The sequence below is a fragment of the Indibacter alkaliphilus LW1 genome (assembly GCF_000295935.2).
GTDB lineage: Bacteria > Bacteroidota > Bacteroidia > Cytophagales > Cyclobacteriaceae > Indibacter > Indibacter alkaliphilus.
The window spans coordinates 403700-519042 of record NZ_ALWO02000037.1; the positions used below are offsets into that span (position 1 = coordinate 403700).

The window sequence follows — 115343 nt, forward strand, 5'->3', positions numbered from 1 at the left end:
TTCAGTAGTGTGGACTTTCCGGTCCCATTCAAACCTACAAGACCAATTTTGTCCTTTGGCTTGATATGCAGGGAGGTATTTTCATACAAGGCTCTTCCGCCTATATAATATGATAGATTATTGATTGATAACATCCTGCAAAAATACGTATTCTTCCTTTTATAAATGATTTGACAGGAAATATTACATGGAAAGTGTCTCTCTTTGAATTTTTAGATAACTTAGAGAGCCTGTCAGCAACTGAAATTCTCATTAAAGAAAGTCCAGATGAAAAAAATGTTATCCTTAATCGCAAGCACCTTGATCTACTTTTCTTGTACTGCCCAAAACAATGAATCCTATATACAACTGGAAACTATAAAACTTCCTCAAGGATTTGAAATCTCCGTCTGGGCTGATGACGTACCTGATGCCCGGTCTTTAGCTATGAATGCGGATGGCTCGGTTATTTTTGTAGGCAATAGGCAGGGAAAAAATGTGTACGCACTGAAAGACACAAATGGAGACGGAAAAGCTGATAAAAAATATACACTCGCTTCCGGATTGAGAATGCCAAATGGCGTTGCCTTCAAAAACGGAGATCTATATGTCGCTGAAGTTAGTAGAATCCTTAGGTTTAAAAACATAGAAAGTAACCTTGAAAATCCCAGCTACGAGGTGGTTTATGACCAATATCCCGATAAAGCTCATCATGGCTGGAAATTTATTGCTTTTGGACCAGATGGCATGTTATATGTACCAGTAGGTGCACCATGCAACATCTGTAAATCGGATGGGGAGATATTTGCGAGCATCACCAGAATCGATGTGAATGCTACCAATATTCAACCGGAGATTTTTGCCCATGGAGTGCGGAATACCGTAGGCTTCTCCTGGCATCCCCAAACCAAAGAGCTTTGGTTTACCGACAATGGCAGGGACATGATGGGTGATGACATTCCGGATTGTGAACTCAACCACGCCCCTCAAAAAGGCCTTCACTTTGGTTATCCATTTTGGCATGCAGGAGATGTGAAGGATCCGGAATTTGGAGACAAAGGAAAGGACAAGTCGGCCTATGTTGCTCCTGCCAAAAAACTAGGGCCACACGTAGCTCCTCTCGGCATGAGGTTTTACACAGCTGATCAATTTCCCAATGAATACAGAAACAATATTTTCATCGCAAAGCATGGCTCCTGGAATCGAAGTAAAAAAATAGGCTATCAGGTAACCCGAGTAATACTCGATGACAACCAAACTCCGGGCAAAGAAGAAGTCTTTGCAGAAGGCTGGCTGGACCATGACAGTCAGGAGGTATGGGGCAGACCCGTAGATGTCATGCAGCTGCCGGATGGAAGCCTTTTGGTGTCTGATGATATGGCCAATTGTATTTATAAAATCTCCTATAAAGGGTCTTAAAACATTGACCAACTACCTAAAAAAGACAATTTTTATCACCTTCTTAATCAAAAACATCCAAATTTCCGGATGAATATAGTTCCACTTTTGTATGTCAACTAAAACTAAACGATACAGCGCTGGCAAGGGGCTGATTTGGCTTTTTATTTTTCTTGCTTTGAGCCTGCTCCCACTTTTGGTAGCCTACTCTGGAGATATCCCAACAAAACGAACCCTCCTTGAGGAGTTGGGTGTGGTTTTGGGCTTTATCGGCTTGGGTTTATTCGGAATACAGTTTTTATTTTCCGGAAGGATCAAGCAAGTGGCTCCATCCTTTGGAGTGGACAATATTGTACAGTTTCATAAAGAAATAGGGATTGTCGCCATAATTTTCGTTTTAAGTCATCCAATCCTCTTATTGGTGTCTGACTGGGAATACATTTCATTTTATGACCCTAGGGAAAATCTTCCACGAGCTGCTGCCTTGTTCTTTGCTACTTTTGGCATGATTGCCCTGCTCTCCACCAGCCTTTGGAGGGTCAGCACTGGACTTAATTACGAATGGTGGAGACTCATCCACGGTGTTTTGGGATTCTCTTTGGTATTCATAGGCATTGTCCACAGCATTCAGGTAGGCCATTACCTCAATGAGTTCTATAAGATTGCTTTCTTTATTCTTTTCTTTGGTTCATTGGTTTACTTATTGGTTCACGCCCGTATGGTAAGACCATACATGGCCAAAAAAGATCCCTTTATCATCAAGGAGATACTACCTCGAAAGGATGACTGCTATACCTTAAGACTTGAAAAGAAAAGCGCAGAACCTTTCCGTTTCCTGCCAGGACAATTCACTTGGATTACCATTTCCCATACTCCATTTTCACTTCAGCAGCATCCCTTCTCTTTTTCTTCAAGTGCAGAAAATAGCATTCTGGAAATTACCGCCAAAAGAATCGGGGACTTCACCAACACCTGGAAATACCTGCAACCTGGACAGACTGCATTTTTGGAAGGTCCTTTTGGTTCCTTTACACTCAAAGAGAAGCCATGTTTTTTGGTCATGGGGGGAATTGGGGTCACTCCCGGCATCTCCTTTCTCAAAACTCTGGCAGATAGGAAAGACCAGAGAAAATGCATACTCATTTATGGAAATGAAAGCTGGAAAAAAATTCCTTTCAGAGAAGAATTGGACAGGCTGAAAAACCAAATCAACCTTAAGCTGATCCATGTTCTGGAAAAGCCTGACAAGGATTGGGATGGAGAAAAAGGTCTCATAGATGAAAAGTTGGTCACAAAATACCTTCCGGAAGATCTCAATGAATTTGACTATTACATCTGTGGCCCTGGACAGATGATGGACAAGGCCGAACTCACTTTCAGAAAACAAGGTGTGGATTGGAGAAATATTTATGCAGAAAGGTTTGACTTCGTATAAGACATGGAAAAACATCTAAAAATACTCTATAGAACCATTAAGCGGATAGCCGACCTATCAGGCTTAATACTTTTGGTAATTGCAATCATTTTTGCTTTAAGGTTGATATAAAAAAAACCTCCTGATCGGAGGTTTTACCAGTGCTTTCAAACAGCCTGAGCATTGGATTCCAGCCATTCCGGCTTGGTCGTTTTGACATTTGCCTGAAGCTGGTTGAGCAAATTGTAAATCCCAAAATAAGTCCGGTTAATGTACAGACCATGCCTTGAACCCCTAGCCTGTCTGGATTTTTTAAACATTTTGTCATTGGAAATTCTATCTCCAAGTTTAAATATCTGTTCGAAATAATCATCATTAGAAAAATCAAAAGAGTCCACGTGAAAAGGTTTGCCCAATAAGGAAATCATCTCTTTGAAAATATTTTTGAAGTACACTTTCTCTACATCCGTATCCTTATCACTGATAAATTCCAGGTTATAGAAAATCTCATTCAATTCATCTTCATTGATCAAAAGGTCTTTTTTGATCAATGAGAAATAACCATGGTAGAAATCCTCTGGAATCACCTTCACACAGCCAAAATCAATAATACCAAGTTTACCATCATTTTGAATGATAAAATTTCCCGGATGTGGATCTGCATGAACTTGCTTCAAGTTGTGGACCTGGTGGTGATAAAAATCCCACATTGCCTGTCCTATACGGTTTTTATCCTCTTGACTTGGGTTAGTTTCCAACCATTCTTTGATGTGCATTCCATCCAACCAATCCATGGTAATAATTCTGGCATCACTCATATCTTGATAGTAGCTTGGGAAGTTGAGGTGGGCAATATGACTACATGCTTCAGAAATCTCCTTGGATCTTTGTACTTCAAGGATATAGTCTGTCTCTTCCAATAATTTGCCTTCCACTTCTTCCATGTAATGATCCAATTCGCGCTCATTCATATTTAGCAAGCGTAATGCGAATGGTCTTACAAGTTTCAGATCAGAGCTGACAGAATCAGCCACTCCAGGATATTGAATCTTAACTGCCAACTTTTTACCATCCTTAGTTGCTTGATGAACTTGGCCTATAGAGGCAGCATTGACTGCTGATTTGGTAAAAGTATCATACAGTAGTTCTGGCGATTTACCGAAATACTTTTGAAATGTCTTGACGACTAAAGGATATGATAGAGGCGGAGCACTGTATTGAGCCATTGTAAATTTATCCTGATAGGCCCTCGGTAAAATATTCTTATCCATGGACATCATCTGGGCAACTTTCAGTGCAGAGCCTTTCAATTGACTCAAAGAGTTGTAAATATCTTCAGCATTGTTGTTGTGCAACTCTTCTTTTGTCATAGAAGGATTTACCACTTTTTTGGCGTAGTGCTTCACATAGTTACCGCCTACTTTTGCTCCTGTGCTTATAAATTTAGCTGCCCTTTGCACTTTGGACACAGGAATGCTTTGCTGCTCTTTCATATTATTCTCCTTCACAGTTTCTCCTTATTTATTTTGATATAAAAACTTCGCAAAATCAATGAATGTATCCAGTGCACTTTTGCCCATCAGATCAAATGCAAGATTCACTGATTTTTCGATAGCAGCATCGGTTTTTTCGAAAGCCTGCGAAGTATCTTTCAGCCAAAACTGAAACACAAACCAGACTTGCAACCAAAGAGCTTCATCATATCTATCTGATATGATAGGTCTGCTGGCTATTTCTTCTGTCTCTTTTCCTTCTAAAATAATCTCGTTAGCAAAGTCCTTGAACTTATCTTTGAAAACTTTAACCTCTGTAGGAAGTAGATTTTTCAAAGCTTTGCTTTTCTCATACTGTACCAATAGATAGGAACGGTTCTTTTTGAGTTCCTCCACCCAGGTAAATAGAAAACCCAATAACTTCTCTCTTGCTGAATACTCTCTAAAAACTTCCTGTGATTCCAAGCTATTAATAGTGTCATCAAAAAGCTTTGACCATACCGCCGATTTGATACTTTCAAATGAAGTGAAATAAGAATAGAATTCTTCTTCCTTCATTTTTAATTCCTTCGCAAATTTGAATACTGAAGCAGGTTCTTGCCCATGTTCCAAAACATATTCAATGTATGCACTAATAATTTTTGATCTATTATCGACTTTGGGAGATTTTTTTGCTGTTGATTTTTCCATGTTACACAATTATTCTACTTGCATAACACCATAAGGATTGTAAGGGTTTTGATAAAAGTGAAATAATCACGAATCCTTAATTGAATGGGAAAACAAAAATCCAAACCAATAAATTACAAAAATGAAGAATTACGTTCCTTTTTGAAAAAGGATTCAATTCTGAGATTATAAAAAAAGGCTCTCTACCTATATAAAAAGCCTTTTCAAATAATTTAAAGACAATTTAATTTACCACTTTCTCGATAACCAAGTTATGATTGGTGTAGATACAAACGTCTGCAGCTATGCCAAGGCTTTCTCTTACCATTTCTTCGGCAGACAGGTGGGTGGCAAATTTTTTCAGTGCTCTGGCGGCAGATTGGGCATACATACTTCCTGAACCGATGGTTGCGATACCCAAATCAGGTTCAATTACATCACCTGTCCCTGAAATAATCAGAATATCCTCAGAGTCCGCTACGATCATCATGGCTTCTAGCTTGCTCAGCATCCTATCCGTTCTCCATTCTTTGGCCAGCTCTACCGCTGCCCTTTTCATATTGTTTCCGTATGCACCTAGTTTCTCTTCAAACTTTTCAAGTAAAGTGAAAGCATCTGCTGTGGAACCAGCAAAGCCGGTTACAATCTTACCATTTTGCAGTTTTCTGATTTTATTGACTGAACTTTTGGCCACTGTATTCCCCAGAGTAGCCTGCCCATCAGCACCTATAACTACTTCTCCATTGTGTTTGATGGCTACTACGGTAGTTGATTTTATTTTTTCCATTTTTTAGACTTTAGACATTAGATGTGAGACAAGAGACAATTAGCTCTCTTTAAAGTTTGGAAATTTGGTTAGCAAAGTATTACGGAAATAGGTTGGATAAAAATCCAAAATCCCAATGTCAACCGATATCCATTAACCCAATATTAGGCAAAGCATATTTCAAGATTATAACGTTCAATAACTATACAAAAACAAAAAGTCCTGACAAATCAGGACTTTTTGGCATATTACAAATTACAGTTTAGATCAGAATGCGTACTGGATCTTCCAATAGACCTTTCAATGTCAGTAGGAACGCAGAGCCTACAGCTCCATCCACTACCCTATGGTCACAGGACAATGTCACTTTCATCACATTTCCTACCTGCATTTGTCCATTTTTGACAATTACAGTTTCTTTGATTCCACCCACTGCAAGGATACAGGCATCTGGTGGATTAATGATAGCTGTGAATTCTTCTATACCAAACATCCCAAGATTCGAAATAGTGAAGGTATTACCTTCCCAATCTTTGGGCTGAAGTTCTTTATTCTTAGCTTTTCCACCTAGACTTTTTGCTTCATTGGAAATCTGAGACAGAGATTTGGAATCGGCAAACCTAATAACTGGCACCAACAATCCTTCTTCCACAGCCACAGCCATTCCGATATGGATATGGTCATTGTACCTGATCTTGTCTCCTAGCCAAGAGGAATTGACTTTAGGATGCTGACGGAGGGCGGCAGCAGCAGCTTTGATCACCATATCATTGAATGAAATCTTGACAGGTGAAACCTCATTCATACTTTTTCTGGCTTCGATAGCTTTATCCATGTTTATTTCCATGGTCAGATAAAAATGCGGCGCAGTAAACTTGCTTTCAGCAAGCCTCTTGGCTATCACTTTCCTCATTTGGGAAACCTTCTCTTCTTTGTAAGATTCCTGTCCGACTGCTGGAGCTGAACCAACTCCTTCTGCAGCTTGAGCTGGCTGTTGAACAGAAGCTGGATCAAAGTTTTCAATATCCCGCTTTACAATTCTACCATTTTCACCTGAACCTTTTACCAAGGCAATATCAATTCCTTTTTCAGAAGCCATTTTTTTGGCAAGAGGAGAAGCTTTCAGTCTTCCGCCATCAGTGGTTGACGAAGAAGAACCTGAAGATGAAGGTTTGCTTACTTCAGCTTTTGGTGCTTCAGATTTTTTCTCGTCTTTCTTTTCTTCTTTTTTATTCTCCTCAGCAGGGGCTTCGGCAGACTCAGACTTAGCCTTGTGAGCTTTAAGAAGAGTTTCATAATCAGCCCCTTTTTCACCAATAATGGCTATCACACCATCAATTTCGACAGAATCCCCAGCTTCAACACCTATGTATAATAAAGTACCGTCTTCATAAGATTCCAGTTCCATAGTAGCTTTATCAGTTTCCACTTCAGCTATTATATCTCCGGATTTGATATCATCGCCTACTTTCTTCAACCAGGAGGCAATAGTACCCTCAGTCATGGTATCACTCATTTTGGGCATAGTGATCACTGTGGCATTGATATCAGATGTATCTATTTCTTCTTTTGGAGCAGATTCCTTATTGGTTTCTGATTTTTCAGAATCTTTACTTTCTTCCTTCTCTTCGGTGGATTCTCCTTTTTTCTCTGATTTGGAATCAGATGAATCACCGCTTTCAATTTCTTTGAGCAAAGATTCTATATCTTCTCCTTCTTCTCCGATGATCGCAATGACTCCATTGACTGGTACAGCATCCTTTTCTTCTACACCTATATGAAGCAATGTACCCTCTTCATAAGATTCAAGCTCCATGGTTGCTTTGTCAGTTTCTACTTCTGCTAAAATATCTCCGGGTTTTACGGAATCTCCTACTTTTTTCAACCACGCTGCAATAACACCTTCTTCCATGGTGTCACTCATTTTGGGCATTCGTATTATTTCGGCCATATGCTATTTATATCCTATTCTAAAATTTAAAGCAGTCCAAAAATAGTTCTTAAAAAGTCTACATTCAAATTTAATAGTAGTATTTTCAGGATTGAAAACAGCCTCATTCCTCATTTTGTTTGTAAATGCCTATTGTAAAAAAGATTGAATATGATCATCCCAAATGGCAATTTAATGGCCATTTGCAGACTATTATACCAAGTGTTTTCAGACAAGCCTTCCGCTTACCTTTTGATAGAGAAAGAGTTAATACCCCGGATGGTGATTTCCTTGACTTAGACTGGCTCCGAAATCAGTCCTCCAAATTAGTCATCATTAGTCATGGATTGGAGGGTAATAGTAGAAGACCTTATATGACAGGAATGGCAAGGCAATTTTTCTCAAATGGCTATGATGTACTCAATTGGAATTACCGGGGCTGTGGTGAGGAATTGAACAGGAAACCCATCTTTTATCACTCTGGAGCAACTTATGATCTTGACTTTGTCATCAATCATGCAGAAGCTTCCTACAAGGAAATATATCTGATTGGCTTCAGTCTGGGAGGAAACCTCACTTTAAAGTATTTAGGTGAATCAAGAAGCCGCACTGAAAAAATCAAAAAAGGAGTTGCTGTAAGTGCTCCGCTTCACCTAGAATCTTCATCTGTGAAAATATCAACCGGAGAAAACATTATTTATGCCAAACGTTTTCTAAGAACTTTAAAAGAAAAAGTGGTTCAGAAAGCAAAAATATTCCCGAATGACATCCCGGTAGGAATTTTAAGGAAAATCAAAACCCTTCAGGATTTTGATGATCATTTCACTGGTCCATTGCATGGATTCGAAAATGCCCATGATTACTATGAAAAAAACTCTTCTCTTTACTTTTTGGATGGAATTGAGGTTCCCTGCCTGATATTAAATGCACAAAATGATCCATTCCTCAGTGAAAAATGCTTTCCTGTAAGCATTGGAAGGCGGCTTGAAAATGTTTGGATGGAATTCCCTAAATATGGAGGACACGTAGGTTTCAGTCCAAGAAAAAAAGAAGATATCTACTGGTCTGAGCATAGGGCATTTGAATTTATCACAAGAGATCAGTAATTTTCAAGAAACCATTGAATCCATGTGCGGAAGATATTCACTCAGCAAAAGTAAATTAGAACTGGAGGAGAGATTTCAAGCAGAAATGCTCGGAGATTTTCAACCGAGATACAACATTGCTCCCACCCAGCTGGTACCTGTCATAACCTCTGATAGCCCAAAAGGCTTTTCATTCTTTTATTGGGGAATCACCCCGGATTTTGCCAAAAACAAACCGGTATCCCAAAAATTCATAAACGCTAAAGCAGAAACAGTTCATCAAAAAGCTTCATTCAAAAATTCTTTTAAAACCAGAAGATGCCTAGTCCCCGCAGACGGCTTTTTCGAATGGAAAAGAGTAGGTAAAAAAACCAAAATACCATATAGATTTACGATAGGAGATGGAGAGCCCTTTTCATTTGCAGGAATCTGGGAAGAGTATGAAAATGAAAAAGGTGAAACCAAGCATACTTTTTTGATCCTGACCACTGAGCCAAACAGTATAGTACAGGAAATTCATGACCGTATGCCTGTAATTTTGAAAAAATCTGATGAAAAAAAATGGCTGGATAAATATTCCAAGGATGAGGAATTACTGAGTATGCTTGGAACCTATACAGCTGAGAAAATGCAGAGTTATACAGTGTCCCAGCAAGTCAATCAAGTCAGTAATGATAATCCTAGCCTTATCAAGAAAACATCCCCAATGGATCAATTCGGAAACTATACCCTCTTTGGATAATGAATAATCTTGAAATCATTGATTTGCATTTTTTGGAAACCAAGGAAGCCATTGCCAGCTTCATGATCAAAACAAGTGAAGGCCCAATATTGATAGAAACCGGCCCTGAAAGCACATTTAAACAGCTTGAACTTGGAGTTAGAAAGTCGGGGTTTGAACTGAAGGACATCAAACATGTATTCTTAACTCACATTCACTTTGACCATGCGGGCGCCGCTTGGAAGTTGGCAAAAATGGGAGCACATATTTATGTGCATCCTGCTGGGGCCAAACACTTGAACCAACCTGATAAGCTTTGGAATTCCGCTGCGCAAATTTACGGGGACCAAATGGAGAAGCTCTGGGGCAAAATGGAGGGAATTCCTTCTGACCAATTGAGGGAAGTCAAACATAAAGAAGTATTAACAATCGGAGATACAGAAATCACATCCCTTCATAGTCCCGGCCATGCCGTTCACCATATTGCCTGGAAAATCAAGAATTCAATATTTGCCGGGGATGTTGCAGGAGTCAAAATTGAATCTGGGCCAGTGGTTCCACCATGTCCTCCACCTGATATTAATCTTGATCATTGGAAAAAGTCCATACTACTCTTGCAAAAAGAAAATCCGAAAGATATTTACTTAACTCATTTCGGAAAAATAACCGATATCCATTCCCATCTTGATCAGCTTAAAAACACCTTGGAAAGTTGGGCGGATTGGATCAAACCCTATTTTGAAAATAATACTGATCAAAAGGAAGTAATTCCTCTTTTTATGAATTTCGTGCAACAAGAACTCAAAAATCTTGGTTGTACAGAGGAACTTATTAAAGTCTATGAATATGCTAATCCAAGTTGGATGTCCGTAGCTGGATTGTATAGGTATTGGAAGTTAAAAACTACAGGCAGAATTTAGAAGTTTACCCAGGACAAAATTTGGTTTTTGCCATCCCGAGATATATTGGGATATTTGTATTCTGCTTTAAATCATCAACTGACCCAAATAACTGAATTAATGAATAGATCCAAAATCAAAGGTGTAGGTCATTATGTACCAGATAGAGTTATAAGTAATGACTACCTATCTACTATCATGAATACCAATAATGACTGGATTGTAGAAAGGACAGGTATCCAAGAAAGACGTTGGTTTACTCCAGGAAAAGACACCGTAACGAGCATGTCTGCCGCAGCCTCCAAGATGGCAATAGAAAGAGCAGGCCTTGAGGTTAAGGACATTGATTTTATTGTTTTTGCGACTATTACTCCTGATTATTTTCTTCCCGGAAATGGTGTACTCCTTCAGCGGGAGCTCGGGCTTCAAGGTGTAGGCGCCTTGGATATTCGAAATGCATGTTCAGGTTTCATTTATGCTTTATCAGTTGCTGATCAATATATCAAAACCGGAATGTATAAAAACATCCTTGTGGTAGGTGCTGAGATTCAATCCTCTGCCTTGGATAAAAGTGATGAAGGCAGATCAAGTGCTGTTATTTTTGCAGATGGCGCAGGGGCTGCTGTTTTGGGGGTAAGTGATTCCGAAAATGCAGGAATTCTTTCTACTCACCTCCATGCTGACGGAGATTATGCTGAAGAGTTGTATTGCAGTGATCCAGGAAGTAGTCGGGAAGTCAGGATATCACCTGAAATGATAGATGCTGGAGATTTTTTCTTGAAAATGAATGGGAATGCTGTTTTTAAACATGCTGTTGTGAGATTTGCAGAAGTTATCAAAGAAGCACTTGACGCCAATCAAAAAGACAAATCTGAAATAGATTTACTGGTACCACATCAGGCAAATCTAAGGATAAGCAATTATATCCAACAAAAACTTGGCCTTCCAGACGAAAAGGTTTTCAATAATATTATGCACCTGGGCAATACAACTGCAGCCACAATCCCTATCGCCCTAAGTGAAGCTTGGGAGCAGGGAAGAATTAAAGAAGGTGACTTGCTGTGCTTGGCCGCATTTGGAAGCGGTTTTGCGTGGGCTTCAGCCTTACTCTATTGGTAAATGGAAACTCATGATTTTTTTGATCCTGTATTTTGGGAAAACTCAGACTCGTTTTTTCAAAAATATAACAATCAAAAAAAACTTATCATTAAACTCCTAGAAGAGATTTCCAATGAATTTCCTGTAAAAAAACAAAGAGAATCAATACCCGGATCAAAAGGAAATAAAATTTTCCAAGGGTACAACCTCAAAGGGAGGCCTTATCAGGTACTGGATATGGTAAGGCTTTTTGACAGAGGGGATGGAATTAACATTCGTGTCTTACATTGGGTGGGCAAAGGACTATATATTTTCTTGTATTTGGGTAAAAACCCTGCTTCTACCAAATTTTGGGATGAACATGAATATTTTCCTCTAAAAATGATTTTCAATGGAAAAACCTCTTTTGACTACCCCTTCATCCTTAAGAATTCTCAATCAATCAAAGGCAATATACTTGAATTAAAGGATAGAGAATATGTAGTTCTCTGGGAAAAAATACCAATAAGGACGAATTTTAAACATAACCTTGACAATATTAATTCTATGATTCAGACTATCTTGGATTATACTCACTAAGTTTTTCAAATTTGGACAAATTAACCTAATTTAGAACCGGCATGCGAAGATTTCGTAAGCTTATGCAAACAAAGATTTCCCATATATGAAATATATTTTTGGCATTCTGTCCTTGGTATTGATCACATTCACATCCTGGGGGCAAGGCAATTCCAATGTAGTATCCATTTATAATGCAGATTCCACTTTGGTAGGAACAGGAATCATGAACAATGGAAGAATGGAGGGATTGTGGAAATTTGAAAATCCCAAAACAGGACGACTTATCCAGACAATTACTTTCCGTTCTGGCAGTAGAGATGGCTTAGCAGTTGTTTTCCACAGTAATGGAAACCGTCAACTGGAAGCAGAGTACCGAGACAATAAACTCAATGGCGTTTTTAGGGAATATGATATGACAGGTGCTATCATTTTAGACCGAGTATACAAGGACAGTGTCGCGGTAGGTTTATACAGGGAATTTTATGGACGTACAGGCCAACCTGATTTCTTCAATCCAAGGCAAGTAAAAGTAGAAGGACAATACGCAGACGGAAAGAAAAATGGTCGTTGGGTAACTTTTTACAATAATGGTGAGCCAGCTATTATTCAAAATTTCAATAATGGAGTTCAAGAAGGATCTTACCAGGAATTCTCAGTGGATGGAGATCTGTTAGTGACTATAAACTATCAAAATAACAGACCGCATGGAACCTTCACCCGGTATTCTTTTAATAAAATGGTAGAGGAAAGGGGAGAGTATAAAAATGGCCGAAGAATTGGGAAATGGGAAGCATTTTATCCAGGAACCAGGGTTTTAGAGTCCGAAAAACATTTTGATGACAACGGTAACAAAACAGGAGAGTGGAAATTTTTCTATGAAAATAGACGTCAGGCAAGAATTGAGCGATATGAAAACGATATTCCTGTTGGCGTTTGGGAGGAGTTTTTCCCCAACAGAACACTTTCAAAAAGAAAAACTTATGAATTGGGACTTCCTATTGGGAAATATGAAGAGTATCACTCCAACGGTAAAGTCTCAGTAGAAGGGCAATATAGAAATGGGGTCAAAGACGGCTTATGGAAAAATTATTTTCCAGAAGGTACCCTGTATTCTATCGGTGAATATAGAAATGACTTAAAAACAGGTCTTTGGAAGTATTTCAACAAAATCGGAATCCTAATTGCCGAAGGGGAGTATAGTCTGGGTTCTGAAAATGGCCAATGGTTCTATTATTATGATGGAGGACAATTAAAATCCGTTGGAAGTTACTTTCTTGGCTTTGAAGAAGGCGTCTGGGGTTTGTTTTATGACAACAAACAACTCACACAAGAAGAATTCTGGAGCAATGGTAGACTAATGAATGTGTCTGACTATTACACTTATGATGGTAGTGCTACCCTTGAAAAGGGCACACTGGAAGATGGGAAAGGTACAAGAATAACCTATTACACTTCAGGGAAAAAAGAATCTGAGGGAAACTATGAAATGGGGAAGCCTGAAGGCACTTGGATTTATTACCATGAAAACGGAAATAAGGCGTCCGAAGGCAATATGGAAGACGGCAAGAAAGAAGGAGCTTGGAGGTACTACAATCTTAACGGAAGACTTGAACAAATTATAAACTTTAAAAATGATGAAATAGTCACTGAAGAGGATGAAATGAGAAATGAAATTCAATTTAATTTCTCTAATTAAATGAACCATCCGTCCATTAATCAGTTACTTTTAAAAAAGGTATGTTCGGACTATTTAAGAAAAAGACTGAAGTAGAAAGACTTCAGGAAAAGTATAAAGAGTTATTGGAGAAGTCTCATAAGGTTTCTCATAGCAATAGGACAGAAGCAGACAAGCTTATGGCTCAAGCGGATGAAATCGCACAGAAAATTGACCAGATAAAGAAAAACTACTAGAATGAAGCCAGCTAAGCAGCTGGCTTTTTTATTTTTTTAAAAATTTGAGAAACTGTATCACACTACTGAAGATTTTTTTCCTAAAACCTTGAAAATCAGATCACGGTTTCATCAAATTCAAGTACTTTTTCTAGTAAAGAATAATTTTGCTAAAACGGTTTTGCTAATTTTTTATTCTAATTAATATAATTATTTCAAAACTATATTTCTTTTTTTAGCGTAAACCCAACTAAACGCACAAAAACCTACAATTATGAAAACTGCAATCCTATATCGAATAAGCATGGTACTTTTGCTAGGCATAGGTATCGCTCTGAGCAACAGAGCTCATGCATCTCCATATCACACAGGCGTTTCATTTCAGGTCTTCTATAATGAGTTGTCACCCTTCGGCGACTGGGTTATGGACCCAAATCATGGGTACGTCTGGGTACCTTATGCAGAGGCTGGCTTTCAGCCTTACCTGACTAACGGGTATTGGACTATGACAAATTACGGAAACACCTGGGTTTCCAATTATGATTGGGGCTGGGCTCCTTTCCACTATGGGCGCTGGTTTTGGAGTGACTATTATGGCTGGGCCTGGGTGCCCGGATATGAGTGGGGACCAGCTTGGGTAAGTTGGAGAACCGGAGGTGGATTCTACGGTTGGGCTCCTCTTGGGCCAGGTATGCACGTGAATATCGCTATAAATATCCCCCACAGACATTGGGTATTCCTTCCTCAAAGGAGATTTAGAGCTAGATACTTTCACAGATATTTCGTTCCGAGCTATAATGTGGTCAATATATATAATAGGACTACGATCATCAACAACACCTATGTCTATAACAATACCACATATTATACAGGGCCGTCCAGAAATGAACTCCGGAGAGTTACCGGTAGAAATGTTCCAGTCTATAATGTCAGCAACTCCAATAGACCGGGCAGAGCAAACCTAAATAACAACAACCTGAGTTTATACAGACCTCAAATTGATAGATCAAGGACAGCGAATCAGGAAGCTAAACCCTCTAGGGCTTACACAGCAGAAGAATATAGACAAAGACCAGAAACCAGAAGCAGGCTAAACAATTCTGCTCAAAACAACCGTAATGATCGCGCGCTTCAAAATCCCGGATCGGCTACAAGATCAAACAGCCAAGCCACAAGGGCACAAGGCAACACTTCTCAGCAAAACAGAATTGCTACATCTCCTAATAGATCAGCAAATCAGTCCAGAAATGCAACTATGGGAACGAGATCTAATAGTGAAATTAACAATCATGCTGTCACTTCACCATCCCATAGGTCCAATAGCAATGTCCAAACTGGAAGAAGCCAAAGAAGTAATGCTCCTGCGGTCAACAATTCCAGAAATACAACAAGACAAAGCAATCCGGCCATGAGAAGTGGGTCAGCAAATAGGCAAAGTTCTCCAGCTGTTAGAAGTGGATCATCTAATCGAAGCAACAATCCATCAGTAAGAAGTGGGGCATCTACGCGACAAAATAGCCCTGCTGTAAGGAATAGTGCTCCAAGTAGACAAAGTTCTCCAGCGGTGAGATCTGGTTCTTCAAATAGAAGCAATAGTCCTTCGGTAAGATCTGGATCTTCGAGTAGGCAGAGTTCTCCGGCTGTCAGGTCTACTCCAAGCAGAAGCTCTTCTTCAGGAAATACATCGAGGCAAGGGTCAAGCAGAGGCAGCAGAGGAGGTAACTAAACCCTAAGAAAAAAAGACCATTCAGATTGAATGGTCTTTTATTCATTTACAGAAAAAATAAAAGCACTACCCGACAATGAATAAAAAAAATTCTAAGGACCCACCAAAATATTTATAATTGTCTATTTTTTTGTTTAAGCCCTTTTGTAATTCTTTAAAAAATCACTTAATTGTTTGAAATTTTGCTATGAACCTAATCAACCCAAAAAAAGCCCTCGATAAGACCGGTGGTGTAGTAGAAACCAAAAGCTACATCAATAAACTTAAATTAATCAAGAACCTCTATACCAAAGGGAGTAATACAGCCGGTGAAATGTGTAACGAAGTAGGAATAAGCCTACCTACAGTGAATTCACTACTGAGTGACTTGATGAGCTCAGGAGAAATAATCAAACATGGCCGGGCTGAATCTCAGGGAGGAAGAAAACCCGACCTCTACCGGCTTTCAGATGACTCATTTTATATTATATCAGTAGATATCAATAAATTCCGGACAAGGGTAGCCATTTATAATAGCCTAAATAAAGCCATCACTACTGCTGAAATACTCAAGCAGCAACTGAATAATGAAAGAGAAACTTTTGATGCTATTTGTGATTTTGTGATCAGGCATAAAGAAAAATCAGGACTTGAGGACAGTAAAATAATTGCAGTAGGAATTTCGATGCCAGGCTTGATAGATTCTGTCAACGGCATCAACCATACTTATTTGAAATTCGGAAAAAAGAGCCTGGTTGAAAATTTTGAAGCAAAATTTGGAAGGCAGGTATATCTTGAAAACGATGCCCGGGCTATGACCTTGGCTGAATTCAAGTTTGGTCAAAATGAATCCTACAAAAACGTTCTGGGAATATTTATAGGTTGGGGAATCGGAATTGGGATAATTATAGATGGTAAACTATACCATGGAGCCACCGGGTTTGCAGGTGAGTTCAGCCACTCCCCCATTTTTGAAAGCCTTGACACCAATACGATCAATAAAAATACAAGCCTGGAAACAATAGCCTCAGGAACGGCTATTGTAAAAATGGCTAATCAAGCTATTCAGCTGGATGAGGATTCAATCCTTGCGCGAATGGCAAAAGAGAACAATAATGAAATAGAACCAGCCCTTGTGGTAGAAGCCGCACTTTCAGGAGATCAGAGAGCCATAACAATTTTATCTGAAGCAGGTCTTTTTTTGGGTAGAGGAATCTCCATCTTAATTCAATTGTTGAATCCGGAGCTTATTATTCTAGGAGGCTCAATTGCAGAAGCCAAACAGTATCTGACTATTCCAATTCAGCAAGCACTAAACATCTATAGTATGCCCAAAACCCGCGAAAGCACCGAATTGGTTATCTACAAGCTTGGGAAAGAAGTTGGATTACTTGGAGGAGTCGCTGTCGTAAACGAAAAGATATTTGAGGATATCTTTGATTCGTATTAAATTGAAATAGACTAACCAAGCCACTTTACAAGTATGAAGTTCAAACTGACCATATTGGCTTTTTTTCTTACTACTTGCACGATATGCATTCGGGGAAATGCTCAGGAAAAAGGTGGAAAACCTAAATTTGAGTCAATATCACATAGAAAATCCGGAATCACTTTTAATAATAAGCTCACAGAAGACAGGAACAACAATATCCTGACCTATGAATATTTCTATAACGGAGGAGGAGTTGCAGTAGGAGATTTTAACAATGATGGTTTGGAAGATGTGTTTTTTACAGGAAACATGTCCGAAAACAAGCTTTATTTGAACTTGGGAGACTTCAAGTTTAAGGATATTACCAAATCATCAGGAGTAGGAGGCAAAAACTCATGGACAACAGGGGTCAGTGTTGCCGATATCAATGGGGACGGTCTATTGGACATATATGTCTGCTATTCGGGAAATGGAAACCTTGAAAGTAGGAGAAACGAATTGTATATCAATCAGGGGAATCTGACTTTTATAGAATCAGCAAAGACCTATGGATTGGATGATCCTTCTAATTCTACCCAAGCCCTCTTCTTTGATTTTGACAATGACGGAGATCTAGACCTTTTCCTTCTCAACCATCATATTGAGGTAATCAATGAAATTGAGTTTGATGAAGCAAGGGGCAAACGTCATCCTTTTGCGGGAGACAAGCTTTTCAGAAATGACAATGGCAAGTTTGTAGATATCAGTGAAGAAGCCGGTATTAAAGGTTCTTCCTTAGGTTTTGGTTTAGGTGTAACAGCCTCTGACATCAATGGAGACGGATTTATTGATCTTTATGTCAGCAATGATTACATAGAGCCGGACTACCTTTACATCAACAATGGGGATGGTACTTTTACAGATATGCTGACTGAATACCTTCAGCATATTTCACATTTTTCCATGGGATTGGATATCGCAGACGTCAATAATGACGGTCTTGTGGACATTTTCACACTGGATATGTTGCCAGAAGACAACAAAAGGCAAAAGCTCCTTTATGGGCCTGAAAACTATGAACAATATGCCCTGATGGTCAACCGGGGTTTTTACCACCAAAATATGCGCAACATGCTGCACCTGAATCATGGAGAGGGTGTGTTCAGTGAAATCGGTCAATTAGCAGGGATTTCCAACACAGACTGGAGCTGGTCTGCTTTGCTTTTCGATGCTACAAACAGTGGTTTCAAAGACCTATTTGTTAGCAACGGGTATTACAGGGATTATACCAACCGTGATTTTTTAAAATACAAAGGAGATTATTATTTCAAATCTGCTGTGGCTGGAGAAAAAGCTGATACGCTTCATTTGGTTACCTCGATGAGTTCGACACCGATTCCAAATTACTTTTTTGAAAATAACGGAAATCTGCAGTTTAGAGACAAATCAGAAAACTGGGGGTTTTCCCAGGCAAATTTCTCAAGTGGAGCGGCCTATGTAGACTTAGATAACGATGGCAACCTAGACCTAATCGTCAGCAACATCAATCAACCTGCTTCAATATTTAGAAATACCGGAAATGAGACTAAAAATTTTCTGAAAATCCAACTGAAAGGTGAACATGAGAATACGGCGGGGATAGGCAGTAAAGTATTTGTTTACACCAATTCTAACTTACTTTATCAGGAACAAATGCCTATAAGGGGGTTTCAGTCTTCAGTTTCTCAAACACTTCATTTTGGACTGGGAGGTTCAAAAATAGATTCTGTAAAGGTTGTTTGGCCCACAGGAAAAGTGAATCTTATAACAAGTCCAGAGATCAATACTACACTACTTTTAGAAGAATCTAAAGGAGTTTTCAAAAACAAGATAAAAGAAGCTAAAAGGAAAGTATTCTCAACATCCGAAATTGAATTTCACTTTCGACATGAAGAGTATGGGTTCAATGATTTCAAAAGACAACCGCTTTTATTGGAGATGCCCAGCTACATTGGGCCAATTATGGTTGCCGGGGACATCAATGGCAATGGCAAAGAAGAAATTTACATTGGAGGATCTAAAGGTTACCCTGGAAAATTATTTGAATGGAAAGGAGGAAAATGGACTCCCATTGAAAGTTTCTTAGTGGATGAGGAGTTTACTGATTCAGACGCTGTATTTTTTGATGCAAATGGAGATGGACACCTCGATCTGTATATTTCCAGTGGTGGATATCATGATTATCTAAGTACAGATGAATCGCTGCAAGACAGGCTCTACATCAATGATGGCAATGGAAATTTGACAAGACAACATGGTCAACTGCCAAGAATCCGCTCTTCCTCTTCAAAAGTCCTGGTAGCAGATTTTAACGGAGATGGTTTTCCAGACTTATTCGTAGCAGGAAGGATTGTTCCAGGAAGATATCCCCTTTCTCCTAAAAGTTATATATTAATCAATGACGGAAAAGGGAGTTTCAGGGATGCCACCAAAGCTTACCTTCCTGATGATGGAGTGTTGGGGATGATCACTGACGCCAAAGGTATGGACATCAATAAGGACGGGTATCCGGATTTGGTTTTGGTGGGTGAGTATATGCCAATTACATTTTTAATAAATCAGAATGGTCAGAAATTTGAAAATCAAACCACTTCTATTTTACCAAATAGCCCAAAAGGATGGTGGAGAAAAATTGAATCTGCAGACTTTACAAATGACGGAACATTGGATTTGTTGGTAGGAAACTTTGGTTTGAATTCCCAATTTTCACCAAATTCAAAAGAACCTTTGACTCTTTACTTTGGGGATTTTGATGAAAACTCCTCCATAGACCCTATTCTGACCTCTTTCATCCGGGGCAAAGCTTATCCATTTCCAAGTAGGGATGAATTATTAGATCAGATGTACAGCCTAAGAAGTAAGTTTACGGATTACGAATCCTATGCTATTGCTACTATAGAGAAGGTGTTGGGTAGGGATGCAATGAAAAGCGCATCCACACTAGAGGTAACTGAGTTGAATACAGTTTTTCTAGAGCAGGTCAATGGAAAGTTTGAAATAAGAGAACTCCCCGTAGAAGCCCAATTTGCACCGGTAAATGCAATTCATGTATTGGATTATGACGGTGACGGGAACCTTGATTTTCTACTTGCAGGAAATCAATCCAGAATTAGACTTAGACTTGGAGTGATTGATGCCAGTTTAGGTCAGCTATTTAAAGGGGATGGGGAAGGAAATTTCAAATATATACCACAGATCGAGTCAGGTCTCAATATCAAAGGAGATGTAAAATCCATCTTAAGCTTGCCTTCCGATCCAAAATCACTTTATTTTGGAATAAATCATGATCAGGTTAAAGTTTTGGAATTCAAATAAATGGACTTACGTAAAGCTAAATATTTTATCCTTTTTCTCTTATTACTCTCAGAACCTTTAAAAGCTTCTGATGAACCAACTATTGATCTATATGTAGACAATTTATTCAAAATAACAGAAGTCATGGTTACTGATGTTGCGTCTCCACCTGCCGCAGCAAGATTTTACGCCTACTCAACTTTAGCAGCACACTTAGCCTTTGAAATCGTGGGTGGTTCCGATGATAAGAGTAAGTTATTTTCCAAATCCAGTCTTTCTGTTGACTACTCTTATGAATTAAACAATGGAATTGATCCGCATTTTGCGTCTGTATATGCCATGCTTCTGGTTGGTAAAAAAATAATGCCTTCAGGATACTTATTGGATGAGGTAATTCATAATCTGGAAAAAGAGTATTTCAAAAATAAAAAGTTAAGAAAAAAGGGATTGGCAGAAAGTAAAAGGTTAGGACAATATGCAGCAGATCAAATTCTTTTATTTGCTGCAAAAGATAAATATGCTCAACTGAGTACACACACAAGGTATACACCTAAAAAAGGTGAAGGCCACTGGTATCCAACACCACCTGCTTACATGGCTGCTGTGGAGCCAGAATGGAGAACTATTCAAACTTTTTTCATTGATGACCTGCAGGGTTACAAACCACTTCCCCCAGCAAATTTTTCACTTGAAGAAAATAGCTCATTTCAAAAACAATTGATGGAAGTATATCAGGTCACTTCTGCACTTACTGATGAACAAAAACTGATCGCAAACTTCTGGGATTGCAACCCTTTTATGGTTCAATATTCTGGTCACATGGCAATTGGGATCAAAAAAATCTCACCTGGAGGTCACTGGATTGGTATTACTGGAATTGCTGCACAAAAAGCAACACTAAGCTGGTCCGAAACTTTATTTATACATGCCTTAGTATCAATGGGGCTTCATGATGCTTTTATCAGCTGTTGGGAAGAAAAATACGATTCGGACAGGATCCGTCCTGAATCTGCTATCAATAAATATGTTGATAAATCTTGGAAACCCCTACTCCAGACACCACCATTCCCAGAATACACCAGTGGACATAGTGTGATTTCCTCGGCCAGTGCTGTGATTCTTACAGACTACTTTGGTGAAAATTTTGATTTTTTGGACACATCCGAAGTTTATTTTGGGCTTCCGGAAAGGTATTTCAACTCATTCCAGGAAGCCGCAGAGGAAGCAGCTATTTCCCGATTGTATGGAGGAATACATTTCAGAGATGCTATAGAAGAAGGTGTGATACAAGGAAAATCAATAGGAGAATATATCTTAAGTCTTATTAAAAATGCGAGCTAATTGGCAGAATCAAATTGAATCCAACACCCACAACATCAGATTCAATGCTGAAATGATGTTTTCTTTGTCTCCATAATAGATGCCAGTACACCGTAAAATGCTGACTTCTCCCCAAGTTTACTGATACAAACTGGTTTTTGACAGCCATTTTTCTTCAATGCCTCCAAAAGATCCTTATAAAAAAGAAAACTGGCTTTTGTAATATTCCCCCCTAAAATTATTTTATCAAAGTCATACTTCTGGTCATAGATGCTTATGAAATCTGCCAAATTGCTGGAAAATTCCCTGAAGGCAGGCCTTGATTTATCAATAATCTTCAAATCTTTGGTCAATTCCTTAACACCTGAAATCTTTATGTTCATATTAGTCTTTGCCCAGTTGACAAACCATGCCGTCCCAAGATAATCTTCGGCTATTCCCTCCTTAAACGGTGCTGACCACAGAGCAGCATCTTTGAAACTATCATAAATTTTAAAAGAAGTACCTAGACCTGAACCTAAGGTTATCCCCATCAATTTTTCGCATCCCTTTCCTTCCCCATAGGTACTTTCTCCCAGCAAGAAGGCCTCCGCATCATTTACAAATTTGATATTGTCTTTCTTTATCGGGTTCGATTCGGATATTTCCCTTTTCAGATCCAAGCCATAAAGATTCAAAAATTTCCCTTGGTCTTTAATCCAGCAAATACCATTTTCATAATCAAAGGGTGCGGGCATTGCCAAACCTAACAAAATTTCATTGTCACTTCCCGCTAGTTCTTTGAAAAGTCTGTTCCAGGATGCCAGTATATTATCTTTACTTTCTTTGGAGTCGACAGGTATTCGCTTAATTTCAATTAGCTCCGTGGCTTGACCTGATTTTTTAAATGATGCTACTGAAATATGAGACCCACCGATATCTCCCGCCAAAATCTTGTTATAGGTCATTTTTCTATTTTTATAAAAGTTATTTTGGGTATGATGACCATTCAACAGTCAAAAGAAATTTTAACTGCTAAAAGGTTTTATCTAAATTAGAAAAAAATAATCTGAAAGTCTTTTTATAAGCCAAAAAACTTTTTTTTGATCAGAGTGTAGACTCCCTTTCATTGAGCCTATTTGCCAAAACGACTTTTACCGGCTTATAAACTTTATCTAATTCCCCCAGGTGCTCTAACATGGTTTCCATCAGCTTTTCAGCAATCATCTCAAGGGGCTGCTCTATCGCTGTAATTTTTGGTTTATACAAGTTGAAAAAATAATGGTCATCAAAAGAAACTACTTTCAGTTTTTCAGGCACTTGTCTCTGAAGCACCCCCATAGCCTGTAATCCTTCGAAAGCCAAATAATTGGTAGCAAAGAAAACCCCATCTATCCCAGGCCTCTGTTCAAAAAATTCCAGCAACTTTTCATAAGGTTCAATTTCTGCAAGATTATGGAATTTCAACAAACATTCCTGGTAATCTACATTGGAATCTTGAGCAGCTTTTCTAAACCCTCTGGCCCTGTCTATCATTTGTGATTGGGTGGACATCACACTCACAAAACATAAATTTCGACAGCCTTTCTCGATAAGGTGCATGGTGCCTTGATAGGCGCTTTCTTCATTTTGAACAATTACATGACTACATGAAACATCAGGTATCCATCTATCAAATAAGACAACCGGAAAGCCTTCATCCAAAAGATTTTTGATGTCTTTTTCAAGATTTGGAGTTGGTGTAATAATGAAACCATCCACATTTCGCATTTTGAATGTAGAAATCAATTCTTTGGCTTTTTCGTGGTCGTTATCGGTACTGCAATAAATTATTTTATAGCCATTTTGATAGGCCTTTTCTTCAATAAGGCGCGCAATTGATGCAAAAAATTGGTTGGAAATATCTTCAGCCATAAATACAATCACCTTGGATTTTCCAAGTCTGAGACTTTGTGCAACATGATTTGGCTTATAGCCAATTTCATCTATATAATCCTGAACTTTCTTAATCAGTTCTTCACTAATCCGCTGTTCTCTGGCCTTACCATTAATAATGAAAGAAACCGTGGTAATAGAAATTCCTAATTTTTTGGCAATGTCTTTTATAGAAACCCGTTTTTTCGCCATCATGAATAAAACCCCATATATATTAATATAGCAATATGGGGCTTTATTTAAAGAAAATCAAAAATGGACTTTTGCTTATTTCCTCAGACTTTGAAATAAGGCATTCAGGAGTTCTCCATCATCCGAGTCTTCATGATATTCCCAAAACATGGCTCCGCCAAGGTTGTGGGTTTTGATAAACTCTGCCTTAGCAGCAATAGACTCAGGATCCTCATAGCTTAGAAAAATAGAATCTGATTGGTTCCATAAAAAGGGAGCCTTCGAATCTTCATCCCAATACCTCACATACCCGTCCTGACCCACCATACCCTGGATGTTACGATAAGGATGTGTAGAATTCCAAACTGCAGGTTGATAAAGTCCATTGTTGCCCGGACGTACTGATTTCCAGCTTTTTCCGTAAAAAGCCATCCCCATAACAAGCTTTTCTATGGGTACACCTGCCTCTACATGATCAAAAACTGCTTGAGCTGCAGATCTTCCATTTAAATTAGGGTTAAATAAATTTGTATGATGCGCTGTAGTATCAGTACCAGGTCCTACAAAATCATAAGTCATGATATTGATGAAATCGAGATATTGTTGTGCTTGGCCTAGATCATTTACTTCCAAGTAGCTCTTAAAGCCGGCCGAAGCAATGGTATTTAGATAATGTTTCCCTGTAACCTTTTCCAGACTATCCAGTGCCTGTCTTACCGACTTCAACATCAAAACAAAGTTTTCTTTATCCTCAGCCCGAAAAACATTACCATCCCCCTGCATGCCAGGATATTCCCAATCAAAATCAAGTCCATCCAGATCATGTCGGATCAAATAAGCAATAGCTGAATCTGTGAATTTTTTACGGGAATCATCAGTGAGTACTGCATCAGAAAAACCTTTGGACCAAGTCCAGCCACCTATAGAGATGAGTATCTTCAAATCAGGATTTCTTGATTTCAGGGAGTGAAGCTTTTGGATGTTTACTTTATCCTGATCGAATCTTCCCTCTCCCTCAGTGACCATTCCGTCAATGACATTCGCGAAAGCATAGTTGACATGAGTCAGCTTTTCAGCCTGAACAGCACTCGTATCCACCCCTTTCCAACCTGCTATGTATCCAATGATTTTTTTAGTTGTTGCATTTTGTAACTTATCGGCATGTGGCCTTTGCTGACATCCAATTAGATAAGAACCCAATAAAATAAGTGCTATTTTAATTACAGATGATTTCATTTTTAATATTTTTAGAAAAAGAAAAGGTGCCCTCAAGCACCTTTTCAAATTTAAGTTCAAAATAGATTAATTTCCTCCGTCCCACCAAACACGGGTCATCAGAAAATCACCACCTATTCTTGCTCTAGCTGCTTCATAGTTTTCTGGATTAGCTCCGATTTCCGCTTCCCAATACCTCAGCCTTCTTGGGATTTCATTTGCTTCAAACCTATTTGGATCTTGGGTAGGAGTCAATGTAGGATATCCTGTTCTTCGCCAATTAGACCAGGATTCTATATCATTCAGCCAAGTTGCTGCCCAGTATTCTTCCCCGATCAACCTTAGCTTATCTTCTGTAGATGCAGATGCAAAGCCTCTACCCTGAATATAGGCATTAACCTGATCAGCTGACCTTGCAAATGAGTCGTCAAAGTCTACCCAAGCGTTTATGGCGGCGGCAACACCATTTGAAAAATGGGTATTGGCATCAGAACCAATCCATCCCCTCACAGCTGCTTCGGCTTTCATCAATTCTGTTTCAGCATAAGTAATCAATAAGTAAGGGTCTTCCCAATCCATGTATTTCAGATTAAGCATGGAAAACATCCTGTTCCCTTGATCCTGAAACAATGCCACATCACTACCTGAAAGGACATTAAGAATAGTAGTGGAATTATAACCATTCGGCATTCCTCTTTGAGCTTCTGGATCTGTATTCCAAGTACTTGGATCTGCTTCAGGGTTGCCTATTCCACCGGAAACTATCATCAATCTCGGGTCATTGTTTTCTTTCATCCAATCAACAAAGGTTTCACTTACCTTACAGAACAATGAATATTTATAGGTATTCCAGTAACCATCGTTCAAACCATTTCTATTAACTCCGATAGGCCCTGAATCAAATTGGATATAAGCATTGTCACTATTTGATTCAAATGCCCCATTGTTTAAAGCTTCAGTAAACACCTCTCTGGCTTTGGCCTCATCCACATTACTCATCCGCATAGCAATACGCATAAGGATTGAGTTAGCAAATTTTCTCCACTGATTGATATCACCTCTGTAGATATAATCCTGATTTCCAAGTCCTCTGGCAGAAGTTGAGAATCTATCTCGGGCAGATTTCAACTCTTCTACCATGTCATAATATATATCTCTTTGACTGTCATAAACAGGAAACCAAAACTCTTCTCCTTCCAATCCTCTACCTGCTTGAAAATAAGGAATATCACCGTATAGATCTGTCATCCTTTGAAGGTCAAAAACCCTCAATATAGATGCTGCTGCATGGACATTCGCTTCATTTGGATCATCAGCAGTATTTTTAATTACATGGGCAAGCGATCTTATAACTCCCGTGTAATGAGTTTCCATATAAGCACCACTGTATTGTGCATTATAGAAATACTTATCCCCGCTGAAAAATGCTGCCAGCGAAGATGTATGCTGAATTGCCGGTGCGGCATACAACATATTGGCTCTGGTATTTTCATATTCTCCTGCAATTCTTAATGTTGCAAGTGAAAAGAGGTATTGCATATCCATTTCTGTTGCAGAATTTGGATCAATATTCATATCCAAAAGCGCATCTTCGTCACAGGACGAGAAGGTTAAGGTTATGGCCAGAAATAAACCTGTTATTTTATATATAGCTTTCATTTTTCTCTTTTTTAAATTTTGATGAATCATCTCGCTTAAAAATTCAGGTTGACATTAAAACCAAGATTTCTTGTCAGAGGCATGGCGAAATATTCTAAGCCTTGAGCATTACCGGAAACCGTATATCCTGACTCAGGGTGAATATTTGGCACATTCGACCAAAGCAAGGCCAGATTTCTGCCCACTATAGAAATAGAGGCTGCTTCAAAAGGTGTCTTGGCCAATAAACTGCTAGGAAGAGAGTATCCAAACGAAAGCTCCCTTAGCTGTATAAATGATGCATCATATACAACATTTTCCGTAACCATGGAATAGCGTGAATAGTATTGATCTATCCAGTAATTATTCGGATCTCCTGCTACTGCTGGAATATTCCAGGTTCTAGCTTCTCCATTTCTATCTACTCCATTTATTGTAAGCCCATTTTGTCTCCCTACCAAAGTTTCCTGATGAAGCCCATTGGTATAAGCAATCGCATTGGTTCCGGACATGATACTTCCTCCATATCTCATATCAAACAAGACCATCAGTCTGAAACCTTTGTAGCTAAAATTGTTAGCCAGACCGGCAGATACCGGATGTCTTCCTTCAGCGATGGTTTCCAATCCATCTGTCCAGACTGGCAACCCATCATCATCATACACTTTTTGACCATCTATCATTAAGTGTTTAAATCCGGTAATCATCCCCAAAGGCTCACCGACTATATGTCTGATTCTCTCTCTTTGACGTCTGGATTCATCCAAATTGATGAATTCGATTGGATCTCCCGCCGCATTGTTACCAAGGCTGAGAACCATACTCTGGTTATTGGCATAGTTCAAAGAGAAATCCCACTTGAAGTCTTTGGTCTGAACTGGTGTTACATTTAATAATATCTCCACCCCCTCATTTTTCAGCTCCCCTATATTGATAATGGTAGAACCAAATCCTGATGTTGCTGAAATACCTGTGGCTAAAATATCATTGGTCGTATTTCTGTTATAATATGTCAGATCCAACCCAATTCTATTATTGAGAAATCTGAAGTCAATACCGAATTCATATTCAGTTGATAGGTATGGTTGAAGTAATTGATTTGGAATTGAAGCATTATTGATCTGACCCAAACTCCCACCAAGGTGTCCTTGACCTACCAGGCCATAAGTCAGATTCAGGGCATAAGGGTTGGGAGCTCCTCCTCCTGTTTGCCCCCAAGAAGCTCTAAATTTTGTGAAAGTAATCGCACTAGGCATCTCAACCACATCACTCAAAACAAAGCTTGTTCCTACTGAAGGGTAAAAAAGTTTACTGCTTTCAGGAGCCAGCGTTGAGAATTGATCTTGTCTTGCAGTAAAGTTTAAGAAAAGAAAGTTTTTGTAGCCAAGGTTTGCAGAACCAAAGAAGGAATTGATCCCCCATTCTGAAAAACCATAGCCTACCTGAGGTGCTCTCACATTTCTAACACTATGAAAGAAAGGTACAACCAGCTCATTTCCGCCTCCCGACAAGGATTCTGAAGACCTTCTCATTCTGTTTGCACCAATCATTGCATCCACAGAGAATTCACCGAAATCCTTTTGGGCACCTATAAAAAGATCCAGGTTGTCTTCCCTGATTGACCTTTTGGTGACAGTATAATCACCCAAGGGCTTGTAGGCTGTCCCATATGCTTCCGAAGAATCATCCGTTCTTGCCTGAAAATCAGTCCCTGCACGTCCCATGACGTACAACCAATCTGTGATATCGTACCTCAAAGAAACTTTCCCCAATACCCTGTTTGTAAGATCTTGTCTAAAGAACTGGTAAGCAGCCCAATAAGGATTGGTCAAAAACACATTATCTGTATAACCCAATTCAAACAAATCTTCTCTTGCACCAAGTTTGTCCCCTGGCCCTCTCATAGCATCAAATGGCAAATTGCCAGGACGTGTCATCACTGCAAAATTGGCGTTACCAGGTGAATCAGATAGTCTAGGCCTGTTGGTAGCTAGTTGATTTGAATATTGGCCACTGAAATCCAAGGTAAGCTTCTGGCCCAATTTACTATTGATATTCACATTCAAAACCTTTCTTTTGAACCCTGCATTAGGCATGATATCTTCATTGACCAGATCTGAATAAGCAAACCTGTAAGTACTTGATTCGTTACCTCCACTTAAAGCTACAGAGTTATTTATTGTAACCCCTGTTCTATAAAAATCATTTAAACCCTCTCCGGTATGCTGATAGGGTCTGCTTACTCCATCAAATTGAGGAGAGCTGGAACCGGTATATCTTCCTCCCCAATGGCTCACTCCTACTTCTCTTGCTTCATTACCGGTAGCAGGAATGACACCATCACGTCCAGGGCCATACTCTCTTTGGAAATCCGTCAGGTCCCAGGCTCTATCAAAAGTCACATTACTGTTCAAAGAAACTCCAATGCCTTTTCTAGCCTTCCCTGATTTGGTCGTGATAAGGACAACTCCATTAGCTGCTCTTGCACCGTATAAGGCAGCAGCTGCATTTCCTTTAAGTACTGAAATACTTTCAATGTCATCTGGATTGATCGAAGCAAGTCCGTCCCCTCCGTCGTTACCGCCCCACATACCTGCACTTCCTAAATTGCCGGTCTCAATTGGCATACCATTGACCACATAAAGTGGCTGATCATTACCTGTCAATGAAGAACCTCCCCTTATTACCACACGGGTAGATCCTGCCGCTCCAGAGGCCGGAGGAGAAACATTTACACCTGCTATCTTTCCTGTTAGTGCATTACCCAAGTTAACAGCTCTGGATTCTGTAAACTTATCTCCACTTACCTGAGTCACAGAAAAACCTAGTGCCTTTTTGTCTTTCTCCATACCAAAGGAGGTGACCACAACCTCCGCAAGATCTGACATGTCATCTTGAAGGGTAACGTCTATTACACTTTGGTTTCCTACCAACACTTCTTGGGTTAGAAACCCAATGAAAGAAAATGACAGTACTGTACTTTCAGTCACTGTAATTGAGTAACGGCCATCCAGATCAGTGGTCGTACCGGTGTTTGACTGTTTATCCAGGATATTAACTCCTGGAATCGGTTCTCCGGTTGGATCTACTACCGTTCCGGAAAGCACACGTGCTTGAGAAAAACTTTCCTGATGGAAAGTCAAACTTAAAAACAGCGCACTCATCAATAGTACAAATTTGTTCATAAGATTAAATTATAGGGTTACTTGATATATAAATTATTGTGGTTTGTATTCTATACATAAATTCCGAATTTATTCTCTTAAATAGATTTAACAGAATTTTAAAATGCAAAACTTTTAAAAATTAAAATTATATACTAATTATACTCATTATCAATTAATTATATATTAAGTAAAAGTATTAAAAATTTTATTTTTTAGAAACACAAATACAAATATTTTTATATAAGTAAAGTGTTAATAAAAATTTATTTTAGTTAGTAAAACGATTTAGTCGATATTTTTATAAGGATTTTGAGGAAAATAACTTTATAAATTTTTTTATTAAAGAATGAATACAAAAATATTTTTTTAATCTATTTATTCATTAATAAAAAAAATATTATAAATCAATTGAGATAAATTTCTTAAATTATACGGTAGATTTTCCTCATTGCTGCTATAAGAAAAAAGCGTTCTAGTTTAGGTTATTCTCTAAAAAGCGCTGCATTAATAATTAGCTCTCACTACTAAAAGTGTAAAACCACTTCAAACTTACCCCGAAGACCCAAAATCATATGGATAAAAAAAACCTGTAGAGAAATACTCCACAGGTCTTTAAAGGTTGACTATGAAAGTCTTTTATTTGATAAATAACATTTCTCTGTATTTGACTAATGGCCAAAATTCATCATCAACAAGAAGCTCTAGCTTATCTACAGCATACCGGATCTTTTCGAAGTACCCTTCTTTGACTTGATCACAATAACCTTTCGCTCTTTTGACTATATCTTCTTCTTTGTTCAGCTTCCTTCTGGCATCGATCATCGCCATGACATTCTGTTTCAAAGATTCTATATGCGTGCTCACCTCTTTGATGGTATCAATCGCAGCTGTATTGTCAAGTCCGAGTCCTTTTAATCCATTTGCGTTTTCGATAAGCTTATTTTGATATTGAATGGCAGTTGGGATTACATGATTCAGAGCAAGGTCACCCATTACTCTGGATTCAATCTGTACTTTTTTCAGATAGTTCTCCAACATGATTTCATGTCTTGCATGCAACTCTACCGGACTCAATACATTGTGTTTTGAGAAAAGCTCAATTACTTTCTTGTCCAAATAGGTATCCAAAGCAAACGGAGTACTCTTCAAATTAGATAAGCCTCTTTTTTTCGCTTCTTCTGCCCATTCATCAGAGTATCCATCCCCTTCAAATCTGATTTTTTTGGAGTCTTTGATATATTTTCTAAGAACATTGACAATTGCAATTTTCTTTTCCTTACCTCCAGAAATTTCCTTTTCAATATCCTTGGCCATTGACCTCAATACCTCCGCAACGATTACGTTGAGAAAAGTCATTGGACCTGCTGAATTGGCACTGGATCCCACCGCTCTGAATTCAAATTTATTACCGGTGAAGGCAAAAGGCGAGGTCCTGTTTCTATCTGTATTATCCAAGATGATCTCAGGAATTTTAGAAATCCCCAGTTTCATGTACATGTTATCACCCTTTTCAATTTTCAGATTTCCATTTTTCTCTAACTCATCCAAAACAGAAGTTAAAGTGGATCCTAAAAACACAGACATAATGGCCGGGGGAGCTTCATTGGCACCTAGCCTAAAATCATTACTCGCTGATGCAATTGAAGCCCTCAACAAATCTGCATTGTCGTAAACAGCTTTTACAGTTGCTACCACAAAAGTCAGGAACTGAAGGTTTTCTCTAGCCGAATTACTTGGCTGAAACAAATTGACTCCAGTATCAGTAATCAATGACCAGTTGTTATGCTTACCGCTACCATTAACACCGGCGAAAGGTTTTTCATGGAACAAAACCTTAAGATTATGCTTTTCCGCTACCTTATCCATTAGATCCATCAACAGCTGATTGTGGTCTACAGCTTTATTGATCTCTTCAAAAAGGGGAGCTACCTCAAATTGACCTGGGGCCACTTCGTTGTGCCTGGTTGATACTGGGATACCTAATTTCAGTGCTTCAACTTCAAAGTCCATCATAAAGTCTTTCACACGGGTAGGAATAGATCCAAAATAATGATCTTCCAATTGCTGACCCCTTGCAGGATTATGTCCAAAAACTGTTCTTCCGGACATTACCAAATCAGGTCTTGTGGCAAACAAGGCTCTGTCGATAACAAAGTACTCCTGCTCAACACCTAGAGATGGTGTAACTTTTTTCACATTTCTATCAAAAAGCTGACAGATTTCTACAGCAGCACTATTGATTGCCTCCATGGATTTCAATAAAGGAGTTTTGTAATCCAATGCCTCTCCTGTATAAGCTACAAAGATGGTAGGAATACAAAGGGTCCTGTCGAAGATAAAAATCGGTGAAGAAGGATCCCAAGCCGTATAACCTCTTGCCTCAAAAGTAGAACGGATTCCACCATTTGGAAAAGAAGAAGCATCCGGTTCTTGTTGAACCAATGCCGAACCTTTAAATTTTTCTATTCCAGCATGAGCATCAAAAAAGGAATCATGCTTCTCAGCTGTTGACCCAGTCAATGGCTGAAACCAATGGGTGTAATGGGTTACTCCCTTTGATAAAGCCCAAGTTTTTACAGCTGATGCGATTTCTTCTGCAGTAGACGGGTCTATTTTAGCCCCTTTATCTGTTGCTTCCAAAACCTTCTTATAAACTGAAGGTGCTAAAGATTCTTTCATTTGCTTGGTACCAAACACGTGGCTGCCAAAGAAGTCTGAAATTTTACTGGATGGAGGAACAACATTTGTTTTTGGTCTTCCTTGCGCTATCAGGAGCGCTCTTTGTCTTAAAGTTGCCATTTTCTACAATAAGTGGTTTGTTTTTATAGCTACAAAAATAAGGAATAATATTAAAATATGAGATTAAGGGTGTTTTTTAATGCTGATTTTGTAATTTTTTACATTCTTTTTAAAAATTAAGGCTGTTTTTTATCAATAAATGCTCAGAAAAGTAGCAAAAAGCCCCTCAAAATAGAAAATTGAAAACTTCTGGATATTAATTACCTTTGCGACTTGAGAAAAAGGAGATAAAGTGAAAAAGGTAGCGTTTTATACACTGGGCTGTAAATTAAATTACTCTGAGACATCTACAATCAGCAGGATGTTTGAAGCAAAAGGGTATCAAAAAGTGGATTTTCAGGAAAATCCGGATATCTATATCATAAACACCTGTTCGGTGACAGAAAATGCAGACAAGAAGTGTAAGAAAATTGTGAAGGAGGCTAAAAAGATATCTCCCAACTCTTATGTCACCATAATCGGATGTTACGCCCAATTAAAACCAAAAGAAATTTCGGAGATAAAAGGTGTGGATGCTGTGTTAGGTGCCGCTGAAAAATTCCGGTTGATTGAACTCTTGGATGGCTTTGCAAAAGAGCAAGAAACAAAAATTCTGGCTTCGGAAATTAAAGAAGCCAATACTTTTAACAATGCCTATTCCATCAATGACAGAACCAGGACATTCCTCAAAGTACAGGATGGCTGTAATTATGGCTGTGCATTCTGTACCATCCCCTTAGCAAGGGGCAAAAGCAGAAGTGATACCATAGATAATATTTTAGAATCCGCCCGGGAAATCTCCCAAACCGATGTCAAAGAAGTGGTTCTCACTGGAGTGAATATTGGGGACTTCGGGATACAGGATGGCAAAAGAAAAGAGAAGTTTGAAGACCTGGTGCGTGCACTGGACGAGGTAGAAGGCTTGGACAGGATAAGGATATCTTCTATTGAACCTAATTTGTTGACCAATGAAATCATCACATTTGTTTCCACTTCTAAAAGATTTGTTCCCCACTTCCATATTCCATTGCAGTCAGGAAGTAATACCATTTTGAGAAAAATGGGCAGGAGATATTTAAGAGAGCTGTATGAAGACCGAGTGGCCAAAATCAAATCACTGATGCCCCATTGTTGTATTGGTGTAGATGTCATAGTGGGCTTTCCTGGGGAGACAGACGAATTATTTTTAGAAACTTACAATTTCCTCAAAGAGCTTGACATTTCTTATTTGCATGTTTTCACATACTCTGAAAGAGCTAATACCAGAGCTTCTGAAATGGAGGAAGTAGTCCCTATGAAAAAGAGGAATGAACGCTCTAAAATGCTCAGAATCCTTTCAGAGAAAAAAAGAAGGAAATTCTATGAGGAAAATTTAGCGAAAACATTCACGGTTCTCTTTGAAGAGGATGTAGAAGATGGAAAAATGCATGGCTTTACTGAAAACTACATCCGCATCGCTGCAAAGTATGACCCGATACTCATCAATGAACTTAAAGCTGTGACATTAAGCGAGATCAATGAGAAAGGAAATGTAGAAGTACTTGAACCTGAAATCGTTTTTGAATCACATAGTACAATCAATTCATTAAATAATTAAAAGAATACAGAATTTTATTTGGCTATACCAAACAAATACTCATTAAAAGTGTTATATTAGTGTAAAAACAAACACTATGAGCAATTTCTTTAATCCCGAAGGCAGAATAAGCCGAAGAAAATACTGGATCTTTTTTATCATATTTTATTGGACCAATCTATTGGCTCTCTTCAAAATGTATGATGCTTTTACCATGGATGATATGATTTCATTCGCGGCATTTGGTGTCGTTCTGGTCGCAACAATTATTTTATTGTTGATACAATCTATTAAAAGACTACATGATATTGGGCTAGATTGGAAATATGCTCTTTACCTATTAATTCCACCTCCGATAAATTTTATTGGATTTATTTGGTTAGGGGTAAAAAAAGGTCAGGATAAATCCAATGAGTATGGAGATGATCCGAAAAAGACCGATATCATTTAATATTTCCCTTTTTAAATTCACTTACAGCATGATTAACTGCTCTGGCTGTCAGGGCCATGTATGTAATTGATGGATTTTGTGTACCTGTAGAAGTCATGCAAGCTCCATCAGTGACATATACATTATTGCATAAATGCATTTGGTTCCAAGCGTTCAGAAGAGACGTTTGGGGATCATGTCCCATGCGGACTCCACCCATTTCATGAATATCCAATCCCGGGGCTTGTTGTGTGTCCCAAGATCTTATATTTTTACAACCTGCTTTTTCAAGCATCTCTGACCCTTGTACTAAAAAATCTTTGAGCAGCTTTTCATCATTGACATCATAATCTATATCAATTTTCAACAAAGGAATGTCCCATTGATCCTTTTCCAAGGAATCTAATTTCACCTGATTTTCAGCCTTCGGGATAGTTTCTCCCTGCATCATCATAAAAACCGTCCAGTCACCGGGAACAGAGTTTTTTTCTTTAAATCCTTCACCAAAGGCCTCTGCAGCCTGAGCTCCCCAACCTCTTCTTCCAGCAGTATAAAAAGACATGTATCCTCTCAAAAAATCCATTTCTTGTTTTTTAACATTTCGAAAGTTGGGCAACATAACTGCAGTAGGTCTTCTTCCAAAATAATTCTTATCCTTAAACCCTTCAAATTCAGCTCCGATATTGCCCCTGTAATTATGAAAGGCTATGTATTTGCCCAAAATACCGTTATCATTTCCAAGACCATTAGGAAATCTTTTGGAAATGGAGTTCAGTAAAATCAAGTTGGAATTCAACGTAGATGCATTGAGAAAAATAATTTTGGCATAATATTCCTTTACTGCTTTATTTACTCTGTCCACAACTCTTACTCCTGTTACTTTCTCTCTGTTGTCGTCATAGATAATAGAGTGAACCACCGAATCAGGCCTTATGGTCAGATTTCCGGTTGCAGCGGCAGCCGGTAAGGTAGAAGAATTGGAACTAAAATAAGCACCAAAAGGGCAACCTCTATAGCATTGGTTTCTGGCCATACACTGTCCCCTTCCTTGAGCAATATGATGAGCTTCGGGCTCTGTCAGGTGGGCACATCTTCCTATCATTACATATCTATCTTTGTAATTGGCGAGAATTCTGTCTTTGATTTCTTTTTCAACACAATTCATCTCCCAAGGCTTAAGAAACTCTCCATCGGGCAAAGTGTCTACGCCGTCCCTATTTCCGCTGATCCCAACAAACCGCTCTACATAACTGTACCAAGGGTCAATATCTTCATAGCGAATGGGCCAATCTACAGCAAACCCATCCCTTGCAGGCCCTTCAAAATCATATTTACTCCATCTTTGGGTTTGTCTGGCCCAAATTAGAGACTTACCTCCGACCTGATAGCCCCTAACCCAGTCAAATGGCTTTTCCTGCTTATAGGGATGCTCTGTATCTTTTACGAAAAAATGTTCTGTATCTTCCTGATAAGCATAACACCTATTGACGATGGGATTTTGGATTTTATCTTCCAAGGGGATACGGTTACGATGAGGCATATCCCAAGGATGAGCTGTCATTGTAGGATAGTCTTTTAAATGCTGAACATCCCTTCCTCTTTCCAACACAAGGGTTTTGAGTCCTTTTTCACAAAGCTCCTTCGCTGCCCATCCTCCACTGATACCGGAACCAATTACTATAGCATCAAATGTATTCGCCATGTTTACTCGTACCTTAATGATTCAATAGGGTCAAGTTTGCTCGCTTTGTATGCTGGAAAATATCCGGAAGCCAATCCCACAACAACACAAATCAAGAAAGCCACAAAAATCCAAAACCATGGAACCAGGAAGCCTCCGGGCCCAATAGCATTTGCCACAATATTACCAATTCCAATCCCCAAAATCACACCCAATATCCCTCCCAAAATACAAATAACAACTGCCTCAATCAAAAACTGCTGCCTTATTCTCAATGGTGTAGCTCCAAGAGCCTTTCTTACTCCAATTTCTCTTGTCCTTTCCGTCACAGAAACCATCATAATATTCATCAAGCCTATAGCAGCTCCCAATAAAGTAATAAAACCTATTCCGAATCCACCGATTCTTAAGTATCCTGCTACTTCTTCCAGGCTTTCTCCTACAGATTGACTCTTGGTAATTTCAAAAGAATCTTCCTGCCCTAACCTATCCTGACGTATTTTTCTCATGATTCCGGTCGCTTGCCCCATTTCATATTCCAATTGCAAAGGATCTGAACCCTTGGCTGTCAGGTTATATCGAAAAGTACCTCTGGTATCCAGTCTACTTGCATTTTCTACAGGTACAAAAATTGATCTGTCAGCACCTGGCCCTCCTCCGACTGCTCCTTGTTTCTCCAAAATTCCAATGATGGTATATTTCCTTCCAAACATGGTGATATTATCATTGATAGGATCTTCATTTTTTTCAAAAAGAGTTTCTACAATGTCCTGACCTATTACACATACATTACTTCCATATCTAACCTCAGTGCTACTAAAATTCCTACCTATTTCCACTTTCAAGCCCTTAAGATTGAAATACTGCTCGTCTCCACCAGTTACCCTGACATTTGGATTGGTCTTTTTGGATCCTCTTTTCACTTCTACTGCAGAACTGATTGTTGTATATACTGTAGAAGGTCCGGTTCTACTAAATTCATTTTGGAATTCCAATACCTCTTTGTATCTCAAGGGAGGAAAGGTTTTTTGGGCAACACCATCCTGTACGCCTCTACCTCCTGAAAAACCTCTGGACCTCACATCAAAATTACTGGCTCCCAATCCTGAAAAACTTTCTTCAATTTGTGCTTTGATACCATCAATAGCTGTCAACATTCCTACCAGGGAGGTAATTCCAATTGCAATTATAGTTCCTGTAAGTATAGTTCTCAGCAAATTCACCTTTACTGACTTCAAAGACTCTCTGATATTTTCGAGCAAGTTCATATTCTGTTCGGATTAGGACAATTAACCCTTGGATAGGCCAATTGAAGAAATAATTATAATTAATAAAATAGGAAGTTTTGTGAATTTGGTAAAAAAATGATCAAGTTTCAGAAATCTTCACATGATTTAAGCTTTTCCTAGGAATCAATGCATGCGATCACTTCTTAATTCCAGCTTCGAAATAACATTTGCTTCGTAGTCAAGCCATTCTTGCCACCTTGACTCAACCTGCTTTTGATCACCATAGTACCTGGCCAAATCCAAAAAATTAACATAATGTCCTGCCTCTGAAACCATCAATTCATAATAAAAACCTTTTAATTCTTCATCTTGAATATGTTTTGACAATAGTTTAAAACGCTCACAGCTTCTGGCTTCAATCAAGGCATTCATCATCAAATGCTCTGTCAACTGTTGATTCCTACTCCCCCCTTTTCTGATGAATTGACTAAGCTTGATCACATATTCATCTTTTCTTGGTTTACTGAATTTATACCCTCTCTTTTTGATCTGATCCATGACTCTTTCAAAGTGGCCCCATTCTTCAGCTACTACAGGCGTCAATTCTTCAACAACTTTTTCAAAATCATGAAAATTGACAATCATTGAAATACAGGAAGATGCCGCCTTCTGTTCACAATAAGCATGATCCACTAGAATATCTTCAATATTCATTTCTGCAATATTGACCCATCTGGGATCTGTGGGCAATTTCAAATTAAGCATCTTCTGCTTTGTCGTCTCTATCCAGCTCATGTTTAGTCAAATAAGGGCCAGCTAATTCCTAAATCCAAGACTCTCTTGAGCCCTGTGAAATAAGGGGTCACAAAATAACCCGGTTCATTTAATGTATTGATATTGATATGATTGAATCTCAATAAAATCCTTGTCCTGTTGATCCTGGCGTTTAGAAAAAAATCTACAACGGGATATGCAAAAACCATGAATTCATTTTGCAAATGGAAGTTTTGCAAAGCAGGATTATAAGCTTCCGCAAAATTATCACTTCTAAACCTACCCTCAACACCTATTTGGATAAATAGATTTTCATCGAACATAGGGCTATCATAAAAAATACGGCTATTGACCACAAATTCAGGAATTCTAAAATTATCAGCTCCGCCTCCAGATATTAAAGTGTAATAAATATCGGATTCCCAGAAAAACTTATTTCTGATGTTAAAAGAATAATTAAGTCCCGGAATCAACATAAAAGCTTCCCCATTAGCTTGAGCAGCTTGTTGATTTTCATCAAAAAACACATAATTATTCACTCTGTTGATGGTCAGGTTTGGCCGAAACCTAAAACCTGCAAAGTCAGCTTTGATCACCCCTTTGACCTGATCCAGCCCGATATTACCAAATCTATTCGACCAACGATGATGATTTCCCCTGTTCAGCTGTTGTATGGATGTTGGTTTATACAATGCTTTGGTATAAGATGCTTCCAGCCAAGGTGAAATAAATAAACCATGAAGCCTGAAAGCCCCAGGCAATAAATACTCTCCTTCTGCTTCAAATCTCCATTGAGGATTGATCTCTCCCCGCAAAGCTCCACCAAGATAGAGCTCATCAAATCCATTGGGGTTGACCATAAAAGGGCTGTTCATACTGCCTGTTCTATACCTGATAAAGGCATTGTAGAATAATGGACCAATATCACCCTTAAAACCAGCCTCATTTCTCCACTCAGAAAACCTAAATTCATTAGCAGTACTGTCAAGTGTATTGAATCTTACCGGATTATAAAGGTTGAAGAAAGTTGAATCCCCCGTTCGCAGGTTTGCATTAAAGTCCATTTGCTGGATCTTCCTATCAAAAACATGATAGACTTGCCAGCCTTTTACCAATTCGTATTCATGGTAAAGGTGTACCTCCTGCCTGAGATCAATTGCTCTTGAGTTCCTTAACCACACCTTGGCATCTTCATAGGCAAAAAGGATTGAGTTTTCATCTATTTCAGGAGGGATTATCCCTCCCTGTTCCCTCACTTGATGCTTCATTCTGGAAAAATTACCCAACAAGAAATACTTTCCGTTTTCGGACCTGTAGTTGGTGTGTAAAGAATAGGAAGTCTGTTCGGTCAGATTATCATCTCTCGCACTTGGATTGAGTGTTTTTCTTGACCTGATCGTACTTAGATTGAACCCTACATTCCATCGAGGATTGATATTTCTTGCAAATGCCAGATCAAGCATATTTCTATTCCCTCCTCCCCAAAAAGCATTCATCTGGGTAAATGGAGATTTTGTATCATAATACTTCATGCTGTCTGCAGCATTATGGTACAAATCATATACATGAAAGCCTGAAGTGGTCCCGATCATTTTGGGAGCTTGATAAAAAATAGGCTTGGCAGCGCTACCTATATTACCCAGATCCTGATACATCCAACCTGATTGGGCTACTGGTTCATAGTAGTGAAAATTATTTAAGACAGTATCAATTTCATATTTGATCTCTCTGTTTTTTCTGATATCCTTCTCAAAAAAATACAATGAAGTTCTAGGCCCAAAAACCATCTTAGTAGAATCATCGATTAATTTTTTCCTTTCCCCTGATTCTTGCTGCATCTGTTGCTCGGGGTCCTGCCCTTGTTGCATTTGCATCCCCTGATTTTGCTGTCCAGGGGGAGTTGTCGTCGGGCTTATAGGTCTTATCTGCGCTTGAATTGCTCCATAGCTTGCAAAAAAGGTGATCAGAAAAATCAATATTGAAAGTTTACTTCTCACAGAATCTGTACTTTTTCGGCAATTGCTTTGGAAATTTGAAGAATAAGATAATCCTCATCTTTAGCTGACATCTTTACTTTGATAGGTAAGGCAAAAATCGGAATTTCTGCCAAATATTCATGAAACCTTGGATTTTTAAGTTTGACTGCATCTTTTTCTGTAGTAATAAGCATGGTTTCAGGATTGCTTTTGACCATAGCAACCATCTTTTGGACATCAGAAATCCTGTAATGATGATGGTCCGCAAAGCTCAATATATTAATCACTTTATATCTTTTATGACAGGCTTCTATAAAGAGTCGATCATTGGCTAATCCTGAAACTACGATTGCATTTTGCTTTTCTCTTTGGGTTTTATCAAAAACGGGAAAAGGGTGCGCATATTGAATATGAGAAAAAATAGTTTTTGCTTGGGAATATTTGGCTATCGACTTCTTGTAAGTTTTCATCATGGATTCATCCATTTCAGCAGGGCACTTGGTCACGATAATCAAATCTGCCCTAGAAGCCCCTTCCGGTGCTTCCCTCAACTTTCCCAAAGGCATGACACTGTCACTGAAAAAAGGGTTCTGATAAGTGGTCAACAAAAGATAAAAATCAGCCTTTAAATACCTGTGCTGATATGCATCATCAAGAATTATTAGATCTGTATCGGGTTTTGAATCTTGAATCTTCCGTATGGCAGCTACACGGTCTTCCCCGACTGCCACTGAAATTTTATCTCTAAATTTGGAATAAATCTGAAAAGGTTCATCACCGATTTCACCTGGCCCCAAACTGGAATCTGCCCAAAAGAAGCCTTTGGTTTTTCTACCATACCCTCTGCTCAATACTGTCAGTTTATATTTTTGAGAAAAATAATTGACCAAAAACTCAACCATTGGAGTTTTTCCGGATCCGCCAACAGAAAGATTGCCAACCACCACCGTTGGAATACCAAAACTGCTGCTTTTCAACCTGCCCTTATCAAACATCCTATTGCGCTGCTTTGTGACCAAGTGATAACAAAAGCTAAGCGGATATAGTAAAGGGTCGTACCAGCGCATGAATATTTTTACTTATTTTGGGACAAAGTAATAGAAAAAATATGGTTTACACGATTCATGAAATAGTTTCTTATTTGGAGAAAATAGCACCTCCACCTTATCAGGAATCTTATGACAATTCACAGCTTATCACTGGAAACAGAAAAGAGGAGGTCAAAGGAGTATTATGCTCTCTTGACGTCACTGAAGAAGTAGTAGAGGAGGCCATTTCTCTAGGTTGTAATTTAATTGTTGCCCATCACCCCATTATTTTTCGGGGTTTAAAAAGTCTTACTGGGAAGGATTATGTAGAGAGAACAGTTATCAAAGCCATAAAAAACGACATTGCAATCTTTGCCATCCACACCAATCTTGACCATGTAGCACATGGGGTAAATAAAAGGATTTGCGACAAGCTAAACTTATCTAAGTCTAGAATACTCAAACCCAAAAAGGAAATTCTTTCAAAGCTAGTGACTTTCGCTCCGGTAGAAGCAGCAGAAAAAGTAGCTCAGGCTATGTTTGACGCTGGAGCAGGACATATCGGCGAATACAGTGACTGTAGTTTCCATGTCAATGGAACAGGAACTTTCACACCTTCATCAGAGGCCAATCCACACAAAGGAAAAAAAGGCAAACCCCATAAAGAGGCAGAAACAAGGATTGAAGTTTTGCTTCCTGCATATTTGGAAAGAAAAGTTCTTCAATCCTTACGAGAAGCCCACCCTTATGAAGAGGTTGCCTTTTTTCTCAGCAAACTAGAAAATGAAAATCAGGAAGTAGGAGCAGGAATGGTTGGAGAATTGACCGAAGAAATGTCCGAAAAAGACTTTTTAGAGTACCTGAAAAATCAAATGGAGCTTAAAGTAATAAAGCACACGGCACTTTTAAACCGTCCGATTAAAAAGGTAGCTGTGTGTGGAGGTGCAGGAATATTTCTATTAAATGACGCCAAAAAATCAGGAGCAGAAATATTCATCACATCAGACATAAAATACCATGAATTCTTTGATGCTGATAATCAGCTTATTATTTGCGACATAGGTCATTACGAAAGCGAAATTTACACAAAAGAACTGCTCAGGGATTTATTGTCGCAAAATTTTAGTAATATTGCACTCTATTTGACAAAAGTAGTTACGAATCCCATAACTTACCTATAGTACATGGAAAGTACAGTTGCACAAAAGCTTGAAGCCTTATTAAACCTTCAAAAAATAGATTCCAGACTCGACGCGATTTTTAAAGTTAGAGGAGCCCTTCCAGAAGAAGTCCAAGACCTTGAAGATGAAATAGCAGGATATGAGACCAGACTGGAGAAATTCAACACTGACCTGCAAAGCTTAGAAGATGATATTAAGACCTACAAGGAAAATATCAAAGAATCGGAAAAGCTGATCAAAAAATACCAAGAACAGCAGATGAATGTCAGAAACAACAGGGAGTATGACGCCATCACTAAGGAATTGGAATTACAAGATCTTGAGATCCAAGTAGCCAAAAAGAAAATCGGGGAAGCTCAGGCTAGAATCGAAAGTAAAAATTCTGATGTTGAAGCATTGAAAGAAACGCTCAATGAAAGACAGAAAGATTTGGATACTAAAAAAGGTGAACTTGAAACTATCATTTCTGAAAGCGAGAACGAAGAATCCAAGTTAAAAGCTGATAGAGATAAAGCCACCAAAAAAATTGAGGAGAGACTTTTGAAATCCTACAGCAAAATCCGAGACAATGCCAAAAACGGGTTGGCAGTAGTAATGGTCAAGAGAGGCGCTTGCGGAGGATGTTTCAACATTGTACCACCACAAAGACAAGCAGACATCAGAGAAAAGAAAAAACTTATCGTTTGCGAACATTGCGGTAGAGTATTTGCCGGTGTTGAGGACGAGATAGAAGAAGAGCCAGTAAAAAAGAAAAGAAGCAGCAGGTCTTAATTGATCGGTTGAAAATATCAAAAGCCCGGAAAAAAAATTCCGGGCTTTTTTTTGCTTTGAAAAAAAAACTATAATATTAGAAGCAACTAAATCCCTAGCGACCGTGAAAAGACTTTTATCCATTCCTCTGATAATCTTGCTTCTTTTTTCTTGTAATGACCCTGTTGAGCCGATAATAGATGATGAACCTGAAAATTTCGAACTTGTTGATACTTCGAATCTTGACAAAGGTTTTGTTTTTGGGATGGAAATCATCGACGAAAAGCTTTTCTTCCTCCATGAAAATTACCCAGGTTATATCAGTAAAGACGGAGGAATCACCTTTTCTTGCTGTGCGACGGGTGGACAAAGTCGCAGATTCAGACCTTCTTTCACCAATGATTATACCATTCAACCAATCCAAAACCTAATTGGATTTACTGTATTTCCATCAGATTTAGGAGAAATACGAGGTATTGTTCTTAATGATCATTTAGCGGAAAATGGAGACGATATAAGGTTGGTTTCAGACACCCAAAAGGAATCAATCTATCCCGAAAGAACCTTTGACCTTAACGGCAATCATTTAATCCTAAACCTTATTAAATCCGGACATAATCAAATCCTGATACTGGAAATAGACTTTGGAAATGGATTTGGCAGGCTTGAAGTAAATAAGGTGGCAGAAATAAATCCATCAAGTTTGGACCTCTCCTCTGAGGGAAATGGTCTGGGACTGATTATACAGAGTGTAAAAAAGCTGGAAGATCAGTGGATTGCCCACATCAGAAAGGCTGAAGACGGACCTGAATCAGGAGATTCATTCCTTATCTCCAAAGATGGTAGTGTCCAAAAACTTACAGGACCTACCACCGGAAGTCCAAATTTCAGATTTTACGACTTTGCTCAGCTATCTACTTTGGAATATTTGATTACAGAATCCCCAATAGGAAGAATTTCTTACTCCAATTCTCCCTTGGCAGAAACCAAAGAATACATCACTGAACTTAATGGTCCTCTGATGATCCGATCAGATGGAGAAAAAGCCCTGATTTTTATCCCTGGGTCTGAAATTCTTTCCTCTCTGGAAAACTTCCGGGAAAATGGAGCCACTAGCCATCAGCTTTCAGAACTTGACAGAACTGGGCTTAACAATTCACAGATTTATGACGTGCAATTTTTTGGAGGCAAAGTCTATGTAGCTACCAGAAATGGTCTTTTTGTGAAAAGTCAGGAGAACTTCTGGGAGGAGGTTAGACTTCCCTGATCAGGATCTCAATTGGTTATCAATTACAAACTGAATCAATTCTTCTAAAGAAATCCCAGCTCTTTGGGATGCATCGGCGATATCTTCCCTACTGACCTGAGCAGCAAAACTTTTGTCTTTTAGACGCTTTTTGACTCCTTTTATTTCCATACTTTCATATCCTTGAGGACGCATTAGAGAATAGGCATGAATCAACCCGGAAAGTTCATCAAATGCATAAAGCATTTTGTCCATTTCTGATTCTGGTTGCACACCAAAGAATCTTGGCCCATGACTGGCAATAGCTTTAATGACCCTAGGATCTTGATTTCTTGCCTCTAGCTCTTCTATGATTTTCCGGCAATGTTCATCAGGCCACTTATCCCAATCTGCATCGTGTAATAATCCCGCCACAAACCAAAGGTGCTGTTCTTTTTCGTCATAGCCTTTTTTCAAAGCATAAACTTTCATTAAATGCCCCACCTGCTTCATGTGAAACACGAGCTTTTCATTTTCCACCCAATTCTCCAAAAGCTGCATCGCCTCACTTTCGGTCATTATGCTTCCCAAATCATCCTTGGATCCAAAATCAGATCTTTTTAAGTCATGAGTCAATTCCATTGTATTTGATAGTATATTTTTTGTATTTTAAATTATAAAATAAGTTTTTTGATTACTATATTCGGTCACGATAAAGCTATAAGCCTTGAACCACAACCTCAATGAATAAAGATCATTACAAGGACATTATCCAAAAGTCCAAACACTTATTCTATTTAGCCCTTCAAGAAGACCATACTATCTTTGAGACCAACCCGGCTTTGGAAATGAACCTTAGATTTTTTCAAGGCCCCATCGTCGGAATGGCATTCAAAGATTTGATTTTTCCTGAGGATTTTTCAAAATATCAATATTTACTGGAAAAAACATCAAAATCAAAAAAAACAACATTTGAAATAGACTTGAGGAAGCTAAACAGTCAAGGTGATGATTTTATATGGACCAATTGGCAATTTCATCTCAGTCCGTTTGAAAGTAAGTATAAAGTTTTTGGGATCGGTTATACGATTCATTCAGACAGCATTGGCAAATTAAAACTTCCTACAACTGTAAGTGAGTTACATGTCAAAAACGATATTTTAGAAGGACTTTTTGAAAACAATTTATTAGGATTTTGGCAATGGGATATCGAAAATAAGTATGACCAATTCAATGCCTCTCTTCAAATACTTCTTGGCTATGACTCAATTTTAACAGAAAAATCCAAGAAGCAGGTTAAATGGAAAAAGCATATTCACCCACTTGATTTAAATCATGTAGAAAAACAACTAACTGAACACTTTGAAAGTCAAGGGAAAAATCCGTTTCATTGCGAATTCCGTGTCAAAAGTCTTAATGATGACTTAATACCAGTAATCTGTTCGGGTAAAGTTGTGAGCTGGACACAATCCGGACAACCCAAACTTATGGTTGGAACTTTTTTTGATATTTCTGAAAGGAAAAAATCAGAGTCAATTTTAGAACAGCAAAATGAATTTTTGAAAGCGCTGACATTCAATCAGTCCCATTTAATGAGGGCGAAATTGGCTAATATTCTGGGGATTTTGGAAGTAATTGATATCAAAAAAAGTCCAGAAGAGGCTCTGGACCTTTTAAAAATAATCAAAGTAGAAGCTGTGAAGCTGGATAAAGTACTACAAGAAAGTATTCAGGATTCGAGTAACTTCTCTACAAAAGTCTAATGGCTTCAATTATCACCTAAGCCATCCTTATTTTCAATACAAAACTCTTATTTGCCCATTTGAATACAATTTCTCCTTCACCATCGCCCTTACTGATCACTTCAAATTTCAATTGTTCTTCAGCTTCGTTCAAACTAATGGATGGCACTTTAAATCTGGCCACATCTTCTGCTTCATCAAAATCATCGGCTAGATGTTGTTCATAATTGGTATTAAGGATTACCGTCCAACTTTCTTTACCTGGAATCGTGAATAGCGCATATTTTCCAGCATTTAACACTTCCCCCTCAATCTCAAGATCTTCATTGAAAGAAATACTGGTAGCCGAATGTGCCCCAGTCACCCATACTTCATCATAGGCCACGAGCCCACCGAAAATCTCCCTTCCTCTCACACTGGGAGCAGAGTAGTCTATGTGCACGTGGTTGGATCCAATATTGGCCATGGCTGCGGTTCTTGGACTTTTGGAATTAGATGCTCCAGCATGTGCACTATGGTCATGATGGGCATGTTCATCTTTTGCTACTTCCTTCTCCTCAGTCTTGTTGGAGGTGCAGGAGATACTTAATAATAGAGCGGCGATGATTAATTTGAATTTACTGTTTATCATAGTTTTATCTGTTTTTATCAATTTTGAAATATGCCCAAGGCGAAATAAAGTTGAAATACACTTCGTGAAATATGGAATAGTGAAATAAGGTGGAAATATACTGCGTGAAATATGCCCTAGGCGAAATAAAATTGAAATACACTTCGTGAAATATTATTGAAATATGGCTAAGCCTTCTCAAGGCAACTAAGGCAGTAGACTGAAAGAAAGATTTAACCTTAGACACAGTTTAATGAACTATCCCGGATAATCGGAAATATATTTCAAACTAGCGACTAAATCTAGAGGCCAAACCTTTAGGGACAGCCTCCTATTTCAACTATATCTTCATCGTATTTCTACCATATTTCAACCTTATTTCTATTGTATTTCTACCATATTTCAACCCTATTTCTACCATATTTCATTTTAATGAACATGCCCCACCTGTACCTCCGGCTGATTGCCAGATGATGAAGTGACTCTCTTACCCGGCTGATAAGTTTCCTTGACCTCTCCACAAGTCAGCATCATGTCCCCGAAATATGGATTTCTGATTTCCTTTTCTGAGCTCAACCAATAGGCTCCCTGGTCTTTGAAGGCCATGGGACAATACTGACGGTAGATGGTGTTTTCCACCACACCGAAATATTCCACTGCTTCAATTAGGTTGTCGGATAAGGTCTCGAAATGCTTTCTTTGTTCCTCGACATCTGAAGTCTGTGTGATTTTATCCAGACTGCTTTGCATCGGTCTGAGCAAATCCATCCAAATGTCATGGGCCTTTCCTTCCAAAAGCTTCATATCCACTTTGGCCAAACTGGCTTTGGCTGGACTGATTGTTTTTCGGGTAGCATCCGCATCGGTTTTGACCAAGGCATCTTTGATAGGAAGATAGCTTTGCACAAAAGCCGTAAGCTGTTTTCTAAATTCCTCAGGTGTATCCAAAGTCTTCACTTCCGGCCTGGTCATCATGCTGTAATTCCCACTCAACTGTGCCGCTGCATCAATGGCAAAAACCCCATTACTAACAACCTGATCACCTTCTTCTACTCCTGACAAAACCAAGTAGTCTTCACCTACCCTTGGCCCCAACTCTACCTCACGCATTTCGAATGCCGGAGCTTCCTTATTCCCTACCTGCACATAGACCACCGATCTAGGCCCTGTCCAAAGTATCGCTGTCTTGGGAATCATCAAACCTGACTGACCTGCTTGGCCTGTAGAGATATTGGCAGAGACAAACATTTCCGGCTTCAATTCAAAATTCCGATTCGTTGCTTCCGCACGAACGCCTACAGTTCTGGTATCGGGATTCAAGACAGGGTCGATATAAGTCACCTTTGCATTGAAAGTCTTTCCCGGATAAGCGGAAACAGAGAAACTCAAATCATCTCCTTTTTTGATGGCACCTAAATCAGATTCGTATGCATCCAAAATCACCCATACAGTACTCAGATCCACTATCTCAAAAAGCACAGAACCCCTGCTGACGAAGTCACCAACAGACACATTTCTAGCTGTCACCACACCAGCCACATCAGCATAGACGTCAAATTGGGACTGTACCTCACCTGAACTTTCTATCCGTGCAATCTGCTCCTCAGAAATCTTCCACAGTCTCAGTTTTTCTTTAGCAGCTTGGTACAAGGCCGGTTGGCGCTCTTTGATTTTGGCCGTTTCCAACAATTCCTTTTGGGCATTGACCAGTTCAGGGGAGTAGAGGGTCGCTAATTTTTCACCCCTTCTGATCTCCTGCCCGGTAAAGTTGACAAACAATTGGTCAACTCTCCCTCCATAATTGGCAGTTAGGCTTTTGACCCGTTGTTCATTGGCTTGGATTTTTCCTGTCAGGGAAAGTTTCCCTGTACCAGCCCCGGATTTAACCCTGACAGTCTGCACGTTGGAAAGAGCAACTGCCTCGGGAGTCATTTCCAACACAAAGGGGCTGGATTCTCCGCCTTTTTTATTGCTGACTGGAGTAAGTGCCATCCCGCAAAGCGGACATTGCCCAGGTTCATTTTGACGGATTTGAGGGTGCATAGAGCAAGTGTATTCCACCCCGTTTTCGTCAATATGCGTATGCTCGTGATCAGGATGCTCTTCTCCTCCTCCACGAATCAGATATCCTGCTACCGCCCCAAAGAAAAGGCAGCCGAGGATGATGATTACTATATGTTTATTTTTGTTCATGTTTTTTTAGACTCAAGATTTAAGACATAAGATTTGAGACAGCCTGACCTTTGAGGTTTTTGGAACCCTGAAGGTATTTTGGGTAATATTAAATACCTAACCATTGATTCATATTCCTATCTCTATAGTATTTCAATTGTATTTCCACTTTATTTCAATCGTATTTCTACCATATTTCAAACTCCAATCAATGTTTCCAATTTCGCAAAACCAATCTCCCTCTCAATCTTTGTATTCAACAGATTCAACCTGAAATCCAGTAATTCTCTTTGGATACTCAAGATCTCTTCGAAGGAACTGCCTTCAGTTGCGTATGAAGTCACGGAGAGCTCCAGTGTTTGCTCGGTCAATTCAATTTGATCTTGTAAGAGTCGGATTTTACGGTCAGCATCTTTGATGGAAACCAAGATGGTTTCAAACTCGGTCTCCAAGTTTCTTTGCAAATCTTCCTTCTGACGCTCGTTTGCTTCCCAGTAAAGCTTGGATTCTGCTTCCATGGCTTTGTACTTTTTGCGGTAAATTGGTAGGGAAACCGTAGCCATCGGCATAACCATGTTATTGCCCATACCAGCTGGCATATAATCCATTCCGCCCATACCTCCAGGTACGCCTGATTCAGGTCTAGGGGAAAATACCATATAATTCAATCCCAATCCAAACATGGGTTTACCTTCCAATTTGGCCATTTCACCTTGCTTCTGATAGGCCAAACCTTCTTTTTCCAGCATCAACAGCATGGGATTGGTATCCAGGATTTGCTCGAGCATTTCCACTTCCCAACCCATGGCTTTTTGACTTTCCAATTGGCTTTCTATGGCTACATCTTCGTTTTTATCCCTGCCTAACAGTTGATTGAACCTTACTGTCAAAGGGCGCTTGTCCACCTCCAACTGTTCCAAATCAGACTCTAAAGCCTTGATCTGAACTTGCAGTCGAAGTACATCCGTGAGCTTTCCAGAGCCTCCACCTGAACCCATGCTGTTCATGGAAGCTGCACTTGAAGATTGCCCTGAAGAAGCAGCGGAAGAACCTCCACCTCCCATGCCCATGCCATCATCTCCACTTCCCTGTTGGCTACCACGTGTTGGCCTTCTTACCGCTGAAGACACAGATGAAACAGCTTCTGAAGTACTTCCTCCCTGATAGCGGATGATGGCCAATTGCTCCAATGATTTCAAAATCTCCAAATTGGATACGGTGATGTCAATGGTGTTTTGCAATTGCTGCAATTGAAAATAAGTCTCCTTAACCTGATACAGAAGCACATTCCGCTGCTGCCTGAACTCCTCGTATTTGGCTTCAGACATCAGTGTTGCTTCATCCTTCTGCGTCCTGAGCATCCCAAACCAAGGAAACATCTGCATCACCGATGCCTCCGCCCGCTGATTCCCCATCAGTAACTCCATCGGTCTGGTAAAAACACCAATATTCAATTGCGGTGATTCAAGGCTTACTTGGTTTGTTTTTTCAAGACTGGCTTGATATTGTTTGAAACTACCCTGCAAACTTGCATTGTTCTCAATTGCTTCATTCAAGTAGTTTTCTAGAGTTTGGCTTTGTAATTGAAATATGGTGGAAATACATAGAAATATGGTGGAAATAGTTTTTAGCATCAGACCTTTTCCGCTATTGGTTACCTTTTGAGGGAAATTGATTAGAGATTGAAATAAGGTAGAAATACATAGAAGTATGGTAGAAATAATTTTTAGCATCAGACCTTTTCCCCTTTTTATTACCAGTTGAAATACATAGAAATATGGTGGAAACTGGAGCTTTAGCGGAAGTCCCGAGAGCAAAGCGATTCGGGATAAAGTAGAAATAATTCTTAGCATTAGACCTTGTAACCTGTAGCTAAGCCTTTGAAATATTTCGGCAATAGTTCGCTCCTTTAAATCTTTGAAAGTAATTAGCTGGCCTTGGTATGTAAACTTGTCTTTAACTCCTTTCATTTCCTCCTCCTTTCTTTGATTCGTAGGTTTTTGAAATCATATTATTCAATTTGACTTGGAGGGGCTTATGAATAAGGCAGATTTGATCCCATTCTTCTTGGGACACTTGACCTCTTTCCAGTCCAAGATCCAACCAATGCTCCTTCCCTTCTGACAAAGAAGCTCTTGAAATAAAATAGAATCGCATTTTCTCCAAGTAATGGTATCGGCCATAACCTTCAGCAATATTGGCACCCACGGAATCTATGGATTCCAGCATCTGATCTCCCCATGTCTTTTTTTCCTGATAAGAAAGCCTGCTATAAATCTTCCAAGCTATCTTTGATAGCTGCCGAGACAACTGATAAACCTCCAGTTCCTTCAGCGGAATAAATTTCTTCTTCCCATCCATTTTAATCTTGATTAAATATTTCTACAATATTTCGCAAAGCATATTTCAATTGTATTTCTTCCAAGGCATATTTCAACCAGTCTATTTCAACTATTTTTCATCCTTTAGGCCCTATTTCAACTTTATTTTGCAAAGCATATTTCTACAATATTTCACGAAGTATATTTCAACCATATTTCGCCGCAGGCATATTTCAACCTTATTTCACTTTAGCATATTTCAACCTTATTTCAACATATTTCCCATACAACACCGGCACAATAAATAAAGAAATCAACGCCACCGTCATCCCCCCAAAAGCAGGTATCGCCATAGGGATCATGATGTCGGAGCCTCGGCCTGAACTTGTCAATACGGGAAGCAAGGCCAATAACGTGGTTGCCGTAGTCATCAGACATGGTCTAACCCTTTTCAGTCCAGCTTCCAAGACTGCTTTTCGTACTTCTTTGGCATTCTCTGGCTGGATTTTTTCGAAGCTTTGTTTTAGATAGGTACCCATCACAACCCCATCATCGGTAGCGATACCAAAGAGGGCGATAAACCCTACCCAGACTGCCACAGAGAGATTGAAGGTGCGCATCTGGAATAGTTCCCGCATATTTGTTCCGAGGAAACTGAAATCAAAGAACCAGTCCTGCCCATATAACCACAGCATCATAAAGCCTCCTGAAAATGCCATGGCAATGGCTGAGAAGATCATCAAGACCATGGCTGTGGAGCGGAACTGCAGGTAAAGAATAAGGAAAATCACCGCCAAACACAGCGGTATCACAATCGCCAAGCGCTTTTCGGCACGGATCTGATTTTCGTAACTTCCGGAGAAAGTGTAGGATACCCCAGTTGGTACTTTCAACTCACCGCTGTCAATTTTTTGTTGGATAAAGTTGCGGGCATCATCTACCACTGAACCCTCAGCAAAGCCATTTCGCTTATCAAAAAGCACATAGCCCACCAAGAAGGTATTTTCCCCACGGATCATCATTGGCCCAGGTCGGTAATTGATCTCTGCCAATTGCCCCAAAGGAATCTGTGCACCTGTAGGCGTGCTGACCAAAATCCGCTTCAAAGCTTCGGGATCATCCCTGTACTCTCTGGCATATCGGGCACGGATGGCATAGCGCTCCCTACCTTCTACCGTCGTACTCAAGGTCATTCCGCCTATAGCCACTTCGATAAATTCCTGCACATCGGCAATGTTCAGCCCAAACCTACCCAGTTGGGTTCTATCCAAATCAATCTCCAAATACGGTTTACCCAAAGATCGGTCTGCAAAAACTGCCTCAGCTTTTACTGAAGGCACTTCTTTCAGCACCGACTCCAACTTCAAGCTGAAATCCTCTATGGTTTCCAAATCGGGGCCATACACTTTCATACCCATAGGCGCACGCATTCCCGTCTGTAACATCACCAAGCGGGTTTCGATCGGCTGTAGTTTAGGTGCGGAAGTTACCCCCGGAAGATTGGAGGTTCGCACCTGGATTTCATCCCAGATATCATCAGGCGTGCGGATTTCATCCCTCCACTGACGGAAGTATTGACCACGTCTTTCATTTGGCACCAAGTATTTGGCGACATTTCTAATCACCGACCTGCGCTGGGATTCCTCCATGTAATTCTTTTCATCATCCCAAATGGCTCCATCCTGACGGTCATACCACCAGGTTTTCCCATTAACCTCAAGCTGATAATTTCCCTCTCGATCTACTTCAAATCGGAGCTTACGGGCATCATCATCCTGAAGGTATTCAGTCTTATAATTGATGATGTTTTCATACATGGACATGGGAGCGGGATCAAGCGGACTTTCTGCCCTACCTGCTTTTCCAACCACCATTTCCACCTCTGGAATGGCCTGCACCAACATATCAAGCTGTTTCACAATCTGCATATTGGCCTCCACGCCGGAGTGAGGCATAGAGGTAGGCATCAAGAGGAAAGAACCTTCATTCAAGGCTGGCATAAACTCCTTACCCATGCCGGGAAAAGTATGGGTCAGGCCCGACCAAACAGATGTGGTGCGGATATTGACTCCCAATTTGTCAAAACCGGTAGCCACAAAACCGAAAATATTTCCAAACCCTATCCAAATATTCAAAGCCAAAAGAATAACTGTCAAAGGGATCAGTAAAAATATTTTAGCGTTTTCCAAGCACCAGTTCAACAGTTGCGCATAGTAGCGGATAAACAAGGCGAATACCCCCAAAACCAAACCGACTACTAGACCAATAAAGAGAAAATTGACAAACACAGACTGGGTCAAGCCCAATGGTCTCCACTCAATCGCCAATAAAACGGACACCGCTACTACTGCTATCAGCATGGCGATCTGATTTTTGTAGCGTCCATCTTTTGTTTGTTTTGGGAAAAAGTGGTGGATCAAATGATTGGCTGCAAAAGCCAATAAGACCCATCCCGCCCAAGGGAAGTAGAACAGTAGCACAAAGCCCAAAACTGCCATGGCTATATTCAGCACCGTCTTATAATTCTTGGACTTCACTTTCGCTCCAAACACCCAATGGGCAAAAGCCGGCATAAAGACCAAAGTAAAGATCAAGGCTGCGATCAAAGCAAAGGTCTTGGTATAGGCCAATGGCCCGAACAACTTCCCTTCCGCTGCCTGCAAAGTAAAAACGGGCAAGAAGCTGACAATCGTCGTCATCACAGCCGTCAAGATCGCCGAACTCACCTCAGTGGTGGCATCATAAATGATCTGGAGTTTGGACTTTTTATCATCAGACTCTTCGAGATGCCTAAGTATATTTTCATTCAGAATAATCCCCAAATCCACCATGGTTCCAATGGCGATGGCAATTCCTGATAGCGCCACGATATTCGCATCCACCCCCACATACTTCATCATGATAAAGCACATCAAGACTGCCAATGGCAACAATGCAGAAATCAAAATCGAAGCCCGAAGGTTATACACCATCACCATGATCACAATGATGGTGATCAAAATCTGCAAGCTGATGGCTTCATTCAGTGTATTCAAGGTTTCCTTGATCAAACCAGAACGGTCATAGAAAGGCACTATAGTCACCTTGGAAACGGTACCATCTTCCAGCGTTTTGCTTGGAAGTCCTGGTGTGATTTCATCGATTTTGGCTTTTAGTGCATCAATTACCTGAAGGGGATTGTCTCCATAGCGAGCCACTACCACACCACCTACTGCTTCAGCACCACCTTTATCCAAAATAGCCCTTTCCGCCCTGCTTGCCGGCCCAATATTCACTTTGGCAATATCCCTGATTCTCAAGGGAACATTGTTGCTGGTTTTGACTACTGCCTTCTCGATATCCTCCAGAGACTTCACATAGCCCAAGCCTCTGACGATAAATTCCACCTGATTGATCTCCATGGTGTTGGCCCCGATATCCAGATTGGATTGCTTGATTGCATTCATCACCTGCATCATGGATACGTTGTGGGCTTTCATCGCAACAGGATCCAAATCCACCTGGTATTCCTTGACATGTCCACCAATAGTTGCCACTTCAGCTACTCCTTCCGTCCCTGCCAAGCCATAGCGCACATAGTAATCCTGAATGCTACGGAGTTCGTGCAGGTCCCAACCACCGACTGGATTGCCATTTTCATCTCTTCCTTCAAGTGTATAAAAATATACTTGCCCAAGACCTGTGGCATCTGGCCCGAGTTTGGGTTGCACTCCCTCGGGTAGCAATCCTGAGGGAAGTGAATTGAGTTTTTCCAAAATCCTGGATCTACTCCAGTAGAATTCCACGTCATCTTCGAAAATGATGTAGATGGAAGAAAAACCGAACATGGAAGTACTACGGATAGATTTTACTCCGGGCATTCCCAAAAGAGAAGTGGTCAAAGGATAAGTAATCTGATCCTCCACATCCTGAGGAGAGCGTCCCATCCAATCGGTAAAGACGATTTGCTGATTTTCCCCGATATCCGGAATGGCATCCACCGGCACAGGGTCATTGGGAAGGAAACCAGTGTTCCAATTGAAAGGGGCCGTCACGATTCCCCATGCCACTACAAGGACAAGTAGGATGACGGTGACCAGTTTATTTTCGAGGAAGAATTTTATGGTTTTATTGAGCATAGTTTCTTGGACTAAATGCTGTTTTTCTGATTGAACTTTTGATTTTTAGAATCAGATATTAATTGATATTCAGACACTTGTATATATTAAACCCCAAAGTAAACCTATTCTTTTGATAAAAGGGAAATAGCGGATAAAGCTATGGCTATACCTGTCAGGTTTTGAAATCCTGACAGGTCTTCAACCCAAACTAGATGTATTTAATAATTCTTTGCGGTCTTTGCGCCTTAGCGTCTTTGCGTGAAACAAAAAATCAAATCAGGAATACCTGACAAAAAATATAAATCGGCGTATTGTGAAATATCGGGGGAGAGGAATCAGCAAAGGCTGTTTTCTCTTCAAAAACAATAAAATTTATAGGCAATTCAAATCTAAGCGCAGCATTCAGCAACTCAAAAGTCTGAGGTTGGAAATCCAAAATATCTGAAACCTGCTGATCGGTATTGGGAAGTTCCAAATTCGAAACATCGTCGCAACATCCCGGCATTGGGGTATTGGTCTCACAGCAGGTTTTGTATTCTGCAAATACATTGATCCTTTGGAAGTCATCTCCACAAAAATGCATGGAATAGCTCAACCCTGCGTTAAAAAACACATAGAAAACAAGGAGTGATATTTTGACGAATGACTTCACGATTGGTATTTACGGATCAAAGATAAAGAAGTTCATTGGATTAAAGGTATAGGATTATTATTGGAGTTTCAAAAATCATATTGAAACCTTAAACCCCAATGCCTTGCCGAACCATTTGAAATGATAGTGGAGTTGACAGTCTCGCCAGAATTACCAATATAATTTACTTCCCTTCTAACAAAATCATGGTTCCCTTTCAAAAAGCCATATTGAAAAATGATTTCCATTTTCCTGAAAACCCTGTAACCCAAACCCAATCCCCCTTCAAAATAGGTATTGGTTCTTCTTTCATTAATTATGGTTTGGTTTGGCCCGGTACCTTTCTGGCCAACATGGCTGTTGAAAGAGGTTGCAAAACCTACAAAAGGTTGAATATTAAGCCTGTTGATAAATTCAGAATATGAACTTAATGGATCAAATTTATAACCTACCCGAATAGGAATGGTTAAAAATCTCTCAGGGTTGCTCAAGGTCTCAAAAAAAAAGCTCTGACCAGGATCAGGTCTAAAATTTAAACTCCTTCCATAAGAAAACCAATAAATCCCAGACTCTAAAAACAAGTTATTCTCAAATACATACTTCCCAAAAACCCCATAAGACAGGTGGCTAAAACCATCGGGTAAAATCAAATTACCGGGATCATTATATTGAAAAAACTCCTTTCTGGAAATCATATCAAGCCCTAATGAAAACTGGGCTATTGACTTTCCTGAAAGAAGAAACGTAGCGAATATTATTAATAATTTTATTCTATCCATTTTCTCAAATATTTCTGCGATATAAAAGACTGAATTATTTCAACCTTATTTAATTGAAATGTAAAAAACCTACCAATCTAACGCTTGCTTGCCTGTGTTCGTCTTTCACATAAGAGCATATTTCAAAAGATGGAACAGTGTAGCCCTTCGTCCACTTTAAATCACCTGGATTGCAGCCACCGAACCCACCACCAAAATAGCATTTAACCTTTACAGTTCCGGCTTGCCAATCTAGTACTCCAATTTAGTTCAAAGTCTTCAGACCTGGCCGATGCAGGCGGGCTTGGACTTACTAAATGCAGTCTTCAGACTGCAGTATTATGGTCCTAGACCAAGTCTTGAACCAATAAATCTTGATCCAATTGAAGTCTTAAACTCTATCAATCTGAAAACCCACTTTATTGACTGCTGCAATCACATCTTCTTCATTTGTATTGGATCCTTTTACTGTCAGTATTTTATCCGGGTTTTGCAGGTCCACGCTCCAGCTTTCTATACCCTGAGTATTATTCAATTGAGGAGTCACTTTCTCCAGGCAACCGTTGCACATAATGTTTGTTTTGAATTGCATCTTGTTCATTTTTTATATTTTTGATTGTTTGTTCCTAATTGAATTGATTCGCTTACCGAAGTATATATTTACTTTTGAAAGATATTTATGGATATTGGGATATTGAGATACTTATTTTTTTAACCAGACTCTTTGTTTCAACATTGAAACTGAACCCTAATATCTATTAATATCCAGTATCTACTAATATCTTAAAATGAATCCCTGGTAAATTATTAAAAATAAAGCCTGCATCCGTTTAATAAATTACAATTCCTTCACCTTTAACCTCAAACTATTAGCCACCACCGAAACGGAACTGAAAGCCATAGCTGCTCCGGCTATCATAGGATCCAGCAGAAAGCCATTAACAGGGTACAATACGCCTGCTGCTATCGGAATACCAATGACATTGTAAATAAATGCCCAAAAGAGATTTTGCCTGATTCCCATGACTGTAAGGGAAGACAACTTCAAGGCTTTGGGAATGGATTCCAGGTTGGAAGTAATCAAGGTCATCTTGGCCACATCCATCGCAATGTCAGAACCGTGCCCCATAGCCATACTGACATCCGCTTGGGCCAATGCCTGGGAATCATTGATTCCATCCCCTACCATGGCCACCACCTTTCCTTTTCCCTGGAGTTCCTTTACGAAATCTGCTTTGTCAGAAGGAAGGACTTCCGCCTTAAATGAAGTCAATCCCAAGGCTTTGGCCACTGCCTCAGCGGTCTGTTGGTTGTCTCCTGTCAGCATGTAAACTTCCACACCTCGATTCTTCAACTTTTCTATGGCTGATTTGGAGCTAGGTTTGATTTTGTCTGCAATGGCAATCACTGCCAATACCGACTTATCATCAGAAAAATAGACAACTGTCTTGGCTTCTTCCTGCCAGTTGTTGGCTATGGTTTTTGTTTCCTGCGAAATGGAAACCTGCTGATCATGCATCAAAGCCCTGTTTCCTATCAAATAGGTTATACCGGATGCATCTGAAGCTTTGACGCCCCTACCCGTGATGCTTTCAAAACCATCAATTTTGGATGCTTTCACCCCATCTTCCTTGAGTTTTTTCACCACCGCTTCGGCAAGGGGGTGTTCGGACTGAGATTCCAAAGCCAATAAGATTGATTCCAACATTGGGATTTCATTAACTTCCTTTTCCCAATACATATCCGTAACGGTAGGTTTACCTTCTGTGATGGTACCAGTTTTATCCAGAACTACGGCACTCACCTTATGGCCCAATTCCAAACTCTCAGCATCTTTGATTAGTATGTTATTTTCAGCTCCTTTGCCCATACCTACCATAATGGCAGTGGGGGTGGCAAGTCCCAGCGCACAGGGACAGGCAATGACCAATACCGCTACAGAAGTGAGCAAAGCATGCGTGAAGGCCTCATCCCCTCCCACAAGCATCCAAATCAGGAAGGTAAGAACCGCTATGACCATAACTATGGGAACAAAAACACCGGCAATTTTATCGACAAGCTTCTGCACAGGGGCTTTACTGCCCTGGGCTTCCTGTACCATTTTGATGATTTGGGAAAGTAAGGTTTCAGCACCTACCTTTTCGGCTTCAAACTGGAAACTGCCTTTTTGATTGACCGTACCTGCAAATACCTTTTCGCCCTTAGTTTTGGAAACCGGAACGGGTTCACCGGTGATCATACTTTCATCCACATAAGAACTGCCTGAAATCACTTTCCCGTCAACCGGGATTTTTTCACCAGGCCTTACCAGAATCGTAAAGCCCTTTTCAACAGAAGAAATCGGGATTTCCTGCTCCTCCCCATTGACCATCACCTTTAGGGTATTGGGCTGCAAACCCATCAGCTTTTTGATGGCAGAAGAAGTATTGGATTTGGCCTTTTCTTCCAAGAGTTTGCCTAGAGAAATAAAAGTGATGATGACCACAGCAGCCTCATAATAGACATGGGGATGTATGCCCCGCTGATGCCAGAAATCCGGATAAACCGTATTAAAAAAACTGAAAATAAATGCCATCCCTGTACTAAGTGATACCAAAGTATCCATATTGGCTTTGCCATTTCTTGCCTGCTTCCAGGCATTTAAAAAGAAGCTCCTACCGAAATAAAACAGTACCGGCACCGTAAGTACCATGGATATCCATCTTCCTAATTCCCAATCCATGTAAAACATCCCAATGATGAATACAGGCAAGGTGAAAACTGCTGACCATAAAGTCCTTTTCTTTATGTCCTCATATTTTTGTCGCTGTAATTCTTCCTGTACCTCTGATGGATTGTCCTCTTCAATGATCAGGTCATATCCCACGCTTTGCAGTGCAGAACGCAAATCTTCCTTTTTGATCGCCGGGTCATATTCTACCAGTACCGAGTTGCTGGCAAAATTCACGCTGGCCTTGTTTACCCCTTCTGTATTGGAAAGAATGGACTCTACGCTGGATGCGCAGGCCGCACAGGACATTCCGCCAACCGGAAAAGTATCTTTTTTTAGCTTGTTTTTTTCTGCGACTTCCATATTCCAATCAATTTAGAATACAAATTTCGGCCAAGTTCGAAAAACAAGAGTTATGGAATTTTGAGGTTCTTTTTCAAGATTTTGTCATAAGCTATCCAAATGCCTGCGGTCTGGGGAATGCATCTTCTTGAATTGGCTGGGTGTCATGCCTGTTTCCTTTTTGAACTGGGTCGAAAGGTAGGCTGAGCTGCTATAATCCAATTTAAAGGCAATTTCCGCCAAAGTGAGTTCATCATAAAACAGCATTTCTTTGACCTTTTCAATCCTCTGTTTGGTAATGAATTTCTCAATGGTAATGCCCTCTACCGAGGAAAAAAGCCTGCTCAGATAGGTGTAATCATGGTGGAGCTGGTCAGAAAGTAAGGTGGAAAAATTAACTCTTAAGGCTTCGTTTTTATGATGAATCTGATCTATGATCAAAGTCTTGATCTGGGAAATAAGGCTGGACTTTCCTGACTCCAACAACTCAAATCCCAGCCCTGTCAGTTTTTTATCCAAACTTTCCATCTTTCCTTTGGGTATAGCCTGTGAAAAATCCACCTGGCCCAACTGCACACTTTTATAAGGTATTTCCAGTTCATCCAGCACTGTTTCTACCGCCATAATACACCTGGGGCAGACCATGTTTTTGATGTAAAGGGTTTGGTTCATTGTGTATTGATTCGGAAATTATATAATATCAAAAGCCAAATTCGATTATTTTAGTTTCGTGAATGGGGCAAGGGTATCAAAAACTTATATGTCCTTATATCCCTTATATGGTTCTCATTTTCTAAACCATATAAGACATAGAAGTCCATAGAAGAAATAGTTTAGAACTTATATGACCTCATATGTCTTATATGGTTCACTCTTTTTTAAAACCATATAAGAAATAGAAGACCGTAGAAAAAAATATGTTAGAACTTATATGCTCTTACATCCCTTATATGGTTCATTTTTTTTAAAAAAAAATTCATCGATTTAATCTCTTTTTTCACAGAAAGTAATTACTTTGTAATCACAATTCAAATTGATTATGGAGATTACTGTCATCAATATCGGAAATTCCAAAGGGATTAGACTTTCTAAAACCATATTGGAAAAGTATCAAATCACAGATACGATGGAGATCATTCTGGAAGAGGATCAAATCATCCTAAAGCCTAAATCCAAGCCAAGACAAGGTTGGGAGGAAGCTTTCAAAGAAATGCACAAAAATGGTGATGATGTCCTACTTATAGATGACGTTTTTGATGATGAAGATTTTGAAAAATGAAAATCTCTCAATACGATATTGTTTTGGTCAATTTGGACCCAACCCTTGGCAGCGAAATGAAAAAGACAAGGCCTTGCCTGGTTCTGTCACCCAATGAAATGAATAAATTTTTGAAAACCATTGTCATTTCGCCTATCACCAGTGGCACCAAACCTTACCCAACAAGGGTTCAATTAGACGGTCAAAAAACATCCGGATGGGTAGCCATAGACCAGATCAGAACCATCGATCGGGTGAGAATCATTAGAAAGTTGGAAACCTTAAATCCAGAAACCATCAATCAGATCAAGTCCATTATTCGTGAGACATTTGTTGATTAGGGTTTTAAATTAAGCCTACTGTCTCATATTAAATGGCAGATTTAAACCTGACAGGCTTACAGCACCAAAGGTCTCAAAAAACCATTTAAGGTGTAAAAAAACTGTCAGGTTTTGCGCATTTGATAGTTGACTTAATGAAGTAGGGTTAATCAAATAGCATTAAGCCAGTCACTTCAACTCCCCTTGGCTTTGAACGGTTATGATTAATAAAATAGTTTACCGCTTAATCATTGCATGTCCGCGCTCTTTGCGAATCCCTTTGCGTCCATTGCGTGAAATTTTTCTATCTTAGTCAATTCAATAATTGCTTATTATAGTAAGCAATTATTATTGAATTTGATTTCCAAAAACAGCATTTTAAAAAAATAATGCTTTTTTATCATATCAATAATTTATATTTTTGCTTAATAAAATAAGCAATACTATGGAATCAATAGAAGAACGATTTCAGAAAAAAATTGATTCTACCAGCCTTGACTTTATCCGCAGCATGATCCATAAGATCAGGTGGGAAGCAAGACTGATCGGGATCAAAGGACCAAGAGGTGTGGGAAAAACCACCCTTTTGCTCCAATACATCAAGCAAAACCTACCATTGGACCATACCACGCTTTATGTGAGTTTGGACAACATCTGGTTTGCCCAAAACAACTTAGTGGACCTGGCAGACGATTTTGCCAAGAAAGGTGGCAAATACCTTTTTTTGGACGAAGTACACAAATACCCTAATTGGTCTCAGGAGATCAAGAACATCTACGATGATTTCCCGGAATTGAAGGTGGTGTTTACCGGTTCTTCTATGCTGGAGATCCTCAATGCCCGGGCTGACCTCAGCCGGAGGGCTGTCATCTACCACATGCAGGGTTTGTCGTTCAGGGAATTTCTGGCTATCAAAACCGGGCAGGAATTCCCCGTTATCAGTCTGGAAGAATTGATCACAAACCATGTGGAAATTACACGGGAGGTACTGAAAAAAATCCGGCCTTTGGAGCATTTTGGTTCATACCTGAACCATGGATACTTTCCATTCTTTCAGGAAGTGCCGGATCTGTACCACTTACGGTTGGAAGAGGTGGTGAACATGACTTTGGAGATAGAGCTGCCATTGCTGAGGAATGTGGACATTTCATACATCCCCAAGCTCAAGCACCTGCTCCATATCATTTCCGAGTCGGTGCCCTTTATCCCAAATGTGACCAAACTCAGTGAGCGCATTGGCATAAATAGGAATACGTTGGTCAGCTACTTGTTTTTCTTACAGGAAGCCCACCTGACCAAAAACCTGTACAAGGACATTAAAGGGATAACACAAATGCAGAAACCGGAGAAAATCTACCTGGAAAACACCAACTTCCAGTTTGCCTTTACTCCGAAAAATGCAGACTTGGGTAACCTGAGAGAGACCTTTTTTATCAATCAGGTATCCCATCTTCATACCCTAGAGTATGTTAAAGACGGGGATTTCAGGGTGGATGGGAAGTACATATTTGAGGTGGGTGGCAAAAACAAAACTACAGAACAGATTCAAGGAGTCAAAAACAGTTTTGTCGCAGCAGATGACATTGAATACGGCAATCCAAAAAGAATCCCCTTGTGGCTTTTTGGTTTTTTATACTGAGGATGATAGAATGCAATCGGGCATGTTTTCTTAAAAAGAATAACCAAAGCCGACTCCAAAATTGGAAAAGGCGCCTTTCCTGACATAACTTCTATCGTCCTCATTGATATTGATCCTTGGGCCTCTGACCAAATTGTAATCTCCGCTTACAAAAATCCGGAGTGCATTTCTGTTTTCTATTTGATATAGGACATAACTGATTCTGGATCTATGAAAAAAATTATGATAATTGAGCCTGAATTTCTGTTCTCCATCAAAGTGAACCATTGTTGGCAGAGCAAAGCCTAACCCAGGTTCAAAGATCAATTTTTCTGAAATTGGGATGGCATAAAACACATGCGCACCAAAAACCTGCCACTTGACCCTATCAAAGAAGTCCCCAAGTATTTTGGTTTCCCCAACCTCTCCTCCATTATTACTGAAAAACAAACCCAAGCCAAATCTCTCGGCAATTCCCGTCTGAAATCCCATCCTTACAGAGGGGTTGAGATTATAATCATTTGACAGCAGGTTATTCCCATGAAATACGGGCAAACCCAGTTCCAGTGTAAATTCAGGCCTGATGCTGAATGGCACATTTTCAACCACTTGATTCTGCTGGGCAGTGACAAAAGAGGTAAGTCCCATATAGAAGAAACAAAAAATCACATTCCTCATAAACGAATGACTTTTATCTGTCCTAAATCCAAATCCCTCCTATCTGTTCGCTGGACAAATAGCCTGACTTCTACCACATCTGTTTCTAACTCCTCTTCAAATCTGGAAAACTGAAACTTTGATCCATTAGGCGTAACCATATAATAAAAAGGACTTACTTTTTTGGGGACTACAATACGAAATCTCCCATTCTGATCAGTTTTTACATTGTAAATCACTCTGATAAATCTACTTTCCGGAAAACCGAGTTCGGTAAATTCTGCTGGGAGAATCCGATCCTGCTCTCCAAATCCAAAAGTAAAATTCTCCAGAATTTCCCCTTCCGAACTGACCACTTGTCCGAAATAAGTTTCAAATTCATTGTCTTCGTACACCCTACAGGATTGTATGGATACCATAAACAAAAAAATACTCAAGCCAAGAAATCGGCAATAAAAAAACCTCCCATTCATATCCTATAAATTAAGAATGATTAATTTAGTCAAAAAAACGGATTGTATATGAGATAGTTTTTTTTCTCATGAAAAAAAATCAGGAATTATGCATTCCTGATTTTCCACTTTGCTTTCAGATAGCCCCAAATCACCTTGGGGCTCATTGCTTTTTTCCTCTCGAAGCTTCCATCATATCCCACATTTCTTGAGGGATTTTATCTAAGTTATTAAACTCTCCAGCTCCTTGAAGCCATTCTCCTCCATCTATGGTAACCACCTCACCATTGACATAGGCTGAAAAATCAGAAACAAGATAAGCAGCTAGGTTTGCCAATTCCTGATGCTCCCCTACTCTTCCAACAGGTACCTTTTTAGCAGGATCAAACTTGTTTACCAAATCTCCAGGCAACAACCTACTCCATGCTCCTTCAGTTGGGAAAGGGCCCGGTGCTATTGCATTTGACCTTATCTTATATTTAGCCCACTCAACAGCAAGTGATCTTGTCATTGCAAGTACTCCTGCTTTGGCTGCTGCACTTGGTACTACATAGCCTGAACCTGTCCATGCATAAGTAGTAACAATATTTAGGAAAGTGCCAGGCTGACCTGAATCAATCCACTTTTTACCAATTACCATTGTGACATTTGCGCTTCCTTTCAAAACTATATCTACCACTGTATTGAAAGCATTCGTGGACAATCGCTCAGTAGGCGAGATAAAATTCCCAGCTGCATTATTTAGAACTACATCAATTTTTCCAAACTTTTCTATGGATTTGTTATAAACATTTTCAACCTGGTCAGCATCTCGCACATCACAAGCAACTGCAAGTACAGAACCGCCTGTTTCTTTTTCCATTTCCTGGGCAGCCTTTTCCAAAACTTCCAATTTTCGACTAGTAATTACCAAATTAGCTCCTAACTCCAAAAAATAGATCCCCATCGACCTACCCAAACCGGTACCACCGCCTGTTACCAAAATAGTTTTCCCTTTTAAAGCTCCTTCTCTGAGCATTCCTTCTTTATATGACATAATTGTTTGGGTTTAATGACCATTGAAGATAGGTAATCCACCAAGTAAAAAAAAGTGGGTAAAGCTAGTTTTGGCATCATTTTAAATGTTGAGCAAAGGAATTAGATTTGCCCTAACAAATATTGATCATGAACTACTCCAGATTGCTCATTTTAATACCATTTCTATTTTTTTCTTGCTTTGGTGATATTGAAAGGGATATCACAACTGACCTCCAAGTAGAAGGTCGAGAGATATTCAATATTTCCATGGCTTTGGATGAATCATTGGCATTTGCATTCAAATCCTTTGAGGCATATTCAAAAGCGGATACTTCCGAAGTTCTCGGTTGCCCAAATATCTTTATCGATAAAGAACAAAAAAAAATAACTCTGGAGTTTTTAGGCAATAGGCAATGCGTCAATGAAATCAACCTGTCTAGATTGGGAAAAATCCACATTAGTTATACCAGTCAAAGCACTTTTAACGCTGTGACATTGGAATATGACAACTATACTTCAAGGGGTAATACCATAGAAGGCCAAAGGGAATTTAGACAATCCAGAATTAGCAATGGACTGAACAGTAATACACGAACAGAAACTTTTACTGAATTGTTAATCATAGATGAGCATGGATCGTCCACAAAAATTAATGGTCAATTCGAGCATAGCATCTCAATGCTTAACTCAGTAGCTACTGATATCACCTCAAACGGAAGTCTTGAAGGTAGGAACATCACCGGACGTCCTATCAGAATGAATAGAACCCAACCCAAAAGATACAGCTTTAATTGTTTAAATGGGGGGTTTGTAGTTCCTAGGCAAGGAAGTGAAACATGGCAAATTTTTAGGCACACTTCACAGGCCACTTCCCACCAAGCTGTCTACGAAAGTGAAATAGACTGTCAAAGCAAAGTCACTTTGACACTGCATGATGGACGAACTATAATTTACCGGCAATAAAAAACCTCCGGAGGATACCCCCGGAGGCTTAAAATTATTTATTTCCTGTTAATTAAGAGGATCAATACCTGTAATATTCTGGCTTGTATGGTCCTTCAACAGTCACGCCTATGTATTCAGCTTGGTCAGGAGTTAGTTCTTCCAATACAACACCCAATTTGGCTAAATGCAAAGCAGCTACTTTTTCGTCCAAATGCTTAGGAAGCACATACACACCTGGCTCATATTGATCTGTATTATTCCACAATTCAAGTTGAGCAAGAGTCTGATTAGTAAATGAGTTTGACATTACAAAAGATGGATGTCCTGTAGCGCAACCAAGGTTGACCAGTCTACCCTCAGCCAGAACAATGATATCATTGCCTTCAATATTGTACAAGTCAACCTGTGGCTTAATCACGTTTTTGGTATGTCCGTAACTTGTATTCAACCAAGCCATGTCAATTTCATTATCAAAGTGGCCAATGTTACACACAATGGTTTTATCTCTCATTGCTCTGAAATGTTTTTCAGATATAATGTCTTTATTACCGGTTGCCGTAACTACAATATCTGCTTCTTTAACAGCATCTACCATCTTTTTCACTGCAAAACCATCCATTGCTGCCTGTAACGCACAGATAGGATCAATTTCAGTTACAATCACTCTGGCTCCTGCACCTCTTAAGGAAGCAGCAGAACCTTTACCTACATCTCCATATCCAGCTACTACTGCGACTTTACCTGCCATCATGACATCTGTCGCCCTTCTGATCGCATCTACCAAGGATTCTTTACATCCGTATTTGTTATCAAATTTTGACTTTGTTACAGAATCATTGACATTGATTGCCGGCATAGGAAGGGTTCCTTTCTTCATTCTTTCATAAAGTCTGTGAACACCGGTAGTGGTCTCTTCAGAGAGCCCTTTGATTCCTTTTACCAACTCAGGGTAGTTATCCAAAACCATATTGGTCAAATCACCACCATCATCTAGAATCATGTTCAAAGGCTGTCTTTCTTCGCCGAAGAACAAAGTCTGCTCGATACACCAATCAAACTCCTCTGCTGTCATACCCTTCCAGGCATAAACTGAAATTCCAGCAGCTGCAATAGCTGCAGCTGCATGATCCTGAGTAGAAAATATATTACAAGATGACCAGGTGACTTCCGCTCCTAAGGCCACTAAAGTTTCTATAAGAACAGCTGTTTGGATAGTCATGTGAAGACATCCCGCGATTCTAGCACCTTTTAAAGGTTGTGCTGCACCATACTCTTCTCTTAGAGCCATCAAACCTGGCATTTCTGCTTCAGCCAATGTAATTTCTTTTCTCCCCCAATCTGCTAGGGAAATATCCTTCACCTTATACTTGATGAATTTGTCAGATTTAATTTCAGACATATGATTATTAATTAATGAATTGATTTTCAATTTAGATTTACAAAAATAGGTTTTTTAACTTCAAAATAAAATTTGGCTAGGCAAGGAGTTTGACCTCTTTGATACCATAAGCAACTTGCTCCCCAGTCCTTTTTTCAACAATTATTTTCCCTTCTTCATTTACCCCAATGATCTTTCCTTCAAACGTTTCACCATCATTGTAGGAAGCCCATTCTTGAAAATACAGCAACTGTCCCAAATATTGCCCATGTATGAATTTGTAATCTCCTCTTTTTAAGAGCAGATACCATTTTTCTATTTTTGAAACCAGCTCCGACAGCAGATGGTTCAGATCGATTTCTTCACCTGAAATTTTTTTTAAGGAGCTGACCCCTGGAAACGGAAAATCCAATTGGTTTACATTAAGCCCAATTCCCATTATTGAAAACTCAACACTTTGTTGGTTGATGATGTTTTCGATCAAAACTCCACAGATTTTACCTTGACTTTGATGAAAGAGGTCATTAGGCCATTTGATTTTGATTTGACTATCAAGTGCTGATAGCGTTTCCCAAAGGGCTAGACACACAATTTTACTTAGTTCAAACTGTTTGTGTGGCTTCAAAAAAACAGGTCGCAAGATCAATGAAAAGGTGAGATTTTTGCCCGGCTCTGTCCACCATTGACTCCCCCGCTGTCCTCTTCCTTTAGTCTGGGATTGAGTGATGACAATACTTCCCTCAGACACCTCTTTTCTTTTGATTTTTTCCATAGCAAGATCATTGGTAGAATGACACTCTGTCATGAAATGAATATCTTTTCCGAGAAAAACCGTATTGGCAAGGATTTTATACATTTTGATTAGTTAATTTGTAAGGCAATAAAGATATTTAACCCCAATTGCCTTTGGGGTAATCATAGCGTAAAAATAGGACAAAATAAGCATGACAGCAGAAGAGCTGAGTAAAGTTATAATAAAAGGAATGGAAGAAAAAAAGGCTTCAGATATAGTGGTGTTGGATCTGCGTGGAGTCAAAAATTCATTCACTGATTTTTTCGTGATTTGTTCAGGAAATTCAGACACACAAGTAGAGTCAATTTCAGATTCTATAGAAGAAGTAGTATTCAGATCAGGAAATGAAAGGCCTTGGAGAAGTGAGGGAAAAAACAATCTTCAGTGGATCCTCATGGACTATGTCAATGTAGTAGCACACATATTTCTTAAAGATAAAAGAGCATTTTATGGAATTGAGGAACTCTGGGGTGACGCCAAAGTTACCCGTGTAGAGACATGATCCGTTTGAACTTTAAGCCAGTTTAAGCGTTTTACAAAAAGTTTGCAGCATAGAAATAATATATAATGAGCGATAATCAGAAAAATAAAAAGTTCATACCCAAAACACCTCAGAAGCCCAATCTTCAACTTTGGTTGATCATTGCGGCTGTTATTGTTTTGGTAGGCATTACCTGGTTCAACCAGAGGAATGCGGTTATGGACATTACTTTAAAGAAATTTGAAGACATCTATTTGTCCAATGATGTAGCCAAGGTAATGGTCATTTACAATCAAAACCTTGTGGAAGTCACCCTCAAATCAGACGCTTTACAGAACAGAAAGTATAAAGAGGAACTTGAATCTAACAGCCCATTCACAACTCCTACAGGGCCTCATTACCAATTGAAAATAGCTTCTGTAGATAAGTTCATCGAATATTACAACGATCTTGAGTCCAGAATGCCGGAAGATCAAAGGATCAGCTATGAATCCAAGACCCAAGAATCCTGGACAAACTGGTTTTCAAGTTTTGGATTTTTGATTCTTTTATTCGTGCTTTTCTGGATAATGATGAGAAGAATGGCGGGTCCTTCTGGTCCTGGAGGCCAAATCTTCAATGTAGGCAAATCCAAAGCACAGCTATTTGATGCTGAAAACAAGGTTAAAATCACATTTGATAATGTTGCCGGTTTGGACGAAGCAAAAGAAGAAATTCAGGAAATCGTAGAGTTTCTTAAAAACCCATCTAAATTCACCAAACTGGGCGGTAAAATCCCAAAAGGTGCATTGTTGGTAGGACCTCCGGGAACAGGGAAAACCCTACTTGCTAAGGCTGTGGCCGGTGAGGCCGGTGTACCGTTTTTCACGCTATCAGGTTCTGATTTCGTAGAAATGTTTGTGGGTGTGGGTGCTGCCAGGGTAAGAGACTTATTTAAGCAAGCCAAAGAAAAAGCTCCTTGTATCATTTTCATAGATGAAATCGATGCGATAGGACGTTCAAGAGGCAAGGGGCAAATGCCAGGATCAAATGACGAGAGAGAAAATACCCTCAACTCTCTTTTGGTTGAAATGGATGGATTTGGAACTGATACCGGAGTGATTGTACTTGCAGCTACCAACAGACCTGATGTTTTGGATTCAGCATTGTTGAGACCAGGTAGATTCGACAGACAAATCAGTATTGACAAGCCGGACATTGTAGGTAGAGAAGCGATCTTCAAAGTACATTTGAAGCCAATCAAGGTAGCTGATGACATCGATGCCAAGAAAATCGCAGCTCAGACACCCGGCTTTGCAGGTGCAGAGATTGCCAATGTATGTAACGAAGCTGCCTTGATTGCTGCAAGAAGAAATAAATCTGCAGTAGATATGCAAGACTTCCAAGATGCCATCGATAGAGTAATTGGTGGATTGGAAAAGAAAAACAAAATCATATCTCCGGAAGAAAAGAAAATTGTTGCTTACCACGAGGCTGGTCACGCAGTGGCAGGCTGGTTTTTAGAACATGCTGATCCTTTGGTCAAAGTAAGCATTGTACCAAGAGGAGTAGCAGCATTGGGATATGCGCAGTATCTTCCCAAAGAACAGTTCCTTTATCAGACCGAACAGTTAATAGATGAGATGTGCATGACTTTAGGCGGAAGAGCTGCAGAAGAAATTATTTTCGGTAAGATCTCTACAGGAGCCCTTAGTGATTTAGAACGAATCACTAAAATGGCTTATTCCATAGTTTCTGTATATGGTATGAATGAAAAAATCGGAAATGTTTCATTCTACGACAGCAAAAGCTCAGAATACAGAATGACTAAGCCCTATTCTGAAAAAACCTCCGAAACTATTGATGATGAAGTAAGAAAGTTGATTTCTTTCGCTTACGAAAAAACCAAAGTATTATTGACCGAAAGAAGGGATGAATTAGAGGTGCTAGCTAAAGAGCTTCTTGAAAAAGAAATTCTCTTTCAAAGTGATCTGGAAAAATTAATAGGCAAAAGGCCATTTGGAAAAGAAACTACCTATGAAGCCTTCACCAAAAAAGACCAGAAAAAAAAGTCCATCCCGGATGCTGAAATAAAAGATAAGCAGAACAATGCAGAAGATACAAAGTCGGAAGATGGTAAACCTGAAGATCCAAATTCACCTAAAGAACAACAGGTAGAAGAAAATAAAGGCTAAATTTAGCTTAGAATAAAAAAAAGCTTCCCGAATGGGGAAGCTTTTTTTATACCCACATTCCAATATATTCATAACGAAGGTTTATTTTGCAGCCATGAATATCCAACTTCAAGGAAAGAAAGTTTTTTTTGCCTCAGACTTTCATCTGGGAGCTCCCGACGAAACTTCAAGTAAGAAAAGAGAAAAAAGAATTCTTCATTGGCTCGACAGCATTGAGCATGAAGCAGCCGCAATTTTTCTGGTAGGGGATATTTTTGATTTCTGGTTTGAATACAATAAGGTGATTCCAAAAGGTTTTGTTAGATTTTTAGGCAAAGTTGCTGACTTAAGGGACAAAAACATTCCGGTAATATTCTTTACAGGCAATCATGACCTTTGGATGCAAGACTACTTTGAAAAGGAATTGGACGTTCCTGTTCATCATCATCCTATTCAATTAAAAATTGAAGGGAAAAATTTCCTCATCGGTCACGGTGATGGATTAGGTCCTGGAGATGCGCAGTATAAAATACTTAAACAAATTTTTACAAATCGTATTGCCAAATGGTTATTCAGGTGGTTGCATCCTGATATTGGAGTTTGGCTGGCTCAGAAATGGTCTTCCAACAGCCGGATTTCAAAAATCCAAAAGAACGAAAACGACTTTAAAGGAGAAGATGAGTGGCTATGGCAATATTGTCATCAGGTAGAGAAAAACCAGCACTTCGATTATTATGTTTTTGGCCACAGGCATATCCCCCTGGACTTACCAGTCGGCGAAAAATCCCGGTATTTCAATTTGGGAGAATGGGTGAGCCAATATACCTACGGGGTATTTGATGGAAAGCAGTTTGAAATAAAATCCCTTGAAGGATGAAGATTTTCCTAAGTCTATTAATATTCCTGATAGCTGTGATTCCTATTTCAGCACAGCATTCCGAATGGGGACAGCCAAAAGTCATTTCTTTCCCAAGACTGGATCTGCTCTCACTGGACAATCAAGGCTTCATATTTATTGCAGATTTGGAGGGCAACTTGTATCAATACAACAAAGAAGGGTTGCGGGTCAATAACTTCTCCCCTCACCGACAAGGGTCCCTGACCCAATTGGAAGCCGCTTGGACAGTAAATATATTCACTTTTTCGGCAGACTTGCAAGAATACAGGGTGTTGGATAGGTTTATCAACCCAGTAGCCGAAAATAGAATCCCTATGCAGTTTATTACACTCGCCAAAGCTGCCACTTTAGGCAATAACAGCATTATCTGGGTATATGATGAGGCAGACTTAAACATCAAACAATTAGATTATAGGCAAAACAGAGTGATTCAAAGTCAACCGCTCAACCTGATTTTGGACAGATCCTCTCTGGATGTAAAAGATATCAGGGAATATCAGAATATGCTCTTTTTGAACATAGAAGATGAGGGAGTCTACATACTGGACAATCAGGCCAATTTTCTACAGCAGATCCCCAAAAATCTTAACCAAAAATTGAGTTTTTGGAAAAACAGCCTTCTCTCTATAGAGGAAGGGAATCTGATACTGACAAATTTTCAAAACAGCAAACAAGATTCTTTCTCAATTCCTGAGGGTATCACCGCAGATCAGGTGAGCATCAATGCTTATGCGGTGATATTTTATGGCAAGGAAAAAGTATGGATATACCCAAAAGGCGAAAGTCCGCTCAGTGAAAAATAAAAATCCCGGATTTTTCAAAATTTATTGAAAATCCGGGATTCTTTTTTGGTGATTTAAAATCAGTCTATTTCAACCAAAGTGATATCAAAAATCAAATCCTGACCCGCCAAAGGGTGATTTGCATCAAGAATTACTTTTTCCTCGTCTACTCCAACAACTCTTACTGGAACAGGCTGTCCTTGCTGATTTTGCAAAGACAATTCCATACCCACTTCAGGCTTGATATGAGGAGGAACCTGAGTCAATGGAATATCCAACATCATATCGTCTCTTTTTTCTCCGTATGCTTCATTACTTGGAATGGTCACACTTTTTTCCTGACCTACTTCCATTCCTTGAACTGCAGCGTCAAAACCTTTGATCATATTGCCATCACCTAAAGTGAATTGTAGTGGTTCTCTGTTTTCTGATGAATCGAACACAGTACCGTCATTTAACCTTCCGGTGTAATGAACTTTTACTGAATTTCCTTTACTTGCTACTGACATAGTATAATTTATTTTTTTGTTAAAAAACAAAGGTAACATATTTATAGCGGGGACAAAAATATGTCCGAAAGCATCGCGGACACTGTACGGAATTGAAATAGATATGTACGTTTTTGAACATATTTTCCTGAGAAATTCGTGGAAAGCTCAGAAAATTAGGCTATTTTGACAATGGCATCATTTTGTCAAAGGATATTCGAAATATCAGACTATGGAAAATCAGCAACTTGGAAAAATCCTTATCATTGACGACAACGAAGACTTACTTTTCGCAGCTAAGATGTTGTTGAAAAAACATGCCAAAGAAGTTACCATTGAAAAAGACCCAAGAAGAATCCCCTTTTTAGTCAATAACAATTCTTATGACGTCATTTTATTGGACATGAATTTTACCGAAGATACGACTTCGGGAAAAGAAGGCTTTCATTGGCTCAAACAGATCAAGGAGATTGACCCTAGCGCTGTAGTGATTCTGATCACTGCTTTCGGGGATGTAGAAATGGCTGTTCAGGCTCTTAAAGAAGGGGCAACAGACTTTATACTCAAGCCTTGGCAAAATGAAAAGCTTCTTGCTACACTTACCTCTGCCAGTCGGCTCAAAGAAAGCTACAATGAAGTAGAAAAACTCTCAAAAAAGCAAAAGCAACTTCAGTCTGATGCCAAAAAGCCTTACACGGAAATCATTGGGAACAGTGCTTCTATGAAAAACATCTTTTCCATCATTGACAAAGTGGCCCAGACAGACGCCAATGTTTTGATCTTGGGAGAAAATGGAACGGGAAAAGAACTTATAGCGAGGGCGATCCATGACAGATCGCATCGAAAAGACGAAATCTTTGTAGGGGTAGACATGGGAGCCATTACCGAGACTTTATTTGAGAGCGAGTTATTTGGGCACAAAAGAGGTGCTTTTACAGATGCCAAGGATGATAGGGCCGGAAGGTTTGAAATCGCCGATAAAGGCACCCTGTTTCTAGATGAAATCGGTAACCTGAGCATGCCTTTGCAGTCCAAGCTCCTGACTGTGTTGCAAAAAAGAGAAGTAACCAGAATAGGCACCAACAAAGCCATACCCGTAGATATCCGCCTGATCTGTGCCACCAACATGCATGTGCATGACATGGTGATGGAAAATACCTTTAGACAGGATTTGCTGTACAGGATCAATACAGTGGAAATATTCCTTCCCCCACTTCGGGAGCGTCAGGACGATATTCCTGCACTTGCAGAGCACTTCCTGAAAATCTACAGCCAAAAATACAGGAAGGACTTTGGAGGTTTTACCGCCTCTGCCATGCAGCTGCTTCAGCGGTACAATTGGCCGGGCAACATCCGTGAACTTCAGCATGCCATCGAAAGGGCCATCATCATGGCAGAAGGAGATCAATTGGACTCAAGGGATTTCTTTTTCCTTTCGGCTAAGCCTACCAATGAAAAAATCAGCTCTCCTGCATCCTATAACTTGGATGAAGTGGAAAAGACCACCATTCAGAGGGCGATTGACAAAAATGGAGGCAATATCTCCAAAGCTGCCAAGGAACTTGGATTGACAAGGGCTTCCTTGTATAGAAGACTTGAAAAATATGGATTATAAAGTAGGATTATTGGGCAGGGTTGCCCTGTTGGCTGTTTCTCTATTTTTGCTGTCCTACTTTATATTGAGTGGAGCAGGGGTATTTGCAGTATCCCTGTTTATCATTCTCGTCATGGCACAGATTATTTTCTTTCTGAGCTATGCCGAAAGTTCATTCAAAAAAGTCAGGCAGTTTTTGGACAACATCAAGCAGGACAATTACACCAATGTTTATCCTGTCAAATTTGACGGAACAGAAACTGACGACTTACATATTGAATTCAATGCTATCCTTGCCAAACTTCAGGAGGATCAGGCTGAAAAAGAAGCCAATTACCAATATTTCAGATCTGTATTTCAGCACCTGAGTATTGGTCTGATAACTTTTGATGAAGAGGGAAAAATACAGATTGTCAACACTGCTGCAAAGCGCATGCTCAACATTCAGCAGCTCAGCCTGATTTCTGAAATCCAAGACATCAATAAAGAACTACACCAAGCCATCCACTCGCTAAGAACAGGCGGCAGCGAACTGATCAAAATTGCCCACCCTGACGGCATCATGCAGCTTTCAGTCTATGTCATTGAGCTGGTACTCCGGGACAGTAAATTCAAATTGGTTTCCTTACAGAATATCCAGAGTGAACTGGAAGAAAAGGAAATGGAAGCATGGCAGAATCTAGTGCGTGTACTTACTCATGAGATCATGAACAGCATCGCTCCGGTATCTTCCCTTGCCGCAACCATCAAAGGAGATATGGAATCCAAACTGGAAACAGGAGTTCCTGTGGTTCCGGGCGAACTGGAAGACTATCTTATGGCAATCAGCACCATTGAAAAAAGAAGTGAAGGAATGATCAACTTTGTGAGCGACTTCAGAAGCCTCGCCCATATTCCAACACCAAAATTCCAGACCATACAGTTGAAATCACTTTTTGATCAATTAACAGTGCTTTTACAGCATCAATTTGATACCCATAGAATACTGTTCAAATGCAATATTGAACCTGACAATTTGATATTGTTTGGAGACCAGAATCTTATTGAACAGGTTTTGATCAATTTAATCCAAAATGCCATTCATGCGGTGGAAGACACAATCACCAAGGTTGTGTCCCTCAATGCATTTATTGATGAAGCAGGTAAAATTATAATTGAAATCAAAGATTCAGGAAAAGGCATTGAAGCTGAGGCTCTCTCAAAAATATTCATTCCCTTTTTCACCACAAAGAAAAAAGGATCGGGAATCGGCCTAAGCCTTTCCAAGCAAATCATGAGAAGGCACAAAGGAAATATTCAAGTGAGTTCTGTGATTGGCCAAGGAAGTACTTTCAAGCTTATTTTTAATGCTTAGGAAATCAAAATAATCTTCCCCGCTTGCTGTAAACAAAGCCTGGTCCATCACAGGCAAACCAGGACATGTTAAAAAGTTTATTGTCATATGTGATATAAACAACTTCGGTAGAATCCTGATTGCAACTGGCAGCCATCTGCACATTGGTTTCAAAGGTCAGCATATAGGTTCTGGAAATATTCGGATTCATTTCCTCAACTTCCAACAACTCATATTTCCCAAAAGCTTGCGAAGGAATTTCCAGTAATTCACCTTTATTTCCCCTTTGGGTAGTCTTGATGAATGTTCCATCATCATTAAAAATATATTTTTCCTCAAAGTCCACTTCTCCATCTGCCGAGGGTATATGACTTCTGATTTCGATGAGATTCCAATAGCCCAAAACATTGAACTCAGGTTCCTTATCATCTTGATTACAGGAAACAAAGCACAGGGCCAAAAGAAGAAACAAAACGCTAAATTTTCTCATCATAACATTATATACGCAATACAAACTATTTGCGACCACTAAAGGTTGGTAAATTCAGGCAAAAACAAAAGGATGATAGCAAAATATTCATTCATACGTAATTTTAACATCTTCTTAACTATTCCTTTATACACAGCAACTAATTTTTAAAAATATTCTTTTTATAATAATATCTATTTCATTATCAAGTCATAAGCAAAGCATACTTTGCAAACAAAACTGAAAGACTTGAAAACTCACTTCAAAACAATCGTAGTTTCTGATATCCATCTTGGGACAAAGGGATCAAAAGCCAAAGAAATAGCCAGATTTCTCAAGCAATATTCCTGCGAAAACCTCATTCTGAACGGAGACATAATTGATGGCTGGCAGTTGAAAAAATCAGGCTCTTGGAAGCGGAAACACACCCGCTTTTTCAACAGGATGCTAAAGATGATAGACCAAGACAACACGAAAGTATTTTACCTCAGAGGCAATCACGATGACTTTTTGGATCAGATCCTTCCTTTGCAAATTGGTAACTTAAGTATTCAGGCGGACATGATTTATGAGAGTGAAGGGAAAAAATACTTTATCACCCATGGAGATATTTTTGACAGCATCACCACCAACCTCCGCTGGATAGCCTACTTGGGAGATATTGGTTACACCTTTTTACTTTGGCTCAATCGGCAGGTGAATTATCACAGGAGAAAAAGGGGGCTGCCTTACTTTTCACTGAGTCAATATGTCAAAGGCAAAGTAAAGTCCGCTGTATCCTATATAGACCAATACGAAGAAGAACTTGCTAAGATGGCATTGGCCAAAGGCTGTGACGGAATTATATGTGGCCATATTCATAAAGCTGAAAACAGGGATATTGATGGTATCCATTACATGAATTCAGGCGATTGGGTAGAGACCATGAGTGCTTTGGCAGAAGACCATGAAGGCAATTGGCAACTGATCTATTATTCTGAAATAGATTTTCAAAAATCAGCAGATATCGTAGAACTTCCCAAAACAATAGAACCTGAAATGAAAATCGTGGCCTTTACCAAGCTAGATCAAAATCCAGGTTTATCAGACTTTCTTTGAAATGAGGTTTCTATTTATCGTACAGGGAGAAGGCAGAGGGCATATGACACAAGCCATTGCTCTGGGACAGCTTTTGGAGAAAAAAGGCCATACTCTTACAGCTGTGTGCATAGGTAAAAGCGAAAGAAGACAGATACCGGATTTTGTTTATCAAAAAATCAATGCTCCCATCTATACATTTGAAAGCCCCAACTTTGTAACTGACAAAAGCAACAAATCCATCAGACTCACCGCCACTATTTCATATAATCTTCTGAAATGGAAATCCTTTAAGAAAAGCCTGAAGGAACTGGATACCATCATACAGGAATCAGAACCTGATGTCATCCTGAACTTTTATGATATGCTCGCCGGAATCTATTCTTTGCTTTACAGACCTTCCTGTAGCTTTTGGACGATTGGGCATCAGTACCTAGTGGATCATCCGACATTTATCTTTCCCAAAAAATCTTTTTTAAAGCGCCTGATTTTCAAATTCAACAACAAGATCACTTCAATTGGCTCAGATTTGAATTTGGCTCTATCTTTCCAGCCTTTGCCCCAATCCGGTAATAAACTACATGTACTCCCTCCCCTATTGAGAGAGGAAATCAGGACTCTCGAAGCAAAAAATGAGGATTTTATTCTGGCCTATACAGTCAATCCCGGATATGGAGAGGAAATTCTGGATTTTGCAGCAGCGCATCCTGACATAAAAGTCGAGGCTTTTTGGGATAAAAAAGGTGCAGCTCAGACCTACCAACCTCTACCAAACCTTATTTTCCACCAGATCAATGACAAGCTTTTTTTGGAAAAAATGGCTGCTTGCCGGGGATTGATCTCCACGGCCGGATTTGAATCCATTTGCGAAGCCATGTATTTGGGCAAAAAAGTCATGATGATCCCTGTCCAAGGTCAGTTTGAACAATCCTGCAATGCCTTGGATGCTGTTCAGGCCGGTGCAGGAATAATCCATGGATCATTTGACATCTCAGTTTTTGACCAGTATCTCCAATCCCTTACAGAAGCAGACACCTTTCCAAACTCTTGGCCAGATCAATTTGAGAAAATGTTTTTTGAGGTGGTGGGGGAAAACACTTCTGCAAGTGGAGAAACTTTTAGCAATTATAGCTTCACAGTATCTTTAAATACTAAGCTTCATTCCTAAACTCTTTCCCCTAATTTCTGTTATCTTGCAGACTGCGGGAGAAAGGTATAACTGCATTTTGCCCAAAATTGCCATTCCAATCCGTTAAATCGATTGCGAAGAAAAACACCCAAAATTATGGCTTCATTTTTTGACCGTCTGCCTTTGGGCTACCGCAAATTAATGTAAATTCAAGACTGCTTTAGTGTTTGCAAAACCATGAATATTGAAAAAATAAGGCTTCAGGAAGATAAGGACTGGAAGAAACATTGGAAGAAATGGGGCCCTTATCTTACAGATAGACAATGGGGTACGGTAAGGGAAGATTACAGCCCCAATGGAGCTGCCTGGGAAAATGTAACCCACCACGACGCCAAAAGCAAGGCTTACAGGTGGGGAGAAGAAGGTATTGCCGGAATTTCAGATTATAAGCAGCAAATTTGTATAGCCTGGTCATTTTGGAATGGTAGGGATCCCATGTTGAAGGAAAGGCTATTTGGGCTTACCGGCCCACAGGGAAATCACGGGGAAGATGTAAAGGAGATTTATTACTATCTGGATTCTACCCCTACCCACAGCTATATGAAAATGCTGTACAAGTATCCTCAACAGGAATTTCCTTATAAGCAGCTCATAGAGGAAAATGCTAAAAGAACCAAAAACGACCCCGAGTTTGAGCTGATTGATACCGGTGTTTTTGATCAGGATGAGTACTTTGACATTTTTATAGAATATGCAAAAAATGATGTTGAAGACATTGTAGGGAAAGCTATAATACACAACAGAAGTGATCAGGAAGAGAAAATTTGGATAGCTCCTACTATATGGTTTAGGAAGACCTGGTTTACTGGACATGAACCATTTATGCCAAAGCTTTCACTTTCAGATAAAAACAGAATCAAAGCCTATAACCCCAATAGCGGGAACTACTTCCTTTCTTTTGATGGGGAACCTGAAATTAAATTTTGTGACAATGAAACAAACAGGGAAAAACTGTATCAAATCCCAAATGAAAAAAAATACCTGAAAGACGGGATTAATGAGTTTATTGTTAACGGTGATGAATCAGCCGTAAACCCTGAAAACTTTGGGACCAAGGCTGCCGCTATTTACAAACTAACTGTCCCGGCAAAGGGGGAAGTGTCTGTCAAATTCAGAATGACACACCATTTTGTGGAAGATTCCCATAGCAATTGTGATCAAATTCTTCACGAACGGAAAAGGGATGCCGATGAGTTTTATTCCGAGGTTCAGGCCAGAGTCAAAGACGAGGATATGAGAAATATCCAAAGGCAGGCATATGGAGGAATGATGTGGACTAAGCAGTTTTACTATTACAATGTAGAAAGATGGCTTGAAGGAGATCCGGGAAGGTATTCCCCTCCCAAAGAAAGGAAAAAAGGAAGGAACAGTGAGTGGAGACACTTATACAATTTCGACATCATTTCCATGCCGGATAAATGGGAATACCCATGGTACGCTGCATGGGACCTAGCCTTTCATTGTGTCCCCTTGTCGAGAATAGATCCTGAATTTGCCAAATCCCAGCTGGTACTTTTGCTGAATGAATGGTATATGCATCCCAATGGACAGATTCCTGCTTATGAGTGGAATTTCAGTGATGTCAATCCTCCGGTACATGCTTACGCAGTTCAGCGAGTCTATCAGATAGACAAAAAAATGAACGGTGGCCAAGGGGATCAGGAGTTTCTGGAAAGATGTTTTCACAAACTGATGATCAATTTCACCTGGTGGGTCAATCAAAAGGACAGTGATGGTAAAAACATCTTTGAAGGTGGATTCTTGGGACTGGATAATATTTCTGTCATCGACAGGTCTCACGCCCATCATTATAAAGGAAAATTGGAGCAGGCTGATGCCACATCTTGGATGGCCATGTTTTCCCTGAATATGATGAGGATTTCTTTGGATCTGTGCGAATTTAACAAGACGTACCAATATACAGCCATCAAGTTCTTAGAGCATTTCCTTTACATCGCAGGAGCTATGAATAACATCTCTGGGGAAAGCATCAGTCTTTGGAATGATGACGAAAACTTCTTTTTCGACGTCTTTCACCTGCCTGGTAAGGAGCCTAAAGTCATGAAGGTTAAATCTATTGTTGGCATTATCCCTTTATTTGCCGTAGAATCAATCAGACTGGATATGTTTGACAGCCTGCCTGACTTCAAAAACCGAATGGAGTTTTTCCTGAAGGAGAAACCCAAACTTGCCGCACTGGTTTCCAGCTGGATCCAACCAGGATTTGAAAAAAGAAGGCTTTTCTCTTTATTAAGAGGCCATAGAATGAAAAGTATCCTCAATAAGATGCTTGATCCGAATGAGTTCCTCAGTGAATATGGAGTGAGGTCTTTGTCAAAAGACCATGAAAAAAAACCTTATTCTGTCCGGATCAATGGAGACAACCTGACGGTCAAGTATACTCCTGGAGAATCCGACTCCCTAATGTTTGGTGGCAACTCCAACTGGAGAGGACCGATCTGGTTTCCGATCAATCATTTGATCATAGAGTCATTGAGAAAGTTTGATTATTACTATGGAGGAGAGTTTTCCATAGAATATCCTACAGGTTCCGGAAATTATGTGACCATGGATATCATTGCAAGAGAGTTATCCCTGCGTTGTATCAAGATTTTCCTCATAGACAAAGACGGCCGTAGACCTGTATATGGCCATCATCCAAAATTTCAGGAAGATCCTCATTTCAAAGACTACATCCTTTTCTATGAATATTTTCACGGTGACAATGGAAGGGGCATGGGAGCATCCCATCAGACCGGTTGGACAGGATTGGTGGCTGAGATGATCCATAAATATTACAAATCAGAAAAAAAGACCAGTGAAAATGTTGAGTCCGTTTTTAGAATCCAATAGACTGGAAGCTGGATGTGATGAAGTAGGTCGGGGATGTCTATGCGGTCCCGTGGTGGCCGCAGCAGTGATTCTTCCCGAATCCTTTGCCAACGAACTGGTAAACGACTCCAAAAAACTCAAAAAACAGGACCGGACGGCCTTAGTCACAGAAATCAAACTTGAAGCCATTGCTTGGGCGGTGGCAGAAGCAAGCGTAGAAGAAATTGACCAGATCAATATCCTTAACGCTTCATTTCTGGCCATGAACCGGGCTGTGCAGGCTCTGCAAACCCAACCTGAACATTTGCTTATCGACGGAAACAGGTTCAAAACCACTTTGAACATCCCCTTTGACTGTATCATCAAGGGAGACGGAAAGTATGCCAGCATTGCTGCTGCATCCATCTTGGCCAAAGTGTACAGAGATGAAATGATGGCGGAATTGGCGGAGCAATTCCCCGGCTATGGATGGGAGAAAAATGTAGGTTACCCTACCAAGGCCCATAGAGATGGAATCCGAAAACACGGTCTTACTCCCCTTCACAGAAAAACTTTCAAACACTTACCAGAGCAGCTGAAAATGGAGTTTTAGGATTTAATTATTTTTTTTATAGAATATAATTATAATCACAAATCATTGTTTATAATATAAACGCTTCAGTAACCATGATAGAAAAGGTTGTTTTAAATGATTTCTCAGTATTTGTAAACAACTATTCCAGGTTCTCTGTCTTCAGTAATACAATAAAATATTCTTTCACTTTCATTTACGGTTAGTGATCTAATTGGAAAATCAAGATCAAACCAACTTAAAGGATTTCCTTCAAGATCAAATTGCAGAATGGTATTAGACCTATAGCCAACATCCTTGATTTCTGCATCTGTTCTGCCTATATAAACGAAAAAAACCGTTTCTTTTCCCACAAAAATATCATTATATCCTCTGGGGACATGGCTTTTCACATTGGCAGACTTCCCACTATTTGTTTCAAAAATATCATACTCCAATTCTACATCACTAGGCCCATAAACATTAATCCAGTTATTATTTTCTACATCTAAAAGCTCAAAACTCTCAAATTTGATACTTGCATGACCTAGAATACCTGAATGAGGATTGAAATCAATTGGCCCTTGATACAAGCCAGATAGCATATAACTTTCTTCGCGATCAATCGGTTTATCTTCATTCCAAGGCCTTAAAGCATTTACTTTATTACCTAATGTATCAAAAACCATATACTTATGATCTGTCATACTTGTATAAGAAACAATTTTATTTGGATCCAGCCAATGGTTGGAAAACCCATAAAACCAATCACCTTTTTGATTAATTGACTGAATAGCTTTGAAAGTTGAATCAGTTAGATCAAACTCATGAATCTTTTTCATGTTCAGATCATAAACCCAAAAGGAGTTATCTTTTAATGAAGGAAATATATCCCAAACAATTGAATTGATTTCTCCTGGCCCATCTCCTCGGATACCTTTACTGAATAAATATTCAAGTTTGCCTTCGCTTATAAAATGTAAAAGGGTATCATTTCCATCAGTAGATACAACTAAGAAATCTTTTACCAAATGGATTTTTTTGGGATTAACTAATTCTACAAATTCTTTTTTATCTCCCTTTAATTTAGTTACTTCTGAAAATGAGTCTTTTGTTATTCTTTTTTGATTATCATTTTTTATTGAACAGTTAAAAAAAATTAAGAGAAAGATACAGGTTATAATATATTTCATTTTTCTTTTGTTTTTTTTATGGATTAAATAGAACCTGGCCAAATCCAAGTCTTCTACTAAAGACTTATTCAAATCAAAAAAAAAAATATTAAAACCAAATAACTATTTATTTTTTTTAACAATTAAAATATTCAACTTTTTATTCGTTTAAATATATTTCAAAAATCCTCGAAACTGGTTCTTTGTCTTGGGATAAGCCTTCAACTTTCACCAAAACCCGCTTGGTCTGTCTGGACATTTCAAAATGGATAGGAATACTGGTCCCTGATTGGGCCCACTCCAATTTAGGATTCCAATAAATCGCCGACCTATAGGGAATGACTCCTTCAAATTCATTAAAAACAAGAAAATCAAGAACTTTGGAAAACCCTGAAGGAGAAAATATATGGAATTTCTATCATTCAAATAGCTAATACCACATCAACTTAAACAACTAACTTCTAAAATAAAAGCAAGTTGGTGTTAAATCATATTGGCAATAAGAAAAAATAAATAATACTTAGACCCTTCATTCATCTGCATCTATAGCTTCCACTATAAACACAGGTTTTCCAGGAGATGAAGGCTGAGTTCTACTTACTCCATAAACCAAAAATTTTCCGTTATACCAGTATTGGTAGTTAGGAACATCAATCTTCCAAAGCTTATCTTTTCTAACCACTGATCTTCTGATTTCCAGATCTTTAGAGTGGGCATCCTTTTCTAACATAAAGATTTTTTCACCAGGTGGATTTCTCTTGTTTTGATTCCCACGATAAGCAAAATAGAGCGTACCCTCATCCAAGGTGAAATGGTATGGGGACCAAAGCAGGCTAGTGTTGTAATATACCTTCACTGACTTATCAAAGACCTTCTTCCCCTCGGCATCGATTTGAATAAAGTGAATGAATTTTCTATCATATGAAGGAAAAACGGCTGCCATTGCTACAGATTGTCCATCACTTACTGCATCTACTAAATGTACTTTCTTATTCAAGCGCTTTCTGACCTTTTTTGGAGGTGATTTTCTATAGTCATAAAAACCCTCAAAATCTCTAAATCTAAAAGTTTCAAAATGGGTTTTCATTTCCTCATCTATAAGTAGGTCAAAATATCCCGAAAACCATTCTCCTTTCTTATGGCTGTAAGTCCCGACAATTCTTATTCCTTCGCCAAAATCCACCAATTTGGCTTGTTGGATATAAGACTTTTCTTTAAAAGGTAGATCTACCTTAATGTTCATCACCCTTGTTCCTTGGTGATCATAAGAAACTACCTGCAGACTTTGATTGAAATCTTTTTTTTCATCCAAAATCAAGACGTCGGAATGTTCTCCTCCATTCATGTCCACAACTCTCAAATTAGATCCTAAAAGTTCCGTCACAGTCTGTACCGACTGCATCTCAAAGTCATAAACCTCCAATAAGCATCCCCCTTCAATTGAAATTTGGATAACCACTCCATTTTTTATTGCTTTGATTTTGGACGGTATCATTATTGAAGAATTAAAAGAAAATTTCTGAAAGCTACCTGTCTCCAAGTGTCCCAATAGGATTGTTTTCCGACTGCTTTGAAAGGGATCTCCTGACGCTACGAAAACTACATGTCCATCAAGTAAGTCCCATGCCAAATGCCTGATCCCATTTCCTAAATTGGTTTCAAAAAAATTAATATTATTGAGATTCTCATCCTTAAGGTAAATCGAAAAATCCCCAGAAGCCTTCTCAAGTCTATAATTTGCAATTGTTTTGCCAATATTGACAAGTCCAAACTCTATAAGATTTCTATTTTGATCAAAAGCAACTGTCTGTGCAAATAGATGAGATTGACAAAAGAAAAAAATAAAAGAAATAGCAGTATTTATCTTTAATGCCATATGCAAATTAACGGCATAACTTTGGACATTGTTGAAATATGGGCAAAAAAAAGTCCCGAAATTTCGGGACTTTAGTGCGCACGAGAAGATTCGAACTTCCACACCTGTAAGGCACCACCCCCTCAAGATGGCGTGTCTACCAATTTCACCACGTGCGCGGGTCAAGGTCTGCAAAAGTAGAAAGGAATGCCTTTCACTGCAAATCTTATTTTTTTATTTTTAGATTACTTTGCTTATGTGTACTCACAATCAGCAGCTTATTTTACATAGATCTTCCCTTCTGCTGCCAAAAGGGTATTGTATAGCAAGGAGGCTATAGTCATGGGACCAACTCCACCCGGCACAGGGGTGATAGCAGAGGCTTTTGCCGCTACTTCATCGAATTTCACATCTCCTATCAACCTGAAGCCTGACTTTTTGGAAGCATCTTCAATTCTATGAATTCCCACATCAATGACTACTGCACCTTCTTTAACCATATCGGCAGACACAAACTCAGGCTTGCCTAGTGCTACAATCAAAATATCAGCAGTTTTGGCGATCTCAGGAAGATTTTTGGTTCTGCTGTGTGTAAGGGTAACCGTGCAGTTCCCTGGATTGTCATTTCTGGCCATCAAAATACTCATGGGAGAACCCACGATATGGCTCCTACCTATGACCACACAATGCTTTCCTGAAGTTTCGATATTGTATCTTTTCAGCAATTCAACAATTCCATAAGGTGTTGCAGCCACGTATGCAGGCCAGCCCAGGGTCATTCTTCCCACATTGGCAGGGGTAAATCCGTCTACATCCTTTTCAGGTTTGATTTTATCCGTGACTTTTACTACAGAAATATGTTTGGGAAGCGGAAGCTGCACGATCAAACCATCAATATCAGGATTTTGGTTGATGTCTTCGACTACTTTCAGTAGCTCCTCTTCGGAAACCGTTTCTTCCAATCTTACCAAAGTAGACTCAAAGCCAACCTGTTCACATGACTTCACTTTCGCACCGACGTAGGTTTGACTTGCCCCATCACTTCCCACCAGTATGGCCGCCAAATGCGGGATCTTTCCCCCTTCGGTTTTAATTTCGGATACCCGCTGGGCAATTTCAGTTTTGATTTTTTCAGATGTGGCTTTACCGTTGATCAGTGTTGGCATTTGGATGTAAATTAATTTATGAGTTATGATTTACGAAGTACGATATTCGATTTACGATTTACGAGGCTGAACCTGACTTTAAACTTCAATTATTGATTCAATCTGGATTAGGATAATTGGATTTACGAACGACGAATTACGATTTACGAGGTTTATTTGTGATTTGAACTTTTCTTTTTGATTCAACCTAGATTAGGATAATTGGATTTACGAACGACGAATTACGATTTACGAGGCTGAACCTGACTTTAAACTTCAATTATTGATTCAACCTGGATTAGGATAATTGGATTTACGAACGACGAATTACGATTTACGAGGTTTATTTGTGATTTGAACTTTTCTTTTTGATTCAACTTGGATAAGAATATGGATGATAGTTATTGAAATCTTGAAGTTTTGATACTTGCAACAATAATGGCAACAAGTTCATCAGCTTCTTTAATTAGGCGTTTGATTTCAGGAATCAACTCATGGTTGGTATTTATTTCATCAATAACTTCTAGAAAGAATTGGCTTTCATCCCCTTCTTCCTCCACTATTTTCAATTTGTTAATAAAATCTGCCTTCGATTTTGCCCTACCTGATGCACGGTAATTTGCAGCAACAGAGCTTGAACATCGGATCAATTGATTGACAAAAGCATTAAATTCCCTCGTATGTGGCAATTTAGCGCAAAGACGCCAAACATCAATCGCAAATTGCTTCGTCCTATGCTGCATTTCAAGTTTCATATCCACAACCCTTTTTGTTACAAATAAAAAACCACTCTATTGTGTCTGCAGGTAACATTACAATTTCACGCCGTAAATCGTAAATCGTAAATCGTACATAAGACCAATCATCGAATAATGAATATCGAATCGGCTATACTTACCGCATATACCCCTTAATCAAGCTTCAAAACCGCCATAAATGCCTCTTGCGGCACTTCTACGTTTCCAACTTGTCTCATTCTCTTCTTCCCTTTTTTCTGCTTTTCGAGAAGTTTACGTTTACGGGAAATATCACCACCATAACACTTGGCCAATACGTTTTTACGCATCGCTTTCACCGTTTCTCTGGCAATGATTTTTGTTCCGATTGCGGCTTGTATGGCAATTTCAAACATCTGTCTTGGCACAAGTTCCTTGAGCTTTTCACATAGCCTTTTTCCCCACTCGTATGCTTTATCTCTGTGAACTATGGCAGAAAGGGCATCCACCACTTCTCCATTGAGCATAACATCCAACCTGACCATATGGGACTGCTTAAAGCCTATCAGCTCATAATCCAATGAAGCATATCCTCTGGAAATAGTTTTTAATTTATCAAAGAAGTCAAATACAATCTCTGCCAATGGCATGTCAAAACTCAATTCCACCCTATCGGAAGTAAGGTAAACCTGATTTTTGATCTGACCTCTTTTCTCCATACACAATTGTATCACCGATCCTACATAATCGGCAGCTGTAATGATAGTAGCTTTCACAAATGGCTCCTCAATATGTTTGAACCTTGTTGGGTCAGGCATATCAGATGGCGCATTGATCAACTTGATTTCATCATTGGTCATCAAGGCCCTGAACTGTACCGATGGTACAGTAGTGATCACCGTCATGTCAAATTCACGCTCGAGCCTTTCCTGTATGATCTCCATATGGAGCATGCCAAGGAAACCACAACGGAACCCAAAACCCAAAGCTGCCGAAGTCTCAGGTTCCCAAACAAGAGAAGCATCATTGAGTTGAAGCTTTTCCATGGAAGCCCTCAATTCCTCAAAATCCGTGGTCTCCACAGGATAAATCCCTGCAAATACCATAGGCTTCACATTTTCAAAACCCTTGATGGCTGTGGTACAAGGATTCTTGACGTGGGTGATCGTATCACCGACTTTTACTTCTTTGGCGACTTTGATGCCTGAAATCAAATAGCCCACATTTCCGGCAGACATGTTTTTTTGAGGAATCTGATTGAAACCAAGAATCCCAATTTCATCAGCTTCATATTCCCTGCCTGTATTGACAAATTTGATCTTGTCTCCTTTATTGATAGTACCATTGAAAATCCGGAAGATTACTTCCACGCCTCTGAAAGGATTGTAAACAGAATCAAAAATCATGGCCTGAAGTGGCTCGTCAACATTCCCCTTTGGCGCAGGGATTTTTTCAACTACCGCATTCAATATATCTTCTATTCCCAAGCCTTCTTTTCCAGAAGCTAAAATAATATCTTCTCTATCGCAGCCAATCAGCTCTATAACCTCATCAGCGACTACCTCAGGATCTGCACCGGGAAGATCGATTTTATTCAATACAGGGATGATTTCCAGGTCATGACCAATTGCAAGATACAAGTTGGAAATGGTCTGCGCCTCAATCCCTTGAGAAGCATCTACAATCAACAGCGCGCCTTCACAGGCGGCAATTGACCTGGACACTTCATAAGAAAAATCCACGTGTCCCGGCGTATCAATCAGGTTGAGGGTGTATTCCTCGCCCTTGTAATTGTACTTCATTTGAATGGCGTGGGACTTGATCGTGATCCCTCTCTCCCTCTCCAGGTCCATATTGTCAAGCAATTGGTCCTGCATCTCCCTATCAGTTACGGTATTGGTAAACTGAAGGAGACGGTCTGCTAGTGTACTCTTGCCATGATCAATGTGGGCAATGATACAGAAATTTCTAATTTTTTGCATATTCATTCTGGGCGCAAAAATAGATAAAATTATGGGTTTTCTTGGTATACTAATCAAAGGTTAACCTTTTTTGTTTTCCATATCAAAGCTTTTAAAGATTAATTCCGCCCAGAAACTGCTTTATCTTTTTTTAACAGTTGATTTTACTTTAAAAGCTATCAAAAAAGGCCTAAACTTATTTTCTTTGTATGAGCAATCCTTCTCCCTTACATGAAATCTGTAGCTGAAAAAAAGAAATCCCAAAATATCCCTGAATACATCATATACATGTATCAAATGGAAGATTTGATCAGGGCATATCAGTTCAATTTGGATGAAATCAAGCAATATGTGATTGCTCATTACCCTATTTCTGATGAAGAAAAAGAAGATACTCTGAATTGGTTTTCGGGCTTGGCCAATCAAATGAGAAAAGAAAATATTTCTACAAAAGGGCACCTTGATGAGGTACAGACATATGTTAGCGATTTAGCAAAAATCCACTGGTCCTTAATCAAATCTGATAAAACCTATTTTGAACATTATCAAAAAGCCAAACCACATATCGTCCAATTGGTCATAGAGGCAGGCGAAGATGCTCCTTCCAATGAAATTCAGGTTTGCCTGAATGCTGTATATGGATTGCTTCTCGCCAAACTGAGAGGGAGAGAAATTCCCAAAGACATGGATGAAGCCACAGATGCCTTTGGAAATGTGCTGAGCTATCTCAATTGGATCTATTTTTACAATCAGGAAAAAAGTGTGAGGGAGAATTGATTACTCCATAAACTCATACACACTTTTATAACAATTTTTCTCCTCCACATAATCCAGAAAAGCCGTATAAAAGGAATGACTGCTTAAGGTGGCGCTGTCTCCAATCACGATCATCTTTCTTTTTGCACGGGTAAGGGCCACATTCATCCGCCTGGTATCTGCGAGAAAGCCAATTTCCCCTTTGGCATTGGAGCGGACCAAGCTGATCAGCATGACGTCTCTTTCTCTACCCTGAAAACCATCAATCGAATCTATGGTCAAAAACTCTGAGTATGAGCGAAGATTGGGAAATTCATATGTATCAAAAAGCAACTCATTTAACCGTCTCACCTGGGCCCTGTAAGGAGCAATCAACCCAATGCTGAACTCTCTTTCTTTCAGCTGCCGGAGACCGATTCTTTTGACAAATGATTCCAGATAATTTAAGGCAAATCTGGCCTCTTCCAAGTTGTAAGTACTCAGAGATTCTTCTTCCACCTGCTCATTATATCCGGAACCTGAGGTATCGACAAATTCCAAAACAGGTTCTTCTTCAAGAATATAATGTGCTTGGGTATTAGGAGCCGCCATCAGCTCCCCTTGATAAAAGTGCCTGTTGGAAAAACCCATGATAAGCTCATGCATCCTGTATTGCTCTCTCAACATTACCGCACTACTCGGTTGCCTCAAAATGGCCTTTTCAAATAAAGTAATACCCAAACCGGATTTGGAGGCCTCAAATGACTTGATGGTAGGAGGCAGCTGTAAGTGGTCTCCGGCCATCACTACTTTTTTTGCCTTTTGGATAGGAATCCATGTAGCAGCCTCCAAGCCCTGACCTGCCTCATCAATGAAGACGACGGGGAAACTAAAACTCTTCAAATATGATGATGCAGCTCCTACCAAGGTACAAGCGATCACTTGGGAAGATTGAAAAATATCATAAACAATGTAGTCTTCGAGACTTTTTGCCTCGTCTCTACAGCGGTCTGCTTCTTCAAAATACCTTCTTCTCTGCATCCTCTCCTCATGCCCAAAGCTTCGTTTGTATTTCTTCCCCATCTTGACCAATTCATCAATAGACTTTTTCAAACGCTTCAAATCCTTATAACTAGCATGATTGGCTATTTTGGCATCAAGAGTCTGTAAAAGTATTTGCTCCTCCACCCGGGCAGGATGCCCCATTCTAAGGGCAGAAATATTTCTTTCTGAAAGTTTTTCCACCAAAAGGTCTACCGCTGCATTGCTGGGAGCACAGACCAATACTTGGCTATTGGTTTCTAGGGACTTTTCTATGGCGGCAACCAAGGTAGTGGTTTTACCTGTACCAGGAGGACCATGAATTATAGCTAAATCTGTTGCTTTCGAGGCCATGGCCACAGCTTCATTCTGTCGGGAATTCAACCGATCAATGGCTATCAATTCTAGCTGTTGGAATGCAGCTTCCTTTTCTCCCAAAAGCACCCTTTTCAACTCCCCCAACCTACTGTTGTCCGCTTTAGAAACAGCAAGGAGCGCAATTTCCATTTCCCTATAACTGGCTTCATCAAAAAGCAGATCTATTCCAATCTTGCCTTTGTGAAACCATTCAGGTAATTCTTCCAACTGAAGTGTCACAGTCATCACATCTTTTTTGATTTGGTTGATTACACCATTGATTCTGTTTTTTGGAGAACTATATAATTCATGATTTGAAAAAATAGAAACAGATTTTCCGGATTGAAAAAGGTGTGCTTGTTTGCTATCCGATCTTTCAAGATCTATTATCAATCGCTCCCCATACCCAAATCTGGTCTTTTTCAGGTTGACCGGGTACCAACAGATGCCCTCTTCTTTTTTGTCTAAAAGTGAACTGTAAAGAAATTTTTTCTTGTACTGTTCTAGGTCTTCCTGCCATTCCTGTTTTAAAAGTTTTAAAGAAATTTTTAATTCTTCCTGTATTTTTGTCATCTATTACTAAATTTAGCTCAAATCTAACAGTTAAACTCTACCCCTAAAATACTGTTATACGTCTGTTGTGAATTATTTGGCCCACGCATATCTGTCTTTTGAAGAACCTAAAGTACTGGTAGGTAACTTTATAGGTGATTTTGTCCGAGGAGCAATAGAAAAATCCTATGAAAAAGAAATTGTCATAGGTGTAAAGCTTCACTGGGAAATAGACCATTTTACCGACAATCATCCGGTGGTAAAAGAGGCTCAGGAAATATTGAGACCTGAATACGGTAGGTACTCCACAGTAATCACAGACATGTATTTTGATTACTTTTTGGCAAAATACTGGAAAAACTACCATTCCCAACCGCTGCAGGATTATGTACAAAACGTCTATGAGACAATTGAAAGTTTCAGAGAGGTATTACCGGTAAAGTTTCTGAAGACTTTTGCTTACATGAAATATTACAATTGGCTGGGGGGGTATGGAGAACTTGATGGTATCCGAAGAGCCATGACCGGCATGGCCAAAAAAACAAGGTTTCAGTCCAAACTGGAAACTGCCCATATCTTTCTAGATGAGCACCATGAATACCTTCGTATTCACTTTGGGGATTTTTTCGAAGATTTGGTACAGCATTCCAAGGCCAAGTTAAGTGAATTGAAAAACCAATGATTGTCTGTAAACCAAAAACAAGTACTTACCTGGCACTTGGTCTGATTGTAATTATTTTGATCAGTGGGCTGATCTACACCTTGCACCATTTTGCCAATGTGCGGTCTTTTAGTCTAATCTTTTATCTTTTTTCCACAGTCCTCCTTACATTGGTGATTTTGTTACTTTTGGTCAAAATGATGGCTTCCTATAAATTTATAGCTGCCGGAAAATCCCAGATTATCACAAGATTACCACTCCGGGGAAAAATCATATCATATGGTCTTGATCAGGTTTTGGTTTGGGAGGAAGAAAAAGTAACCACCAACAAGCGGGAATTCAAACAGACCACTATTGTTTTTGATGATAAAAATTCCTTTACCCTCAGCAATCACGAACATGTCAATTATGAGGCTTTCGTAGTTTACCTCCAAAAAAAATTGCTTCAGAAAAGGGTCGATAAAATAAAAAAGAATCAATAAGCCTGGGCTTGGATTTTTATGACTTTTGTGGTCCAATAAATTTGCATTTAAGTAAAAAGATGATTCCAACTTAACTCCTTTAAAACCTTAACGCCATAGAAGTGGTGATAGCTGTATTCCCCTTACTGAAGCGTGCAGCTGGCAATTCAAAAAAGGCCTCATCAGGTGTATAGAACTGCCTGACTTCCAACCTCAACATTGAAGATGGTGTAACTATATAGTCCAGATTTAAAGATCCTCCGGAAACTTTCACTCCCTGATCAACAATAACTCCTCTCGGGTCTGAATAGTATTCCATCCTTCCCGCTAAAATGAATTTTTCAAACAAATCTCTTTTGACTGAAGCTGTCACACCGTACCAATGATTAACAAATGAGAAATAGGTATCTTCTATGCCATAGTCAGCACCGAAAGTAGCCCCCCATTTATTTTTCTCATACTGCAAATAGAAATTGTTGAAAAAACGTGCCCTGTAAACTGGCTGCGGAGATTCATTTCCAAAATAATTGGCATAATTGATTTCCATTCCTTCTATCGGCCTGTAATTGACCCCTGAGCCAAAGCCAATCGATTGGTTTCTAGGGTTTCTTTGTACATTCTGCCAGCCATTTGTGGCCCAAAAAATAATATCCAGTTTTTCATTCCATTCAAAAGTCAATCGTCCTCCGGTCAGAAAATAGGGGGAGTTTTCCGCCATCAGACTCCTGCTCAAGTGCCAGCAATCCATACCGTACCAACTTTCAAACCCTATATGAGAGGGCATGATCCCAACATCCAACCAGAGCCTATCCACTATTTTCACTCCCACAGATGCCTCGTTTACAAACTGTGCCCAGGTTGGCTCGCCAGCCATATTGTACTGGGAATAAGTGCCCGCCATCAATGCAAAATTGGCTCTGACGTTTTCTTCTTGATAGCTTGCTTTTAGAGATGCAAAATTGACACTGAACTCATTATGTCTATTAAAATTATATAGGAAATGAGGCCTTAGATGATCCGACGGTTGATTGAAATCATAGCTGTAATAAGTCTCTACGTATCCCGAAAAATCAAACTTGGATTTTGGCTTATCTTCTTGTGCAAAGACATTTTGTGTTACAAATTGTGTTACAAAAAACAGAACAAGCAAACAGAAACTTTTCATATTCCTAAAAGTAAAAAATAAGCCCGGAAAAATTCTCCGGGCCCATTTTATCTTTGCGTTCTGAAATTTTGATCATACAGATCTATGCTTTCCTGAATGATTTTATAGGCCTCTTCTTTTCCAAGGAAATCTTCTACTTTTACCTCCTTGTTTTCCAACTTTTTGTAATCTTCAAAAAACCTATGAACCTCTTTCATCAAATGCGGTGGCAATTCGTCGATGTCGTTGATGTAATTGACAGATTGGTCCTCTGCAGCTACAGCTATGATTTTATCATCAGCTTCCCCTCCATCGACCATCCTCATCACTCCGATTACTTTGGCATTCACCAAGGTCATGGAAGGAATATCAATCTGTGAAATGATCAGAATGTCCAGGGGATCTTTATCATCGCAAAAAGTCTGTGGAATAAAACCATAATTTGCAGGATAATGAACAGCAGAAAACAGCACCCTGTCCAAGAGAAGCATGCCTGTCTTTTTGTCTAGTTCATATTTGCCTTTACTCCCTTTTGGAATTTCTATCACGCCCATTACAAATTCAGGTGCGTTTTTTCCTATTTGCACATCGTGCCATGGATTAATCATAATTAAAAACTTTTAAGTTTACTCAAACGGTTTGCAAATTACAGCCTATTTGGATTATCACAAAGCATTACTTTCCTTTTTGAAGCATTCTGACGTTTTTAAGAGCATTTTCATCAAGCTCAATACGCTGTCAATATCAGGCTGATTGGCCTTGGGAAACCGGCAAAACAATCGTGAATTGACTGCCCTCGCCCTCTTTACTTTGCAATGCCAATTTACCTTTATGGTTTTCAATAATTGTATAAACAATCGACAAACCTAGTCCGGTACCTTTCCCAACAGGCTTCGTAGTAAAAAAAGGCTCAAAAATCCTGTTTTGAATAGACTCTGGAATCCCCGGCCCATTATCTTTTATGGTGATTTTGACAGTATCTCCTTCCTGCTGTGTACTGATTACAATTTTCGGTGCTCTCCCTTCCTCAGGATGATCAAAAATCGCATGCACAGCATTGGAAAGTATATTCATAAATACCTGATTGATTTTTCCAGCCAAGCATTCCACCATTGGAATATCTCCGTAATTCTTTTCAATCTCAATTCTATCATTGATAGTATTATTGAGCAAAACAAGGGTACTGTCGAGACCATCATGAAGATCCACTCTTTTCACATCCTGTTCGTCAACTCTTGAAAAAATCTTCAAACCTTTTACGATTTCAACAGTCCTTTTAGCCCCGTCTTCCATCCCTTTCAACAGTTGGTCAATCTCTGTAAGGAGATAGTCAAATTCCAGGTCATCTTCAAGCGACTCCAGCTCCCTTTTCACAGCTTCTGAAAATTCCAGTTTTCCCTTTTCCCGATATGCCTCCATCAGCTCCAGCACATCTTTGATATCTCTCTTCAGCGGTGAAATATTGGATGAAACAAAATTAATGGGATTGTTGATTTCATGCGCGATACCAGCTGTCAACTGACCCAAGGAGGCCATTTTCTCTTGATTGACAAGTTGGGTTTGAGTTTGCTGCAAATCATGCAAAGTTTCCTCAAGTTCTTCCGTTCTTCTTCTGACTTTCTCCTCCAACATCTCATTTTGTCTCAAAATGAGTATTTCAGCTTCTTTCATCAGACGAAGCTTTTCACTTTGCTCCCTGTCTTTTTCCTGCTTGAGCACATTGATTCTGTATGCCAGCGCCAGCGAGAGCAATATTGCTTCCATTGCTGTTCCCAAGAGCATAGGTAGACTAGGAAAGGTCCCAAGATAGATCAAGCCTGTGTTGTGCATGATAAAAGAAAACAGACCAACCAGGAAAAATGCCCATGCCAAGAGGAAGTATTCTGCAGGTTTGTAATTTTTATTAGCAACTATAAATGCTACTGTGATAAAAAACACAACGACCATCAATCCCGCAAGATCGGTAATGCTATAGCTGATCTCAACCAAACCCAGAACTCTAGCCATAGACCCAAAACCATAGAGTATTGCAATTCCAGTCAAAACCTTGTTGAGCTTTGGCACATGATTTTTTGTCTTTAAAAAATTTTGAATAAACAAAACTCCAAAAATCCCGGACAAGGATGAAAAAATAATAATACTGACCTGGTACAATGTTTTGCTTTCCTGAAAAAAGAAGAGGTAGCTGTAGCCCAAAAGTGAGATCTGTGCCATGCCAATGAAGAGGATATATAAGAAATAATAAAGATATCCTCGGTCCTGAACTATAAAGAAGAGAAAGAAATTATACAGAACCAAAGCCAACATAATCCCACAATAAATGGCTACCAGCGCAAGAGTTTGGGTTGATTTCTTCAGAAATGTATTCTCCCTATATGTAGAAAGTGAAAAACGGAAAGGGTCTGAAGATAGAATTTTGAACTCTAGAAAATTGCTTGAGTCCCTATATCTGGGCAAAGGAAAAACGGGATTGGGATAGAAAAAATCCACTCCATTGTCCAATGCCAATAGGTTTTCAATTTCATTCCCTTGATCATCTACATAACTGAGATAGGTAATATCAAAAGTAGGATTGGAAATTTCTATCAAATCAGTGTTGGAAAATCCGGGATGGGAAAGTGGGATTTTTAAAATCACGGTATCTGCCAAAAAGCCAAGGTCGTTATATCCTCCACTTTTGATCTCTAGATTTACGTAGTCACCTTTTTCCGAATCAAAAAAATAAGCTTCAAACTGGTCTATGGATTTTGAGCTGCCCTGATTGCTCAGTCCAGTCAAAAAAACCACGCTTCCGCCAAGTACAAACACAAGCGGAAGGAGCCATACAAGTCTGTTTATTTTTTTGAAGTCTCCCATTCTTGCTTGAACTCGTTTAAATTCAGGTCGTAGTGAATTTCCAGCGGCCCTTTTTCACTAATTTCTGTGGCAAGATGTGAAGGGTTATTCCTTAAATAAAAAATCCTTTCTTTTTGATCCTTGTTGGCATTTGGCAAAGCAAACACGTCCTTGATTTGCATAATTGTAGCAATCAGGCCCTCCTTGGGATATAGAAATGTTCCCTCATTTCCTAGCTCTTTGATAACCTCAAAGCCAACCGACTCTGAATTTTTGATGGTGTATGGGGAACAAAATGCCAATAGTCCTTTGAGGTTTAAAAAAGAGGCTATGGCTACACCGATTCTTATCAGGTAAATACTACCTATTCCATAACCCGAAACAAGCTTTGAATTCCATAAACCACAATATTCTGCAACTTGATGTCCTTCAAATTGCTGCATAAACGATTCTATGTTTGGATCCTTTTCATAAATCGCCCCTTCTAAGGGCAAAGGGTATTCGTTGGATTTCAATTGAATTCTTCCACCTCCCAATACAAGGTTTGAATCCTCAAGAGATTCTACAAGAAGTAGGAATACATTGGGGTTTTTCACCCATGAGGTATCCGCTGAAGTTACTTTGGTAACACCGTAAGATTCCAGCACTTTAAAATGCCCATCTATATACTTTTGAGTCTCCTCCGGAGAATTGATAGCCCTTACAACTTTGATCTTTACTTTCATACTTTTTTTACTATCTCATCCAGATCAACATAAAACCTGCCAGACTTTACAGGCTGTCCCAATAAAATTTCCCTGGCCAGGTGGGTACAGAATCCTCCACCCATGATTACCGAAGAAGCCAATTGTGGCCAATTCGTGATACTTTTGCCAATCTCACCAATGCTCGATTTGGCTCTTTTAGACAATCTTTCAAAATCCAAAATACAACCAAGTATTTGTTTTTCCTTCTTTTCAAAATTTGCAAGCAGCTTGTTTTCCTCCCCCAGCTCTCTCAACAGCCCATTGAAGATGGGCAATGAGGGCTCTTCGTCGTACCTTTCTATATCCAACATCCCTCTATCAGAAGTATCCATAAGAACAGGTATCCCCAGGCTTTTGGCCATCAATCTGCTCTTTATCTTCATTTTGATATTGTCGCACTCCTCTATGAGCAGGTCAAGACTCCCCTCACCACAAAAAAATTCTTCCATATTCTCATCATTGACACCTTCTCCGAATACCTGCACTTTGAGGTATGGATCAATCTCTGCAATCTCTCTTTTGACGAGCGTTGTTTTCTTTAAGCCCAAGTTGCTCAGAGGAGTACGGATCCGATTCATATTTCCCAACTCCAAGTGATCAAAATCAGCTATTCTCAATTCTCCAAACACCCGCTCCATGGCCAGACCCAAAGCTACACTTTGGCCTACAGAAAGTCCTATCACCCCTATCGCTTTCCCCTGGAGTATTTTTTGTTCCTCTGCAGTGATTTTGTATTTATTCCGAATAGTCCTAACCTCTATAAATTCCTGCTCTGGAAGGATCTTTACCAGATGTTTGTTCCAGGGATAATAAACCCAATGGCCATATTGTCCATTGTGTTTTTTCAAAAACTTGCGTACCTCATCCTGAATGGCATCCTTGGAAAAGGTCACCATTGGGCTTCGGAGTTTGATCAATTCAGCAATTTGAATTTCCAATTGATCGAAGACATGTACATTTGGGTCTGATTTGATCTGCTCAAGCAGTTCTTGGTCAGTAAGCAAGTCCGGATTTAGAACATGCTGTACCGAATGATCGATATAATCAAGATTATCAAGGCATTTCATGAAGGATATAAGGGGTGAATGACAAGTGTAAAGTTATGTTATTCATCATACTTTCTTAAGAAAAAGAAAAAAATATTACTCCAAAGGATAATATTTTCGATATTTGATTCATTGGGTTTTAAAAATTAGTAATTTGATTAATTGAAATATACAATTATAAAACATTTAGAATCAAAGACCTTTGTCAATCTTAATTTCTACCTATCTCTATGTCAGAACCAAATACTGAAAAAATAAAAATCTTATATGTAGATGATGAAGAAAACAATCTTCAGGCTTTTAAGGCCACATTTAGAAGAGATTATAAGATCTATTTGGCCATATCTGCAGTAGAAGCCAGAAAAATCCTGGATGAAACTCCTGTAGATATTGTTATTACTGACCAGAGAATGCCAAATGAAACCGGGGTAGATTTTTTAGCTTCTATTATAGAAAAGCATCCTGACCCTATTAGAATATTGCTGACTGGCTATACGGATATTCAAGCTGTAATTGACGCGATTAACAAAGGTCAGGTCTATCATTACCTGACCAAACCTTGGGATGAAGACTATTTGAGGTCAGTTATAAAAAACGCCTTTGAAGTTTATGACTTGAGAAAAGCTAACAAAAAGCTGACTGAAGACTTGATCAAGGCCAACGAACAATTGGAGTTTTTGCTTAGGCAAAACCTACTTTCTTAATACCTTGCAGCTAATAAAAGCTGCAATTCTTTATGGTTCATAGAAAATTTTCTTGCCAAGTGGGCATTGGTCAGACTTCCTCTGTACGTGTATACGCCTTTCATAAACCATTTATAGTTAAAAATCATCTCCTCAGCACCTCTTAAATCTGCCATTTGAAGCAAGATAGGTGTAAAAATATTACTCAAAGCAACTGAGGCTGTTCTCGCTACTCTTGAAGCAATATTGGGGACGCAGTAGTGAATCACACCATGCTTCAAGAAAACGGGCTGTTCATGGGTAGTCATTTCTGCTGTCTCTATACAACCTCCCTGATCTATACTCACATCAATAAGTATACTTCCTTCCATCATAGCTGCCACCATCTCTTCGCTTACCACAATTTTATTCCTCCCCTTTTCTGTCCTCAATGCACCTATGACCACATCTGCTTCCTTGATTGCCTGTGCAAGAGTGAAATTATCAATAGTAGAAGTAAAAACCTGTTGACCAAGAAGCTGCTTGATTCTTCGGAGTTTATATATATGGTTGTCAAAAATCTTTATACTTGCTCCCAATCCCAAAGCAGTACGGGCTGCGTACTCTGCCACAGTACCGGCGCCAATAATCACAACTTCCGTAGGCGGAACGCCTGTTACCCCCCCAAGGATCAAACCTTTGCCATCATTTACGCTGCTGAGATATTCTGCTGCTATAAGCATTACTGTGCTCCCAGCGATTTCACTCATAGCTCTGACCACAGGCATCCCGCCGACCTTATCTTCTAGATTTTCGAAGGAAACTGCCGTGATTCTTTTTTTATTCAGGGCATGGATAAAATCTGCCTTTTGCTTTCCAAGCTGCAAAGCAGAAATCAGACAGGCTCCTGTTCTCATATATTCGATTTCCTCTTCTGTTGGCGGTTCTACTTTAAGTACAACTTCCGCATCGAAGGCCTCCTTGGAAGAATACACTACTTTTGCTCCTGCATCAGAATATTCCTTATCTGAAAATTTAGATAATTCTCCCGCTTTGCTCTCCACGTATACAGTTTGGCCGTTGTTGACCAGAAGTCTTACAGCATCCGGAGTCAGGACGACCCGCTTTTCTTGGGCGGCCTTTTCCATAGGCAAGCCAATTACTAGCGAATTTTTCGATTGTTTAATTGCTGCGGGAGCTTCTTTGGGCGCCAATCCAACACCTTCTGTCAATTCAACCATGTCGTTCGTTTTTTACAATCTTATCCAAACTGATTATCCTACTTCCATCATCTTCAACCTCCACCTCTATCAGCATAAAATCCTCTGGAATATATTCGGGAATTCTTTCTGCCCATTCGATCCAGCAATAGTTCCCACTGTAAAAATACTCTTCTATTCCGATTTCCAATACTTCTTCAGGATCATCTATTCTATAAAAATCAAAATGATAGAAAGTTTTTTGCTCAGGATTCCTGTATTCATTGACTATGGCAAAGGTGGGACTTGAGACCATGTCCTCAATCCCAAAACCCTTGGCTATCGCTTTGATCAGGGTAGTCTTTCCGGCACCCATTTCACCCTTAAACACCCATATATTGGATTCAGAACAGTGATCAATAATGAATTTCGCTGCCAGATCTATATTCTCAATAGATCCTAAATGATATTTTTTCAAATCAATTTGTGCTCTTGGGGACCATGTGTACAATAGGAATAATCACCTCTTCCAGAGATACTCCTCCATGTTGGAAAGTATCTTTGTAGAAGTTTACATAATAATTGTAATTATTCGGATACGCAAAGAAATAATCTTCCACCGCAAAAACATAACTTGTTGAAACATTAAATTTTGGAAGCTTGGCATCCTCGGGGCGGCTAACCTCAAATACCTTCCCACTTTCAAAGTTGAGGTTTTTACCTTGCTTGTAGCGAAGATTGGTTGTGATATTTCTATCACCAATGATTTTATAAGGTTTGTTGACTCTTTTGGTTCCGTGATCTGTGGTGATGATCACTTCAGCTTTGGCATCATTTATTTTTTTTATGAATTCAAAAAGAGAAGAATGCTCAAACCAACTTTTTGTCAAGGATCGGTAAGCGGATTCATTTGGCGCCAGCTCCCGGATCATTTTCATATCCGTACGGGCATGTGAGATCATATCTACAAAATTATACACCAATACATTGAGATCATTATTCAACATATTATTAAATTGATCTAGGACAGCCTTACCCTGAAATGCCTGCAAAATCTTATGGTAACTGAATTTGATATTCATTCTATTTTTATGCAGGTTTTCACCCAAAAACTCTTCCTCATTGTTGTTTTTACCTTCATCTGTATCTTCTCCCTCCCACAATTCGGGATGAAAGCGGGCCATATCTGAAGGCATCATACCACTGAAGAGTGCATTTCTTGCATAGGCAGTAGTAGTAGGGAGAATGCTGAAATACGTACCTTCTTCCTTGGTATTGAAATATTCGGATATCAAGGGCTTCAAAACCTCCCACTGATCAAGTCTGAGGTTATCAATAACTAGCAAAAACAATGGTTTACCCGGCTTCACATGTGGAAACACTTTCTCTTTCAATACCTTGTGGGATAAAATCGGCGCATCTGCTTTGCTGTCATTTAACCAATCCAAGTAGTTGTTTTTGATGAATTTCGCAAAGGAAGAGTTGGCCTCCACTTTTTGGGTATCCAAGACTTCCTGCATACTTTTATTTTCTGTCTTGTCTATCTCCAGTTCCCAGTAAGTAAGCTTTTTGTAAATATCCGTCCACTCCTGAAATGTAGAAGCTTCATTGGAAGCCATGCTGATATTCATGAAGTCCTGCCTGTAGGAGAGGTTGGTCTTTTCAGTAATGAGCTGCTTATTTTGAAGGATCTTTTTAACAGAAAGTAAAATCTGATTTGGATTGATGGGTTTGATAAGATAATCAGCGATCTTGCCACCAATGGCATCATCCATGATATGCTCCTCCTCACTTTTGGTAATCATCACAACCGGTATTTGAGGTTTCATCATTTTGATCTGCTGCAAAGTCTCCAGCCCTGTCATCCCTGGCATCATTTCGTCCAAAAATATCACATCAAAATTATCCTCTTCAACTTTTTCAATGGCGTCCACTCCTGAATTAACCGTCATGATTTCATAGCCTTTTTGTTGAAGGAAAAGTATATGGGGCTTTAGCAGATCAATTTCATCATCTGCCCAAAGTATTTTGAATTTTTGCATAAAATCAGGTTTAATTCTTTTAAAATTATAATTACTTTTGGAACCAATCAAATGTCAGGGACATTGAAAAGCCATAAGATTCTGAATGATCCTGTTTATGGATTCATTACCATTCCCAGCGAACTCATTTTTTCTATCATTGACCATCCTTACTTCCAAAGGTTACGGCGTATCAAGCAGCTTGGTTTAACAGACTTTGTTTATCCCGGTGCTTTGCATACCCGTTTTCATCACGCCATAGGTGCTATGCATTTGATGACCAATACATTGGACAATCTACGAAATAAAGGTAATGAAATCACAGATGAAGAATATGAAGCAGCCCTAATAGCAATCCTATTGCATGATATCGGACATGGCCCTTTTTCCCATGCCTTGGAGTTCAGTCTTTTGCAAAATATTCCACATGAGTCTTTATCCTTGCTGATCATTGAAGAACTCAACAGGCAATTTGACGGTAAACTTGATCTTGCCCTGAAGATTTTCAGGAATCAATATGAAAGAAAATTTTTCCACCAACTTGTATCCAGCCAACTGGATATTGACAGGCTGGATTACCTGCAAAGGGACTGTTTTTTTACAGGAGTATCAGAAGGTACCATAGGAGCCGACCGGATTATCAAAATGATGGATATCAAAAATGATCAGCTGGTGGTGGAAGAAAAGGGGCTTTACAGCATAGAAAATTTCCTGAGCGCTAGAAGACTGATGTATTGGCAGGTTTACCTGCATAAGACAACTGTCTCCGCGGAGAAAATGCTGATCAACCTGATCATGCGTGGCAAGGAAATCCAACAGGGCAGAGGCAAACTTAAAGGTTCGGAGGAGCTTTTGTATTTTCTTGAAAATGACTTCAGATTTTACGATTTCCAAAATTCCCGGCAATTGCTCGACCAGTTTCTATCATTGGATGATTTCGATATCTGGGGAGCTATCAAGCTTTGGAAAAACGAATCCGATTATATCCTTCGGAATATTTCTGAAATGTTTTTGACAAGGAAATTGTTCAAAATTAATCTCAGAGGAGAAGAATTTACCGATGATGAAATCTCGGAGTTGAAAAACAAAACTTTAAAAAAACTGAATATACCTGAAAGAGACCTTCATTATTTCTTCAATCATGGGTCTATCAGTAACAATGCCTACCTCACCAAAGAGCGGATTTATATACTCACCAAAAAAGGGAAAATCATAGATGTCGCACAGGCAGCAGATCTTCCTAACATCAAAGCCATGAGTAAGGTGGTCAAAAAGCATTATGTATGTCAGGCAAAAAGTATAACCTAATTCAATAAAGGAAATGGAATTTACTTTAGGACAAATCGCAGCACTACTGCAAGGCAAAGTCGAAGGTGATGAAAACCTGGGCGTTTCCCGGATAGATAAAATTCAGGAAGGCAAAGCAGGGGGCATTAGTTTTTTGGCAAATGAAAAATATGAGCAATATATCTACGACACTCAAGCTACTGCTGTCATTGTCTCTAATGACTTTGAACCTAAACAGGAAATAACCTGTGCATTGATCAGAGTGAAGAATGCATATACAGGATTTACTACTTTGTTGGAAAAATATGCCGAATTGAACAAGTTGGCCAAGATAGGTGTGGAAGAGCCATCATTTTGTGATCAGTCCAGTGCCATCGGAGATAATTGCTACAGGGGAGCTTTTTCTTATATCGGTAAGCAATGCATCATTGGTAACAACGTAAAGATCCACCCAAATGCGATTATTGAAGACCAAGTTCATATTGGAGAAAACGCCATAATCCATTGTGGTGCCAAAATAAAATCACGAACAATCATCGGCAAAAACTGTGAAATCCACCCCGGAGCAGTGATAGGGTCAGATGGATTTGGTTTTGCACCCCAAGAGGATGGAACTTATAAAACCATCCCTCAGTTGGGCAATGTGATTTTAGAAGACAATGTAAGTGTAGGTTCCAACACTACCATTGACTGCGCAACTATGGGCTCTACCATTATCCGAAAAGGAGCTAAAATAGACAATCAGGTCCAGATAGCACATAATGTTATTGTGGGTGAGAATACTGTCATTGCTTCCCAAACCGGGATTTCAGGGTCAACAGAAATCGGAAAAAACTGTGTGATAGCAGGCCAAGTAGGAATAGTGGGCCATATCAAGATTGCAGATAATACAACCATTGCAGCAAAAACAGGTATCAGCAAAAACATCAAAAAAAGAGGGCAGACTATTTTTGGGTACATGGGAATGGACCTCAAAGATTTCCTCAAATCCTACTCAATCTTTAAAAATCTTCCGCAGCTGAATGATAGATTGAGGGAACTGGAAAAAAAAGAATAACTTTACGGGCTCATTACCAAAGAAAAGATTGAATTATCTATGAGGGTTAAGCAACACACCATCAAAAATAAAGTAACTGTTTCAGGAGTAGGACTTCATACCGGAGTAATATCGAATATGACATTTTTACCGGCTCCACCAAATCACGGTTTTAAATTCCAAAGGATAGACTTAGAGGGAATGCCAATCATTGACGCTGACGTGGACAATGTAGTGGATGTATCCAGAGGGACTACCTTGGAACAGAGCGGTGCCAGAGTATTCACTGTAGAGCATGTACTAGCGGCATTGGTAGGTCTGGAATTGGACAATGTGCTCATGCAGTTGGATGGGCCTGAGCCACCCATTTTGGATGGTAGCTCCATTCAGTTTATTGAGGCATTGGAAAGTGTTGGTGCTGAAGAGCAGAATGCATTGAGGAGATTTTTTGAAGTCCCTGAAAGCATCACCTACAGAGATCCTTCCAGAGAAGTGGAATTGGCGGCTTTACCCTTGGATGATTACAGGGTCACTGTGATGGTAGATTATAATTCACCAGTTTTGGGAAGCCAGCATGCCTCGATCACCAACATAGATCAATTCAAGTCAGAGATTGCTTCTTGCAGGACTTTTTGTTTCTTGCATGAGCTTGAAATGCTCTATAAACAAAACCTGATCAAGGGCGGTGATCTCAACAATGCCATTGTAGTGGTAGATAGGGTTGTAGAAGATTCCGAATTGGCAAACCTTGCCAAGATGTTCAATAAGGACAAAGTAGAGGTAAGAAAAGAAGGCATCCTGAATAATATTGAACTTAGATACAAAAATGAACCTGCTAGGCATAAGCTGCTGGATGTAGTAGGAGATCTGGCTTTGGTAGGAAGACCTCTGAAAGCTCAGATCTTGGCTGCCAGACCTGGTCATGCTGCCAATGTTGCATTTGCAAAAAAACTAAAAAGAGCTTGGGAAAAAATAGGACCTACCCACATTCCGCACTATGACCCTAAGCTGCCGCCGGTAATGGATATCAATCAGATCAGTAATATTTTACCGCATAGATACCCATTTCAATTGTTGGATAAAATCATTTATTTGGACGAGACAGTTGTAGCAGGAGTAAAGAATGTCACCATCAATGAGCCGTTTTTCATGGGCCATTTTCCTAACAATCCTGTCATGCCCGGAGTACTACAGGTAGAAGCTATGGCACAGACTGGAGGAATTCTAGTGCTGAGCACAGTGGATGACCCTGAAAATTATTGGACTTACTTCCTGGGTATTGAAAGCTGTAAATTCAGAAAAATGGTGATTCCGGGTGACACTTTAATTTTCAAGTGCGAATTGTTAGCACCTATTAGAAGAGGTATTGCAAAAATGAAAGGGGAAGCTTTTGTAGGGAATACCTTGGTTTGTGAGGCTGTAATGACAGCCAGTATTGTAAGAAAAGAATCATGATCAGCAATTTATCCCATATTGACCCAAGTTCCACTATAGCTGAAGGCGTTCAAATAGATCCTTTCACCATGGTCCACGCAAATGTGGAAATTGGAGAAGGTTCATGGATTGGGTCAAATGTTACTATTTTTCCAGGTGCCAAAATCGGTAAAAACTGTAAAATCTTTCCGGGCGCAGTCATTGCAGCCATACCCCAAGACCTGAAATTCCAAGGAGAAGATTCTACAGTTGAAATTGGAGACAATACAACTATCAGGGAATGTGTGACTATAAGCCGGGGAACTTTGGATAAAAGAACGACAAGGATAGGCAGTAATTGTCTGCTAATGGCCTATGTCCATATCGCACATGACTGTTTTATTGGTGACAATGTCATCATGGCTAATGCCGTACAAGTCGCAGGACATGTAAATATTGATGATTGGGCAATCATTGGAGGAAGTAGTGCCATACATCAATTTGTGAAAGTAGGAATGCATGCCATGATTTCAGGTGGTTCCTTGGTCAGAAAAGACGTCCCCCCATTTACAAAGGCTGCCCGTGAACCGTTGAGCTATGCAGGCGTCAATAGTCTCGGATTACGAAGAAGGGGATTTTCCAGTGAGACCATAAGCCATATTCAAGAAGTTTACAGGTACCTTTTCTTAAACAGCATGAATAATTCCCGAGCATTGGAAGAAATCGAAATCAATCTGCCTGCTACCAAAGAAAGAGATGAAATTGTGAATTTTATCCGCTCTTCTGAAAGAGGGGTAATGAAAGGGTATATTTCCTAAAATGTTGGATATTGAACTGATCACTGCAGGAAAGAGGTTCCAATACGATTGGATTTTTAAAAATCTCACATTAAAAATTCCTGCAAATTCCAAATGTGCAGTGATTGGAAGTAATGGTTCAGGTAAATCAACCCTGCTAAAATCAATCTCAGGTATCCAACCACTTACAGAGGGGAAAATCCAATATTCTCTGTCTGGAAAAGAAATTCAGGATACCGATATTTACAAATACCTGGTCATCAGTGCTCCTTATTTGGAATTACCGGAAGAATTTAGTTTGACCGAATTACTGGATTTTCATTTCAAATTTAAAAAACCAATCCCCAACATGGGCCTTTCGGATATGATAGACACCATGTACCTATCCGAACACAAATTCAAACCTGTCAGTCAGTTCAGTTCAGGAATGAAACAAAGACTTAAAATCGGTCTTTGTCTCTTTTCGGATTGCCCATTGATGCTTTTGGATGAACCTACCTCTAACCTTGACCAAAAAGGGGTCAATTGGTATTTGAAAATGATAGAGACTTATGCGGTTGAAAAGACTGTACTTGTCTGTAGCAATGAACCTAAGGAATACACCTTCTGTGATCAAAAAATCACTATGGAGGATTATAAGCTTAGATCAAAGCTTTGAATATTAGACCGAATGTTTAATTTTACAATTATCTAAAACTTTCACAATATGCGAAAATTCTTTTTTGGACTCCTTCTGGTTCTCTTCTCTAGTTTAGTTTTTTCTTCCTGTAACAGAAACGGAGATGATGATCCAGATCCACAAAAAACCCCTGAAGAACTTGCTACAGAGGATCTTACCGGTGGATCTTCACAGGTATGGACTTTGGAAGGTGGCGGCTCTGTGGTTCGGGACAACAGATCCGAAACAGCCAATTACTCAGGTTTTGAAATCACATTTTCTGCCTCTCAAAGTAGCAGAACTTATGCAACTGTCAATAACAACGACCTTTTTGACAGCAATGGAAACTGGTCTTTTGTAGGAGATAATCTGGATAAAATCACGCTTACAGGAAGCAGACCTGCTTCCAACCAGGAGATTTCTTTTACCCGAACCGGTAATGACCTCCGTTTACAGTTTACGATTCCTATGCCAAGCAATGCAAGAGTACAAGCAGTCGCAGGAAGCTACACATTCAACTTAAAAAGAAAAGATTAAGTCTTTCGGATGAAAAATTTTTATCCTTAGAAATCAATCCGGAATACATGGATTGCAAAAAAAGTCCCCCTCTAGCAAAATGCTGCTGGGGGACTTTTTAGATCTATCCATGATTGGTTCAAATCAAGCTCTTAAAGTCACCAAAGTAACCCCGGAACCTCCCCTATCAGCATGCTCATCTTCGGTTTTGGCAACTGCTTTCATACCTCTTAGCAGGTTACGGGTAATGTCCCTGAGTATTCCATCTCCTTTGCCATGGACTATCCGAAGGTCCTTTAACCCAAGCATGTATCCATCATCCACAAAATTCTGCACCAAAGGAAGGATTTCCTCACCCCTTTTTCCTCTGATGTCCAGATTTGGGGAGAAATCCATCATTTTTGAGGTAGTGTCAAAACCCGTTCTTTTAGCAACAGACTTTTTCTCCTTTTTCATTTCTGTATTGGAGATTTTCTCCAGTCGGTTAAGCTTTACCTTGGATTTCAATTCTCCAATACTGATTTCCGCCTCTTTTTTCTGTAAAGCCAATACCTCAGCAACGGTTCCATTGTCCTTGAGTCTAACAAAATCTCCTACTTGAATCTCACCTCCAATGACTTTTACTTCTGGAGCCGGCTGTACCTTTTTTTCAGGTTTGACTTTGGCTTTGACTGTCTCTATTTCCTCCCTGATTTTTCTGGCTACTTCTTTATCCGCTTTACTTTCCTTAATTGCCTTGATAGAAGCCTCAATCTTTCTATTGACATCATCTAAAAGCACTTTGGCTTCTGCCTTGGCATCTTGGATGTATTTCTTTTTATTATTCTCAAGCGTTTCCTTTAGCGAATTATATTCCTTAAGCCTGATATCCAAAAGACGTTCTTTTCTTTGAGCCTCAGAAATCACCTGCTCATATTTGGTTTTTTCATTTTCAAGCTTGGTCAACATTCTATCATACTTGACCCTCTCCTCTCCTATATGTTCTTTAGCATAATGGATGATATCTTTAGAAATCCCGATTTTGGAAGCAATCTCCAAAGCAAATGAACTTCCCGGCTTTCCAATCTCAAGCTGGTATAGTGGTTCTAGCTTATCCACATCATAGCGCATGGCCCCATTGACTAAGCCTTGATTCTTGGAAGCTACCTGCTTGAGGTTACCATAGTGTGTAGTGATGACCCCGTATGCACCAGTCTTGTTCAAAGAAAGTAGAATTCCTTCTGCTATAGCCCCTCCGAATAAAGGCTCAGTCCCCGTTCCAAATTCATCAATAAATAAAATTGTTTTTTTATCCGCAAACTGAGTAAAGTACTTCATACTCATCAAATGAGAACTGTATGTACTCAGATCATTCTCAATATTCTGCTCATCCCCGATATCTATAAAGAAATTATCAAACAGACTGCAAACCGAAGACTCTCCCAAAGGGACCAACATACCACATTGAAGCATATATTGGACAAGAGCTACAGTTTTTAATGTTACAGATTTACCCCCTGCATTTGGTCCTGAGATCACCAATAGTCTACGGTTATGGTCCAAAGAGATATTTAAAGGAACTACCTTTTTGCCTTGTTGCTTAAGTGCTGACTCCAACAAAGGATGTCTCGCATCCTTCCAATTGAGCTGCCTAGCCTTTTCCAGTAATGGTCTTACAGATGCTGTTTTGATGGCAAACTTTGCCTTGGCCCGGATAAAATCCACCATTCCTAAAAAGTAAAATGCTTTTCTAAGCTCAGGAATATAAGGTCTCAGGGTATCTGTAAGCTTGGTGAGTATTCTTTGGATTTCTCTCCTCTCCATATAGGCCAGATCCATCAAGTCATTATTGATATCCAAGACTTCTGCTGGTTCTAAAAACACAGTCTGACCTGTAGCCGACTCATCATGGATAAAGCCTTTGATTTTTCTCTTATTTTCTGCCAAGACAGGTATCACCATTCTACCCCCCCGGATGGTAATGGAGGCATCATCAGGGGTCAAACCCTTGCCTTTAGCTTCCCGAAAGATCCTTTCCAGAACTTTCCTTAACCTGTTTTCCTCATATAAGATTTGGGAACGGATCAGAGAAAGTTCTTTCGAAGCATTGTTTCTTATTTTGCCCTTTTCATCAATGATTTTCTCTATCTCTCTCAATAGGTCATTGTTGAGATTGACCAGCCCCAATAGCTGGAAAAGATGGGGGTATTCTTCCTCATGATCAAGAAAAAATTCTATACACCTACTCAGCGTGGACAAGGCCAGTTTGACTTCATGAAACTCTTCTTCGTAAAGAAAAGTCCCCTCAATTTTAGCTTTTTCCAGAAAGGGGTGAATATTGGTGAAATTAGAAGCCGGAAAAGACTCGCCTGAAAGTATGATCCTCCTGAATTCTTCCGTCTGATCCAATAACTTATTGATCAGCTTCAAGTCCTTGGAAAATGACATCTTGTTGACAAAATCTGCTCCAAGTATACTGCTACACTCTTCTTTGAGCAATTCTCTGATTTTGGAAAAATTAATTTTATCCTCCAGGTTGTTGGGGTATAACATCATTCGCTTTTATTTCCTGCTTTTTCTATCACATGCAAAGAGTCAATTGTCCTTGCATAAAGTCTATCCATAAACCTGGCATCACGCATGTAATACTCCAGACTCTTTACGAAAACCGAATCCGGTATCTGATGTTTTTTGAAAACCTCTTTTTCGAACATTGGATACAAGGCCCGAGATGAATCGTAATGAATGGGAAAGGTACTGACCAGTCCCTCAGCCAGATGAATATCTATCATGACTTCCACCATTTTATCTTCATCAAGTATTCCTGGGGGCACTTTTTCATTTCCACAGGCATACATAGAAAAAACTGTCAGTATTAAGGGAATTATTTTTTTCACATTTCAAAATTAATAATATTCACAGGAAAAACGCGAAGCATGCACTTTTTGATGCATCAAGCTGTATATCAACGGAACAGAATCACGTTACAAGGCTAAAATTTGTCCAATTGACATATATTAACTACCAGCCATCGTTTATGGATTTTATAATTCAAAAGACTGCCTTAAATTAGGCATCCGAAATTCATCTGAATGAACCAACTCCTCAAAAAACTACGCAAGTACGAAATCATGATCCGAAAGGTGGCCAACAATCACCTTCAAGGTGATTATCAGTCCATTTTCAAAGGAGCTGGGTTGGAGTTTGACGACCTGAGACCCTATCAGTATGGAGATGACGTAAGGACAATTGAATGGAAAGTCTCTGCAAAAGGTCACGGAACTTTCGTCAAGACATTCCGTGAAGAAAAAGATCAGTCAGTTTATTTTCTTCTTGATATTTCAGGTTCACAGGATATCGGGGATATAGACAGAAAAAAGATCGATGTAGGCAAAGAAATAGCCGGAGTCCTGACTTTGGCTGCAATTTTCGAAGGAAGCCAGGTCGGCTTAATTTCCTATTCAGATCAAAAAGAAAAAATCATACTCCCCGGTAAAGGTCCTAAGCAAGGTGTAAAAATTATAAAAGGCATATTCAATCATCAAAATAAATCCCTGAAAACCAACTTGAGGGAAATGTTCAATTTCTCTTTGAACCTGATCAAAAAAAGAAGCATTATCATCATTATCTCGGATTTCATAGATGAAGGCTATGAAAGGCCATTCAAAGCACTGGCAGAAAAACATGACCTCGTAGCCATACAGGTCACCGACCCCAAAGAATCCGTATTGCCTTCCTTGGGAATAATCCCTATATATGACAAAGAGGAAGGCCGCACCACCTGGGTAAACACTGCTTTCGGTTCTTTTTCCAAGAAAATCTCCGATACCTTCACCTCAGAAAGAACGCATTTGCGGGATATCTGCAAAAAGAACCAGATCAATTATCTAGGTGTAAATACCAAACAAGATATTGTACTTCCTCTGATAGAATTATTTAAAAAACGAAACCGAACCATGAAACGTGGCTAAACTTGTTATTTCATATTGCTTTGCTGCTTTTCTGATCCTCTTCAGCTTTCAGACAGTCGCCCAGGAAATCCAAGTTGAGGGTTATTTTCTCAAGGATTCTGCAAAAATAGGTGAACGTGTTCCTTACATTCTGAAGGCAAAATATGGAAAGGGCTTCAATGTAGTCTTCCCTGACTCTACTTATGATTACAGCCCATTTGAATTCCTGGAAAAAAAGACCTTTATCAGCTACACAGATGAGGGGGTCACTTTGGATTCTGCTGTCTATTATATATCCAACTTTTCTCTGGATCCCATTACGGAATTTAGCCTTCCTGTATTTCAGGTGTTCAAATATGATAGCTTAGAACACAGACCCTTGGAGGCCTCGCTGGCTTTACAATTGATCATTGATGAAATTCCACAAGAACCTATTTTCCAGGAAAACAATGTCTACCAACCGTTGGAAACTGACTTTAACTATCCACTATGGAGCGCTGTATTTATTGGAATCCTGATTCTTTCTGGACTTTTGATGTTCTTTTTTGGGAAATCTATTCAAAGACAGTGGCAGATTTATCTGGAAAAAAGAAAATACAGCAGATTCACCAGGCGCTGGGAGAAAGCTGAACAGGCTTTTGCTGCCAATCCTGACATGGAGCATGCAGACGAGCTTTTGGGGCTCTGGAAGACTTATATGGAGCATTTGAAAAACAAACCTTTCAGAGACTGGACCACCACAGAGATTTCAGAATTCCTCAAAAACAAGGAAATCATCAAAGATTTCAGGGAAATAGAAATGATCATCTATGCAGGTAAGGAAGGAAAAGACCTGCCACAGGCCTGCAAAAACCTTAGAAATATCTGTACAGATACTTACAACCAAAAAATAACCACTCAGGATGGGCGCGAATAGTTTAGCTGATTTTTTATCTCTGTATTGGTTCTTACCAGATACTTTTCGGTCTTTCGATTGGGAAAATCTCTGGGCACTGCATCTGCTATGGATTGTACCTTTGTTGTTGACTTTAAGGAAATTTATCAAATTCCTAAAAAATCCGGTATTGGAGCTTTCTTTGCCCGGATCTGTGGCCAAAAGTAATCCATGGACTTACTTGAGGCTGATTCCCGGGATTTTCTTCATGCTTTCCTTGTTGTTGATGGTCATTGCGCTTGCAAGGCCTCAGCGGACCAATGAAAGGGTAGAACAATTCACCGAAGGGATTGACATCATGTTGGTTATGGATATTTCTGAATCCATGGACCTGCAGGACTTCAAACCAAATAGATTGGAAGCTGCCAAAGAAACCGCCATAGACTTTATCAATGGCAGGTTTGGAGATAGGATTGGAATGGTTATTTTTTCAGGAGAGGCATATTCACTGGCTCCCCTGACTACTGATTATGTACTTTTAACCGATTTGGTAAAAGAAATCTCCTTCAATATGATGGATGCCAAAGGCACTGCTATAGGCAGTGCATTGGCTGCGGGTTCAAATAGAATGAAAGAGTCAGACTCCAATTCTAAAGTCATGATTTTGCTCAGCGATGGGGAAAACAATGCCGGTAATATTGATCCTATTTATGCGGCTCAGTTAGCCGCTGCCCTGGATATTAAAATATATACCATTGCAGTAGGAAAAGATGGCCCTGTGCCATATGGTACAGACTTTTTTGGAAGACCTCAGATGATTGAAAGTTACCTGGATGAAACTACACTGAGAGAAATTGCAGAAATCGGAGGCGGTAGATTCTTCAGGGCATCTGATGGAAATGCACTTGAGCAGATCTTCGATCAGATAGATGAAATGGAAAAAGCCGAAATCCTGGAAAACAGGTACAAAGAAACTGTTGATTATTACAGAGCTTACATGTTTTGGGGCATGGTCTTTTTCTTTTTCTGGCTTGGCTTAAAAAGTACCTTCCTCAACAATTTCTTAATTGATTGAGCTTAGGGCATCTGTCTTCCACTTATCCAGCTTTCTATCCATCACCATAAACCACAAAGGAGGAAACAGTGCCAGAATAATCATAGCCGAATACCCTTGAGGAAGCTGAGGGCTTTCCTCACGATGTTCCAAAACTTGATAGGGTTTGTAAGCAAATGCATGGTGATCGGAATGCCTTTGAAGCTGGAATAGCAAAAAATTACTGACTGTATGACTGGCGTTCCAACTGTGCAGAGGCGTAACCTTTTCATACCTTCCATTCGGAAGCCTCTTCCTCTCCATGCCGTAATGCTCAATATAATTCACCAATTCCAATAAACTAAAGCCAAAAAAACTCTGGACAATAAAGAAAATAGGAATCTCCCAAATTATTTTTGAATGTACGAGTGAAAACCCAATGGTGAATACCCCTACAAATAGCAAAGGAAGTATTGCAAACAAAATCATCTGATTATCCAAAGACCAAGCAGGCTTTTGCTTCCTATTAAGTCTTGCCTTTTCCAGGCCAATTGCTGAAAGGTATCCATCCTTCACGGATCTCCACCAAAAAGCATAAAAGGTCTCCCCTTTCCTACTTGTGGCAGGATCATCAGGAGTGGCTACCCGCACATGATGACCTCTATTATGCTCAATAATAAAGTGCATGTAACACACCGTCATCAAAAGTACTTTGGCGTAAAACTGTTCCAGCTTCCCTGTTTTATGGCCCAATTCATGCGCCACTGTAATACCCACACCTCCGGTTACCAAAGCCATGCCTGTACTCAGCCAGATCCATTCCGAAAAACTTAATGAATAATTCACTACAACATAAAATCCCCAGACCAAAACACCAACCTGAACATAAACCCATGCAAAAGTGACAAGCTTGTAAAATCTTTCCTTGGTTTTTTGAGCTATCGCATTTGATGGAACATTTTCCTGATCTTTTTGAATGAAATAATCCATGAGGGGAACCAGAATAAACACAAAAATATGGATCAAAGAAAGGCCTGCACCACCTAAATAAAAACCCATGATCAATAAAACAGGTAAAATAAATGCCGAATAAAAACCCAATTTTTTCACGCCCTTCATGCATTGAAGTTAGGCAATAAGTTTTTTATAAAAAAGATTCCTCAACTTCCGGATGAATAAGAACTCTGACCACTGCCTTCCTCGGCAAAGACATCTTCGGTCAAGTCTTCAAATAAAATATATGTCACATAGTAGGAAATTGGTAAGGTCACAATCAATCCAAACAAAAACAGCAAAGCACCTAAAATATTGATGACAATCAGGATAATAACAAGGACAGCAAATTTCCCCCAACGAACTGTAATTAATTTCCTGCTTTCTTCCAATGCTGTCCAAAAATCAAAACCTCCAAAAATT

At 39.5% G+C, this 115343-nt stretch carries 98 protein-coding genes and 1 tRNA gene (2 of these 99 running past the window's edge); 46 read left to right on the plus strand and 53 right to left on the minus strand.

Annotated features, from left to right (window positions below; translation table 11 throughout):
• Positions 1–134 carry the beginning of an ABC-F family ATP-binding cassette domain-containing protein gene (locus tag A33Q_RS14145; protein ID WP_009033514.1) on the minus strand. The gene continues 1792 nt to the left of window position 1, outside the view, so 134 of the gene's 1926 nt are visible here — the first part of the coding sequence; it begins with the start codon at positions 132–134; the stop codon falls past the left edge of the window.
• 142 nt (positions 135–276) lie between these two features.
• Here A33Q_RS14145 and A33Q_RS14150 point away from each other — a divergent pair, with 142 nt between their 5' ends.
• Both A33Q_RS14150 and A33Q_RS14155 read left to right on the plus strand, forming a co-directional pair.
• Positions 277–1398: a PQQ-dependent sugar dehydrogenase gene (locus A33Q_RS14150; protein ID WP_407635787.1), complete on the plus strand. Its 1122-nt coding sequence runs from the start codon at positions 277–279 to the stop codon at positions 1396–1398.
• A gap of 91 nt (positions 1399–1489) precedes the next feature.
• On the plus strand, positions 1490–2812 hold the full coding sequence (locus tag A33Q_RS14155) for a ferredoxin reductase family protein (protein ID WP_009033516.1): 1323 nt from the start codon (positions 1490–1492) through the stop codon (positions 2810–2812).
• A 146-nt stretch (positions 2813–2958) separates the two neighbouring features.
• On the opposite strand, the gene A33Q_RS14160 is transcribed toward A33Q_RS14155, so the two are convergent.
• From A33Q_RS14160 to A33Q_RS14175, 4 genes are all read right to left on the minus strand, one after another.
• Positions 2959–4284, minus strand: a complete 1326-nt coding sequence (locus A33Q_RS14160; protein WP_009033517.1) for an ABC1 kinase family protein — start codon at positions 4282–4284, stop codon at positions 2959–2961.
• A gap of 24 nt (positions 4285–4308) precedes the next feature.
• On the minus strand, positions 4309–4974 hold the full coding sequence (locus A33Q_RS14165; protein ID WP_009033518.1) for a TetR family transcriptional regulator C-terminal domain-containing protein: 666 nt from the start codon (positions 4972–4974) through the stop codon (positions 4309–4311).
• Positions 4975–5197: 223 nt separating this feature from the next.
• Entirely contained in the window at positions 5198–5740 is a 543-nt protein-coding gene (gene hslV / locus A33Q_RS14170) for an ATP-dependent protease subunit HslV (protein ID WP_009033519.1), read from the minus strand.
• A 241-nt stretch (positions 5741–5981) separates the two neighbouring features.
• Positions 5982–7670, minus strand: coding sequence for a pyruvate dehydrogenase complex dihydrolipoamide acetyltransferase (locus A33Q_RS14175; RefSeq protein WP_040490471.1), 1689 nt, complete (start codon positions 7668–7670; stop codon positions 5982–5984).
• A 125-nt stretch (positions 7671–7795) separates the two neighbouring features.
• Between A33Q_RS14175 and A33Q_RS14180 the strand changes: the two genes are divergently transcribed.
• The 11 genes from A33Q_RS14180 to A33Q_RS14230 all read left to right on the plus strand — a co-directional run bounded on the left by A33Q_RS14180 (position 7796) and on the right by A33Q_RS14230 (position 21693).
• Complete coding sequence (locus A33Q_RS14180; protein WP_009033521.1) at positions 7796–8755, plus strand: YheT family hydrolase; 960 nt, start codon at positions 7796–7798, stop codon at positions 8753–8755.
• Positions 8756–8777: 22 nt separating this feature from the next.
• The gene (locus A33Q_RS14185; protein ID WP_009033522.1) at positions 8778–9476 is read left to right on the plus strand and encodes an SOS response-associated peptidase; all 699 of its coding nucleotides are present in this window, start codon (positions 8778–8780) and stop codon (positions 9474–9476) included.
• On the plus strand, positions 9476–10375 hold the full coding sequence (locus tag A33Q_RS14190) for an MBL fold metallo-hydrolase (RefSeq protein WP_009033523.1): 900 nt from the start codon (positions 9476–9478) through the stop codon (positions 10373–10375). The genes A33Q_RS14185 and A33Q_RS14190 overlap by 1 nt, the downstream gene beginning before the upstream one ends.
• A 99-nt stretch (positions 10376–10474) precedes the next feature.
• Positions 10475–11473: a 3-oxoacyl-ACP synthase III family protein gene (locus A33Q_RS14195; RefSeq protein ID WP_009033524.1), complete on the plus strand. Its 999-nt coding sequence runs from the start codon at positions 10475–10477 to the stop codon at positions 11471–11473.
• Positions 11474–12031: a hypothetical protein gene (locus A33Q_RS14200; protein WP_009033525.1), complete on the plus strand. Its 558-nt coding sequence runs from the start codon at positions 11474–11476 to the stop codon at positions 12029–12031. It begins immediately after the preceding gene.
• Positions 12032–12116: 85 nt separating this feature from the next.
• Complete coding sequence (locus A33Q_RS14205) at positions 12117–13709, plus strand: toxin-antitoxin system YwqK family antitoxin (RefSeq protein ID WP_009033526.1); 1593 nt, start codon at positions 12117–12119, stop codon at positions 13707–13709.
• A gap of 41 nt (positions 13710–13750) precedes the next feature.
• Positions 13751–13924 (plus strand): Lacal_2735 family protein, encoded by a 174-nt coding sequence (locus tag A33Q_RS21995; RefSeq protein ID WP_009033527.1) that lies wholly within the window; start codon positions 13751–13753, stop codon positions 13922–13924.
• 253 nt (positions 13925–14177) lie between these two features.
• Positions 14178–15629: a DUF6600 domain-containing protein gene (locus A33Q_RS14215; RefSeq protein WP_016255287.1), complete on the plus strand. Its 1452-nt coding sequence runs from the start codon at positions 14178–14180 to the stop codon at positions 15627–15629.
• Between the two features lie 187 nt (positions 15630–15816).
• Positions 15817–17058, plus strand: a complete 1242-nt coding sequence (locus tag A33Q_RS14220) for an ROK family protein (RefSeq protein ID WP_009033529.1) — start codon at positions 15817–15819, stop codon at positions 17056–17058.
• Positions 17059–17091: 33 nt separating this feature from the next.
• Complete coding sequence (locus A33Q_RS14225; protein ID WP_009033530.1) at positions 17092–20373, plus strand: VCBS repeat-containing protein; 3282 nt, start codon at positions 17092–17094, stop codon at positions 20371–20373.
• Positions 20374–21693 (plus strand): vanadium-dependent haloperoxidase, encoded by a 1320-nt coding sequence (locus tag A33Q_RS14230; protein ID WP_009033531.1) that lies wholly within the window; start codon positions 20374–20376, stop codon positions 21691–21693. It abuts the gene before it with no gap.
• A 41-nt stretch (positions 21694–21734) separates the two neighbouring features.
• Here A33Q_RS14230 and A33Q_RS14235 read toward each other — a convergent pair whose 3' ends face one another.
• From A33Q_RS14235 to A33Q_RS14260, 6 genes are all read right to left on the minus strand, one after another.
• Positions 21735–22619, minus strand: coding sequence for an ROK family protein (locus A33Q_RS14235; RefSeq protein ID WP_016255289.1), 885 nt, complete (start codon positions 22617–22619; stop codon positions 21735–21737).
• Positions 22620–22758: 139 nt separating this feature from the next.
• Positions 22759–23781: a LacI family DNA-binding transcriptional regulator gene (locus tag A33Q_RS14240; RefSeq protein WP_009033533.1), complete on the minus strand. Its 1023-nt coding sequence runs from the start codon at positions 23779–23781 to the stop codon at positions 22759–22761.
• Between the two features lie 72 nt (positions 23782–23853).
• A complete protein-coding gene (locus A33Q_RS14245; RefSeq protein ID WP_009033534.1) occupies positions 23854–24993 on the minus strand; it encodes a glycoside hydrolase family 18 protein in 1140 nt (379 codons plus the stop codon).
• Between the two features lie 66 nt (positions 24994–25059).
• Positions 25060–26631: a SusD/RagB family nutrient-binding outer membrane lipoprotein gene (locus A33Q_RS14250; protein WP_016255290.1), complete on the minus strand. Its 1572-nt coding sequence runs from the start codon at positions 26629–26631 to the stop codon at positions 25060–25062.
• 35 nt (positions 26632–26666) lie between these two features.
• Positions 26667–29795: a SusC/RagA family TonB-linked outer membrane protein gene (locus tag A33Q_RS14255; protein ID WP_009033536.1), complete on the minus strand. Its 3129-nt coding sequence runs from the start codon at positions 29793–29795 to the stop codon at positions 26667–26669.
• Between the two features lie 618 nt (positions 29796–30413).
• Positions 30414–32576 (minus strand): glutamine synthetase III family protein, encoded by a 2163-nt coding sequence (locus tag A33Q_RS14260; protein WP_009033537.1) that lies wholly within the window; start codon positions 32574–32576, stop codon positions 30414–30416.
• 232 nt (positions 32577–32808) lie between these two features.
• On the opposite strand from A33Q_RS14260, the gene mtaB reads away from it, so the two are divergent.
• Positions 32809–34152, plus strand: a complete 1344-nt coding sequence (gene mtaB / locus A33Q_RS14265) for a tRNA (N(6)-L-threonylcarbamoyladenosine(37)-C(2))-methylthiotransferase MtaB (RefSeq protein WP_040490472.1) — start codon at positions 32809–32811, stop codon at positions 34150–34152.
• 76 nt (positions 34153–34228) lie between these two features.
• A complete protein-coding gene (locus tag A33Q_RS14270) occupies positions 34229–34582 on the plus strand; it encodes a DUF805 domain-containing protein (protein ID WP_009033539.1) in 354 nt (117 codons plus the stop codon).
• Here the strand turns inward: A33Q_RS14270 and A33Q_RS14275 are convergent.
• The 5 genes from A33Q_RS14275 to lpxK form a co-directional block, all read right to left on the minus strand.
• Positions 34575–36263: a GMC oxidoreductase gene (locus A33Q_RS14275; protein WP_009033540.1), complete on the minus strand. Its 1689-nt coding sequence runs from the start codon at positions 36261–36263 to the stop codon at positions 34575–34577. The two genes, A33Q_RS14270 and A33Q_RS14275, sit on opposite strands and share 8 nt — an antisense overlap.
• A 2-nt stretch (positions 36264–36265) precedes the next feature.
• Positions 36266–37510 carry an ABC transporter permease gene (locus A33Q_RS14280; RefSeq protein WP_009033541.1) on the minus strand — a complete coding sequence of 415 codons (1245 nt, stop codon included), beginning with the start codon at positions 37508–37510 and terminating at the stop codon, positions 36266–36268.
• Between the two features lie 144 nt (positions 37511–37654).
• Positions 37655–38266 (minus strand): tRNA-(ms[2]io[6]A)-hydroxylase, encoded by a 612-nt coding sequence (gene miaE, locus A33Q_RS14285; RefSeq protein WP_200862465.1) that lies wholly within the window; start codon positions 38264–38266, stop codon positions 37655–37657.
• A 2-nt stretch (positions 38267–38268) separates the two neighbouring features.
• Positions 38269–40119 (minus strand): putative porin, encoded by a 1851-nt coding sequence (locus A33Q_RS14290; RefSeq protein WP_016255292.1) that lies wholly within the window; start codon positions 40117–40119, stop codon positions 38269–38271.
• 119 nt (positions 40120–40238) lie between these two features.
• The gene (lpxK, locus tag A33Q_RS14295; protein ID WP_040490473.1) at positions 40239–41288 is read right to left on the minus strand and encodes a tetraacyldisaccharide 4'-kinase; all 1050 of its coding nucleotides are present in this window, start codon (positions 41286–41288) and stop codon (positions 40239–40241) included.
• A gap of 41 nt (positions 41289–41329) precedes the next feature.
• Between lpxK and A33Q_RS14300 the strand changes: the two genes are divergently transcribed.
• The 3 genes from A33Q_RS14300 (at position 41330) to A33Q_RS14310 (ending at position 44447) form a co-directional block, all read left to right on the plus strand.
• Positions 41330–42430: a Nif3-like dinuclear metal center hexameric protein gene (locus A33Q_RS14300; protein WP_009033545.1), complete on the plus strand. Its 1101-nt coding sequence runs from the start codon at positions 41330–41332 to the stop codon at positions 42428–42430.
• Positions 42431–42433: 3 nt separating this feature from the next.
• Positions 42434–43201 (plus strand): zinc ribbon domain-containing protein, encoded by a 768-nt coding sequence (locus tag A33Q_RS14305; RefSeq protein ID WP_009033546.1) that lies wholly within the window; start codon positions 42434–42436, stop codon positions 43199–43201.
• A gap of 103 nt (positions 43202–43304) precedes the next feature.
• A complete protein-coding gene (locus A33Q_RS14310; RefSeq protein ID WP_009033547.1) occupies positions 43305–44447 on the plus strand; it encodes a hypothetical protein in 1143 nt (380 codons plus the stop codon).
• Here A33Q_RS14310 and A33Q_RS14315 read toward each other — a convergent pair whose 3' ends face one another.
• Positions 44448–45047, minus strand: a complete 600-nt coding sequence (locus A33Q_RS14315; RefSeq protein WP_009033548.1) for an HD domain-containing protein — start codon at positions 45045–45047, stop codon at positions 44448–44450.
• Positions 45048–45148: 101 nt separating this feature from the next.
• Between A33Q_RS14315 and A33Q_RS14320 the strand changes: the two genes are divergently transcribed.
• Positions 45149–46168 carry a PAS domain-containing protein gene (locus A33Q_RS14320; RefSeq protein ID WP_016255293.1) on the plus strand — a complete coding sequence of 340 codons (1020 nt, stop codon included), beginning with the start codon at positions 45149–45151 and terminating at the stop codon, positions 46166–46168.
• A gap of 16 nt (positions 46169–46184) precedes the next feature.
• Here the strand turns inward: A33Q_RS14320 and A33Q_RS14325 are convergent, their stop codons facing one another.
• From A33Q_RS14325 to A33Q_RS14370, 10 genes are all read right to left on the minus strand, one after another.
• Entirely contained in the window at positions 46185–46778 is a 594-nt protein-coding gene (locus A33Q_RS14325) for a DUF2911 domain-containing protein (protein ID WP_009033551.1), read from the minus strand.
• Between the two features lie 408 nt (positions 46779–47186).
• Positions 47187–48950, minus strand: coding sequence for an efflux RND transporter periplasmic adaptor subunit (locus A33Q_RS14330; RefSeq protein ID WP_009033552.1), 1764 nt, complete (start codon positions 48948–48950; stop codon positions 47187–47189).
• A 176-nt stretch (positions 48951–49126) separates the two neighbouring features.
• A complete protein-coding gene (locus A33Q_RS14335) occupies positions 49127–50899 on the minus strand; it encodes a TolC family protein (protein WP_009033553.1) in 1773 nt (590 codons plus the stop codon).
• Positions 50886–51290, minus strand: a complete 405-nt coding sequence (locus tag A33Q_RS14340; protein WP_009033554.1) for a four helix bundle protein — start codon at positions 51288–51290, stop codon at positions 50886–50888. Before A33Q_RS14340 ends, A33Q_RS14335 begins: the two co-directional genes overlap by 14 nt.
• 199 nt (positions 51291–51489) lie before the next feature.
• Positions 51490–55368, minus strand: a complete 3879-nt coding sequence (locus A33Q_RS14345; RefSeq protein WP_009033555.1) for an efflux RND transporter permease subunit — start codon at positions 55366–55368, stop codon at positions 51490–51492.
• A gap of 253 nt (positions 55369–55621) precedes the next feature.
• A complete protein-coding gene (locus tag A33Q_RS14350; protein ID WP_040490474.1) occupies positions 55622–56002 on the minus strand; it encodes an HYC_CC_PP family protein in 381 nt (126 codons plus the stop codon).
• A 68-nt stretch (positions 56003–56070) separates the two neighbouring features.
• Entirely contained in the window at positions 56071–56760 is a 690-nt protein-coding gene (locus A33Q_RS14355) for an outer membrane beta-barrel protein (protein WP_009033557.1), read from the minus strand.
• Between the two features lie 370 nt (positions 56761–57130).
• A complete protein-coding gene (locus tag A33Q_RS14360; RefSeq protein ID WP_009033558.1) occupies positions 57131–57340 on the minus strand; it encodes a heavy-metal-associated domain-containing protein in 210 nt (69 codons plus the stop codon).
• Between the two features lie 237 nt (positions 57341–57577).
• Entirely contained in the window at positions 57578–59812 is a 2235-nt protein-coding gene (locus A33Q_RS14365; protein WP_009033559.1) for a heavy metal translocating P-type ATPase, read from the minus strand.
• Positions 59813–59896: 84 nt separating this feature from the next.
• Positions 59897–60463, minus strand: coding sequence for a helix-turn-helix domain-containing protein (locus A33Q_RS14370; RefSeq protein WP_016255298.1), 567 nt, complete (start codon positions 60461–60463; stop codon positions 59897–59899).
• Positions 60464–60830: 367 nt separating this feature from the next.
• Here A33Q_RS14370 and A33Q_RS14375 point away from each other — a divergent pair, with 367 nt between their 5' ends.
• From A33Q_RS14375 to A33Q_RS14385, 3 genes are all read left to right on the plus strand, one after another.
• A complete protein-coding gene (locus A33Q_RS14375) occupies positions 60831–61070 on the plus strand; it encodes an AbrB/MazE/SpoVT family DNA-binding domain-containing protein (RefSeq protein ID WP_009033561.1) in 240 nt (79 codons plus the stop codon).
• Positions 61067–61390 (plus strand): type II toxin-antitoxin system PemK/MazF family toxin, encoded by a 324-nt coding sequence (locus A33Q_RS14380; protein ID WP_009033562.1) that lies wholly within the window; start codon positions 61067–61069, stop codon positions 61388–61390. Before A33Q_RS14375 ends, A33Q_RS14380 begins: the two co-directional genes overlap by 4 nt.
• 424 nt (positions 61391–61814) lie before the next feature.
• Positions 61815–63008: an ATP-binding protein gene (locus A33Q_RS14385; RefSeq protein WP_009033563.1), complete on the plus strand. Its 1194-nt coding sequence runs from the start codon at positions 61815–61817 to the stop codon at positions 63006–63008.
• Positions 63009–63038: 30 nt separating this feature from the next.
• Here A33Q_RS14385 and A33Q_RS14390 read toward each other — a convergent pair whose 3' ends face one another.
• The 3 genes from A33Q_RS14390 to A33Q_RS14400 form a co-directional block, all read right to left on the minus strand.
• A complete protein-coding gene (locus A33Q_RS14390) occupies positions 63039–63665 on the minus strand; it encodes a hypothetical protein (RefSeq protein ID WP_009033564.1) in 627 nt (208 codons plus the stop codon).
• Positions 63662–64063 carry a hypothetical protein gene (locus A33Q_RS14395; RefSeq protein WP_016255300.1) on the minus strand — a complete coding sequence of 134 codons (402 nt, stop codon included), beginning with the start codon at positions 64061–64063 and terminating at the stop codon, positions 63662–63664. Before A33Q_RS14395 ends, A33Q_RS14390 begins: the two co-directional genes overlap by 4 nt.
• A gap of 196 nt (positions 64064–64259) precedes the next feature.
• On the minus strand, positions 64260–65132 hold the full coding sequence (locus A33Q_RS14400) for an SDR family oxidoreductase (protein WP_009033566.1): 873 nt from the start codon (positions 65130–65132) through the stop codon (positions 64260–64262).
• A 128-nt stretch (positions 65133–65260) separates the two neighbouring features.
• Between A33Q_RS14400 and A33Q_RS14405 the strand changes: the two genes are divergently transcribed.
• Positions 65261–66076, plus strand: coding sequence for a hypothetical protein (locus tag A33Q_RS14405; RefSeq protein ID WP_009033567.1), 816 nt, complete (start codon positions 65261–65263; stop codon positions 66074–66076).
• 61 nt (positions 66077–66137) lie between these two features.
• Here the strand turns inward: A33Q_RS14405 and ahcY are convergent, their stop codons facing one another.
• Entirely contained in the window at positions 66138–67457 is a 1320-nt protein-coding gene (gene ahcY / locus A33Q_RS14410; protein ID WP_009033568.1) for an adenosylhomocysteinase, read from the minus strand.
• A 76-nt stretch (positions 67458–67533) separates the two neighbouring features.
• Positions 67534–68292 (minus strand): biotin--[acetyl-CoA-carboxylase] ligase, encoded by a 759-nt coding sequence (locus tag A33Q_RS14415; protein WP_009033569.1) that lies wholly within the window; start codon positions 68290–68292, stop codon positions 67534–67536.
• 88 nt (positions 68293–68380) lie between these two features.
• Between A33Q_RS14415 and rsfS the strand changes: the two genes are divergently transcribed.
• The 4 genes from rsfS to A33Q_RS14435 all read left to right on the plus strand — a co-directional run bounded on the left by rsfS (position 68381) and on the right by A33Q_RS14435 (position 72564).
• Entirely contained in the window at positions 68381–68731 is a 351-nt protein-coding gene (gene rsfS, locus A33Q_RS14420; protein ID WP_009033570.1) for a ribosome silencing factor, read from the plus strand.
• 65 nt (positions 68732–68796) lie between these two features.
• Positions 68797–70884, plus strand: a complete 2088-nt coding sequence (ftsH, locus tag A33Q_RS14425; RefSeq protein WP_009033571.1) for an ATP-dependent zinc metalloprotease FtsH — start codon at positions 68797–68799, stop codon at positions 70882–70884.
• A gap of 94 nt (positions 70885–70978) precedes the next feature.
• A complete protein-coding gene (locus A33Q_RS14430; RefSeq protein ID WP_009033572.1) occupies positions 70979–71740 on the plus strand; it encodes a UDP-2,3-diacylglucosamine diphosphatase in 762 nt (253 codons plus the stop codon).
• Positions 71737–72564 (plus strand): hypothetical protein, encoded by an 828-nt coding sequence (locus A33Q_RS14435; protein WP_009033573.1) that lies wholly within the window; start codon positions 71737–71739, stop codon positions 72562–72564. Before A33Q_RS14430 ends, A33Q_RS14435 begins: the two co-directional genes overlap by 4 nt.
• A gap of 59 nt (positions 72565–72623) precedes the next feature.
• On the opposite strand, the gene A33Q_RS14440 is transcribed toward A33Q_RS14435, so the two are convergent.
• Positions 72624–73052 (minus strand): FKBP-type peptidyl-prolyl cis-trans isomerase, encoded by a 429-nt coding sequence (locus A33Q_RS14440; protein ID WP_009033574.1) that lies wholly within the window; start codon positions 73050–73052, stop codon positions 72624–72626.
• A 211-nt stretch (positions 73053–73263) separates the two neighbouring features.
• Between A33Q_RS14440 and A33Q_RS14445 the strand changes: the two genes are divergently transcribed.
• On the plus strand, positions 73264–74646 hold the full coding sequence (locus A33Q_RS14445) for a sigma-54-dependent transcriptional regulator (protein WP_009033575.1): 1383 nt from the start codon (positions 73264–73266) through the stop codon (positions 74644–74646).
• Positions 74636–75979, plus strand: coding sequence for a sensor histidine kinase (locus tag A33Q_RS14450; protein ID WP_009033576.1), 1344 nt, complete (start codon positions 74636–74638; stop codon positions 75977–75979). Before A33Q_RS14445 ends, A33Q_RS14450 begins: the two co-directional genes overlap by 11 nt.
• A 4-nt stretch (positions 75980–75983) precedes the next feature.
• Here A33Q_RS14450 and A33Q_RS14455 read toward each other — a convergent pair whose 3' ends face one another.
• Positions 75984–76451: a hypothetical protein gene (locus tag A33Q_RS14455; protein ID WP_051394855.1), complete on the minus strand. Its 468-nt coding sequence runs from the start codon at positions 76449–76451 to the stop codon at positions 75984–75986.
• A 225-nt stretch (positions 76452–76676) separates the two neighbouring features.
• Here A33Q_RS14455 and A33Q_RS14460 point away from each other — a divergent pair, with 225 nt between their 5' ends.
• From A33Q_RS14460 to A33Q_RS14475, 4 genes are all read left to right on the plus strand, one after another.
• Positions 76677–77525 carry a UDP-2,3-diacylglucosamine diphosphatase gene (locus A33Q_RS14460; RefSeq protein WP_040490515.1) on the plus strand — a complete coding sequence of 283 codons (849 nt, stop codon included), beginning with the start codon at positions 76677–76679 and terminating at the stop codon, positions 77523–77525.
• A 1-nt stretch (position 77526) separates the two neighbouring features.
• A complete protein-coding gene (locus tag A33Q_RS14465) occupies positions 77527–78672 on the plus strand; it encodes a glycosyltransferase family protein (RefSeq protein WP_009033579.1) in 1146 nt (381 codons plus the stop codon).
• Between the two features lie 198 nt (positions 78673–78870).
• Positions 78871–81546 carry an MGH1-like glycoside hydrolase domain-containing protein gene (locus A33Q_RS14470; protein ID WP_009033580.1) on the plus strand — a complete coding sequence of 892 codons (2676 nt, stop codon included), beginning with the start codon at positions 78871–78873 and terminating at the stop codon, positions 81544–81546.
• Positions 81518–82117, plus strand: a complete 600-nt coding sequence (locus tag A33Q_RS14475) for a ribonuclease HII (protein WP_009033581.1) — start codon at positions 81518–81520, stop codon at positions 82115–82117. The genes A33Q_RS14470 and A33Q_RS14475 overlap by 29 nt, the downstream gene beginning before the upstream one ends.
• A gap of 104 nt (positions 82118–82221) precedes the next feature.
• On the opposite strand, the gene A33Q_RS14480 is transcribed toward A33Q_RS14475, so the two are convergent.
• From A33Q_RS14480 to lepA, 6 genes are all read right to left on the minus strand, one after another.
• Entirely contained in the window at positions 82222–83268 is a 1047-nt protein-coding gene (locus A33Q_RS14480; RefSeq protein ID WP_016255303.1) for a BF3164 family lipoprotein, read from the minus strand.
• A 508-nt stretch (positions 83269–83776) separates the two neighbouring features.
• Positions 83777–85123 carry a hypothetical protein gene (locus A33Q_RS14485; protein ID WP_009033583.1) on the minus strand — a complete coding sequence of 449 codons (1347 nt, stop codon included), beginning with the start codon at positions 85121–85123 and terminating at the stop codon, positions 83777–83779.
• A gap of 75 nt (positions 85124–85198) precedes the next feature.
• Positions 85199–85281, minus strand: a tRNA-Leu gene (locus A33Q_RS14490).
• Positions 85282–85380: 99 nt separating this feature from the next.
• Complete coding sequence (locus A33Q_RS14495) at positions 85381–86268, minus strand: bifunctional 5,10-methylenetetrahydrofolate dehydrogenase/5,10-methenyltetrahydrofolate cyclohydrolase (RefSeq protein ID WP_009033584.1); 888 nt, start codon at positions 86266–86268, stop codon at positions 85381–85383.
• A gap of 380 nt (positions 86269–86648) precedes the next feature.
• The gene (locus tag A33Q_RS14500; protein ID WP_009033585.1) at positions 86649–87002 is read right to left on the minus strand and encodes a four helix bundle protein; all 354 of its coding nucleotides are present in this window, start codon (positions 87000–87002) and stop codon (positions 86649–86651) included.
• Positions 87003–87157: 155 nt separating this feature from the next.
• Positions 87158–88951, minus strand: a complete 1794-nt coding sequence (gene lepA / locus A33Q_RS14505) for a translation elongation factor 4 (protein WP_040490476.1) — start codon at positions 88949–88951, stop codon at positions 87158–87160.
• Positions 88952–89155: 204 nt separating this feature from the next.
• Between lepA and A33Q_RS14510 the strand changes: the two genes are divergently transcribed.
• Positions 89156–89701, plus strand: coding sequence for a DUF4924 family protein (locus A33Q_RS14510; RefSeq protein WP_009033587.1), 546 nt, complete (start codon positions 89156–89158; stop codon positions 89699–89701).
• Here A33Q_RS14510 and A33Q_RS14515 read toward each other — a convergent pair whose 3' ends face one another.
• The gene (locus A33Q_RS14515; RefSeq protein WP_009033588.1) at positions 89702–91630 is read right to left on the minus strand and encodes an AAA domain-containing protein; all 1929 of its coding nucleotides are present in this window, start codon (positions 91628–91630) and stop codon (positions 89702–89704) included.
• Positions 91631–91697: 67 nt separating this feature from the next.
• Between A33Q_RS14515 and A33Q_RS14520 the strand changes: the two genes are divergently transcribed.
• Together A33Q_RS14520 and A33Q_RS14525 are read left to right on the plus strand one after the other, a co-directional pair.
• Complete coding sequence (locus A33Q_RS14520) at positions 91698–92291, plus strand: acyl carrier protein phosphodiesterase (protein WP_009033589.1); 594 nt, start codon at positions 91698–91700, stop codon at positions 92289–92291.
• Complete coding sequence (locus tag A33Q_RS14525) at positions 92288–92752, plus strand: hypothetical protein (RefSeq protein ID WP_009033590.1); 465 nt, start codon at positions 92288–92290, stop codon at positions 92750–92752. Before A33Q_RS14520 ends, A33Q_RS14525 begins: the two co-directional genes overlap by 4 nt.
• Before the next feature lie 79 nt (positions 92753–92831).
• Here A33Q_RS14525 and A33Q_RS14530 read toward each other — a convergent pair whose 3' ends face one another.
• The 5 genes from A33Q_RS14530 to A33Q_RS14550 form a co-directional block, all read right to left on the minus strand.
• Positions 92832–93896, minus strand: a complete 1065-nt coding sequence (locus A33Q_RS14530) for a porin (RefSeq protein WP_051394856.1) — start codon at positions 93894–93896, stop codon at positions 92832–92834.
• Between the two features lie 47 nt (positions 93897–93943).
• On the minus strand, positions 93944–94483 hold the full coding sequence (locus A33Q_RS14535) for an inorganic diphosphatase (RefSeq protein WP_009033592.1): 540 nt from the start codon (positions 94481–94483) through the stop codon (positions 93944–93946).
• Positions 94484–94619: 136 nt separating this feature from the next.
• Entirely contained in the window at positions 94620–96731 is a 2112-nt protein-coding gene (locus tag A33Q_RS14540) for a 7TM diverse intracellular signaling domain-containing protein (protein ID WP_009033593.1), read from the minus strand.
• Complete coding sequence (locus tag A33Q_RS14545; RefSeq protein WP_009033594.1) at positions 96710–97435, minus strand: hypothetical protein; 726 nt, start codon at positions 97433–97435, stop codon at positions 96710–96712. Before A33Q_RS14545 ends, A33Q_RS14540 begins: the two co-directional genes overlap by 22 nt.
• Entirely contained in the window at positions 97432–98523 is a 1092-nt protein-coding gene (locus A33Q_RS14550) for a ThiF family adenylyltransferase (protein ID WP_009033595.1), read from the minus strand. The genes A33Q_RS14545 and A33Q_RS14550 overlap by 4 nt, the downstream gene beginning before the upstream one ends.
• 209 nt (positions 98524–98732) lie before the next feature.
• Between A33Q_RS14550 and A33Q_RS14555 the strand changes: the two genes are divergently transcribed.
• Positions 98733–99206 (plus strand): response regulator, encoded by a 474-nt coding sequence (locus A33Q_RS14555; protein ID WP_009033596.1) that lies wholly within the window; start codon positions 98733–98735, stop codon positions 99204–99206.
• Here A33Q_RS14555 and A33Q_RS14560 read toward each other — a convergent pair.
• From A33Q_RS14560 to porX, 3 genes are read right to left on the minus strand one after another with little or no spacing between them, the layout of a single operon-like run.
• Entirely contained in the window at positions 99203–100405 is a 1203-nt protein-coding gene (locus A33Q_RS14560; protein ID WP_009033597.1) for an alanine dehydrogenase, read from the minus strand. The genes A33Q_RS14555 and A33Q_RS14560 overlap by 4 nt on opposite strands.
• Entirely contained in the window at positions 100398–100841 is a 444-nt protein-coding gene (gene tsaE, locus A33Q_RS14565; protein WP_009033598.1) for a tRNA (adenosine(37)-N6)-threonylcarbamoyltransferase complex ATPase subunit type 1 TsaE, read from the minus strand. Before tsaE ends, A33Q_RS14560 begins: the two co-directional genes overlap by 8 nt.
• Position 100842: 1 nt before the next feature.
• Entirely contained in the window at positions 100843–102405 is a 1563-nt protein-coding gene (porX, locus tag A33Q_RS14570) for a T9SS response regulator signal transducer PorX (protein WP_009033599.1), read from the minus strand.
• Positions 102406–102456: 51 nt separating this feature from the next.
• Between porX and A33Q_RS14575 the strand changes: the two genes are divergently transcribed.
• From A33Q_RS14575 to A33Q_RS14600, 6 genes are read left to right on the plus strand one after another with little or no spacing between them, the layout of a single operon-like run.
• Positions 102457–103692, plus strand: coding sequence for an HD domain-containing protein (locus A33Q_RS14575; RefSeq protein WP_016255312.1), 1236 nt, complete (start codon positions 102457–102459; stop codon positions 103690–103692).
• A 13-nt stretch (positions 103693–103705) separates the two neighbouring features.
• Complete coding sequence (gene lpxD / locus A33Q_RS14580; protein ID WP_009033601.1) at positions 103706–104728, plus strand: UDP-3-O-(3-hydroxymyristoyl)glucosamine N-acyltransferase; 1023 nt, start codon at positions 103706–103708, stop codon at positions 104726–104728.
• A 39-nt stretch (positions 104729–104767) separates the two neighbouring features.
• Positions 104768–106162, plus strand: coding sequence for a bifunctional UDP-3-O-[3-hydroxymyristoyl] N-acetylglucosamine deacetylase/3-hydroxyacyl-ACP dehydratase (locus A33Q_RS14585; RefSeq protein WP_009033602.1), 1395 nt, complete (start codon positions 104768–104770; stop codon positions 106160–106162).
• The gene (gene lpxA / locus A33Q_RS14590; RefSeq protein WP_009033603.1) at positions 106159–106938 is read left to right on the plus strand and encodes an acyl-ACP--UDP-N-acetylglucosamine O-acyltransferase; all 780 of its coding nucleotides are present in this window, start codon (positions 106159–106161) and stop codon (positions 106936–106938) included. The genes A33Q_RS14585 and lpxA overlap by 4 nt, the downstream gene beginning before the upstream one ends.
• Before the next feature lies 1 nt (position 106939).
• Positions 106940–107575: an ABC transporter ATP-binding protein gene (locus tag A33Q_RS14595; protein WP_009033604.1), complete on the plus strand. Its 636-nt coding sequence runs from the start codon at positions 106940–106942 to the stop codon at positions 107573–107575.
• A 48-nt stretch (positions 107576–107623) separates the two neighbouring features.
• Positions 107624–108112: a hypothetical protein gene (locus A33Q_RS14600; RefSeq protein ID WP_009033605.1), complete on the plus strand. Its 489-nt coding sequence runs from the start codon at positions 107624–107626 to the stop codon at positions 108110–108112.
• Between the two features lie 123 nt (positions 108113–108235).
• On the opposite strand, the gene A33Q_RS14605 is transcribed toward A33Q_RS14600, so the two are convergent.
• Positions 108236–110623 (minus strand): endonuclease MutS2, encoded by a 2388-nt coding sequence (locus A33Q_RS14605; RefSeq protein ID WP_009033606.1) that lies wholly within the window; start codon positions 110621–110623, stop codon positions 108236–108238.
• Entirely contained in the window at positions 110623–110967 is a 345-nt protein-coding gene (locus tag A33Q_RS14610) for a DUF4296 domain-containing protein (RefSeq protein WP_040490477.1), read from the minus strand. Before A33Q_RS14610 ends, A33Q_RS14605 begins: the two co-directional genes overlap by 1 nt.
• Before the next feature lie 195 nt (positions 110968–111162).
• Here A33Q_RS14610 and A33Q_RS14615 point away from each other — a divergent pair, with 195 nt between their 5' ends.
• Genes A33Q_RS14615 through A33Q_RS14625 form a run of 3 tightly spaced genes read left to right on the plus strand, consistent with a single transcriptional unit; the run spans position 111163 to position 113969 of the window.
• On the plus strand, positions 111163–112041 hold the full coding sequence (locus tag A33Q_RS14615) for a DUF58 domain-containing protein (protein WP_016255315.1): 879 nt from the start codon (positions 111163–111165) through the stop codon (positions 112039–112041).
• The gene (locus tag A33Q_RS14620; RefSeq protein ID WP_009033609.1) at positions 112034–112936 is read left to right on the plus strand and encodes a hypothetical protein; all 903 of its coding nucleotides are present in this window, start codon (positions 112034–112036) and stop codon (positions 112934–112936) included. Before A33Q_RS14615 ends, A33Q_RS14620 begins: the two co-directional genes overlap by 8 nt.
• Entirely contained in the window at positions 112923–113969 is a 1047-nt protein-coding gene (locus A33Q_RS14625) for a vWA domain-containing protein (protein WP_009033610.1), read from the plus strand. Before A33Q_RS14620 ends, A33Q_RS14625 begins: the two co-directional genes overlap by 14 nt.
• On the opposite strand, the gene A33Q_RS14630 is transcribed toward A33Q_RS14625, so the two are convergent.
• Both A33Q_RS14630 and A33Q_RS14635 read right to left on the minus strand, forming a co-directional pair.
• On the minus strand, positions 113958–115046 hold the full coding sequence (locus A33Q_RS14630; RefSeq protein ID WP_009033611.1) for an alkane 1-monooxygenase: 1089 nt from the start codon (positions 115044–115046) through the stop codon (positions 113958–113960). The two genes, A33Q_RS14625 and A33Q_RS14630, sit on opposite strands and share 12 nt — an antisense overlap.
• A 41-nt stretch (positions 115047–115087) precedes the next feature.
• Positions 115088–115343, minus strand: the 3' end of a protein-coding gene (locus tag A33Q_RS14635; protein ID WP_016255316.1) for a hypothetical protein. 410 nt of this gene lie beyond the right edge of the window; only the last 256 of its 666 coding nucleotides appear in the window; its start codon lies beyond the right edge, outside the window; its stop codon occupies positions 115088–115090.

Bases quoted from the DNA above. Each gene is read 5' to 3' on its own strand.
- A33Q_RS14150 (WP_407635787.1), top strand. From the start codon at position 277: ATGTTATCCTTAATCGCAAGCACCTTGATCTACTTTTCTTGTACTGCC.
- A33Q_RS14155 (WP_009033516.1), top strand. From the start codon at position 1,490: ATGTCAACTAAAACTAAACGATACAGCGCTGGCAAGGGGCTGATTTGG.
- A33Q_RS14160 (WP_009033517.1), bottom strand. From the start codon at position 4,284: ATGAAAGAGCAGCAAAGCATTCCTGTGTCCAAAGTGCAAAGGGCAGCT.
- A33Q_RS14165 (WP_009033518.1), bottom strand. From the start codon at position 4,974: ATGGAAAAATCAACAGCAAAAAAATCTCCCAAAGTCGATAATAGATCA.
- hslV (WP_009033519.1), bottom strand. From the start codon at position 5,740: ATGGAAAAAATAAAATCAACTACCGTAGTAGCCATCAAACACAATGGA.
- A33Q_RS14175 (WP_040490471.1), bottom strand. From the start codon at position 7,670: ATGGCCGAAATAATACGAATGCCCAAAATGAGTGACACCATGGAAGAA.
- A33Q_RS14180 (WP_009033521.1), top strand. From the start codon at position 7,796: ATGCCTATTGTAAAAAAGATTGAATATGATCATCCCAAATGGCAATTT.
- A33Q_RS14185 (WP_009033522.1), top strand. From the start codon at position 8,778: ATGTGCGGAAGATATTCACTCAGCAAAAGTAAATTAGAACTGGAGGAG.
- A33Q_RS14190 (WP_009033523.1), top strand. From the start codon at position 9,476: ATGAATAATCTTGAAATCATTGATTTGCATTTTTTGGAAACCAAGGAA.
- A33Q_RS14195 (WP_009033524.1), top strand. From the start codon at position 10,475: ATGAATAGATCCAAAATCAAAGGTGTAGGTCATTATGTACCAGATAGA.
- A33Q_RS14200 (WP_009033525.1), top strand. From the start codon at position 11,474: ATGGAAACTCATGATTTTTTTGATCCTGTATTTTGGGAAAACTCAGAC.
- A33Q_RS14205 (WP_009033526.1), top strand. From the start codon at position 12,117: ATGAAATATATTTTTGGCATTCTGTCCTTGGTATTGATCACATTCACA.
- A33Q_RS21995 (WP_009033527.1), top strand. From the start codon at position 13,751: ATGTTCGGACTATTTAAGAAAAAGACTGAAGTAGAAAGACTTCAGGAA.
- A33Q_RS14215 (WP_016255287.1), top strand. From the start codon at position 14,178: ATGAAAACTGCAATCCTATATCGAATAAGCATGGTACTTTTGCTAGGC.
- A33Q_RS14220 (WP_009033529.1), top strand. From the start codon at position 15,817: ATGAACCTAATCAACCCAAAAAAAGCCCTCGATAAGACCGGTGGTGTA.
- A33Q_RS14225 (WP_009033530.1), top strand. From the start codon at position 17,092: ATGAAGTTCAAACTGACCATATTGGCTTTTTTTCTTACTACTTGCACG.
- A33Q_RS14230 (WP_009033531.1), top strand. From the start codon at position 20,374: ATGGACTTACGTAAAGCTAAATATTTTATCCTTTTTCTCTTATTACTC.
- A33Q_RS14235 (WP_016255289.1), bottom strand. From the start codon at position 22,619: ATGACCTATAACAAGATTTTGGCGGGAGATATCGGTGGGTCTCATATT.
- A33Q_RS14240 (WP_009033533.1), bottom strand. From the start codon at position 23,781: ATGATGGCGAAAAAACGGGTTTCTATAAAAGACATTGCCAAAAAATTA.
- A33Q_RS14245 (WP_009033534.1), bottom strand. From the start codon at position 24,993: ATGAAATCATCTGTAATTAAAATAGCACTTATTTTATTGGGTTCTTAT.
- A33Q_RS14250 (WP_016255290.1), bottom strand. From the start codon at position 26,631: ATGAAAGCTATATATAAAATAACAGGTTTATTTCTGGCCATAACCTTA.
- A33Q_RS14255 (WP_009033536.1), bottom strand. From the start codon at position 29,795: ATGAACAAATTTGTACTATTGATGAGTGCGCTGTTTTTAAGTTTGACT.
- A33Q_RS14260 (WP_009033537.1), bottom strand. From the start codon at position 32,576: ATGGCAACTTTAAGACAAAGAGCGCTCCTGATAGCGCAAGGAAGACCA.
- A33Q_RS14270 (WP_009033539.1), top strand. From the start codon at position 34,229: ATGAGCAATTTCTTTAATCCCGAAGGCAGAATAAGCCGAAGAAAATAC.
- A33Q_RS14275 (WP_009033540.1), bottom strand. From the start codon at position 36,263: ATGGCGAATACATTTGATGCTATAGTAATTGGTTCCGGTATCAGTGGA.
- A33Q_RS14280 (WP_009033541.1), bottom strand. From the start codon at position 37,510: ATGAACTTGCTCGAAAATATCAGAGAGTCTTTGAAGTCAGTAAAGGTG.
- miaE (WP_200862465.1), bottom strand. From the start codon at position 38,266: ATGAGCTGGATAGAGACGACAAAGCAGAAGATGCTTAATTTGAAATTG.
- A33Q_RS14290 (WP_016255292.1), bottom strand. From the start codon at position 40,119: ATGCAAATGCAACAAGGGCAGGACCCCGAGCAACAGATGCAGCAAGAA.
- lpxK (WP_040490473.1), bottom strand. From the start codon at position 41,288: ATGCGCTGGTACGACCCTTTACTATATCCGCTTAGCTTTTGTTATCAC.
- A33Q_RS14300 (WP_009033545.1), top strand. From the start codon at position 41,330: ATGGTTTACACGATTCATGAAATAGTTTCTTATTTGGAGAAAATAGCA.
- A33Q_RS14305 (WP_009033546.1), top strand. From the start codon at position 42,434: ATGGAAAGTACAGTTGCACAAAAGCTTGAAGCCTTATTAAACCTTCAA.
- A33Q_RS14315 (WP_009033548.1), bottom strand. From the start codon at position 45,047: ATGGAATTGACTCATGACTTAAAAAGATCTGATTTTGGATCCAAGGAT.
- A33Q_RS14320 (WP_016255293.1), top strand. From the start codon at position 45,149: ATGAATAAAGATCATTACAAGGACATTATCCAAAAGTCCAAACACTTA.
- A33Q_RS14325 (WP_009033551.1), bottom strand. From the start codon at position 46,778: ATGATAAACAGTAAATTCAAATTAATCATCGCCGCTCTATTATTAAGT.
- A33Q_RS14330 (WP_009033552.1), bottom strand. From the start codon at position 48,950: ATGAACAAAAATAAACATATAGTAATCATCATCCTCGGCTGCCTTTTC.
- A33Q_RS14335 (WP_009033553.1), bottom strand. From the start codon at position 50,899: ATGAAAGGAGTTAAAGACAAGTTTACATACCAAGGCCAGCTAATTACT.
- A33Q_RS14340 (WP_009033554.1), bottom strand. From the start codon at position 51,290: ATGGATGGGAAGAAGAAATTTATTCCGCTGAAGGAACTGGAGGTTTAT.
- A33Q_RS14345 (WP_009033555.1), bottom strand. From the start codon at position 55,368: ATGCTCAATAAAACCATAAAATTCTTCCTCGAAAATAAACTGGTCACC.
- A33Q_RS14355 (WP_009033557.1), bottom strand. From the start codon at position 56,760: ATGGATAGAATAAAATTATTAATAATATTCGCTACGTTTCTTCTTTCA.
- A33Q_RS14360 (WP_009033558.1), bottom strand. From the start codon at position 57,340: ATGAACAAGATGCAATTCAAAACAAACATTATGTGCAACGGTTGCCTG.
- A33Q_RS14365 (WP_009033559.1), bottom strand. From the start codon at position 59,812: ATGGAAGTCGCAGAAAAAAACAAGCTAAAAAAAGATACTTTTCCGGTT.
- A33Q_RS14370 (WP_016255298.1), bottom strand. From the start codon at position 60,463: ATGAACCAAACCCTTTACATCAAAAACATGGTCTGCCCCAGGTGTATT.
- A33Q_RS14375 (WP_009033561.1), top strand. From the start codon at position 60,831: ATGGAGATTACTGTCATCAATATCGGAAATTCCAAAGGGATTAGACTT.
- A33Q_RS14380 (WP_009033562.1), top strand. From the start codon at position 61,067: ATGAAAATCTCTCAATACGATATTGTTTTGGTCAATTTGGACCCAACC.
- A33Q_RS14385 (WP_009033563.1), top strand. From the start codon at position 61,815: ATGGAATCAATAGAAGAACGATTTCAGAAAAAAATTGATTCTACCAGC.
- A33Q_RS14390 (WP_009033564.1), bottom strand. From the start codon at position 63,665: ATGAGGAATGTGATTTTTTGTTTCTTCTATATGGGACTTACCTCTTTT.
- A33Q_RS14395 (WP_016255300.1), bottom strand. From the start codon at position 64,063: ATGGTATCCATACAATCCTGTAGGGTGTACGAAGACAATGAATTTGAA.
- A33Q_RS14400 (WP_009033566.1), bottom strand. From the start codon at position 65,132: ATGTCATATAAAGAAGGAATGCTCAGAGAAGGAGCTTTAAAAGGGAAA.
- A33Q_RS14405 (WP_009033567.1), top strand. From the start codon at position 65,261: ATGAACTACTCCAGATTGCTCATTTTAATACCATTTCTATTTTTTTCT.
- ahcY (WP_009033568.1), bottom strand. From the start codon at position 67,457: ATGTCTGAAATTAAATCTGACAAATTCATCAAGTATAAGGTGAAGGAT.
- A33Q_RS14415 (WP_009033569.1), bottom strand. From the start codon at position 68,292: ATGTATAAAATCCTTGCCAATACGGTTTTTCTCGGAAAAGATATTCAT.
- rsfS (WP_009033570.1), top strand. From the start codon at position 68,381: ATGACAGCAGAAGAGCTGAGTAAAGTTATAATAAAAGGAATGGAAGAA.
- ftsH (WP_009033571.1), top strand. From the start codon at position 68,797: ATGAGCGATAATCAGAAAAATAAAAAGTTCATACCCAAAACACCTCAG.
- A33Q_RS14430 (WP_009033572.1), top strand. From the start codon at position 70,979: ATGAATATCCAACTTCAAGGAAAGAAAGTTTTTTTTGCCTCAGACTTT.
- A33Q_RS14435 (WP_009033573.1), top strand. From the start codon at position 71,737: ATGAAGATTTTCCTAAGTCTATTAATATTCCTGATAGCTGTGATTCCT.
- A33Q_RS14440 (WP_009033574.1), bottom strand. From the start codon at position 73,052: ATGTCAGTAGCAAGTAAAGGAAATTCAGTAAAAGTTCATTACACCGGA.
- A33Q_RS14445 (WP_009033575.1), top strand. From the start codon at position 73,264: ATGGAAAATCAGCAACTTGGAAAAATCCTTATCATTGACGACAACGAA.
- A33Q_RS14450 (WP_009033576.1), top strand. From the start codon at position 74,636: ATGGATTATAAAGTAGGATTATTGGGCAGGGTTGCCCTGTTGGCTGTT.
- A33Q_RS14455 (WP_051394855.1), bottom strand. From the start codon at position 76,451: ATGATGAGAAAATTTAGCGTTTTGTTTCTTCTTTTGGCCCTGTGCTTT.
- A33Q_RS14465 (WP_009033579.1), top strand. From the start codon at position 77,527: ATGAGGTTTCTATTTATCGTACAGGGAGAAGGCAGAGGGCATATGACA.
- A33Q_RS14470 (WP_009033580.1), top strand. From the start codon at position 78,871: ATGAATATTGAAAAAATAAGGCTTCAGGAAGATAAGGACTGGAAGAAA.
- A33Q_RS14475 (WP_009033581.1), top strand. From the start codon at position 81,518: ATGTTGAGTCCGTTTTTAGAATCCAATAGACTGGAAGCTGGATGTGAT.
- A33Q_RS14480 (WP_016255303.1), bottom strand. From the start codon at position 83,268: ATGAAATATATTATAACCTGTATCTTTCTCTTAATTTTTTTTAACTGT.
- A33Q_RS14485 (WP_009033583.1), bottom strand. From the start codon at position 85,123: ATGGCATTAAAGATAAATACTGCTATTTCTTTTATTTTTTTCTTTTGT.
- A33Q_RS14495 (WP_009033584.1), bottom strand. From the start codon at position 86,268: ATGCCAACACTGATCAACGGTAAAGCCACATCTGAAAAAATCAAAACT.
- A33Q_RS14500 (WP_009033585.1), bottom strand. From the start codon at position 87,002: ATGAAACTTGAAATGCAGCATAGGACGAAGCAATTTGCGATTGATGTT.
- lepA (WP_040490476.1), bottom strand. From the start codon at position 88,951: ATGAATATGCAAAAAATTAGAAATTTCTGTATCATTGCCCACATTGAT.
- A33Q_RS14510 (WP_009033587.1), top strand. From the start codon at position 89,156: ATGAAATCTGTAGCTGAAAAAAAGAAATCCCAAAATATCCCTGAATAC.
- A33Q_RS14515 (WP_009033588.1), bottom strand. From the start codon at position 91,630: ATGACAAAAATACAGGAAGAATTAAAAATTTCTTTAAAACTTTTAAAA.
- A33Q_RS14525 (WP_009033590.1), top strand. From the start codon at position 92,288: ATGATTGTCTGTAAACCAAAAACAAGTACTTACCTGGCACTTGGTCTG.
- A33Q_RS14530 (WP_051394856.1), bottom strand. From the start codon at position 93,896: ATGAAAAGTTTCTGTTTGCTTGTTCTGTTTTTTGTAACACAATTTGTA.
- A33Q_RS14535 (WP_009033592.1), bottom strand. From the start codon at position 94,483: ATGATTAATCCATGGCACGATGTGCAAATAGGAAAAAACGCACCTGAA.
- A33Q_RS14540 (WP_009033593.1), bottom strand. From the start codon at position 96,731: ATGGGAGACTTCAAAAAAATAAACAGACTTGTATGGCTCCTTCCGCTT.
- A33Q_RS14545 (WP_009033594.1), bottom strand. From the start codon at position 97,435: ATGAAAGTAAAGATCAAAGTTGTAAGGGCTATCAATTCTCCGGAGGAG.
- A33Q_RS14550 (WP_009033595.1), bottom strand. From the start codon at position 98,523: ATGAAATGCCTTGATAATCTTGATTATATCGATCATTCGGTACAGCAT.
- A33Q_RS14555 (WP_009033596.1), top strand. From the start codon at position 98,733: ATGTCAGAACCAAATACTGAAAAAATAAAAATCTTATATGTAGATGAT.
- A33Q_RS14560 (WP_009033597.1), bottom strand. From the start codon at position 100,405: ATGGTTGAATTGACAGAAGGTGTTGGATTGGCGCCCAAAGAAGCTCCC.
- porX (WP_009033599.1), bottom strand. From the start codon at position 102,405: ATGCAAAAATTCAAAATACTTTGGGCAGATGATGAAATTGATCTGCTA.
- A33Q_RS14575 (WP_016255312.1), top strand. From the start codon at position 102,457: ATGTCAGGGACATTGAAAAGCCATAAGATTCTGAATGATCCTGTTTAT.
- lpxD (WP_009033601.1), top strand. From the start codon at position 103,706: ATGGAATTTACTTTAGGACAAATCGCAGCACTACTGCAAGGCAAAGTC.
- A33Q_RS14585 (WP_009033602.1), top strand. From the start codon at position 104,768: ATGAGGGTTAAGCAACACACCATCAAAAATAAAGTAACTGTTTCAGGA.
- lpxA (WP_009033603.1), top strand. From the start codon at position 106,159: ATGATCAGCAATTTATCCCATATTGACCCAAGTTCCACTATAGCTGAA.
- A33Q_RS14595 (WP_009033604.1), top strand. From the start codon at position 106,940: ATGTTGGATATTGAACTGATCACTGCAGGAAAGAGGTTCCAATACGAT.
- A33Q_RS14600 (WP_009033605.1), top strand. From the start codon at position 107,624: ATGCGAAAATTCTTTTTTGGACTCCTTCTGGTTCTCTTCTCTAGTTTA.
- A33Q_RS14605 (WP_009033606.1), bottom strand. From the start codon at position 110,623: ATGTTATACCCCAACAACCTGGAGGATAAAATTAATTTTTCCAAAATC.
- A33Q_RS14615 (WP_016255315.1), top strand. From the start codon at position 111,163: ATGAACCAACTCCTCAAAAAACTACGCAAGTACGAAATCATGATCCGA.
- A33Q_RS14625 (WP_009033610.1), top strand. From the start codon at position 112,923: ATGGGCGCGAATAGTTTAGCTGATTTTTTATCTCTGTATTGGTTCTTA.
- A33Q_RS14630 (WP_009033611.1), bottom strand. From the start codon at position 115,046: ATGAAGGGCGTGAAAAAATTGGGTTTTTATTCGGCATTTATTTTACCT.